This window comes from Salinisphaera sp. T31B1, assembly GCF_040361275.1.
In the GTDB taxonomy this organism is placed as follows: Bacteria; Pseudomonadota; Gammaproteobacteria; order Nevskiales; family Salinisphaeraceae; genus Salinisphaera.
Genome location: NZ_APNH01000002.1, coordinates 461,373 through 575,369 on the forward strand (window position 1 = coordinate 461,373; position 113,997 = coordinate 575,369).

Below are 113,997 nucleotides of genomic sequence, written 5' to 3' on the forward strand. Positions count from 1 at the left end.
TGCTCGCCCAGCAGCACTACCAGAACTTTGCCGACCGTTTCGCCGACTGGCCGGTCGAGGTGGCCGCACTCTCGCGGCTACGCACGGGCAAGCAGCGTGAAACGCTGCTCGCCGACATGACCAGCGGCAAACTCGACATCGTCATCGGCACGCATCGGCTGCTGCAGAAAGACATCCGCTTCAAGAAGCTGGGTGTTCTGATCGTCGACGAGGAACACCGCTTCGGCGTACGCCACAAGGAGCGTATAAAAAGCCTGCGCGCCCAGGTCGATCTGCTCACGCTCACCGCCACACCGATTCCTCGCACGCTCAACATGAGCCTGTCCGGCCTGCGCGATCTGTCGATCATCGCCACGCCGCCTGAATCACGCCTGGCGATCCAGACATTCGTATCGCGCGCCGATACCGCGCTGATTCAGGAAGCGGTACGCCGCGAAATGCGGCGCGGCGGCCAGGTGTACTACCTGCACAACAAGGTCAAGGACATCGAACGCGCTGCGCGGGATCTCGCTGCGATCGTTCCCGAAGCACGTATCCGCATTGCCCACGGTCAGATGCACGAACGAGAGCTGGAAGCGGCCATGCTCGATTTCTATCACCGTCGGTTCGACATCCTGCTGTGCACCACGATCGTGGAATCCGGCATCGACGTGCCGAGTGCGAACACCATCATCATCGACCGCGCCGATACCTTCGGCCTGGCCCAGCTGCACCAGCTGCGCGGTCGCGTCGGGCGCTCCCATCATCGCGCCTACGCATACCTGCTCACGCCCGAGCAGTCGCTGATGACACCCGACGCCCAGAAGCGTCTGGATGCCCTGGCATCGCTGGGTGATCTGGGGGCCGGTTTTGCGCTGGCCACACACGACCTGGAGATTCGCGGCGCCGGAGAGCTGCTCGGCGAAGGTCAGTCGGGCCAGATCCAGGAGATCGGCTTCGACCTGTACCGCCAGATGCTCGATCGCGCGGTCGGCGCCTATCGCCGAGGCGAAGTGCCCGAGGCTGACGCCGACGAGCTGATGGGCGCCACCGAAGTCGAACTGGGCAGTACCGCGCTGTTGCCCGAGGACTATATCCCGGACGTTCATATCCGGCTGGTGCTCTACAAGCGCATCAGTTCGGCGAAGGACCACAGCGCTCTGCGCGCGCTCAAGGTGGAACTGATCGACCGCTTCGGCCTGCTGCCCGAAGCCACGGAAACCCTGTTTTCTGCGACCGCGCTCAAGCTTATGGCCAGTCCACTGGCCATCGCCAAGATCGAAGCCGGCCCCGACGTCGGCCGGATCAACTTCGCCCGCAACAGCCGGATCGACCCCGCCCGCCTGATCGCGCTGGTCCAGGCCGACGCGAAATCCTACCGCCTCGAAGGCGACGCCCGGCTGGTGTTCTTCACCGACATGCCGGACGTGGAAACCCGCGTCGAACGCATCCATACCCTGCTCGAAAAGCTGGGCGCGCCCACGGCCCGCAACGAATCCGAAGCCGCGTTCGATCAGGCTTAGGCGTGTTGCCCCACGCGTCGTTCCAGCCGCCCACGCGGGCTTGTTAGCCCAGGAGCGCCGATAGGGCAACGGCGGCGGATCTTTGTATCTTAGGGTAGTAAAGGCTGCGGGACGGTTCTTCGCGTGAGGTCGGCTATCGGCTATTAGCAGACGTCGCAACTGATGTCATTTAACGCATTTAGGTTCTAAAGGCACGCGTCAGGCGATATTTAGTTGATACCGGTAGCGCTAAGACAATTGCTAAAAAAGACACCGCCTTATACTCGGAATCGAGGCCGATTATGCACTCGAAATGTCGGAGCAGACAGAGATATGGGTGGCGTTTTCGCCGAACGAGCCAACTGTGCTGGTCGTTCGGCGTCTACACGTACGGCTAGAAGTGGAAAATAAGCAACGCTGCCCTAGCTATACCAGAATCCAATAATTGGTCAGTAGTCCCAGAAGACCGGTACCCAGCGAAACACATCGCCATCGACCGCTACTCGACCCACCGATGGGAATGGCAGATGGGTGGCTACCAGGAACTCGCCGCTTTCCGCCAGCTCGTGCAACAGACCTAGCCGGACACGGGCCGCCTCTTCTGGGTCGTGCTCGAAGCCGTTGTGCCATTCGGGCTGTTCGAACCCGACCGCGAATATGGCGTCGCCTGCGAACGTCAGCCCTTCGCCGGCCGATGAAAGACGGACCATGCTGTGCCCTGGGGTATGTCCGCCGGTGCGATAGGCAAGCACTCCCGGTGCAATCTGCTGTTGCTCATCGAAGGGCCGCAGATTGTGACCGTACGCTTCCACGAACCGCTTGGCAGTTGCCCGAAGCGCGTCTGGGAAACCGGTCGGCATGGCAGTGCGGGAGAAATCGGGCGAGACCCAAAATTCGATCTCGGCGGCCGCTACGTGAATCCGCAGGTCCGGACGCAGACGCTCCTTGACACCGTCGACCAGCAGACCGCCCACATGATCCATATGCATGTGGGTAAGTACCACATCGGTCACCGAGCCCAGATCGATGCCCGCGGCCTCCAGCCGCTTGATCAGCTGGCCTGCCCGCGGCAGGTTCAGGTCGGGGTCCAACCCCAGCCCGGCATCGATCAGTATGGTCTGCTTGCCGCTGCGCGCCACGACCACGTTCAGTGACCAGTCGAACGCATCAGGCGGCAGGAACATATCGTCCAGCCAGGCCGCGCGTACCGCCGGGTCGGCGTTATGGGCCAGCATGGTGGTCGGGAGCGGAAGCACGCCATCGCTGACGACCAGCACGTCGATATCCCCGATCTTCAGCGCGTAGCGCGACGGCACCAGCTCTTCGGGAGCCGGTCTGGCCGCGTGTGTGAGTATGTTCGGACTTGCGCGTTCCACTTCCGGGCTCGCGACCGTTGCATCCTGGCTCGATATGTTTTCCAAGTTCATCGCTGTCTCCTGTTGACTTGAGATATGGCCGAAACTCGTGTGTTCGCTTCGTGCCAATTGCCTTGCACGTGGCCAGTGAAGCCACGCTGAGGCGTGTCTGCGCTTGCGTTCAGACAGGCCACACGTCGGTCTCAGCAGCGTGTTACCGCAATCTATTTGCACGCGCCTGGCTGGAGCCGAATGCGATAGCGAGCGGGTTGCTGCTCAGGAGAAGAAATTAGTGGAAGGGGCGCGGTCGTGGTGCAGTGCGGTTGCGGGCGTTACACCGCCATTGCTGTTATGTCCGCAGCCGGTGTCGCTTGGCTACTGGGAAACGGCGCTGCGAAAAACTACAGCTCTCGCCGCCAATGACTCGGCGTGACGCCTGTCATTCGTTTGAACGCAGCGGTAAAGGCTGTATGGGAGCCGTAGCCCAGCTCCTCGGCGATCGCGACAATCGGGACCTCGGCATCCCTTAGCATGTCTTTCGCGCGTTCGAGTCGGCGCTGGCGTAACCAAGCATGTGGTGGAACGCCTATGCTTTGCTTGAAAGCGCGGCAGAAATGGTACGGAGACAGGCCGGATTGTTCGGCCAACGCCTTGAGCGACACGTCCTCATCGCAGCTGGAATCCAGTCGCTCCAGAGCGGCCGTTAAGTTTCTCCGACTGAGACCGCCCGCCGCCGCGATGGGCCTTGGGGTGATGCCGACATGCGCCTTCATCACGTAGGCCAAGAGACTCGACGTGAGTTGCTGGCGAAACAGAGTGTCGACCGGTGCCGAGCTATCCAATGTCGACATGATCATTGCAAGCAGTTGGCAGGCCGTGGTGTCCGGACGAGCCGTACACAGCCGTATCTCGTCGGCGGGGGTTTGCTCGAGCTGTTCGGCTGTCTGCTCGAGTAGCGAGGGAGGCAGATAGAAGTGCATGACGTCTACCGGGCCATCAAGATCCCATCGCGAAGAAGAGCCCGCGGGGATGATGGTCAGCGTATTCGTCCGAAGCGTGGTGCGCTCAATGAGGCGTCCCGTCCGGCGTTGCACTCTCTGCATGGAGCCAGTAGACGCAATCAGAACGTGCTCCGACATCGGTTGGATGACGTCATGAAGTGGGCCGTGAGGCCAGTGCCGGAATGATCCCTGAGAGCTGTCGCCCTCTACGACATGGCGAGATGGTGGGGTTCGGATAACGCGGGCCAGCTCGGCCATGACGGCATAGACGGAGGTTTTTGGCATCAGCGTGGACCTCATAGCTCGCACGGCCTACGAGTCATAGCTTATCCCGGTCTACGCCGATTCTCACGCGAATCACGCGTCGGAAGAAGGGGCGAAACGTTCCAAAACTCGCCCGCCCGAAATGTCCCGCGGCGCGCCGCGACCGAACCATCGATACGCCCTCCACGCGTTCTGTCCAGATCGCGTTGCGCAGCCATCGTCGAGCATGCCCACAGTGCCGCCCAGCCTCGTCGCACCACGACGAAGGCGCCGCATGATCTCGAATTTATTCGATAGCAATGGCGTTTGAAACAGGTCAAGCGTAATGGAGTCGCGCGTGCGTGGTTGCTCTACATTTTGCTCTCCGAACGGTAACTGCCGGATAAGAGGTCCGTCATGAGCGATCCAGAGAGTGCGTCGAGCGACCGGGGCGGCCATCGGCCCGCTCTCCCATCGGCGTTCTCCACCACTGCGGAGCCCGGCTTTACGACGTGGGGCCGTCGCGACGTGCTCAAGCTCGGTTTCAGTGTCGTTGGACTGGCCGCGCTGCCTCCGACCCTATCCGCCTGTTCGAGTTTTTCAGCCATTCAGAAGACAACGGAGGCACATCGCATGCCGACGATACAAACCAAGGACGAGACTGAGATCTTCTATAAGGACTGGGGTTCGGGTCAGCCGATCGTCTTCCATCACGGCTGGCCGTTGACCGCTGATGAATGGGACGGCCAGATGCTGTTCTTCCTGAATCAGGGCTATCGCGTGATCGCGCATGATCGGCGCGGCGATGGGCGCTCGACGCAGACTAGCTCCGGCAACGATATGGATACCTACGCTGCCGATACCGCAGAACTTGCCGATATCCTCGATCTACGCGATGCAATCCATGTCGGCCATTCGACCGGTGGCGGCGTCGTCACGCGTTATGTGGCACGCCACGGCAAAGACCGGGTGGCCAAGGCGGTTCTGATCGGCGCCGTTCCACCGGTCATGCTCAAGACCGCGAACAATCCGGGCGGGCTGCCGCTCGAAGTCTTCGACGATTTCCGGGCCCAGCTCGTCAATAATCGTGCGGCGTTCTACTGGGATGTGCCCATCCCTTTCTACGGCTTCAACCGCGAAGGCACGGCCGTTTCCGAACCCATCCGCATCAACTGGTGGCGCCAGGGCATGATGGGCGGCGCCAAGGCGCAATACGACTGTATCAAGGCCTTCTCGGAGACCGATTTCACGGATGATCTCAAGTCGATCGACGTGCCCGTGCTGGTCATGCACGGCAAGGACGACCAGATCGTGCCGGTCGAGGATTCAGCATTGCTATCGGCCGAGCTGCTGAAGAACAGCACGCTGAAGGTCTACGACGGCTTCCCGCACGGCATGTGCGTCACCCACGCCGATGTCATCAACCGCGACCTGCTGGCTTTCATCAAATCCTGAAGCCCCGCCGCACGCGGTTCAGATTCTAGTTACGGCATGAACGGCATCAGGCCATTCCTCCGTACCCACCCAGGAAAACAGTCATGACTCAAAAGATTTTAATCGCCGGCGCCGGTTTCGCCGGCCTTTGGGCTGCCATTTCCGCGGCGCGCGCCGTCGCGGTAGCCGGTAAGGAAGGCGAGGTCGAGGTGACAATGGTATCGCCTGAGCCACGGGTCACCATCCGTCCGCGCCTCTATGAATCGTTACTCGACAACATGGATCCGGATATTGGGCCTTTGCTCAAGGTCGTGGGCGTGAATTTCCTGGCCGGTTGGGTCGAGACCATCGATGCTGACAAAAAGGAGATCGTCGTCGCAACGATGGCAGGCGATCGCGCCACCCTCTCTTACGACAGCTTTGTCCTCGCCGCCGGTAGCCGACTATTCCTGCCGAATATTCCAGGGCTTGCCGATCACTATTTCGAGGTCAACACGCTCGACAAGGCGCAGGCATTGGATATTCACCTCCAAGCACTGGCAGCCCGGCCCGACACGCGCGCACGCAATACGGTAATCGTCGCCGGTGGCGGCCTAACCGGCCTGGAAACGGCCACCGAGATGCCGACCCGCCTGCGCGCCGCGCTCGGTGACAACGCCGATATCCGAGTAGTCATCGTCGATACCGCCGATGTTATCGGCGCCGGTATGGGCTCGGAATCAGCTGCGCTTATCGCGACGGCACTGGGCGAATGTGGTGTCGAGCCCCGAGCCGGAGTACGCGTCACCGCGGTCGACGGCGACGGCGTCACCCTATCCAGCGGCGAACGCATCGAAGCCAATACGGTGGTGTGGGCTGCGGGCATGCGAGCGAGTGCGCTTACCGCGCAGATACCCGGCGAACACGACGGGTTAGGGCGGGTGGTCGGCGATCAATATCTTCGGGCGCCGATGGCGGAGGGAATCTTCGTGACTGGCGATACGGTCAAGGCCGCCACGGATGACCGAGGCAACTACAACGTCATGTCGTGCCAGCACGCCATGAGCCTCGGGCGCGTTGCCGGGCACAACGCCGCGGCCGAGCTCGTCGGTCTCCCGCTGCATCCCTACAGTCAGCCGAAATACGTCACCTGCCTCGACCTCGGCCCGTGGGGCGCGATCTACACAGAGGGCTGGGATCGCCAGATTCATTTCATCCGCGACGAGGCCAAGAAGATCAAGCAAGAGATCAATACGGTCTGGATCTATCCGCCCGCGCCGGATCGAGATGCGGTATTCGCCATCGCCAATCCGGACTTCGTGGTCGTGCCCTGAGCGAGCCGGGCATCGCTCTCACTGACAGTCTCCAATACTTAAACAGGTCATTACGATGACGGATTTTCACGGCAAGGTTGCCTTGGTTACTGGCGGCAGCAGCGGCATCGGTCTAGCGGCGGCGAGGGCCTTTTCGCTCGCCGGGGCCCGCGTGGTGATTACGGGTCGCCGACAACAGGCGATAGATGAGGCCATCGAGACGTTGGGCGAGAACGCTGTCGGCGTTTCGGGCGATATTGCGGATCTGGCACACCATGATGCCCTCATGGCGCTCATCGAAAAACGGTTTGGCAGTCTTGACATCTATATGGCGAACGCCGGTATGAACCATATCGAGGACACCTCCGAGGTGACGGCCGACAGTTACGACGTCCAGTTCGGCGCGAACACGCGCGGTGTTTTCTTCGGGGTACAGAAGGCGCTACCGCTTCTGAGCAACGGGGGCACCATCATTCTTACCAGCTCAATCGCCAGCGAGAAAGTGCTAGCCGGGCATGCGGTATACGCCGGGACGAAGGCCGCAATCAATGCCTTCGCCCGCAACTGGGCCATCGAACTCAAGGACCGCGAAATACGCGTCAACGTACTGAGCCCCGGCCCCGTTGATACCGCGATTCTAGCAAAACTAGGCATCCCGTATGAGCAACGCCCGGCGTTCGAAAGATCAATGGCCGAAGCAATTCCGTTGGGCCGAATGGGAGAAGCGAATGAACTAGCCCAAGCTGCATTATTTCTGGCGTCCGACGCGGCCAGTTTTGTGAATGGTGTCAACTTGCGTGTGGACGGCGGGATGACACTGCTGTGATGACTCCAAGACTTCGGTTTTGGGTTATTTAGGTCCAGCGCCAGACTTCGGCCTCCAGGAACGCGACGATCGGTATCGGTATGATGTTGAAATCGCGGCTAGCGCTCATAGGCTTGATATTTTTACCCTTTCAAAAAATCGTGGCGGCGATGAACCCATTAAGCCGGTGGGGATTCGCGCCCTATGAAGCGGTTGAGCACTTCAAATCGTGGGTCTTGTCGATCCTGACGAGGGTTGTGTGGCGGCGTCTACTCCGATCCCGACGGTATATTCTTCTACACGGTTTCGAAGTGAACACCGAAGACGAGACCCGTCATGTGGGGCTGGTAATCGTGTGCACACGGGGGATCTTTGTGGTCGACCAATGGGGCGTCCCCGATGCTAGGGGGAACGGGTGTGGAAAATTCCCAGGATGCTGTCCCCACGAGCCAATTTACGGATACCAGTCTTTCGACAATGGCGCTGAAAACGCTCGTCTTGTAGCACAAGTATTAGAGGACGAGGGTTTGCTCGCCAGTTCGGTAGTCATGCGCTGCGAATATTGCGGTCGGACAGCTCAACGGCCCTCGAATATCGATTCGAGCTGGAGATTGATTCGATATATTCGAAGCTTCAAGGTTCACGTCTATACAAACCGACACGTTGAGAGCATAGCGTCCTACCTGATCCAAAAATATACGGTGGACAGCCATACAAGCGCCGCCTATAAGCCCAGAACGGCTATTAATAGCCTGTGAGGCTCACACGCATCGAATGGTGGCTTTGGGTCGATAGCGGCCCGATTCGCAGAGGCGATTGCTACGAAGACCGTAGCCGACGCGCTACGCGAGCTTCGGCGATACGGCGACCAGCAAGCGTTCGATATCGGCCATGCCCTGCGCGAGCGTAGCCTCGATTTCGGCATGGATCGCGGCCCCGCCGCTGCGCCCGGCGGCCTTATTGACCACGACTGCGCAGCAGGCGTAGTCGAGGCCGGCTTCGCGCGCGAGCGCGGCTTCGGGCATGCCGGTCATGCCGACGATGTCGCAACCGTCGCGGGCCATGCGGTCGATTTCAGCAGCGGTTTCCAGGCGCGGGCCCTGGGTGACGCCGTGTACGCCGCCGGCGGCCGGATCCAGGTCGAGCCCGGTTGCGGCATCCACCAACGCTTTCGACAGCACGGGATCGTAGGGCTCGGTGAAGTCGATATGATCGAGCAGCCCGCCCTCGGGATCGTCGTAGAAGCTGTGTGCCCGGCCCCAGCTGTAGTCGATGATCTGATCGGGAATGACGATACGCCCGGCGCGCATGGCGTCGGTGATGCCGCCGACCGCGGCGATGGCGATCACCTGCTTACAGCCGGCATCGGCGAGCGCCTGGATATTGGCGCGGTAGTTGATGCGATGCGGGGCGAGTTTGTGACCGGGGCCGTGGCGCATGACGAAGCACACGGCGCGGCCGGCGAGATGGCCGCGTACCAGCGGCCCCGAGGGCGCGCCCCAGGGTGTCTTGATATCGGTGCGCGATTCGGCGGCCTCGAGCTCGGCCAGGTCCGCAAGCGCGGTGCCGCCGATGATGCCAATGGGCGCAGTCTCGGTTTCGCTCATGTGCGACTCGTTCGGTAGAGGACGGGCGGCGCGCGGTGTCGCCGCTTTCGGTCAGTCACGCCAAGACAATCTGCCGAGCGGCTAGCCGCCGTGCTTGGGGTGTTGATCGCCGTCGACGGCATATACCGCGGGCAACTGGCGGAAATAGCCCTTGTAGTCCATGCCGGCGCCGAACACGTAGCGGTCCTCGATCTCGGCACCGACGATATCGGCATGCACGCCGGGCGTGCAGCGGTCGTGGTTCTTGCGCAGCAGCATGGCCGTGGTCACCGAGGCCGCACCCTGGGCCTGGATCGCGTTGATGATGGCTTCCAGCGTATGCCCTTCGTCGAGAATGTCATCGATAATGCAGACATGGCGACCGTCCAGCCGCAGGCCGGGGCTGACTTTCCAGACCAGTTCGCCGCCACTGGTTTCACCGCGATAGCGGGTGGCGTGCAGGTAGTCCAGCTCGAAGGCGAAATCCAGCCGCTTGGTGATCTCGGCGGTCGGGTGCATGCCACCGAACATCACGCACATCATGATCGGCGCCTTATCGGCCAGCTGTGCGGTGATCTGCTCGGCCATGCGGTCGTAGCAAGCGTCGAGCGCGGCTGCGTCGATCACACAATCGGCGGCCGCGCGTACCGCGCGTGCCTCGTCATAACGTTCGGAATCAAAACCGCTCATGCTTCGCCTTCTTCGCTTGGGCTGTCCGGGCCCTGGGTGTGTTCGGCGCGGCGCGCTTCGCGTGCGACCGCCTGTGTGCGCTCGGATTGTACCTTCTCGGCGTCGATTTCCTCTTGCTCATCCTCGTCGCCGGCCGAAGCACGTGCGATGAGCAGTTCGCCCGGCACGTGCAGAGTGGTCGTCGGATACGCGATCGCGGCATCGTGCTCGCGCACGATATCCTGCGCGCGCTGCAGAACACTCTGCTTGATCGCCAGGAATTCTGCCCAGTCGGTTGTGTAGGTATAGCAGTAGATCAGCAGGTGGATCGCGCTGTCGCCGAGGCTGTCGATATAAGTGAGGATGACCTGATCGCTGTCGATGGCGTCGTCGTCATCGAGCATCTTGCGTACGGCTTCGACGATATCCGGGATGGCCGCTGCGTCGTCGTAGCGCAACCCGACCGTCTCCATGATGCGACGATGGGTCATGCGCGACGGATTCTCCAGGGCAACGTTGGAGAACACGGCGTTGGGCACGTACAGCGGGCGCATGTCGAAGCGCCGTACCGTGGTCGCACGCCACCCGATCGCCTCCACCACGCCTTCGATATCGCGGTCGGGCGAACGTATCCAGTCGCCCACCGAAAACGGCCGGTTCAGGTAGACGGTCAGGCCACCGAAGATATTGGCCAGCACGTCACGGGCGGCGAAACCCACCGCGATGCCGCCGACCCCGGAAAACGCCAGCAGCGCCGAGGGTGAAACACCGAAGACCTGCATGATCATCAGCCCGGCCGTGATCAGCACCGAAATACGCAGCAGCTTGCCGATCGCATCGGCCGTGGTGGTATCGATCGCGTTGTCGCGACCGGCCGCGCGGGCGAGCAGATTCGCGCCGACCGAGCGAATCAGCCGGAACAGGAACCATACGAACAAGGCCACCAGTACGACGCCGCGGACACGACCGACATACTCGAGCCAGAACCAGCCGTCCTCGGGCTGGCCAATGCGCAGGGCCAGCGACAGACCGATCACCCAGATCACGCCCTGCAGCGGACCGTTGACGCTGTAGTAGATTGCGTCGTCCCAGACGTTGTCGCTGCGACGTGCGTGTCGGCCAATCCAGGACAGCAGTACACGCGTGACGAGATCGATCAGCCCCGTGACGAAGACGATGCTGAAGATATCGACCGCCACGCCCCACTCCGCCTCCAGGCCCTTGTAGAACGCGAGTGCCTGGTCGAAGACCGTGCCGAGTGTATTCACACGCCTCCTTGGAACGGGGCCGGCCCGTACCGGCTTATAAGCTCGTCTGCCATGGTCATCTGACTACCCTGATCGATGGCAACCCCGGCCGTCGTACGCCGCTTCTCGGCTCAGGCGGCCGGATCACCGTACTCCCGCGCCAGGCGGTTGTTTAAGGCGACCGCGGCCTGCCAGCGCGCATCGGCCGGTTCCGGCGGATGCGCGGAGCGCGTGGCGGCACAGGCGGCATACAGGCGCTCACGTCGCTGGCAGGCGGGCTCGTCGTCCCACAATACCGCGTCGAGCAGCGCAAGCACTGCATCGCGGTTGTTGCATACCGGCACGTAATCGCAGCCGGCGGTCTGGGCCAGCCGGGCCCGCTCGCGATAATCGCCGATCGCCGCCGCCCCGCCCATGCTCAGATCGTCGCAGAACACGCAGCCGTTGAAACCGAGCTCCCCTCGGAGCACGTCGGTGATCCAGTACCGCGACAGGCTTGCCGGCAGCACGTCCATGGCGGGATAGCGAACATGGGCCATCATGACCGAGGCCAGCCCGGCCCCGATCAATGCCTGATACGGCGCCATGTCGACGGCGAGTTCGCCCCGGCTGCGATGATCGATCGGCAGTTCGGCATGCGAATCGGCTCTGACATAACCATGGCCGGGAAAATGCTTGGCCGTCCCCGCACTGCCGGCCTCGACCAGGCCCTCGCAGAACGCCCGAGCCAGGGTGCCGGCCAGTTCAGCGTCGGATGCAAAGGCGCGGTCACCGATCACCGCCGAGGCGCCGTAGTCCAGATCCACGACCGGCGCCAGAGGCAGGTGCACGCCGACCCGGCCCAGTTCGACTGCCAGCAGCCAGGCAATTTCGCGGGCTGCATCGATGCCCGCCTGCGCATCATGTTCGGCCAGCCGACCGATCATCCGCATGGGCACCACTTGGGTGAACCCGGGTCGAAACCTTTGAACGCGTCCGCCTTCCTGATCGGCGGTGATCAGCAGGTTGGGCCGGATTCGTTTCATGTCGGCGATCAGTTCAGCCAGCTGTTCCGGGTTGTCGTAGTTACGGGTGAACAGAATCGCCCCGCCCACGCCGCGATGCGCGAGCACCGCGGCATCACTGTCGTCGAGCCGGGTGCCGGCCACATCCACCAGTAGCGGACCCGGCCGGGCAACGCCCTCATTCATGTATGAATACCTTTGTGCCGACCGGAACCCGTTCGAACAGGTCGATCACGTCACTGTTGGTCATGCGAATGCAGCCGAGCGAGCCCGGTTTGCCCATCACGGCGGTATCGGCCGCGCCGTGGATATAGATATGCCGGCGCATGCTGTCCATGGCGCCCAGCCGATTGCGCCCGATCTCCTCGCCACAGAGCCAGAGAATACGGGACAGGATCCAGTCGCGCCGAGGGGCCGCCTCGGCCAGCTCGACGGAATAGATCTCCCCGGTCGGCCGGCGCGCGTTGAATACCGTCCCGGGGGCCGCCCCCGCGCCGATCTTGGCGCGGATGCGGTGGTGCCCGCGCGGTGTCTGGTGGCTGTTTTCGAATTCGCCGCCGCCCTTGCTCGCGGTGGAGACATCGTAGCCTTCTATCGTGTGCCCGTCGGCATCCAGGAGCGTCAGCCGCTGGGCGTGCAGATCGATATCGATCGTGGGTGCGGTCATGCTTGGTCGGCCCAGTCGGCGTACGGCGAAAACGCCAACGCGTGGTTGTAGTAGCGGCGATCGTCGGACACTTCGCGACCGAGCCAAAGCGGCCGCTCGAACGTCTCGTCGACGTCATCGAGCTCGATCTCGGCGACGATCAACGGCGCATTGGCCCCTTCGAAGACATCGATCTCCCAGGTATGACCGGCATGCACCACCCAGTGACGCGTCTTGATCACCGGAGCGGCCACACACATCGTGGCGAGCATCTCACGTGCCTCGGCCACTGGTATCGCATACTCGTACTCGGCGCGGGAGGTACCCACGACCGCCGCCTTGATATTCAGATTGGCCTGGTCGTCTTCGATACGAACCCGTACCGAAGCCGGCCCGTCTCCGCACAGATAACCCTGTTCGAAGCGCCGACTGGCATGCGCCTGCTCGCGCCACTGCTCGCCATCGACCCGGAACTTGCGCTCGATCTCGATTGCCATCGGCTCAGCTCCCGGTCCGCTCGAAGACGGCCATCGATTCAATATGTGCGGTATGCGGAAACATATCCATGACCCCTGCATGGGTCAGACGATACCCCAGCCGGCCGACCAGTTCTCCGGCATCGCGGGCCAGCGTGGCCGGATGACAGGAGCAGTACACAATACGCCGGGCCCCGGTGGCCGCCACCTGATCGAGTACTTCCAGCGCGCCCGAGCGCGGCGGATCGATCAGCACCTTGTCGACCGGGCCGGTCGTCCAGGCCGCCGTGGCCGGCGGCTCGAACAGATTCGCCACATGGGCCTCGATATTGTCCAGGCCATTGGCACGCGCGTTGTCGCGGGCGCGTTCGACCAGCCCGCCTTCGCCTTCGACGGTGATCACGCGGCGCGCGGTACGCGCCATCGGAAGCGAGAAGTTGCCCAGCCCCGCGAAGAGCTCGAGCACCGTATCGTCGTGGTCGAGTTGCAGCAGGGAAAGCGCCTGATCGACCATCGCGCGGTTGATGCCGGCATGGATCTGCACGAAATCGTTGGGCCGGAAATACAGCCGCACGTCGTAGGCCGGCAGCTCGTAATAGAGCGCGGGCGCATCCAGACTCAGCGGCTCGATGGTGTCCTCGTTGCCCGGCTGCAGATAGATCGAAAACCCATGGGTTTGTCCAAACGCCGCCAGTTGCGCCCGATCGGCCTCGGTGGGCGAATCCAGCACTCGCAGGACCAGCGCGACCGCGTTGTCGGCCGCGGCAACCTCGATCTGCGGCAGCCGCTGACGAATCGACAGCGTATCGATCATGCGAGCGAGTTCCGTCAGACGCGTGCCGACGGACTCGACCAGCACCTCACAGCGTTCGAGCAGCGCGATGAACGGCGCCCCGCGCTCGCGGAAGCCGACCAGCGTACCGCCCTTCTTCGGCACGTATTTCACGCCGAGGCGCGCACGCCGCCGGTACCCCCAGCGTGCATCGCTCAGCGGTGCCAGTACGGTCTCCGGTCGGACCTTTCCGACCCGCTCGAGTGCATCCATCAACTGGGATTGCTTGAATTCGATCTGGGCCGCGGCGTCGGCGTGCTGGAGCGCACAGCCGCCGCATACGCCGAAGTGCTTGCAGCGCGGCGTCGTGCGCGTGGCCGAAGCAGAGAACAGCGTCTCCAGACTGGCTTCGTCGAAACGGGGCTTGCGCTTGGTTGGCCGATAGAGCACGCGCTCGCCCGGCAGCGTGTCGGCTACGAACACGGCCTTTCCATCGACATGGCCGACACCGCGCGCGTTGCTGGCCAGATCCTCGATTTCCACCACGCCGCGTTCGGCAGGCGCCCGCCGACGGCTGCGCCGGCTCATCGACCCGCCACGGCTTGCACGGCCGCCGCCAGCGCCTCGATACGCGTATCGTGATCGGCGCCGCTGATCCGTCCCAGGCTGTATTCGCGCCCCAGCCACAGGCGGTAGCGATTGGCCGCGCGAATCGCGGTCGTGCCGCGATCCGGCTGCAGGCCATAGACCGTCATCATGGCTGCCTCGGCGGCGGCGGCTTCGTCATCGTCGCCATCGAACAACGTATCGGCGAGCGCAATCGGGTGGCCATCGCAGAGTGCCGGCGCCAGAACGCGCCGGTTGAGCAGCGCCCGGGTCGTCAACAGGCCCAGTTCGTCGTGCTGCCAGACCAGCGTATCGGCGGCCCGTCCGTCCAGGGCACGATCCAGCGTATCGAGCATACGTCCCTCGTCGACATCGTCGGCGATATCCAGCATGTGGATATCGCCGCCGCGATCGACGATGCAGGTCAGCCCATCGAGCCGTCGCAAATAACCGGGCAGCACCAGGTGCCCGTAGCGTTGCATGCGTGTCTGCTCGAAGGCGCGGACCACGCCGGCGTCGTCCAGATCGCCGTAATCGTGGAGACGGCGTACGGCCTCGATATCAACCGTGGTAGTCAGCGCAAGCGCGATTCGATCACGGCTCACGGTTTGTCGTATACGCCAGTCGACAGATAACGATCGCCACGATCGCAGATGATCATCACGATCGTGGCGTTCTCCACCTCACGGGCGAGGCTCAGCGCGGCGAACACGCTGCCGCCGGATGAGGGCCCGGCAAAGATGCCCTCCTCTCGCGCCAGCCGTTTCATGGTGGTTTCGGCGTCGCCCTGCTCGACATCGATCACGCGATCGACCCGCTCGGGTTCGAAGATGCTGGGCAGGTATTCCTCGGGCCAGCGACGGATACCGGGGATCTTGGACTCCCCGGCCGGCTGTACGCCGGTGATCTGGATAGCCGCGTTCTGTTCCTTCAAATACCGCGAGCAGCCCATGATGGTGCCGGTCGTGCCCATCGTGGCCACGAAATGCGTGATCTGGCCGCCGGTGGCCTGCCAGAGTTCCGGGCCGGTGGTCTCGTAGTGGGCACGCGGGTTGTCCGGATTGGCGAACTGGTCCAGCACCACCCCCTTGCCGTCGGCGGCCATCTGTGCGGCCAGATCACGTGCGCCCTCCATCCCTTCGGACTCGGATACGGAGATGATCTCAGCCCCGTAGGCTCGCATGGAGGCCCGGCGCTCCTCGCTCATGTTCTCCGGCATGATGAGGACCATGCGATAGCCCTGCATGGCCGCGACCATAGCCAGCGCGATGCCGGTATTGCCGCTGGTGGCCTCGATGAGGGTATCGCCGGGGTGGATCTCGCCGCGCTCGGCGGCGCGCCGGATCATGCTGTAGGCCGGCCGATCCTTGACCGAACCCGCCGGATTGTCGCCTTCCAGCTTGGCCAGCACCGTGTTCGAGGCATGACAGCCGAACGCCTCGGGCAGTCGTTGAAGGCGAGTCAGCGCGCTGTCGCCGACAAAGTGATCTAGCGTGGGATAGCTTTTCATGCGCGGATTCTAGCAGTGCCGTTGCATCGAGGTTAACCGGAATCGTGGACGCAGCTAATCCAGCGCACGCCGACCGGCGTCCATGGCCGCACGCATGGCCCGAACTGCCTCGCTCAGCCCGACGAATACCGCGTCGGCGATCAAGGCATGGCCGATATTGAGCTCGACGATGGCCGGAATCGCGGCGATCGGGCCGACGTTGTCGACGGTCAGACCGTGACCGGCATGAACTTCCAGGCCCTGCGCGGCGGCATGCTCGGCCGCCGAGGCGATACGTGCACGCTGCGTTTCGCGATCGGCGTCGTCGCTGGCATCGGCATAGGCACCGGTATGCAGCTCGATATGATGCGCCCCCGCGCGGGCCGCGGCATCGATCTGCTCGGCCTCGGGATCGATGAACAGCGCTGCGTTGATGCCCGCCGCATGCAAACGCTGCAGTGCAGCCGTTACGGCCTCCAGCTGACCGGCGACATCGAGCCCGCCTTCGGTGGTCAGCTCCTCGCGCCGTTCGGGAACCAGACAGGCATCGCGCGGCTGTCGAGACAGCGCGATCTCGATCATCTCGTCGGTGAGCGCCATCTCCAGATTCACCACCAGTTCGCCAATGGCAGTCAGCGCCTCGACGTCGGCGTCCTGGATATGTCGGCGGTCCTCGCGCAGGTGCACGGTGATGCTGTCGGCCCCGGCCGCCACCGCGGCTCTCGCGGCGGCGACCACATCCGGGTAAGTGGTTCCGCGGGCCTGACGCAACGTGGCGACATGGTCGACGTTCACGCCGAGCCGGATCGGGGCAATCGAATTGTGTTCAGCCATGGTCGGAATCGTCCGTCTTGGAAAAGGTCGCCGGCCGCGCACGCTGGGCAGGGCCGGCGGAAAACTGCTGCATCGCCTGCAGGGTGGCGACCGACTTGAGCGGCCGCGCCCCCAAATGCGGAGCGATGGCTGCCTGCATCAGATCACGAGCCGCACGAATATCGGCGCGGCTATCGAAGCGGCCGCGCACCAGGCCTACCAGCGCGCTGCCCGGCACTCGAACGGCCGCCTGTGTCTGCCCCGCAATCGCGCTGTGCAGCCCGGTGTCCGGATGATAGAGATAGTCACGGCCGGGCTCCACCGGCTCGCCGGTATCCGCAGTTGCGGAAAGATTGACACCGTAGCCGACTTCGTCGAGCAGGTCCCGCTCGAAAAACCGCAGTGCCACGATCGCAGGCGCGCCGGCGTGCATGGCGTCGAGCAGTGCATCCAGACTCTCGAACAACGGCGGATGCGGATCGTCGCGAGCGGTCAGACGCATGACCAGCTCGCAGGCATAGAAACCGCCCATGAGTGCGTGGCCGGTCAGCGCGGAACGTTGTCGCGGCTCAGCGTCAGTCAGCGTATACAGATCGCCTCGGCCGCTCCAGGCCAGATCGACGGCTGCCAGCGGTTCGAGCAGCCCGCGCCATCGAGATTTCGGCCGCCGGGCGCCCTTGGCGACGAGCGCGATACGGCCGTGGTCGCGCGAGAACGCTTCGCAGATCAGGCTGGTATCGCGCCAGGCGCGGCGATGCAGGACTCGACAGGCGTTGAGTTCGACGCGCACCGCAGTGCCGGCTCAATGGCCCAGATCGCGGACGCTGGCCTCGCTGTCGATCCAGTTTTCACGCACCTTCACCCAGAGCCGCAGATCGACCCGATGATCGAGCCGTTCGACCAGGTCCAGCCGTGCCGCGCGCCCGATCTTCTTGAGCATCGCGCCGCCCCGGCCTATGACGATCGCCTTGTGGTTGTCGCGCGATACCCAGATACAGGCATGGATTTCGATCTGCTCACCGCCGGTATCGAAACGCTCGATCTCGACCGCCGCCGAATACGGCAGTTCCTGCTGTAGAAACAGGGTCAGTTTCTCGCGCACTGTCTCGGCCGCGATGAAGCGCAGATTGCGATCGGTGTATTCGTCCTCGGGGAATAAGAACGGCCCCGGGGGCATTCGTTGGCTGCATTCATCGACGATCGCACCGAGGTTCTTGCCTTTCTTCGCCGATACCGGTGCGACGAAGGCGAACGCCCGCTTGCCCGCGACCTGTTCGATGAAGGGCAGCAGCTCGCTCTTGTCGGGTACGCGATCGACCTTGTTGATGACCAGTCCGACGGGCACCGAGAGCTTTTCGAGGCGGGCCAGAGCGGCCGCGTCCTCACTGCGCCACTGTCCGGCCTCGACCAGGAACAGCACGACATCGATCCCCGACAGGCTGGCCATGGCGGTATCGTTGAGTACGCGATTGAGCGCGCTGCGCTGACCGGTGTGCAGACCCGGCGTGTCGACGAGCGCGATCTGCAGCCCGGGCTGGGTGAGCACGCCCACGATACGATGACGCGTAGTCTGCGGCTTCGGGGTGACGATACTCACCTTTTCGCCCACCAGCGCGTTGACCAGCGTCGATTTACCCACGTTCGGCCGGCCCACGAGCGCGACCATGCCGGAACGGGTGGAAACGGATTCTGTCATTTAGGCGATTCCTGGAAGAGCGTCGATACGTTCGAAATACAGCCGGGGTACGGCTACGAGACTGCGAAGGGCCGGCGAGCGCGTCGGCAGGTCGGTGCAAGGCAAGCGATTAGCTATTGGGCTCATCACCCAGGCGCTCGAGCATACGCCGAGCGGCATCCTGTTCGGCCTTGCGCCGTCCGCCGCCCTCGCCTTCGACCGCGTCACCGCTGTCGGCGAGGACACAGCGACATACGAACTCCTGGCAGTGATCCGCCCCGGTGACGCGCACCAGTTCGTATTCGGGGCGCTTGCGCCCGCGTGCCTGCAACCATTCCTGCAGGCGTGTCTTGGCGTCCTTCAGGCTGTCGGCGCTGGGCAGGTCGTTCAGGCGCTGGTCGTACAGGCCGAGCACGACCGACTGTGCCGCTGCGAAGCCGGCATCACAATAGATGGCGCCGAGCAGGGCTTCCACGCCATCGGCCAGAATGGACGCCCGTCGCCGGCTGCCATCGCGCATCTCGCCCGGGCCGAGCACGAGCGCCTTCGACAAGGCAATTTCGCCGGCGATCGCCGCCAGCGTCCGCTCGCGAACCAGCGCCGCGCGAAGGCGCGACAGATCCCCTTCCGGCGCATCCGGCCGACGTTCGAACAAGGCGGCTGCGATGATGAAATTAAGGACCCCGTCGCCCAGGAACTCAAGCCGTTCGTTGTGTCTGGGACCGGCGCTGCGATGTGTCAGCGCCTGGGTAAGCAGCGCGCGATCGGCAAATACATGGCCGAGCGTGGTTTCGAGCGCGGCGACCGCGCGTTGTTCATCGAGCGGGCTACTGGCCATCGGTACCGTTCAAACGAGCGCTTTCGGAAAACGAGTACACCAGCGAGATATTGAACAGCAATGGCCGGCGCACTTCATAGGCCAGCGAGATCTCGCGCCCGCCGGCCACCTTGGTCACGGCCACGTCGCGACCGTGGATGTTGTCCACGTAGCCCGCATCGAAACGGCGCTGGATGGCCTGTTGGATTGCCGGGGCACTGGCGCTGACCAGATCCGGTTCGGCCCCTGCCCACTCGATCGCCTGACGCACGTCATAGGCGTTGAGATACACGGGCAGGCTCTTGACCGCCACGAGCGCGATCAGGCCCAGCGTGATCAGTACATAAAGCAGGCTCCAGAGGGTCATGCCGCGCTGGCGCGAGCGCATGAGTGCACCTGGATGAAGATCTGCACGCTTGGTCGACGTTTGAGCTGGGCGCATGGTCAGCCTCTCAATGCAGGAGATGGCCAATACGCGACCATCGCACGTCGAAATCGGAGAAGTCGACACTCATCCAGATCATGAACGCCTTGCCGACGAAGTTGGCCTCGGGCACGAAGCCCCAGACGCGCGAGTCGGCGCTGTTGTCGCGATTGTCGCCCATGGCGAAATACTTGTTGTCCGGTACGGTCACGCTGACTTCCGGGCCGCGCCGGCCGGTGACCTGGAGCACCGGATGCGCCGGACCGTCGGGCAACTGTTCGATGAACTGGCGCATGGTGTCGAACACATCGGCATCGGGGCCGTCATAAATGCCCAGATCCTTGAGCGGCACGCGTTCTCCGTTGATATACAGGTGTTCGTCGCGATAGGTGATCTGGTCGCCGGGCAGGCCGATCACGCGCTTGATGTAGTCCTTGGTCGGGTCGGGCGGGTAGCGGAAGACCACGATATCCCCGCGCTCGGGCTCGCCCAGATCGAGAAATTTGGTATGGAACACGGGGGCGCGCAGCCCGTAGGTGAACTTGTTGACTAGAACGAAGTCCCCGACCAGCAACGTCGGCACCATTGACTTGGACGGGATCCGGAACGGTTCGAAGACGAACGCGCGCAGCACCAGCACGGCCAGCAGCACGGGAAAGAACGAGCGCGACAGCTCGATGGCCCAGTTGCCTTCACGGCCATCGCTGCGGTTTCGCGACCACCAGAGCCTGTCGAGCAGCCAAACGATGCCCGTAACGATGGTGGCGATTGCCAGCCATGCCTCGAAGTCCATATGCACGTTGTTCATGCCCTGCTCGCTTGCAACCGCCAGTCCGCCTAGTCCGAATCGTCGGTGGACAGCACCGCCAGGAACGCTTCCTGGGGGATCTCGACACTGCCGAGCTGCTTCATCCGACGTTTGCCTTTCTTCTGTTTTTCCAAGAGCTTGCGTTTACGCGAGACGTCCCCGCCGTAGCACTTCGCGGTGACGTTCTTGCGCATCGCCTTGACCGTCGACCGGGCGATAATCCGCGTGCCGATGGTCGCCTGGATGGCCACGTCGAACATCTGCCGGGGCACGATGTTCTTGAGTTTTTCCACCAGCGCCTTGCCGCGCTCGTAGCTGCGATCCCTGTGCACGATATGGGCCAGCGCGTCGACGCCGTCGCCGTTGATCAACACATCCAGACGCACCAGATCGGCGGCCTGGAACCGTGCGAAATCGTACTCGAACGAAGCAAAGCCGCGCGATACAGACTTCAGCTTGTCGAAGAAGTCGAGCACGACCTCGGACAACGGCAATTCGAAGTTCATGGACACCGAGTTGCCCATGTACTGCATGTCCTTCTGCACGCCGCGCTTTTCCATGCACAGCTGCAGCACAGGGCCGACGAACTCCTGTGGCATGAGAATCGTCGCCCTAATGATCGGCTCACGGATCTCGTCGATCTGGCCGACATCGGGCAGCGACGTCGGGTTGCTGATCGCGTGCACCTCGCCGTCGGTGGTCACGACTTCGTAGACCACGGTAGGCGCGGTGGTGATCAGATCAAGGTTGTACTCGCGTTCCAGTCGCTCTTGGACGATCTCCATATGGAGCATGCCCAGAAAGCCGATCCGGAAACCGAATCCCAGCGCCGCCGATGTCTCCGGCTCGTAATTCAACGACGAATCATTGAGCCGCAGCTTGGCCAGTGCGTCACGGAAATCCTCGTAGTCGTCCGAAGAAACGGTGTACACGCCGGCGAACACCCGCGGCTGGACCTGCTTGAACCCGGGCAGGCGGGCTTCACAGGGCGCATGCGCATGGGTGAGCGTGTCCCCCACCGGCGCGCCGTCGATCTCCTTGATACCCGCGATCACGTAGCCGACCTCGCCGACGTCGAGCGTCTTCTTCGGCTGCTTCTTGGGCGTGAAGATGCCGATATCGTCGATGTCGTGTTCGCGTCCGGTAGCCATCACGCGGATCCGGTCACCCTTGGACAGGCGTCCATTGACGATCCGCACCAGGGACACCACGCCGAGATAATTGTCGAACCAGGAATCCACGATCAGCGCTTGCAGCGGCGCCTCGGCGTCGCCAGCCGGCGGCGGGATACGCCGGATGATCGCCTCCAGCACATCGGGCACACCCAGTCCGGATTTGGCCGAGACCAGCAGCCGGTCCGTCGCCTCGATACCGATCACGTCCTCGATCTGCTGGGCAACGCGATCCGGATCGGCCGCCGGCAGGTCGACCTTGTTGAGCACCGGTACCACTTCGAGATCCTGCTCGATCGCGGTATAGCAGTTCGCCACGCTCTGCGCCTCGACGCCCTGCGAGGCATCCACCACCAGCAGCGCGCCTTCGCAGGCGGCCAGCGAACGCGAGACTTCATAGGAGAAATCCACGTGCCCCGGCGTGTCGATGAAGTTCAACTGATAGGTATGGCCGTCGGCGGCGGTATAGTCGAGCGTGACCGCCTGGGCTTTGATGGTGATGCCGCGCTCACGCTCGAGATCCATCGAGTCGAGCACCTGCTCGGCCATCTCCCTTTCGGTCAGCCCGTGGCAGGTCTTGATAAAGCAATCCGCCAGCGTGGACTTGCCGTGATCGATATGGGCGATGATGGAAAAATTGCGTATGCGTGACTGCATTGAGACTTCGTGATGGGCCGATAAGGCGCACGGCATAAAACAATCGCCCCGGCCAGGCCGGGGCGATAACGTGGATCGCAAGAGTATACGCGCTCGAGCGATCCGGTTTCAGCGCTGTCGAGTCAGCCGGCGTCCGGCCGGATTGCCAGATACAGGCGCGTCCCATCGCGAAGAACCAGCAGTGCCACCGGTCCGTCGGCCTGATCGAGCGCATCGGTCAGCGCGGCCACATCTTCGACCTTGTCGGCGCCCACCGCGAGAATCACGTCTCCGGGCTCGATGCCCGCCTGCATCCCCGCGCCGGGGGCGACGTCGGTCACACGCACGCCGCCCTGGGTCAGATCCAGCTGACGCCGGGCCTTGGTATCGAGCGATTCCAGCGTGAGCCCGTAGGACGCCTTGTCCTCGGAAGACTGCGCGGGCTCGGGCGCGGCGCGCGTATTGATGTCCTTGGGCAGTTTCTCGATATCCACGTCGATATCCTGCCGGTCGCCGTCGCGTAGCACGGTGACGGTCGCGCTCTTGCCGGGTGCCACGGTACCGACCAGAGGCGGCAGTGCGGCAGCGGAATCGACCTCCTCGTCGTTGAACGCCATGATCACGTCGCCTGCCTGGATGCCGGCTTTCTCGGCCGGACTGTCGGGCATCACCCGGGCCACCAGCGCGCCCTCCGGCCGCTTGAGCTTGAACGACTCGGCCAGTTCGCGATCGACATCCTGTATCTGGACGCCGAGCCAACCGCGGGTCACGGTGCCGCTTTCACGCAGCTGATGCGCCACATCCATGGCGATATCGATCGGAATGGCGAACGACACGCCCTGATAACCGCCGGTCTGGCTGTATATCTGCGAGTTGATGCCCACGACCTCGCCCGCCAGATCGAACAAGGGCCCGCCCGAGTTTCCCGGGTTGATCGCCACGTCGGTCTGGAGGAAGGGAACGTACTGATCGCTGGCGAGATTACGCTGTTTCGCCGAAACGATGCCGGCGGTGACCGAGGTCTCGAAACCGAACGGCGAGCCGATTGCCACTACCCAGGAGCCGACGTCGAGCTTGTCGGGATCGCCGATCCGAACGATCGGCAGGTCTTTCGCGTCGACCTTGAGCACCGCCAGGTCGCTGTACTGGTCCTCGCCCACGACCTGGGCGATCAGCTGACGGCGATCGTTGAGCTTGACCACGATCTGGCCGGCGTCCGCAACCACGTGCCGATTGGTCAGAATATAACCGTCCCGCGAAATGATGAACCCGGAGCCCAGAGAGGGCTGCGGCGCCGCGCCCGGGCCCGGCGGCATCGGCATCGGGGCGCCGTCCTCGCCCTGTGGACGGTCGTCGAAGAAACGGCGCAGCCATCCTTCCAGGGGGTTGTCGCCTGGCGCGGGCGCGTCACTGCCCTGACCCGCACTCTGACTATCCTGACTGGCCGGCAAAGCGCTGATGTTCACCACCGCAGGCGATACATGTTTCACCAGGCCGGTGAAATCCGGCAATGCGACCGGTTCGGGGGGTGCGACCGGGTCCTCGCTGCCGCAGGCCGAGAGTGCGATCACGCAACAGATCAGCAGCCCGAACAGACCGGCACGATGGGGGTGGTGGTACATGACGACAGCCCTTTGAATTGTCCGCACACAAAAGCACCATACCGGCATTCCACACGGCACGGCCCCCTAGTGCCTACTTATCGTGGCACTACAGCCGCCGTGCGTATCACGAACCGGTATCGGCCTTGCTCTTCTCGTGGACCAGATTACGCGCAATGCGCTGGACCGTTGCAGCCGGCACCTCACCGACAACGGTGATCTGCGTATCGCCCACCACGTGGCCGAACGCGTTCACGGCACCCATGGTCGTGGCGCCTTCCAGCGGCTTGCGAAGCCCGGCCGGCGCGATGAACGCCGAAACCGTGGCCACCCCGTCGGTGAACAGCATCTGGCGCACATAGCCGTTCTCGGTCACGCGACGTACGCCGTCTTCAGCCAGCTCGAAACCCGGCGGCAGGTCGGTCGGCTTCCAGGCGTCTTCGGGTACGGGCTTGTCCTCGACCTGGACAGCCTCGTGCTTGATCACCCGGAACCCGTCGATATCGTAGCCCGGCATGAATGCGTCGTCTGGAACGGTCTTTGGAAAGTCGATCTGGGTGAACATGAGCTGTTCGACCACGTCGTCGCCGCGCACCAGATCGAGCTTGAGCGGCAGGCTTGTCTGCTCGTCGATGAGCATTCGATAGCCGTAGCGGAATTCGTCCTTGGGCGATATCTCGATGAGCCGGCCGACGCGATCGGCCAACCGTCGCTGTCCCAGGTCGTGAACGTCGTAATGAGCACGCATTCGCTCGGGCGAGAACTGGGCGACGCTGCCCAGCAGCCCTTCGCGTTTGTGCCGCGATATGAGTACGACCTTGTTATCGGGCAGGATCGAAGTCACCACCCCGCCGCGCCGAATGACTTCACGGGGTTGGCCGGTCAACGACACGAGCCGTTCCTGCTCGAGCCCGTCCTGAAAACGATGGATGACCCTCAGCGTGTCGAGTTGATCCTCACGCAGGTAGACCAGCACACCGCTGTAGTTTTCGCTGCGCACAGCGGTCGATGCCCGCGAGAGCAGCGCATCGACGCTGGCGTGGTCGGCGCCGTCGTGATCGCTCGCCGGCGCCGCGCCGGCGAGCCCAACCAATCCGAATAGGAGGATGAACGCTGAAAGCGCTCGTGTCACTGCGTCGGTTCCTGCCCATACGTGGCCACGCGAACGAACGCGGGCGTGGTGCCGGACAGCCCATAACCACGGGCCAGCCCGTTGTGCTCGACGAGATAGCTATTGAGCTCCTCCTCGAGCGCCGGATCCGATACCGACCAGTGATCGGCCGGCGATGTACGACGCGCATTCGTACTCACCGAACGGATATCCGCGTTCTGGACATTGCCGGCTGCCAGCATGGCGCTGCTGTCGGCTGGCGTGTTCGCCACGTCGCGGCTGGTCTTGACACGTGTGGCCGACGGCGAAACCGTCGCGGCCGCAACGGCCGGCTCCTGGAGGTTCTCCGGTGCGTTCTCATCGCGGGTAATCGACCCGCCAGTGACCAGAAACGCCATGCCTGCAGCCGAGGCGGCCACGGCCAGACCGGTCGTCATGCCACGCCAGCGTCGCCGTCGGGCACGCGGGGCCGTGGAAATCGGACGCACGTCTGCACGCACCGGCCGACTCTCGCTGTCCTCCTGAGCGATAGCCTGCATCACCCGGGTCGAGAAACCGCTGTCCAGACCGACGGCCGGCTCGCCACGGTGCGCACGCAGTGTCTCGCGCAGCCAGTGCTGGCGGCCCCAGCTCTCGCGGAGCCGTTCGTCACGAAGCAGCGCGTTGATGACCGAATCGGATTCGTCGCGGGTCGCTTCGTTATCCAGAAAAGCTGAAAACTGCTCGTTCATGCTGTCCTCACTTGTCCGCCAGGGACACCAGTTTCTCCTCGATCGCCGCTCGCGCGCGAAAGATCCGGGATCTGACCGTGCCGACCGGGCAATCCATAGACTGCGCGATCTCTTCGTAACTCATGCCGTCCAGCTCGCGCAACATGATGGCGGTACGCAAGTCTTCCGGCAAATCCTGTATCGCGGCAATCACGGTGTCGCGAATCTCCTCGCTCTCCAGCAGCGCCTCGGGCGTGTCCTGCTCGGAAAAGCGATCCATATGGCCGAATGCCTCGGCGTCGGCCACGTCGATATCCTGACTCGCCGGTCGCCGTGAACGTGCGACCAGAAAGTTTTTCGCGGTGTTGATCGATATTCGGTAAAGCCATGTATAGAACGCACTGTTGCCCTTGAAGCCGCTCATGGCCCGATAGGCCTTGATGAACGCTTCCTGCGCCACGTCCGGCGCATCCGCCGGATTGACATAGCGCGCGACCAGCTTGATGACCTTGTGCTGATACTTGCGTATGAGCAGATCGAATGCACGGTCGTCGCCAGCCTGAGCGCGGGCTACCAGTTGGTCGTCGCTGGCGTCTTCACTCATCTAGACGTCGTACCAACCGGTCGTGGAACAAGAGCTAGGAATGCGCGAATTGACCTCGTGTTTGAATGACGCCCAGCGGCCGATATCCGTGTAGACCCCGGATTCCACAAATAGTTCGCAATTGATTTGCGCTATGCTGCCAACGTTCATGGACCTGTCGTCATTTCATTCGAGCGCGCCGCGCGGAGGCGCTCAGTCTATCGGTGCAAGCCCGTTTCGTCATGCCAGAAGTCGATACCGCCCACTCTGAACACTTTGACGTCGTGATCGTCGGCAGCGGCGCCGCAGGCCTGACGCTTGCGCTGAGACTCGCCGACGGCGCGCGCCGAATCGCTGTAATCTCGAAGAGCGCGCTCGCCGAAGGCAGCACCTGGTATGCCCAGGGCGGCATATCCGCGGTCCTCGACGCCGAGGACAGCATCGAGGCCCACGTCGCCGACACCCTCAATGCAGGGGCCGGCCTGTGCGACGAACCCGCGGTGCGATTCACTGTCTCGCGCTCGCGTGAGGCCATCGAGTGGCTGATCGCACGCGGCGTGCCCTTCACCCGCGCAGAGCCCGGCGAGAAGGCGCCGGGCTATGCCTATCATCTCAACCGCGAAGGCGGGCACAGCCATCGCCGCATCATTCACGCCGAAGACGCCACCGGTCGCGCCGTCGAAACCACCCTCGAGGCCCTGGCACGCAACGCCGAGCAGATCACCGTGTTCGAGCACCACATGGCCGTCGAGCTGATCATGACCGATGATGCCAGCGAACCGCGTGGCCGCTGCCGCGGAGTGTATGTACTCGATATTGAAGGCGACCAGGTGCATACGCTGTCCGCGCGTCATGTGGTGCTTGCCACCGGCGGCGCCAATCTGGCCTACCTGTACAGCAGCAACCCGCACGCAGCCAGCGGCGACGGTATCGCCATGGCCTGGCGTGCGGGCGCGCGGGTAGCCAACATGGAGTTCATGCAATTTCATCCAACCTGCCTGTATCACCCTGAAGCACGGTCATTTTTAATCAGCGAAGCGTTGCGTGGCGAAGGCGCGCTGCTCAAACTCGCCGACGGCAGCCGCTTCATGCCGCGCCACGATGCTCGCGCCGAACTGGCCCCGCGCGACATCGTCGCCCGGGCTATCGATGCGGAGATGAAACGAACCGGCGAACCGCACGTCTGGCTGGATATCAGTCACCGTGACAAGGCCTTCATCGAAAAGCATTTTCCTGCAATCAACCGGCGTTGTCTGGAACTCGGGCTCGACATGAGCCGGGAGCCACTGCCGGTGGTGCCGGCCGCGCACTACACCTGTGGGGGTGTGATCACCGATCTGGCCGGACGGACCGATATCGCCGGCGTTTTCGCGATCGGCGAATGCGCCTTCACCGGCCTGCACGGCGCCAACCGCATGGCCAGCAACTCCTTGCTCGAATGTATCGTCTACGCCAGCGCCGCGGCCGAAGCGATCGCCGCCGACGACGCCTGCCGTGCGCCGGACCCCGGTGAGCCGCTGCCGCCCTGGGATGAATCACGAGTGACCGACTCCGACGAAGAAGTCGTGGTCGCCCATAACTGGCAAGAGATCCGTCGTTTCATGTGGGACTATGTCGGCATTGTCCGCACCACCAAACGTCTCGAACGCGCCCTGCACCGCGTCGAGCTGCTGCGTCGCGAAATCCACGACTACTACGGCACTTTCCGGGTGACACCGGGCCTGCTGGAATTGCGCAACCTGGCCCAGGTCGCCGAGTTGATCATCCGCAGTGCGCTCGAACGCCGCGAAAGCCGCGGATTGCACTACACACGGGACTTTCCGCATACCCTGCCCCGGGCCATGCATACAGTACTCTCGCCACCACGGGAAGACGTGCCCGGCGTGGTCTACCGACCGTTGTGATCGTTGCCGCTGGAGCCGTCGCAGGCCGGCAGAACGGCCGCTGGCGCGTCGAGAAATACGGCAACTGCACCTTGTACGCAGCCGTCTGTCAGCGTGACGCCATGGCCGCCGTCTGCCACGGCCAGCCATCGCGCCCGCGCATGGGCCGCCGCGAACGACCGTGCCCATTCCGGCGGTGTCGCAGGATCGGCCAGCCCCGAGACCACCAGCGTGGGTGCGGGCAGCCGGCCGTGTCCTGCTCCGCTGCCCACGTCGGGCATCCGCCATAGATCGCATACCGAGATCGTCCCGGCGGCGGCAAGATAAGGCTTGAGCTCCCGATAGGTCTGCAACGCAGCCCGCCAATGGCGGCGGGATCCGTCGCGTGACCGGGTGAAGGCGCAGCGAGTGCTCCAGAAGACAGCGTCACTATGCGCGGTATCGACCACGCGCGCGTGCATCCGCTGCCAGAGCGGTCCGAGCGCAGCCGTGTGTCCCTGGCCTGCGCGCACGAGCCGACGTATCGTCTCGGCACGCGTGCCGGGCGTGTAGCCGGCCAGCAGCACCATGCTCAACAGCCGATACGGCGTGATCGGCCGGATCGCGACCCGCCCCATTCGGCCGATGTCCCAGAGCAACGCCGGCTGCTCCTCGTAGCGGGCAAGCAGCTTGGCGACCTGTTCACTCGGCCGTCCCGGCGCGGCAGCGCATTCGGTTGAATGAGCATCACACCAGGCATCCAGGCCGTCGAGTGCGGCGCCGAACTGGGCCGGCAGGACCTCCAGCGCATCGCGGCCGAACGGAAACATCGAATCGAGTACCAGCGAGCGTACCCGTGACGGATGCCGGCGCGCGTAGAGCTGGGCGATCCGACTGCCGTAGGAAACCGACCACAGATGAACGCCGCTCACTTTCAGGGCATCAATCAACCGTGACAGGTCGGCTATCTGCGCGGCTGGGCCCAAGGCGGCCGCCCGTGTCGCCCCGAGCCGTCGATAGCACTGCGCCATTCTGAGCACGTCGCCGGCGAACTCATCGCCGGCCGTGCGTAAAGGCACGCCGTTCGAGTCGGCATCTGGGCCGACCCGCCTCCGACAGCTGATCCTGGGTTGGCTCTGACCCGTCCCGCGGGGATCGAACAGAACCACGTCGTGCGGCCAGCCGGCCCTTTGCTGCCAGTCTCGCCAGCGCGCAATGCCAGCACCGTCAAGCCGTGCCGGGTCACCTGGCCCGCCCGGTATATAAACAACTGGCATGGGATCCTTGGCATCCGGCCGTGCCCGCAGCACGACGACACGCAGCCGTACCGGCACGGAGCCGATCACCGCCTGGCTCTCGAGCCAGCCGCAGTCCATGTGCGCCGCACTCCGGCCGGACCCGACATCGGGACATTCCTCGTTCGATAAGCGCAGGGTCGCCGAGTTCGCCGCAGCCGCCACGATCCATAACAGCGCGCTGGCGCACCGGCCGGATACCGCGATGCGCTTACCCGGTTTCGACATCGTCCAGCGGCGGCGGATAGACCGTCAGTCGAGCCCGCAGATGGCGATGCGCCCGCTCACTCAACGCATCGGCGAACAGTAGACAATGCCAACGGCGCCAGCGGGCGTGGTCGGCGCGCAAGCCAAGCACAACAAGCCAGCGGCCGAAGGCATACGCCGTGGTCAGCCGTCCGTGGTACCAACGGCCATCGGCAGTCTGCCAGGCCAGATGGTGATCCGCAGGCCAGCGCAACCGCACGATCTCGCGGTCGTGTCGCAGACAGGCCCGGTGATAGGCGTACACGCCCGAAACGACGACCAGACCGACAGCGGCAACCGCCCAAGGGCGTGCTAAGGCAAGAGCCAGGAGCACCACGCCGGCAAGCACGTGGGTGCTCAGCACGAACATCCGATGGCCAAGCGATATGCGCCGTTCAAGATGCAGTGTTCCGACGAATGCGCTGTCAGCCGCTGGCGGGCCGGCGTGCCCGACTGCGCGCCGCGGCCCGCCGCGATCGCCCGACATCGTACGGGCTCAGCCGGTCAGCCCGCGCCGGCCGGCCGTTTGAACTGACGAATACGGCCCAGCAGCTCTGCCTGCACGGCATTGTCGGGCTCACTGCGCTCCATGATCAAGTAGTAAAGATCCGGGTCTTCCATACCGACGAGCGTCAGCAGTTCGCCGCGCTCGCGTTCGTCGAGGTCGTCGTACTCGGCCCCGACGAAACGCTCCAGAAGCACGTCCAGTTCCTTCATGCCTCGGCGACACAACCAACGTATCCGCGATTTTTCGCTCATGGACGGCCTCTCCCATGCGGCACGGGCACGCCCGACGTGCGGCGAACCCGTCCCGCGCCCGTATCAGCTGCGCCGTTCAAGCAACAGCTTCTTGGTTTCCTGAATGGCCTTGGCCGGGTTCAAACCCTTCGGGCAGGTATTGGTGCAGTTCATGATGGTGTGGCACCGGTACAGCTTGAACGGGTCTTCGAGAGCGTCCAGCCGATCGCCGGTCGCCTCGTCACGCGAATCCGCGATCCAGCGATAGGCCTGCAACAGCACAGCCGGCCCGAGATAGCGCTCGGGGTTCCACCAGTAGCTCGGGCAGGACGTGGAGCAGCACGCGCACAGGATGCACTCGTACAACCCATCGAGCTTGGCTCGATCCTGCGGAGTCTGCAGCCGCTCACGGGTCGGCGCGGGGGTATCGGTCTTGATCCACGGCTCGATGGACTCGAGCTGAGCATAGAAATGCGTCAGGTCAGGCACGAGATCCTTGACCACCGGCATGTGCGGAAGCGGATAGATTCGTACGTCGCCTTCGATATCCTCGATGCGCGTGGTGCAGGCCAGCGTGTTCTTGCCGTCGATGTTGAACGCACAGGAACCGCAGATACCTTCGCGGCAGGAGCGACGGAACGTGAGCGTCGCGTCGACCTCGTTCTTGATCTTGATCAGCGCGTCCAGAACCATCGGTCCGCATCGATCGAGATCCAGCGTGAAGCTGTCCACGCGGGGGTTCTCGCCGGCTTCGGGTTCCCAGCGGTAGACCCGGAATGTCTTGGTCCGCTTGGCATCCTTGGGCGCGTCGAAACGCTTGCCCTTGGCAATACGCGAATTCTTGGGCAGTCGAAATTGAGCCATGACAGGCCTCCGTTACCAAAAACGTGCCGCCGGCGACCATCGCCGACGGCGCTGGTGATCGTTCAGTACACGCGCTTCTTCGGCGGTACGTGTTCCATGTCGGACGTCATCGGCTGCATGTGCACCGGGCGGTAGTCGATCTTGGTGTCCGGCCCGCCGTCGTGCCAGATGAGCGTGTGCTTCATCCAGTTCTCGTCATCGCGTTCGGAGTATTCCTCGTGCGCGTGGGCGCCACGGCTTTCCTTGCGATTGGCGGCCGCGTGCATGGTCGTGATTGCGCACCCGAGCAGATTCTCGAGCTCCATCGTCTCGACCAGATCACTGTTCCAGGTCATCGACCGATCGGAGACCCCGACATCGGCGAACGCCTCCACTTCCGCGCTGATCTGCTTGACGCCCTTGCCCAGATTTTCCTCGTTACGGAAGACCGCGGCATATTTCTGCATGGAGCGCTGAAGGCTGTCGCGCAGTTCGGCAGTCGGCGTGCTTCCTTTGGCATGACGCAGCTTGTCGAAGCGGGCCAGCGCCTTCTCTTCGGACGCCTTGGTATCGGCACGATGGGTCGCGCCCTTGGTGACGACCTCCTCACAGCGGTGCGCGGCGGCTCTACCGAAGACCACGAGGTCGAGCAGCGAGTTGGAACCCAGACGATTGGCGCCATGTACCGATACACAACCGGCCTCACCGACCGCCATGAGTCCGGGCACGACCGAATCCGGGTCACCGTCACGCAACGTGACTACTTCGCCGAAAGCGTTGGTCGGCACGCCGCCCATGTTGTAATGCACCGTCGGCAGCACCGGAATCGGCTCCTTGGTGGCGTCCACGCCCGAGAAGATCCGCGCGGTTTCCGTGATGCCCGGCAGACGCTCGTGCAACACCTCGGGACCAAGATGCTCCAGGTGGAGCAGCGTGTGGTCCTTGTTCTCGCCGACGCCGCGTCCTTCATTGATCTCGACCGTCTCGGCACGACTGACCACGTCGCGCGACGCCAGATCCTTCGCGTTCGGAGCGTAGCGCTCCATGAAACGCTCGCCCTCGGAGTTGGTCAGATAACCGCCCTCGCCGCGAGCGCCCTCGGTGATGAGACAGCCCGCACCGTAGATGCCGGTGGGATGAAACTGCACGAACTCCGGGTCCTGCAGCGGCAGGCCCGCGCGCAGCGCCATGCCCATGCCGTCGCCGGTACAGGTGTGGGCCGACGTGCAGGAGAAGTAGGCACGACCGTAACCACCCGTGGCCAGAATGACCTGATGGGCGCGGAACCGATGCAGCTGACCACCCTGGAGATCCCAGGCCAGCACGCCCTTGCATTCGCCGTCTTCGGTCATCAGCAGATCGATGGCGAAGTACTCGATGAAGAATTCGGCCTTGGCCTTGAGCGACTGCTGATACAGCGTATGCAGCAGCGCATGACCGGTACGATCGGCCGCTGCACAGGTACGCTGTGCCGTGCCTTCACCGAAATGGGTGGTCATGCCGCCGAACGGACGCTGATAGATCCGGCCGTCTTCGGTGCGCGAAAACGGCACGCCGTCGTGCTCGAGTTCGATGATCGCCGGAATGGCTTCCTTGGTCAGGTACTCGATGGCGTCCTGATCGCCCAACCAGTCGCCGCCCTTGATCGTGTCGTAGGCGTGCCAGCGCCAGTCGTCCTCGCCCATGTTGCCGAGCGCGGATGCAATACCGCCCTGCGCGGCTACCGTATGACTACGGGTGGGAAACACTTTGGTGATACAGGCCGTGGACAGCCCGGCGTCGGCCAGGCCGCGCGTCGCGCGCAGGCCCGAACCGCCCGCGCCGACCACGACCACGTCGTGCTGATGGTCGATGATGTCGTAACTGTCGCTCATCAGGCAGCTCCTACCAGAATCATGATGACGGAAAATATGGCGGCGACACCCAGCAGGATGTTGGCCAGCTGCAGCGCGATTAGCGCCGCAATCTTGATCGATTCGACGTGGACATAGTCCTCGATGATCACCTGCAGACCGAGCTGGGAGTGATAGAAGATGGCCGCCAAGTAGATCGCCAGCAGCGACGCCTGTAGCGGCGACGACAGCCAGTTGGTCACGCTGGAATAGTCAGCGCCCAGCTGCGAGGCCAGACAGGCCACGAACCAGAGGGTCAGCGGCACAAGTGCCACCGCGCTCACGCGCTGAGCCCACCAGTGGCCCACGCCCGTCTTGGCGCTGCCCAGCCCGCGCGCCTGCGCGAGCGATGAACGAATACTGCTCATAGCAAATCTCCCGGAAACAAAAACACGCGCGATCAGGCGGCGATGAGCGCCCAGATCCAGACAAAGATGGTCAGGGCCGCAGCAACGCCGATGGCGACATAGCCGGTCATGCGCGCGGTTTCCAGATCCAGACCCACGCCAACGTCCCACACCAGATGGCGCACGCCGTTGCACAGGTGGTAGAACAGCGCGAAGGACCAGCAGAACATGAGCAGCTGGCCGAACCACGACGCGGCGAAGCCGTTGATGCCGGCGAACGCGTCGGGGCCACTGGCCGCCCCGATAAGCCAGAAGGCGAGAAAGATGCTGCCGAGCGACAGCACGATGCCGGACGCGCGGTGTGCGATCGAGGTCAGCATCGAGATCTGCCAACGGTAGATCTGCAGATGCGGCGATAGCGGTCGGTTGGCCTGTTGTTGACTCATGGCGATCCCCAGATGACGGTGAAAGAACGGAGGCGGAATCGGGTCAGAAGTCGATACACCGACCGTTCTTCTCCCAGTCGCCGTAGCGCACGGGCTCGGGGCCTTTGCGGCCTCCGTACTCACGCGGCAGGTCGGACGTGTCTACGGCCGGGGAAACGGGGGTGTCGGAACGTGCGGATTCGCCCGGCTCGGCCGGCGGAGCACCCTTGGGTGTCTCGCCGTGGTCTACGGGCGACGATCGTTCATCTGACATAGCGGTACTCTAAACCTGCGAATGGCTGCTGGCAAGATGAATAGCGGCTTAACCAGCGCCGCCGAACCTTGGCCAGGAAAGGCTTTACGGTCGCGATAGAATACGGCTTCAAGCTTTTTTGGATGCATCATGAACTCCGCCACCCGCCAGACCGGTACCGCACTGGGCATCATTTGCGTGCAAGGCCCGGATGCCGCTTCGTTTTTGCGCGCGCAGCTGACCAACGACGTAGCACGACTGGGACCGGATCGCCATTTCCTGGCGGCATGGTGCGATGCCAAAGGGCGCACCGAGATGATTGCGCGCGTGGTCGAGACCGAAACCGACGGCTATCTTCTCATCCTGCCGCAGGCACTGATCGAGCCCATGATCAAGCGTTTGCAGATGTACGTACTGCGGGCGAAGGTCGCGCTGTCGGATATGACCGGCGAGCGCGCCGTGTATGGCCTGACCGGGGCGACGCTGCCGGCCCCCGGACATACCGAAGCGCGAGCCGGCATGCGGGTACTCGGATTGCCCGCTTCGCGCGATGGCGCGGCGCGGGCACTGGTCATCGGCGACAATAGCGTCATGCCCGCATCGAATGACGCGATGGCCACCGACGACGAGCGTTGGCTGATCGCCGATATCGATGCCGGCCTGCCCGTCGTGCTGCCGGCCACGCGCGGGCTGTTCGTGCCACAGATGCTCAATCTGCACTGGCTGATGGCGATCGATTTCGACAAGGGCTGTTATCCCGGTCAGGAGATCATCGCGCGGCTGCATTATCGCGGCACCCTCACCCGTCGCACCTTTCGCCTGCACTGGCAGGGAGAGCGGCCGATACCGGGCGAGCGCATTACCGACTCGGAGGACAACGAGGTCGGCACCGTGATCGCAGCGGCACGCGACGGATCGCCGAACCACGGACGACTTCTGGCGGTCCTAAAGGCCGCCGCGATCGGCGCCGACACGCTGACCTGCCCGCAAACCGCACTCACCTTGGGCGATCTGCCCTATCCGACACCCGACTGAACACGGCCCGTCGGCCGGTCAGGCCTGTGGACGGAGCTGCGGGAACAGCAGCACGTCGCGGATCGCCCCGCGCCCGGTCAGGAGCATGACCAGTCGATCGATCCCGATCCCCGCGCCCGCAGTCGGCGGCAGACCGTATTCGAGCGCCGTCACGTAGTCGGCGTCGTAGTACATGGCTTCATCGTCGCCCGCCGCCTTGGCATCGGCCTGAGCACGAAACCGCTCGGCCTGATCCTCGGCATCGTTGAGCTCGGAGAAACCGTTGGCGATCTCGCGACCGGCGACGAACAGTTCGAAACGCTCGGTCACCGACGGGTCGTCATCCCGACGCCGCGCCAGGGGCGAGACCTCGGCGGGATAATCGACCACGAATGTCGGGGCGATCAGACGGGTCTCGACCGTTTCTTCGAACAGTTCCGTGAGCCATTTCCCCGGCCCCCAGCCGGGCTGCCCACGCACCCCGGCCTGCTCTGCTTTTTCTCGCAGACGTTGTTCATCATCAATGTCTTGCGGATCAATATTATCGTTATACTTTAGCACCGCATCGCGCATGCTCAACCGCTCGAATGGCGCATTGAACCGGATGGCTTCGTCGTTGCAAGCCTCGACATGATGCTCGTCCATGCGCACTGACAATTCGCGTAACAGGGCTTCGATGGCGTCCATCAGGTCATGGTGGTCGGCGTAGGCCTGATAAAACTCGAGCATGGTGAATTCCGGGTTGTGCCGCGTCGACACCCCTTCGTTCCGGAAATTTCGATTGAGCTCGAACACGCGCTCCAGCCCGCCCACGACCAGCCGCTTGAGATAAAGCTCCGGGGCCACCCGGAGATAAAAATCGTGGTCGAGCGCGTTGTAATGAGTCACGAACGGCCGCGCCGCGGCCCCGCCCGGTATGGCCTGCAACATCGGCGTCTCGACTTCGAGAAAATCGCGCGCCTCGAAGAAGTCGCGCACGCCTCGCACGATGGCGCTACGCGCTTTGAACACAGCCCGCGAATCGGGGTGCATGATCAGATCGACATACCGTTGGCGATAACGCGCCTCGGTATCCGACAGCCCGTGCCATTTTTCCGGCAGCGGACGAAGCGACTTGGTCAGTAGACGATAGGTCTCGGCACGGACCGATAGCTCGCCCTTGTTGGTTCGCGACAGCTTTCCCGTCACTCCGACAATATCGCCGATATCCAGCTGCTTGAAGGTCTTGTAGGCGTCTTCTCCGAGCAGATCACGCTGCATGAACAGCTGGATTCGTCCGCTGGCATCCTGCAGTGTCGCGAAACTGAGCTTGCCCATCACGCGCTTGGCAAGCAGCCGCCCGGCCACCGATACCGTCTTCGCCTGCGCATCGAGCGCGTCTGCCTCGTCGTCGGCATGCTCGGCCTGCAACGCGCCGGCCGCCGCATCCGGGCGGAAATCGTTCGGGAACGCGCCGCCAGCGGTTCGCCAATCGGCCAGCTTTTCCTTGCGCTGAGCGACCAGACGGTGTGTCTCGCCATCGCCCTTACTCGCATCGGTCATCGTGTTACCACTCTCGTTATAGACCCTGTTTCAGGCTTTCCTCGACGAACTCGTCCAGATCGCCGTCGAGTACGCCTTGCGTATTTCCAACCTCCACGCCGGTACGCAGATCCTTGATCCGCGATTGATCGAGCACGTACGAGCGAATCTGGCTACCCCAGCCGATGTCGGATTTGCCCGCCTCGGTCACTTCAGCGGCCTCTCGGCGCTCGGCGAGCTCGCGCTCGTACAACTTGGATTGGAGCTGCTTCATCGCCGTGGCGCGATTCTTGTGCTGCGATCGGTCATTCTGGCACTGCACGACGATGCCGGTCGGCTCGTGCGTGATGCGCACCGCCGATTCGGTGCGGTTGACATGCTGGCCGCCCGCGCCGCTGGCACGATAGACATCCACCCGCAGATCGGACGGGTCGATCTCGATTTCGATCTTGTCGTCGATCTCCGGCGCGACGAAAACCGCGGCAAACGACGTATGCCGTCGCGCGCCCGAGTCGAAGGGCGACTTGCGCACCAGCCGGTGCACGCCCGTTTCCGTGCGCAACCAGCCATAGGCGTAGTTGCCGGTCACCGCGAACGTCGCGCTCTTGATGCCTGCCACCTCACCGGCCGAATACTCGGTGATCTCGGTCGCGAAACCGCGCCGCTCGCACCAGCGCAGATACATCCGCAGCAACATCTCGGCCCAATCCTGCGCCTCGGTGCCGCCGGAACCGGCCTGGATATCGACAAACGCATTGCTCGCATCGGCCTCGCCCGAGAACATGCGCTGAAACTCCAACGCTTTAATATGTATCTCGACGCCGTCCAGCTCGCGATCGATATCGGCAATCACGCTATCGTCTTCCTCGGCCTCGGCCATCTCCACCAGTTCGACACTGTCGTCGAGGGTAGCGAGCGCCTGGTCCATGGGCTTGACGATGTCTTCAAGCCGCGCCTTTTCCTGGCCGAAAGCCTGCGCCTTGTCAGGCGACTCCGCCCAAATCTCGCCGCGCGCGAGTTCGGCGTCCAGTTCAGTCAGGCGGTCCTTTTTTTCAGCGTAGTCAAAGATACCCCCGTAGGTCGCCCAGGCGCTCACGAAGCGTTTGCATGCGGGATTTTACGGTGTTGGTTTCCATCGAGCGCAAAGCCTTTATAATCAGTCGGCGGGCGCGGATGATTGCAGGTAATTTTTTTTAGCACAACCGTGCTCGACAATTGCTAAATCCTGCAAAACACCGCATAATCTCGTGGCACGTCACCGGTTTGGGAACACTTGTTCGCCAGTTCGGTGAATGGGACCGCACAACAAACCTAAACCCGTTCAAGGGAGTTTTGAACTATGCAATTCAAACAACCGCTCACCGCATGTGTTGCGGGCGCGTTGGGTCTGGCCTTCTCGGCCGGCGCCATCGCCCAGGACAACACGCCGCAGGACAAGCGTTTCTACGTAGCGCCGATGGTCAGCTACGGCTTTTTCGATAACGACGCCTCCGGTGGCAACGGCAATCTGCCGCGTATCAACACCGATAACGACGACAGCATCGGCGGTACGCTGGCCATCGGTAAGCCGATCACCAGCTGGTTGAACCTCGAGCTGTTCGGCTTCTACTTCAACCCGGATCAGAAGCTCAACGGCGTCGACGCCGACGATGCTGACCTGTACGGCTTCGGTCTGGACGCGTTGTTCTTCCCGGCTCGCGACACCCTGCCGGTCTACGGCATCCTGGGTGCCGCTTGGGGCAAGACCGATCCGGGCTTCGGCTCCGTGAACGGCGTTCGCGTCGGCGACGATGCTGATACGGACTTCCTGGACGCGGGTCTGGGTTACATGTACCAGATCAACGACTACGGCTTGGCCGTGCGTGCTGAGTACCGCTATCGTTACACCACGGTCGACAGTGCCGACATTTACGGCGCCGGTTTCGAAGACAACCGGTATGACGACCATATCCTGTCTCTCGGTCTGCAGATCCCGCTGGGTGCGCCGCCGAGTGCTCCGGCTCCGGCCCCGGCTCCGGCCCCGGCCCAGCCGATGGATAGCGATGGCGACGGCGTCATCGATGCCAACGATCAGTGCCCCGGCACCCCGCGCGGCACGGAAGTCGACGCTCGCGGCTGCCCGATCGAGAAGCAGGCTCCGATCGTTCTGAAGGGCGTGACCTTCGAGTTCGATTCCGCCAAGCTGACCTCGCAGGCCGAGAATCGTCTGGACAACGTGGTTGACGCGCTGCAGGCCAGCGACGAGATCACCTTCCGTATCGACGGTTACACCGACAGCATCGGCACCGAGCAGTACAACCAGGGTCTGTCCCAGCGTCGTGTGGATTCGGTTCGCTCCTACCTGATGCAGCATGGCATCTCGAGCAGCCGTATCACCGGTACGCAGGGTCATGGCGAGTCCAACCCGGTTGCGACCAACGAGACGGCCGCTGGTCGTGCTCAGAACCGTCGCGTCGAGCTGAACGTCACGAGTCAGTAAGACAACGACTGTTCGTCTAGTCGGGCCCGGCCTCTTCGGAGGCCGGGCTTTTTTATGCGCGCCATAGCCGTGCCTTCCGTAGCGCCGCCAGTTGCCGCACACGCCATGCACTCCTTCCCCTGCGCGGATAGAATGCAAGACGACCACGTCGCGTACCCGCCTGCCCCGAACTCATGAATTGCAATGTTCAAGATTGCGACCCGCGCTTACCCGATGAGGTCGTCGACTTCCTCTGCGATCTCTTGCGCCGGCGCCGTCCGAACTCGCTGATCGTGATTGATGACCAAAGCGCTGCGTCGGCGGGCGACCACTCTTGGCCGGCACGCCTGAGGCCAGCCTTGCCGGACGGCGCACGATACGTCATTGAAACGCCGGACACGTGGCGTGACAACGCAGCAGAGCGCTCAGAACTCGCGTTGCTTGTCTGCGATCCCACCGCGTACTCAACGCAGGCATACCGTAGGCTTCTGGGCGAATTACGCGACCGACGCGCCGCAGCAGTGATCGTGTTGAACAGGCCGGCAACCGGCCCCTATGACCCATGGCAGATCGGCGACTTCATTGCCATGGGCTTTCGTCGCGTCGCGGGCAGTCAGGCACTACCGGCTGGCTGGAGTCTGTATCGCTACGATATCCACGACTATAAAACCACGCCGGATTGGCTCAACAAGCGTTATTGGGCCAACCCAGAGCGATGGGACCAGGAGCGCTGGTAGGCGTGCGCTGCAAGCTCGACCCGGCTGGGCACGTCACCGACTGACCAGGCGTCGACCGCCCAACCCAACACCGACTCCTGGCTCGCGTCACAGAGACGGTCGGGCGGTTCCTGGCCCAACATCGACAGACAGACCCAGAGCTGCGCGCTGCGCCGTTCCGACCTGAGTGCGAGCGCGCCCTGACTCTTACCCAGCTTCTGTCCGGCGGTATCCACCAGCACTGGCACGTGGGCGTAGTTCGGTCTCGGGTACCCGAGCCGCTCCTGCAGCCAGATCTGACGAGGCGTGGACGACAACAGATCTGCGCCGCGTACCACCTCAGTAATCTGTTGAAACGCGTCGTCGACCACGGTCGCCAGCTGGTAGGCAGTGATACCGTCGGCACGGCGAATCACGAAATCACCGATGTCGTCGGCTAATATCTGTTCGTAATGACCCTGTACCGCATCGTGCAGCACGGTTGGGCGGTTGGATACCTTCAACCGGACCGAACGCGCGCGACGACCCGCCGGCAGCCCCCGACGGCAGGTACCCGGGTAGACCGGCCCTTCGATCCCGACGCGACCGGCCCTTGCCTCGCGTCGCGTGCACCCGCACTCGAACGCATCGCCCTGCGAGCGCAGCCGCTCGATCGCCGCCCGATAGGCTTCACGCCGATCCGCCTGATGCATGACCTGGCCATCCCATCGCAGGCCGAAAGCCGAGAGCGTATTCAGGATGTGCCGATCGGCATTCGGAACGACGCGCGGCGTGTCCAGATCGTCGATCCGTACCAGCCATTGACCACCCTGGGCACGCGCGTGCACAAAACTGGCAACCGCGGCCAATAAGGAACCCAGGTGCAACGGCCCGCTCGGCGAGGGTGCGAATCGCCCAATAACGCTCATGTCGGGGTGCCGGGCGGCAGGCAATAGCGGCTTGCTCGCGCCGGGTCGGAACCAGGGCCGCAGGCTATTGTCGTCCGGGATTCATTACCAAGGCCGTCAAGTCGGCCCGGTTCATCGGCGTGGGATCGCTCAGAAACAGCGCTTGCCGATGAAACGAAATGGTCGGGGTAGCAGGATTTGAACCTACGACCTTCTGCACCCCATGCAGACGCGCTACCAAGCTGCGCCATACCCCGACTTGAGAGCGCGTATGGTAACAGAACTTCCATGCGCGTCGTATACCCCGTGGCGCTTATTCGAGACCTTTCATGATGGTTTCGAGTTCCTCACGAATCGCGGCGAGCGAATCGCCCGCGCTCGCCGCCGGCAGGGCAGCCAGTGCGCGCCCCTTGTCGCGCAGCTGCAGGCGGGCACCTTGGATGGTGAAACCCTGCTCGTAAAGCAACATGCGGATATCACGCGCAATGAGTACGTCGTGTTGCTGGTAATACCGCCGGTTGCCGCGACGCTTGACTGGCTTTAGCTGAGTGAACTCCTGCTCCCAGTAACGGAGCACGTGCGGCTTTACCCGGCACAGTTCGCTGACTTCACCGATCGTGAAATAGCGCTTGTCGGGAATCGGCGGCAGTAATTCGTCAGCTGCTTGCGTCAATGCTCGACTCGACGCGTGCCCGCATCTTCTGCCCGGGCTTGAAACTGACCACGCGCCGGGCCGAAATGGGAATTTCCTCGCCGGTCTTCGGGTTTCGACCGGGCCGTTGATTCTTATCGCGGAGCTCGAAGTTCCCGAAACCGGAAAGCTTAACGTATTCACCGGCTTCCAGCGTGGACCTCACTTCCTCGAAGAAGCAATCCACGAATTCCTTGGACTCGCGCTTGTTGAAGCCCAACTGCTCGAACAGATTCTCGGTCAGATCCGCCTTCGTGAGTGCCACAGCTATTCACCCCTGATTCGCGCGCCGCACCGTTGCTCGAGCACCGAGACCACGCGCGTTATTATTGTTTCAACGCCTTCGTCGGTAAGCGTGCTCGCTTTATCTTGGAAAATCAAGCTTAAAGCGACGCTCTTGAATCCAGTCTCAAGGCCTTGCCCGCGAAACAGATCAAAGACTTGTACTTGCTGCAGTTCGACAAGCTCCAGCGATTCGACGGCCTCGACGAGGCGGCCGACAGGAACCGATTCGTCGACGACCAACGCCAGATCACGCCGGACCAGCGGCTGCTCGGACACCGGCTCGAACCTTGGTGTCGTCGATCGCGCGACGGCATCATAATCTAGTTCAAATACATAGGGCAATTCAATGTTTTTGAATCGCTTTCTGAAAACTGGCGCAAGTTGCCCGAGCCAGCCCACGGCAATGCCATTCTGTTCGATACGCGCCGTACGCCCCGGGTGCAGTGCCGGGTGTGTGGCTGCCACGAAGCGCGGCCTATCCGCCGAACCCGCAAACAGGGCTTCCACATCGCCCTTGACGTCGAAGAAATCAACGGGCCGGGTCGTTCGATCCCAGTGAGGATCTTCGGCCAGTCCGCCTACGACGCCAGCCAGTGTATCGCTTTGCAGGACACCCGCCTCGGCGTTTTCATCAGGTAAAAAGCGGAGGCCGCGCTCGTACAGGCGTACGCGCGCCTGCTGGCGTCGAACGTTGTAGTGCCAGCTCGGCAACAGGCTAGCCCACAGCGTTCGCCGCATCTGTACGTATAGATCGGAGATCGGGTTGTCGAGCGTTACTGCCGTGGCGTCGTCCGTCAGCATGGCGTGCAAACCAGGCTCCACGAAACTGTATGTGATCGCTTCGCTGTAACCGCGCTCCCGCAGTACGCACGCCACTCGTTCGGGCTCGGCCCCGGCCGCGGCCGCGCTGACGGCCGGCAGCCGCACTCGTGCGTCTTCCGCGGCCAGCTGATCGTAGCCATAGACGCGTGCGACCTCCTCGATCAGGTCCGCCTCGATGTTGATATCGAATCGCCAGCTCGGTGGCACCACGGTCCAGCGTCCGGCCGTCACGAATTCCACGTCCATTCCCAGCCATTCCAGGGCCGATCCAACCCACGCCGCGTCGATGGGCTGCCCCAACAGGCGCGTGATATGGGTTTCGTCCAGATCGATCCGTCGGGTAGCCGGCCACATGGGCTGGCCTTGCTCGACGGACACCGGCCCCACGGATCCGCCGGCGAGGTCGATGAGCAGAGCCGTGGCACGCGCTAGAGCGCGCGGATGCAGCGACGGATCCACGCCGCGCTCGAAGCGATGCAATGAATCGGTTTGTATCTTGTACTTCCGCCCGCGTCCGGCGACCACGGTCGGTGTGAAACAGGCCGCCTCGAATACCACGTTGACGGTCTGTTCGTCGACGGCCGTGCGCTGTCCGCCGATCATGCCGGCAATCGCCACAGCGCCTTCGTCGTCGGCGATCACGAGCGTGTCGACGTCCAGCACCACCTCCTCCCCATCGAGCGTGGTGATTTTTTCGTTCGACCGGGCCCGTCGCACCTGAATGTCGCCCGTCAGGCGGTCTCCATCGAAGGCGTGCATCGGCTGGCCGAGTTCCAGCATGACGTAATTGCCGATATCCACCGGCAGATTGATCGTGCGTATGCCCGCGCGTCTCAGCCGCTCGCGCATCCACATGGGGGTACACGCTCCAGGGTCGATGCCGGTCACACATTGGGCGGCGTATCCGACACAATCAGCGGGCGCGGCAATCTGAACGGGCCGAAGAGTCGAGCCGGTGACCTCGGGCAGGTCGGTTGCCGGCTCCGCCAGCACCTGACCACTGGTGACGGCTACCTCGCGTGCCAGCCCTCGAACACTCAGGCAGTCACCGCGGTTAGGGGTAAGATCGACCTCGAGCACCTGATCGGGCAGGCCCAGATAATCCGCCAGGGGTTGGCCGACCGGCGCATCGACCGGTAACAGCCACAAACCGTCGGCATCGCTTGCCATGCCCAGCTCGGAGGCACTGCAAAGCATGCCGCGCGACGCGACACCGCGCAGTTTGGCGGCCTTTATCTTCATTCCGCCGGGCATGACGGCACCGACCGTGGCGACCGGCGCGTGGATACCGGGCCCGACGTTCGGCGCTCCGCAAACGATATTCAGCCGTTCGGCGCCGACGTCGACCTCGCAGACCCTGAGCTTGTCGGCATCCGGATGCGGCTCGCACGTGACGACTCGCCCTACCACGATTCCGTCAAGCGAAGGCCCTGCAGGCGTGATGTCGTCGACCTCCAGTCCAGCCATGGTCAGACGATCGGCCAGCGTATCGATATCGTCGGGCGTGTCGACCCAGCTGCGGAGCCAGCGCTCGCTCATTTTCATAACGAAACCCTCGAAACGGTCAAGCGAACTGCGCGAGAAAGCGCAGATCGTTGTCGTAGAACTGGCGCAGATCGGTCACGCCGTAGCGCAGCATGGCCAGGCGTTCAACGCCCATCCCGATCGCATAACCCGTGTAACGCTCGCCGTCGATTCCGGCCGCCTCGAGCACACGCGGATGAACCATGCCGCAACCCAGCACCTCCATCCATCCCGAACCGGTACCCAGACTACGGCCGTCGATATCGACCTCCGCGGAAGGCTCGGTGAACGGAAAATACGACGGGCGAAAGCGCAGTTTGAGCGAGGTACCGAAGAAAGCCTCCAGAAACGCCTGCAGCTCGGCGCGCAGTTCGGCGAAGCTCACCTGTTCGGCCACGTACAAGGCCTCGACCTGATGAAACATCGGGCTGTGCGTACGATCCGAATCGCAGCGATACACACGCCCGGGCGCAATGATCCGAATCGGCGGCTGACGTGCCTCCATGGTTCGGATCTGGACCGGCGAGGTATGCGTGCGCAGCAGCAGCCGTGCACCGTCGATATAGAACGTGTCCTGCATCGCCCGGGCCGGGTGGTCCGGCGGGACATTCAGCGCTTCGAAGTTGTGGTAGTCATCCTCGATTTCGGGCCCATGGACGACCTCGAAGCCCCGATACCGAAACAGCGCCTCGATACGCTCGCGCGTGAGGCTGATCGGATGCGGCGCCCCGGACGCGTGGCCCCGACCCGGCAGCGTGACATCCACCCGTTCGGCCGCCAGCTTTTCAGCCATCGCCTGGGCTTCGAGGGTCTGCCGGCGCTCGACCAACGCATCGGCCACTTCGCTCTTGAGACGATTGATGCGCGCGCCGGCGGCCTTGCGCTCGGACGCATCGAGACTGCCGAGCTGCTTGAGCAGCGCCGTGACCCGTCCCTTTTTCCCCAGCAGCGCCACGCGCTGTGCCTCCAGCGAGTCGAGCGCATCCGCATCGGCTATCTCGCGCAGGGCCTGCGCGCGCAGGCTATCCAGTTCGGTGGTCATGCGTGGCAACTCTCGACGTTTATGACGGACAAACAAAAGGGAAAGGCACAGGCCTTTCCCTTTTCAAGCTGCTCGGGTTGTCACTGCGCGTGCAGCGCACCCGCAGGAATCAGGCCTGCGCGGCTTTCGCCTGTTCGACGACGGCAGCAAACGTAGCCTTGTCGCGCACGGCCAGATCGGCCAGGATCTTGCGATCAAGCTCGATGCCGGCTTTTTTCAGGCCGTTCATGAACACGCTATAGGACACGCCCAGTTCCTTGGCGCCCGCGCTGATGCGGGTAATCCACAATGCGCGGAACTCCCGCTTGCGGTTGCGGCGATCCCGGTACGCGTACTGGCCCGCCTTGAACACGGCCTGGCGCGCTACGCGGTAGGTACGGCTGCGTGCGCCGTAGTAACCCTTTGCCTTCTTGAGAACTTTCTTGTGACGGGCCTTAGCCGTCACGCCGCGACTGACTCGTGCCATTTTCGCGCTTCCTGTTGAAAATCGAAATCAAGACAGGGTGCCAAGCACCCTGTCCACTTTACAGATTCGCGACCGCGGTCGCGTGTCCGCCTAGATGTACGGAACGAGCCGATCCATCGCCGGCTGATCGGCATCCGACACCAGTGCGCCCGTGGCAAGACGGCGCTTACGCTTGGGCGACTTCTTGGTCAGAATATGATTGTCGTAGGCGCGACGACGACGGAGCTTGCCGCTTCCGGTGCGCTTGAAACGCTTGGCCGCGCCTCGATTCGTCTTGAGCTTGGGCATAACTTCTCTCTAAATCCAACGTGTCCGGAAACCGGGTTCGCTATTTCTTGCTGTGCCTCGGCACACCCTTGAGCGGTGACATCACCATCGTCATCAGGCGGCCCTGCATCTCGGGGTGTTGCTCGACGCCCGCCATCTCTTCGAGGTCGCCGCGAACACGATCCATGAGCTCCATACCGAGCTCCTGATGCGCCATTTCACGCCCACGAAAACGCAACGTGATCTTGATCTTGTCGCCTTCTTCGAGGAATTCCTTGAGCTTACGCAGCTTGATGTTGTAGTCGCCGGTATCCGTACCCGGCCGAAACTTCACCTCTTTAAGCTGCGTCTGCTTCTGCTTCGACTTGCCGGCCTGCTGAGTCTTCTTCTTCTCGAAGATGTGTTTACCGTAATCCATGATACGGGTCACGGGCGGCTCGGCGTTGGGCGACACTTCGACCAGATCGAGTTCGTACTCGGCTGCCTTGGCCAGCGCATCCTCGATCCGCATGATGCCGACCTGCTCCCCGTCCGGGGCAATCACGCGAACTTCGCGCGCGGTTATCGCGTCGTTGCGGCGATCCTTTTGTCCAGAAGCGATTTCAGCGTCCTCCTTGCATTTTCGGCGTCCCGTACCGACCGATCAGATAAGCATCATCGGCACGAAGCGCGCGAGTATAGCAGATGCGACCGCCGATTAAAGCCTGCCGCATTTATTTTCTTTCCTGTACGCGCTGGCGCGCCTGGGCGATGAAGTCATCGATCGACAGCGTGCCGAGGTCTTCACCCTCGCGCGTTCTCACGGCGATCGCGCCCGCCTCGACCTCGCGGTCGCCCACGACCAGCAGGTACGGCACCCGCTGCATCGTGTGCTCTCGGATCTTGTAGCCGACTTTTTCGTTACGCAGGTCAGTCGCCACTCGCAGACCGGCATCACGCAGACGTGTCTGAACATCGATGACGTAGTCGGACTGCGCGTCCGTGATATTGAGCAGCAAGGCCTGTACCGGGGCCAGCCACAGGGGCATGGAGCCTGCGTGATGCTCGATGAGGATGCCGATGAAGCGCTCGAGCGACCCCAGAATCGCACGATGCAGCATGACCGGGACCTGCCGATCGCCCTGCTCGTCGATATACTCGGCGCCCAGCCGATCCGGCATGGAAAAGTCGAGCTGGACCGTGCCCAACTGCCAGACACGGTTCAGACAGTCCCGGAGCGAGAACTCGATTTTCGGTCCATAGAACGCGCCTTCCCCCGGCTGTAGCTCGAAGTCCAGCCCTTTGTCTTCGAGGCACTGTTGCAGCGCCGCCTCCGACTTGTCCCAGATCGCATCCGAGCCAACCCGTTTCTCGGGCCGCGTGGACAGCTTGATAAGCACGTCGTCGAAGCCGAAATCCGCATACACCGAATACAGAAGATCGGTGAAGTTCGATACCTCTTCACCGATCTGCGCCTCGGTACAGAAGATATGCGCATCGTCCTGGGTGAAGCCGCGTACGCGCATCAGGCCATGGAGCGTGCCCGAGGCTTCGTTGCGGTGGCAGGAACCGAACTCGGCCAGCCGCAACGGCAGATCGCGATAGCTCTTCAGGCCGCGGTTGTAGATCTGGACATGCGCTGGGCAGTTCATCGGCTTGACCGCGAACTGGCGATCTTCAGAGCCGGTAATGAACATGTCGTCGGCAAATTTCTCGGCGTGGCCGGATTTCTCCCACAGCGACAGATCGATCAGCGAGGGCGTATGGACTTCCTTGTAGCCCTCGCGATCCAGGCGTGCACGGATATAGTCGGTGATCTGCAGATAGATCTGCCAGCCGCGGTCGTGCCAGAAGATCATGCCCGGGGCTTCTTCCTGGATATGAAACAGATCCTGCTTGCGGGCGATCAACCGGTGGTCGCGCTTCTTGGCCTCTTCCAGGAAGGCCAGGTGCGCTTTCAGATCCTTTTCGTTGGCCCATGCCGTGCCGTAGATGCGCGTGAGCATCTCGTTGTCGGAATCGCCGCGCCAGTAGGCTCCGGCCAGGCTCATCAGCTTGAAGGCGCGCAAGTGCCGCGAATTGGGCACATGAGGGCCCTTGCACATGTCCACGTAATCTTCGTGGTGGTACAGCGCGATCGTCTCGCCGTCGGGGATCTCGCGCACGATCTCCTGCTTGTAGGGTTCGTTGCGCGCTTCGAAAGCTTCCAGCGCCTGCTGCCGACTCACCACCTCGCGGACCACTTCATGATCCCGCTTGGCAAGCTCGTGCATTCGCGCCTCGATCGCCTCCAGATCTTCGGGCGTCAGCGTCTTGTCGAGCGCAATGTCGTAATAGAAGCCGTCGTCGATGACGGGCCCGATGGCCATCTTCACATCTGGATACATCGTCTTGAGCGCCTGTCCCAGCAGATGGGCGCAAGAGTGGCGGATGATATCCAGGCCATCCCTGTCGCGGGCGGTGATCAGGGCCACCTCGGCATCGTCATCGATGATTACCGACGCGTCGGCCAGGCGACCGTCTATACGCGCGGCCAGCGTGGCCTTGGCCAGTCCGGCGCCGATCGACTCGGCGACCTGCATGCCGGTCACGGGCTGATCGAAGGATTTGACGGTTCCGTCGGGAAGCGTGATCGCAGGCATCGCGAATTCCTTTTCAGTGGCGGCCGATACCAGGGGCCGCGTGGTTTTCGCGCCCGGCCTGACCTGCAGCCACACCCGGCACGGATAAAAGAAAAGCCGCCCGGTGGACTACCGCAGCGGCTTTTCGCAAAAAGGTGGCCGACACAAAACGATAGGTTTCGATGACATCGCCTTGAAACCGCCTGCCGATCGAGGCGTCGCTTGGGCCGTGGAAGCCCGATCGAGCCGAGGCGTTTGTCGCCACTAATACAATTAGTGGTAGGCGCGAGTGGATTCGAACCACCGACCTCTACCATGTCAAGGTAGCGCTCTAACCAACTGAGCTACGCGCCTATCGAGGGCGAGAAGATACGCTGAATGTTCGCGCGGGGCAACCGTTGAAGACGATCTTTTCGCCACGGGTGGACCGGGTACGCGTCGGCAGCGGCAACCCGGCGAACGTCACGCTGTGCTCACGGCAGATCGGCGACACCCGCTCGATAAACACCCGCGCGATCGCTGTCATCACACAGGTGCAACCGGCGGCCGCGCGCTGGAGGCAACCAGCCCAAAGGTTCCCGACGCGGGCTCAAGACAATACCGGGCCGTCGACCACTGCGTCCGCTTACCCGGCCTTGGCCGGCAATTCCAACGCGTACTCGCGGATCTTGCCGATCTGGTCCCGAATCTTGCCGGCTTCCTCGAACTCGAGGTTCTCGGCATGCTTGAACATCCGCTTTTCGAGCCGGTCGATTTCCTTGGCCAGCTGGGCGGCCGACATTCGCGCATAATCGACCCCGACTTCGGCCACCTTCTTCTTGTCCTTGGCCTCGCTATAGTCCTCATAGCCGTGGCGCATGACGTCGGCGACCTTTTTCTCGATCGTCTTCGGCGTAATGCCATGCTCTTCGTTGAACGCGATCTGTTTGGCTCGTCGACGCTCGGTCTCGTCGATCGCTCGCTGCATGGAGCCGGTCATCTGATCGGCATACAGAATGGCGCGTCCCTCGACGTTACGCGCCGCACGCCCGACCGTCTGGATGAGCGAACGCTCCGCGCGCAGAAAGCCCTCCTTGTCCGCATCGAGAATGCCGACCAGCGTGACCTCGGGAATATCGAGGCCCTCGCGCAATAGATTGATGCCCACCAGCACGTCGAATTCGCCCAGCCGCAGGTCGCGGATGATCTCGCTGCGCTCCACGGTGTCGATATCCGAGTGCAGATAGCGCACCGACACCCCGGCCTCGTGCAGATATTCGGTCAGATCCTCGGCCATGCGCTTGGTGAGGGTCGTCACCAACACGCGCTGCTTCTTGGCCGTGACTTCCTTGATCTCGGACAGCAGATCGTCCACCTGGGTATCGGCCGGCCGGATTTCGATTGCCGGATCCACCAGCCCGGTGGGACGCACCACCTGCTCGACCGTATTGTCGGCGTGCTTGATCTCGTAAGGGCCCGGCGTGGCCGACACATAGATCATCTGCGGTGCCACGCGCTCGAATTCCTCGAACTTGAGCGGGCGGTTGTCCAGCGCCGACGGCAACCGGAAACCGTATTCCACCAGTGTTTCCTTGCGCGCCCGGTCGCCCTTGTACATTCCGCCGATCTGCGGGACGGTCACGTGCGATTCGTCCAGCACCATGATCGCGTCATCCGGCAGGTAGTCGAGCAGACACGGCGGCGGCTCGCCCGGCGCCCGGCCGGACAGATAGCGCGAATAATTCTCGATGCCCGAACAGAACCCGATCTCGTTGATCATCTCCAGGTCGAACAGGGTGCGCTGCTCGATGCGTTGGGCCTCGAGCAGCTTGCCCACCGACTCGAAGTAGGCCACCCGCTCCTTCATCTCGGCCTTGATCGCATCCATGGCGCCAACGATGCGCTCGCGCGGCGTGACATAGTGCGTCTTCGGGTAGATCGTCAGACGTGGAACCTTGCGATTGACGGTGCCGGTCAGCGGGTCGAAAAACGACAACCGCTCGATCTCGTCGTCGAACAGTTCGATCCGAACGGCCTCTTCGTCTTCTTCGGCCGGAAACACATCGATGATCTCGCCGCGCACGCGGTACGTCCCGCGCTCCAGCGACATGTCGTTGCGCTTGTACTGCAACTCCGTAAGACGCTTGACCAGATCTCGCTGACCGATCTGCTCGCCTTCGTCCAGATGCAGCACCATGGCGAAGTAGGCCTGCGGGTCGCCCAAACCGTAGATTGCCGACACCGACGCCACCACGATCGTATCGCGGCGTTCGATCAGCGCCTTGGTCGCCGACAGACGCATCTGCTCGATATGCTCGTTCATGGACGAGTCCTTCTCGATGAAGGTGTCCGACGACGGCACGTACGCTTCGGGCTGATAGTAGTCGTAGTACGACACGAAATATTCGACGGCGTTGTTCGGAAAGAATTCCTTCATCTCGCCGTAGAGCTGTGCAGCCAGCGTCTTGTTGGGCGCCATGATCAGCATGGGCCGGCCCGAACGCATGGCGACATTCGCCATCGTGAACGTCTTGCCGGAACCGGTCACACCCAGAAGCACCTGGTGTGCCAGGCCGTCTTCCAGCCCTTCCACCAGCCCCTCGATAGCGGCCGGCTGATCGCCGGCAGGTTCCCAATCGGCCTTGAGTTCGAAATTCTCTCGCATGGGACGACGATTGGCCTTTTGAACGGGTTTACAAGTCCACGAGTCTACGCTGGCGGTCCCCCGACGGACGCGGCGCGTCGGGGCGACATAACCCCGCCGCGGCAGGCGCTGACCGATTCGTGGCAAAAAAACAGACGCTATGGCTTGCCAATGCCGGACGCATCCAATAGCATACGCGGCCTTCGCTGCTCGGCGGCGAATGAAAGGCAAGTGACTGTTCCCCGGTAGCTCAGTTGGTAGAGCGGGTGACTGTTAATCACTAGGTCGGCGGTTCGAGCCCGTCCCGGGGAGCCATCAAACCGAGCGTTTGATCCTCTCCATCGTCCTTGCCCATCAGTTATGGCGCTGACACGCATCGCGGTCCCGGCAGGCTAGTCGAACCCGCGCTGCAGCGTATCCGTTTCCACGACCGTGGCATTCTCCAGTGTGATTTCTCGCAACAGGCGGTTGCCGCCGAAGTTGTAGATCCATTGTTCGCGATAGACGGGTATCACGCCGCGGCGCAGGTAATAGTCGCCCTGCGCGGTCCGACCGCGCGAACTGTAGATATAGCCGATCACGTTGCGCTGGGCGGGCTCACCGCACATCGCCAACAAACGATACTTGCTGATTCCGCGGCTGATATCGGCCGGGCGGCAGCGCCCCGAGGCGGCATTCGCGTTGAACCCGTAGCCGCCGTCCCGGATCCGGTAGAGATCTCCGTTGCGGAACACGAGTATCTGCAACAGGCGAGACGGACCGCGGTTGTAGGTCCATTCTTCCATGGACAGTCCCCCCCCGTAGCCGACCCCCGCCCCGCCGATCCACGGATCGACGAAATCGGGCGCACCGCAGGCATTGCGCACCACCACCGCCGGGTCGCCTGTCTGGATCAAACTACCGCCGCAGCGCAGGCTGTCGGCATGGGCCGGCGCCGACGAAAGAACGAGAACGCCAATCACAAGCAGCAAACCGGCCAGCACCGTCTGCCCGGAGCGCGTCATCAGCCCGGACCGTTCACGTGATAGCGCTGGCCCTGATAGTTCAGGGTCGCGCCGGTGGCATCGATGCTCTCGACCGCCGGCCCGGCAGCCAGCCGCTCGCCTTCGTGATACCGGCGCCCGTCGACCAGGATGAAGCTCCGCCCGGGCACGCTGCTGTACAGGTGTCCATTGATGGCGACATCCGGCACGCGCCCGGCCAGCGACTCCGCCGAGGGTGCATCCTCCATCGCCAGCGACGACGGCACCGTGGCGCTGCTGTCCAGCGGGGTACGGGAGAACGTCACACGGCCCCGCTCGTTCGGCAGATTCGATGACAGCCTGAGCCCCTCTACGGTCTCTGCACGGTCGGGCGGCGGCTGCGTACGCGGCGCCTGGGCGGCGGTCAACTGGCGCTGGGGCGGCTGTGCCCGCGCGTCGGTCGCCCGGCGGGCGGCCGGCTCGATCGCACTCGCGGGTGCGTTCGCTGGCGCAGTCGCATCGGTCGATGCCGGTGTCTCGGCTATTTGGGGGGCCGTGTCGACAACGGTACGCCCCGGCCAGAACAGATAGACAAGCAGACCGATATTACACACGGCCAGCACGATCACGAACCAGCGAAGGGCCTGCGACGAACCACTGCCATAGGGCGTATCGGACGCCGAGATCGAGCGCAGGTCCGCGCCCCGCTGTTCATGACGCTCACGCTCGGCTTTCTTCAAGGCATCGACGAGATACGACACTTACTCCTCCACCGGCTTGAGCGCGGGCGAGCCGGGCGAAGGCACCGCACCGTTGAGCATCATCTGTGTCCGCGGCCCCGCCATGCCGTCGGGTTCGAGGCCCCGCTTGAGCTGGAATGCCTTCAGGCGAGCCGCCAGTGCATCGTCATAGATCGGTGACGGCGGGCCGAGCTGCGTGTCCAGATTCTGCCCGGCCGCGCGTGCCAAGCGCCGGCGCAGCCAGACCACGGCGTCCCCCACCGCGCCCGGTTGAATCAGGCTGACACCGGAATCCGAGCGCCAGATCACCTCGAACTGACCCGTCCAGACCCGTGCCAGATCGCTGCGCGAAATCCGCCGGGTGCCGTTGGATCCCACCAGCGTCGCATCGTCGCCGTCGAGCGCGCTCAACAGCACCTTCTGGCGACGGCCCTCCCGCTGAACGGTCAACAACGCCGGGCGGTTGTAGCGTTCGACCATGGCAAAACTGCCGCGATCGGCCAGACAACGCAGATCTCCGACACGCAGGGCCGCACAGCTGCTGCTCACCTGCGAACCGAACACCCCCCACAGCCGCAGCAACTGGTTGATGTCGGCATCGCCTTCGGGAATACCCGTGGCCGCATCGGTCGAGGCGGCCGGCGCCGCGCCGGCGCCGTCGCTGACGACCGCGGTATCTGCGCCGGCCCCGGTCGAGGCCGAACCCGCCGCGGCAACGCGCTCATCGTCAGGCCCGCCGTCCGGCTGCGCGCCGGGGTCGGGCTCGACCGGCTCGGCGGCTCGCTCGGGGCCATCGGCCCCGGCTGACACCGACTGGACCGCAGAACGCGAGCCGACGTGGAACCATTCCGCGGCACGACCGAGCTCGATACCCGGGTACCACGCCAGAAGTCCGGCCGCGGCCACCGCCGCGAGTGCGGTCGCCGGCAGCCCGACCCGCAACCATCCACCCGGCCGGCGTTTGCGCGGCAGCGTTTCTGCCGCTGCACGTCGGATCATCGCCAGACCCAGGCGGGAACGGCCGTGGGCATAACCTCCCATCAGAGCGCGCTCGCAGACCATATTGATCAGCCGAGGCACGCCGCCGGTCACCCATCGCAGATAATTCAGTGCCAACGGCGTGAACAGGTGCTGCGACCCGCCGGCAAGCTTGAGCCGGTGCTGAACGTAGGCACGCGTCTCGACATAATCCAGCGGCTTGAGCCAGAAACGCGCGGTGATGCGCTGGGCGAGCTGGCGCAGATCGTGACGCGCCAGCAGATCGTCGAGTTCAGGCTGACCGACGAGAATGATGCGCAACAGCTTGTGCTTGTGGGTCTCCAGATTGGTCAGCAGGCGGAGCTCTTCGAGCACCCCGCCACTGAGATTCTGTGCCTCGTCGATGATCAGCACGGTACGACGATTGTCTGCGTGCGTGGCCAGAAGATGCCGGTTGAGCCGGTCCACCAGCTGCTTGAGCGAAGTGTCCGCGGCGCGGTCGTACGGCGCACCCAGTTCGTCACAGATGGTGGCCACGAACTCTTCAACGCCCAGATGCGGATTCCAGCACAGCGCAATATCCAACTCCGGCGTTTCGTTATCGACCAGGGCCCGGATGAGTGTGGTCTTGCCGGTGCCCACTTCCCCGGTCAACGCGACGAAGCCGCCATGCTCGCCGGTCCCATAGAGCAGGTGCCCGAGTGCCTCGCGATGGCTGGCGCTCAGATACAGGAATGCCGGATCGGGGGTGACCGAAAACGGGTAATCGTTGAAACCGTAATAGCGCAGATACATCAAGTGTCGCGACGGGCAGTAACCGGCCAAGTCTAACCCGCGCCCAGCACGCGGCAAACCAGCGTCCGACGCGGGGTCGACGGTTTGCCCGCAACCGGCATTCCCTGGGTTAGACTTCGCGCCATGGCTGCACAACTGTCTCGCGACGCGCAGCGCTGGCTCGCCCGGCTGCCGGAAATCGCCAACATCGTTCTCGTGGTGCTGATCGCGCTCTCGGCGGCGCGGCTGTTCTGGCTCGTCTGGCCGGCCGAGGCGCCGACGCTCGTTCCGGCGGTAACCGGCGCCGACAGCCAGTCCACCGACCAGAGCGTCGATGTCGATACCATCGCCAGTGCACATCTGTTCGGCGAACAGACCGTCACCGACGTGGCCGCCGAACAGCGCGAGATACTCAATGCACCCGAAACCCGTCTGGATCTCACCCTTACGGGCATCGTGTCCGAGACCGGGGGCCGGCGCTCGAGAGCCCTAATCAAGACCGGCCGCAACAAACAGGACAACTTCGGCGTTGGCGGCGAGATCTCCGACGGCGTCAAACTGCACGCCATCTATGCCGACCGGGTCATTCTCGACCGGAGCGGGCGCTTCGAAACCCTGACGCTGGAAAGTGTCAAGCAGGCCAAGACGCTCACCGGCGTGACCCGTACGCCACGTGGCAATCAGACGGTCTCCAGCGAACTGGCCGGGGATCTGGGCGACGTACGCCGCAAGATTCTGGCCAACCCTGCGACGGCACAACGCTATATCCGCTTGCAGCCGGAACGACAAAACGGCAACCTCGTCGGCTACCGAATCTATCCGGGGGCCGACCGGGGGCTATTCGAGAAGGCCGGCCTCAAACCGGGGGAGCTCGTGACCGCCGTGAATGGCCAGTCGCTCGACAATCCGGCTGCGTCGCTCAAGCTGCTGGGCAATCTGGCACAGGCCAGTAGTGCCTCTGTGACGCTGGAACGCGACGGTCAGCAACGCACCGTAACCGTGAACTTTTAATGACAGCTTTCGCCCTGCGCCGCCTGTGCTTCTCGATCCTGATGCTGGTGGCCACCACCGCGGTATTCGCACAGTCGCCGGCCGCCGATGAGGGCGATGCGTTCACGCTCAACCTCAAGGATGCCGACATCACCACGCTGATCGCGACCGTCAGCGAGGTGACCGGGCGCAACTTCGTGGTCGACCCACGGGTCAAGGGCGATGTCACCGTATTGTCCAACGAGCCGATGACCCCCGGCCAGCTGTACGAGACGTTTCTGTCCGTACTGGAAGTGCACGGTTTTGCCGCGGTCCCCTCTGGCGAAGTCACCAAGATCATCCCTCAGATCAATGCCAAGCAGGACGGCGGGTTCGGCCGGGCCAGCAGTACCCGGGAAGACATCGTCACGCGGGTGATCAGCGTGAACAACGTCCCGGCCGATCAACTGGTGCCGATCCTGCGGCCCCTGGTGCCGCAATACGGACATCTGGCGGCCTATTCCGCCTCGAACACGTTGATCGTTTCCGACCGTGAAGCCAACGCCCAGCGTATCGCCGAGATCGTGGCCAAGATCGACCGCAATGGCGTACAGAACACCGAAACCATTCGCCTGCAGTACGCCAGCGCCGCCGAGGTCGCACGGGTCATCGAACAGCTCAAGGCCGGCGCGAACGGGAACGCGGCCGCCGGCAACTTCAGCGTGATCCCCGATACCCGTACCAACAGCGTGATCATCAACGGTGGTAAACAGGAGCGGCTGCGGCTACGGGCCATCATTGCCGACCTGGATACCGAAACCGAGCAGACCGGCGGCACTCAGGTCGTCTATCTCGACTATGCCGACGCCGAAACGCTGGCGCCGGTGCTGCAGAACTATGCCGACGGCCAGGGCGCAACCGGCGGCGGCACCACATCGGCCGGCGGCAATGCTGCCGGTGCAGCGGCTGCCGTCCGCTCGGCGGGCGGCCGTGCCGATGGCGTGAGCGTGATTGCCGAGCCGGCGTCCAATGCGCTCGTGGTCACCGCACCGGCCGACACCATGCGTCAGATCCTGCGGGTGATCGACCAGCTCGACATCCGCCGTGGGCAGGTGCTGGTCGAGGCGATCATCGCCGAGATCAGCCTCACTCGCTCGCGCGCGCTGGGTGTGAACGTGGCCGCCTTCAACGATAACGGGCCGGCCGCGGCCAGCATTCTCGACCAGAACACGCTCAACGTCGTGCCGTCGCTCGCGCTCGACGGCACCCCGCTCAGCCTGATCCAGAACGGGCTGAACGTCGCGCTCGGCCAGATCAACGACGGCGGCACCAGCTTTGCCGTGCTGGTCAACGCGCTGTCCAGCAACACCAATACCAATGTGCTGTCGACTCCGTCACTGATCACGCGTGACAACGAGGAGGCCGAGATCAAGGTGGGCCAGGAAGTGCCCTTCGTCACCGGCAGCTATACGAACAACAACGCGGGCGGCGGCGTCAACGGCGTGGTCAACCCGTTCAATACGGTCGAGCGCAAGGACGTCGGCCTGACCCTGGGTTTCACCCCGCAGATCAGTGCCGGCGATACCATCCAGCTGACCATCGATCAGGAGATCTCCAGCATCGCGCAGAACTCCAGCCAGACCGGCGCGGTGGACCTGATCACCAACAACCGTACGCTGACCACCTCCGTCGAGGTGGAGAACGGCCAGATCCTGGTGCTGGGCGGCCTGATCGACGATCAGGTCACCGAGAGTCAGTCCAAGGTACCGCTGCTGGGCGATATACCCATTCTTGGCGCACTGTTCACCAATCGCTCGGTGCAGAAGAACAAGCGCAACCTGCTCAACTTCATCCGGCCGACCATTCTGCGCGGCGGCGGCGAAGCCGATTACTACACCCGCAAGAAATACAACTACATCCGCTCGTTGCAGGAGCGCCAGTCCGAAAGCAGCATTCCGCTGATGGGCGAAGAACAGCGGCCACAGCTGCCGCCGATCGAGGAATACAACGATCGCGACTCGTTCTCCGAGGATTCGGGCGTGGGCGGGGCCAGCCTGCCGGACAGCACCGACATCCGCGAGGGTCGGAATGCCAGCGGCAAACGGCGGGGCGATCAGTACTAGCCCGCCGACCGCCGAGCCGAGGATCCGCGTATGAGCGAAACAGCCAACGAACTGAGCCTGGAGCCGATTTCCGCGGATCCGGTCGAGCCGGCGCCGGCCGGTTCGGTCAACGCTGGCGGCGTCGAGCGCCTGCCCTTCGCGTTCGCCAAACGCCACGGGATCATGCTCGGCGGTGAGCGCGACGGGGTCATCGAGGTCACCTGTCGCCGGCCGATCAGCCCGACCGCCCTCGCCGAGGTTCGCCGCCACTGTGGTCGGCCGCTGCGAGTACAGCGGGTCGAAGCACAGGCCTTCGATGCCCTGCTCCAGAACGATTACGAGGGCAAGGCGGCCGAATCCATGCAGATCGTCGAGGGCATGGACGACGAACTGGATCTTTCGGATGCCGCACGTGCGCTTTCCGAACCGGCCGACCTGCTCGAGTCGGCCGATGATGCGCCGATCATCCGTCTGATCAACGCCCTGCTCACCGAAGCGATCAAGGAAAACGCGTCGGATATTCATATCGAGCCGTTCGAATCGCGTCTGACCGTACGCTTCCGTGTCGACGGGGTACTGCGCGAGGTGCTCAATCCGCCGCGCCAGCTGGCCTCGCGCCTGATTTCCCGGGTGAAGGTCATGGCCAAGCTCGATATCGCTGAAAAGCGTATTCCCCAGGACGGGCGTATCTCGGTACGCGTGGCCGGCCGCCCGGTGGACGTGCGCGTATCGACCATTCCATCGGGCAATGGCGAACGTGTCGTGCTGCGTTTGCTCGACAAGCAGGCCGGCCGGCTCGATCTGCCGCAGCTGGGCATGCCCAAGGACACGCTGGCCGGTATCGACGAGCTGATCCACAAGCCGCACGGCATCCTGCTGGTCACCGGCCCGACCGGCTCGGGCAAGACCACGACGCTGTATGCGGGCCTGACCCGGATCAACGACCGTACCCGCAACATCATGACCGTCGAGGATCCGATCGAGTACTACCTGGACGGCATCGGTCAGACGCAGGTCAATTCCAAGGTGGACATGAGCTTCGCTCGGGGCCTGCGCGCAATTCTGCGCCAGGATCCGGACGTGGTGATGATCGGCGAGATTCGCGACCTCGAGACTGCCGAAATCGCCGTACAGGCGTCGCTGACCGGCCATCTGGTGCTCTCCACGCTGCATACCAATACGGCGGTCGGCGCGATCGCGCGTCTGCGCGACATGGGCGTCGAGCCGTTCCTGCTGTCGTCGAGCCTGATCGGCATCATGGCTCAGCGGCTGGTGCGCACCCTGTGCAAGACCTGTCGCTCCCCCTACACCGCCGACCGGCGCGAATGCGAGCTGCTCAACGCCGATCCGGAGAATCCGCCGACACTGCACAAGCCCGCCGGATGCGAAGCCTGCAACCATTCCGGCTTCAGGGGCCGTACAGGCGTCTACGAGCTGGTCGTGGTCGACGACGAGATGCGTAATCTCATCCACGAGCAGGCTTCCGAACAGGCGCTGGAACGCCATGCGCGCAAGGCCACGCCGAGTATTCGCGCCGATGGTCGTGCCAACGTCCTGGCGGGCAACACCACGCTCGAGGAAGTCCTGCGTGTAACCCGCGAGGGTTAGACTACCGGCGGAACCGAGGCACGACGCCGCACAGACAGGCTCGTGCGGCGCAGACACTGATCAGGAGCCCTCTGTGTTCACTGCCGATGAACGACAACCGACCGCTGCGCGCGCACCCGACTGCGGACGCGGCCGTAAGCGCCGGGGAGCTCGCTGATGGCGGCCTTCGAATATGTCGCGCTCGACGGACGCGGCCGTGAGAAGAAAGGCGTCATGGAGGGCGATGCGCCGCGCGCTATCCGTGCCCAGCTGCGCGAGCAGGGCCTCACCCCGATCGAGGTCAACGAAGTCGCCGACCGACGGCGAGGCGGCCGACGCGGCTTTTCGTTCTCCCGCGGCATCAGCGTCACCGAACTGGCGTTGTTCACCCGCCAGCTCGCCACGCTCTGCCATGCCGGCCTGCCCATGGAAGAGGCCCTCAAGGCGGTTGCCGAGCAGACCGACAACGAACGGGTCCAGAAGATCATCGTCGGCGTACGTTCGCAGGTCGTCGAAGGCCATACCCTGGCCGATGCGCTGGGCAGCTTTCCCAACAGCTTCGATGAGCTCTACCGGGCGACCACGGCCGCGGGCGAGCAGTCTGGCCGTATCGATGAAGTGCTCAACGGCCTGGCCGACTACGTCGAGGACCAGCAGTCCATGCGCCAGAAAGTCCTCGCCGCGATGATCTACCCGGCCTTTCTTTCGGTCGTGGCGATCGGCATCGTCATTGCCCTGCTGGCCACGGTGGTGCCGAACCTGGTGCAGGTGTTCAACAGCGTCGACGCCGACCTGCCGGCGCTCACCACCGGCCTGATTGCGGTGAGCGACTTCCTGCGCGCCTGGGGCTGGCTGCTGGCGCTCGTGATCGCCGGCCTGGTGGCGGGCTTCGTGTATGGCATGCGCCGACCGGGATTCAAGCGCGCCGTTCAATCACGCATTCTGGCGACCCCGCTGATCGGGCGGTTCGTACGCGGGGTGAACACCGCCCGCTTTACCCGCACCCTGTCGATTCTCACGCGCAGCGGCGTGCCGGCGCTCGACGCCATGACCATCGGTGCCGATGTGGTGACGAATCTGCCGATGCGCGATGCCATCCAGCGGGCGGCCACGCGGGTGCGCGAAGGTGACGCGATCCATCGTGCGCTGGGCCGCGAACGGCTGTTCCCGCCGATCACGTTGCATATGATCGCCAACGGCGAGGTATCCGGCGAACTCGACATGATGCTCGGGCGCGCGGCCGAACATCAGGAGCGCGAGGTCGAGACCCTGCGCCAGGGCGTGATGGGCATTCTGGGACCCATGGTGATCCTGATCATGGGCGGTCTCGTACTGGTGATCGTACTGGCCATCCTGCTGCCGGTGTTCAACCTCAACCAGCTTGTGAAATGATGCGGGGCGCATCCGCGCCCAGTCGTCGGACCGATACCGATTCAATCCTCGTGCCAGGAGACAGGACAATGAAATTCAACGGGCTTTCGAGCATGCACCGAAGCGCCCAGCGCGGCTTCACCCTGATCGAGATCATGGTGGTCGTGGTGATTCTCGGCATCCTTGCTGCGATCGTGGTGCCGAACATCATCGACCGGCCGGACGCCGCCCGCGTGGCCAAGGCCCGCCAGGATATCCGTGCCGTGGAAAGCGCGCTCAAGCTGTATCGTCTGGACAACTTCCGCTATCCCACCACCGAACAGGGCCTGGCCGCACTGGTCAACAAGCCCACCACCCAGCCCGAGCCGCGCAACTGGAAGTCCGGCGGCTATCTCGATCGGCTGCCCACCGATCCCTGGGGCGATGTCTACCATTATCGCAACCCGGGCGAACACGGCGAGATCGATATCTACACGCTGGGCCGCGATGGGCGTCCGGGCGGCGAGGAAAGCGACGCCGATATCGGCAACTGGACCCTCGACCAGGGCTGACACGGCGTACCGCCGGGAGCGTGCATGACGGCAACGGCCATCGAGCGCCGACACAGCGACGGTTTCACCCTGATCGAAATGCTGGTGGTGGTGCTGATCATCGGCGTGGTGATGTCGTTCGTGTCGCTGTCGCTCAACCCGACCGGCCCCGCCGACCGGCTCGATACCGAAGCCCGTCGCCTACAGGCCCTGACCCAGGCCGCCGCCGACGATGCCGTGCTCTACGGGCGCGAGATCGGTCTGGACATCACACGCAACGGCTACCGGTTCCTGCGTCTGGGCGACGACGGCTGGCAGCCCATCAATGTTCCTGACTCGCCGCTGCGTGCACGCGAACTCGGCGAGGGCCTCGTGCTGGCGCTGATCGAGCGCGATGAAGACACGCCGCGGCTGGCCAGCGGCGAAACGGATGACGACGATGCGATCCGCCCCGAGACCTTCTTCCTGTCCAGCGGCGAAATCGTGCCCTTCTCGCTGGAACTCTATGCGCGCGGCGTCGACCATCTCTATCACCTGACCGGTCAGGCCAACGGCAAGCTCACGCTGGAACGCATCGAGGCCGAGCGGTGAGGACCGAGCGCGGGTTCACCCTGATCGAAGTCCTCATCGCCACCGCGATCCTGGCGCTGGCGCTCGGTGCGTTCATCACCACCAGTGCCCACTACGCGGACTATGCGCGCTATATTCACGATCGCAGCATCGCCCAATGGGTTGCCCGCAACCAACTCGTCGAGTTTCAGATCGCGCCGCAGTGGCCGGACACCGGCAACCAGGACGGCGATGTCGACATGGCCGACACGCGCTGGCACTGGGTCGCCGACATTCAGGAGTCGCCCGACCCCGACGTGCGTCGTATCGATCTGCGGGTCTATCGTATCGACGACAACAGCGATCGGCCGGAAACCGACTCCACCACGCTGCTCACCGGGTTCGTGACCCAGCACGTGCAGGCCGTGAACGCGCCGGCCGGCGGAAACGCCACGGGCGACGGCGACAATCGCACGGACAGCAGCTCGTGATGAGCCCTGTCCGCCAGCGCGGTTTCACCCTGATCGAGCTGCTGATCGCGATCGCGATCTTCGTAGTCATGGCCGCCATGGCCTACGGTGGGCTGTCGGCGGTGATCAGCAGCCGGGAAACAGTCACCGCAGCGCTGGATCGCAGCAAGACCATGCAGATGGCGGTGTGGCGTATCAGCCGCGACATCGAGCAGATCGTCAACCGCCCGATCCGCGACAGCTTCGGCGATCGCCAACCGGCCATCGCCGGCAGCCCGGATGTGGGGCTGCTGTTCACGCGCAGCGGCTGGCGCAACCCGTTGGGCGAGATTCGCAGCAATCTCCAACGGGTCGCCTACCGGGTCGACGAGAATGACAACCTGGTACGTGCCTACTGGCGCGTGCTCGACCAGGCGCAGGACAGTGCGCCGGTGGAATCCACGCTCGTCGAGGATGTCTCGAACGTTGAATGGCGTTTTCTGGACAACAACCGTCAGTGGCAGGACCGCTGGCCGCCAGACAACGCGCCGGGCGCAGCCGGCCTGGCGGCCGAAGCGCTGCCCAGCGATGTCGCCAGCGCGCAGTATCAGCCGCCGCTGGCCATTGAGTTGCGCTTCACCGCGCCGGCCTGGGGCGACATCCGGCTGCTGTTCGCGATCGCCGGAGCCGAAAAATGACGCCGCGCGGCCAATCCGGCGTGGCGCTGCTCACCGCACTGTTGATCATTGCTCTGGTGGCGATCATCGGCACCGGGATGCTTTCGCAGATGAATCTCGCGCTGCATCGCAGTGGCAATATCTGGCAGTCCGAACAGGCCTGGTGGTATGCCGTCGGCATCGAGAACTGGCTGGGCAAGCTGCTGCGCCAGGATGCACAGTTCACCGATATAGACAGCCTCGACGAACCCTGGGCCGAACCGGTCGACTATCTCCCGTTGGAAGGCGGTGCCCTCAAGGGCCAGGTCATCGATCTCCAGGGGCGGTTCAATCTCAACAATCTGGCGACCAGCGGCGCCGGAGCAGCCAGCACCAACGCCCCGGTAAGCGCCAACCCGGCCGAGCAGGATCCGGTGCTGGCCCAGTTCACCCGTCTGATCGAGCGGGTCGCCGATACCGATCCGGTCACCGCGCGCACCATTGCCGCCTCCACCCGCGACTGGATCGATTCCGATATCAACCCGACGCTGCCCGACGGCGCCGAAGACGACTACTATCTCGGCCTGACGCCAGCCTACCGAGCCGGCAACGCGCTCATGGCCAGTCCAAGCGAGCTGAGACTGGTCAAGGGCGTGACCCCCGAGATCTTCGCCGCGCTCCAGCCCTATATCACCGCCCTGCCACAGACCACGCCGATCAACGTCAACACGGCATCTGCACCGATACTGGCGACCATTGCACCGGACCTGCCGCCGACGACCGGCGAATCGCTGGTCGAATCGCGCAGCGACGAGCCCTGGAAATCGGTCGACGCCTTCCTGCAGGATCCGGCGCTGGCCGGTCGACAGATCGATGCGAACAATCTGTCGGTGACCACCCGTTATTTTCAGGCGGTGGGACAGATCACCGTCGACCGTGCCCAGGTGCAGTTCTATTCGCTGATGGAACGTGCCGACAACGGCGCAGTCCATGTCATTCAGCACAGCACCAATGTCGACTGAGCTTACGGTAGACTGGGCGCCGACACCGCGGCGTGCCTGGGCCCGGCGGGCCGGCACGGACAGTGCACCCTGCCGCGCCGGATGCCGGCACACGCACAGTGCATGGCTCTGGCCGGGCGGGCCGCGTCGCGCTTTTGGATCAGGGGTTTATTGAGTGGCGGAACGCTTGGTAGTGCACTGGGACGGTGAGCAGGCCGCCTGGCTGGACGGCGACGGCACGCTCGTGCGAGCCACGCTTGCCGAGTCAGCCGACGCCGCCGGCGAGCGGGAGGCCATGGTGGTCATTCCGGGCGAGCAGCTGTTGCTCACCCAGGTCCATCTTCCGCCGATCCGACAGGCGCGCAGGCGGCTGCAGGCGGCCGGTTTTGCCCTGGAAGACCAGCTCGCCGCGCGCGTCGACAGTCTTCATTTCGCGCTCGCTGCCCGACCAGAGGCCAACGGCGACACCGCCGCCGTGGTCATCGACCGGCTCCGCCTGGCCGAACTGCTGGCCGATTGTCGCGATGCCGGGCTGGACGTCGTCCAGCTCATTCCCGATATCCTGGCCTTGCCGGTACCCGCGGCCGACGCGTGGCAGGTACTGCTCGAGTCCGGGCGCGTGATCACCCGCACAGGCGCCCGTGCCGGCTTCGCCGCCGAGCGGGACCTGTGGCCGGTCATGGCCGGCGCCGCCGAACCGCCGGCACGCATCGTCGTGCAGACCGGCGCCGAACCGGCGCGGGTCGAACAGCTGATCGACGACGCGGGCTTCGATCCACGTCCGGCCATCGAGCGGATCGAGCGCTCGGACGACGACGCGCTGCTCACCGCCCTGCTCGCCAACATCGACACCGGCCAGGCAATCAATCTTCGTCAGGGCGAATTCGCTCGTGCGTCGGGCATGCAGACCTGGTGGCACCCGTTCAAGCTGACCGCCGGCCTGGCCGCGGCCTGGCTGGTGCTTGCGATCGGCGCCCGCGCGGTGGAATCCTGGCAGCTTCATCAACGTATCGACGCGCTGGAGGCACAAAGCGTGGCCGCCTTCCGCGATGCCTTCCCCAACGTGCAGACGATCAACGATCTGCGGGTTCAGGCCGAACAGAACATCCGCTCGCTGCGCGGTACGAGCGGCGCAGGCGGTGGCCTGTTTTCGCTGCTGCAGGCCACCGCCGAAGTCACCGGCCAGGCCGGCGACGTCAGCGTTCAGTCCATGCAGTATCGCGACGGCGCGCTGTACCTGAGTCTGCGCGGCGACAATGTCCAGTCACTGGAGGCATTGCGCGCCGGGTTTGCGCGCCAGCCGGGTGCCGCGCTGACCGTTGAGAGCGCGGATGCGGCGGCCGACGGCGTACAGATACGTGCCAGCGTAACCCATGGAGCCGGCGCATGAACCAGCTACGGCAATGGTATGAGGGCCTTGCCCCGCGGGAGCGCGTTGCAGTCATCGCCGGCGCGATCGCGGTCGCATTCGCCCTGTTCTACTACGCGCTCTGGCGACCGCTGAACGTCAGCGTCGAGGACGGACGTGTTCGTGTGACCGCCGAAGCCGAGCAGACCCGATGGATGCTCGGCGTGCGCGACGAAGCGCGCCTGCTGCAGTCGAGCGGCAGCCAGCGCTCGGTCCAGGGCCGCAACGAATCGTTGCTGTCGATCGTGGACAGCACCAGCCGCGAGAACGGGCTCGGCCCGGCGGTACGCCGGATCCAGCCGGATAACAACGATCAGGCCACGGTCACCCTGGAGAAAGCGAATTTCAATCAGATGCTTTTCTGGTTGCGCAGCCTACAGAGCGATTACGGCGTTTCTGCCAGCCAGATGACGGTCACGCGCGACGACGAGAACGGGACCGTTCAGGCCCGGTTGACGCTGACCCGGGGCGGGGCATGAACCGTCGGGTCATCCGCTACGGCGTGATCGGGCTGGTCGTGTTCGCGATCGGCCTGGTGATTTTCCTGCCCGCCCGCGTGGCGGCCGGCTGGGCCGAGCGCATGGTCCCGGTGAAGCTGGGCGGTGTCACCGGCACCGTGTTCGATGGTCGGGCTGCCTACGCATCCGGGCCGGGCGGCGCGGTTGAAGGGCTGGAATGGACGCTGCGCCCTACCCGTCTGCTGCTCGGAAGACTCAGCGCCGATATCAGCGTCGATTCCGATCTGGGCGGCTTTTCCGGGCGCGCATCGCGTTCGCTGTTCGGTACGACGCAGCTCAGCGATATCACCGGGCGCGCCTCGGCCGGCTGGCTCGCACGACTCGGCGGCTATACCTTCCTGCCGATCGCCGGCGACATCGCGGTCGATATCGATCAGGCGAGTTTCGACGACCGGCTCGATTTCAGCGCGCTCGCCGGTCGGATCGGCATGGCCAATACGCGTTGGGAGTTGTTCAACCCGCCGGTCGATCTCGGCCAGTTTACGACCGCGCTCGATCGCGGTGACGACGGCATACGGCTGGCGATCGTCGACAGTGACGGGCCGCTGGCTATCGAGGGGCAGGTACGGATCGACAGCCAACGCCGCTACGTGCTCGATGTCCGACTGCGTGCACGCGCCGGTGCCGACCAGCGGCTCGAGCAGATGCTCGATCAGCTCGGCAAGGCCGATGCCCAGGGCTGGCACCGAGTACGCGAGCAGGGGCGCCTGTAATGTCTCACGGTCTCGTGCTCGCGATCGCGGCCTGGGCCGTTTTCGCGCTGTACGCGGTACTGGTGCTGAAAATCACGCCGCCCCGCTCTGGACCCACCGCCTTTTTTGGCGGCAGTTCGCTCAAGGGCCGCATGCCCGGCGTGTGGCTGCTCGGGGCATCGGCCGCCATTTCCTGGGTCATGGCCAAGAGTATCGACAACGCCATGAACCTCACCGTGGCGTTCGGCTGGCTGGGCGGGATCGGTTATGCCGCCTACTGGCTGGCGTTCGTGGTGGTCGCGATCGCGGTCTACTTCATGCGCACGCGGGGCGGGCACGGTTCGCTGGCTGCCTTTCTCACCGCCAAGTACGGCGCTCGGGCCGCTCGCGTGTTTCTGATCGTCATCGCGATTCGCCTGTTCAACGAGGTCTGGTCCAATACCAAGGTGGCCGCGCTTTATTTCGGCGCCGAGGGCAGCGCCAGCTACTGGGCTGCCGCGCTTGCCTTCACGGGGCTGACTCTCTATTACAGCCTCAAGGGCGGGCTGCGCTCATCGATCGTCACCGACGCGGTGCAGATGCTGCTGGTAGCATTTCTGCTCGTCATCACCCTCGGGGTGCTCGCGCCCGATGTGCTGCGGGCCGGGGTGCCAACGCTCGCCAATCACGGCGTGACGCCGGATATGGCGGCCGGCGGCCTCACGTTTCTGGCTCTGGCGCTGGTACAGACCCTGTCCTACGGCTTCCATGACCCGGTGATGACCGATCGCGCCTTCGTCAATGCGCCGGGCCGCATGGTGCTGAGCTTCATTCTGGCCGCTATTCTCGGCGGCGCCTTGATCGCGGGTTTCTCCGTGGCCGGACTGTACGCGCTGGTTCACGATATCGCCGCCTCGCCGTCGGTGGCGGTGGCCGTGCCGATGGCAGTCGGGCTCGGCATGATGCTTCTGTTCAACGCCGTGATGCTGGCCAGCGCCGGCTCGACGCTTGACTCGACACTGGCCTCGTCGGCGAAGTTCGCCGCGCGTGACTGGCACGGTGCCCGTAGCGCGCCCTCGCTCGACGAACAGGGCGCCGGCCGCCGGGCCATGTGGTGGATCGCCCTGGCCGGCAACCTGCCCTTGCTGTCGCTGTATATCGACGGCGTCGGTCCGGCCGTGATCGCGGCCACCACCATCAGTGGTACCGCCATCATGGGACTCGCGCCGATCTTTCTTCTCGGCTGGCTGCGCCCGGCCGGCACGCTGTCGTTCCATCTTGCGCTATGGCCGGGCGTGGCGATTGGCGTGCTGCTGGCGCTACAGAAGCTCGCCGGGCTGACCACCATTCCGCAATGGGTCGCGCTGGGGGACGGCCCCTATGCCCAGACGCTGGGTATCAACATCTGGGGACTGGCGCTGTGCAGCTCGCTGTTCGTTGCCGGCGCCTGTGTCGAGGCGCTACGGGCCCGGCCTGCGCTTGAACGACCTCAACCAGTCTGATCGAACTCGGCCGGATCGAAGCGGCGCACCGCGTCCGGCGTATCGCGATACAGGTAGTCGCGGGTGATCGGCACGGCATCGTTGCGCTGGGCCAGCTGGAGATGGAACACCACAAGTTCGCCCCAGCGGAAGATGGCCTGACAACCCAACAGATAAAACTCCCACATCCGGCAGAAACGCTCGCCCAGACGCGCCTGGAACTCGTCGCGATGCTGCTGGAACCGGTCATTCCAGCATGCCAGCGTGCGCGCGTAGTGCAGCCGCCAGACTTCCAGGTCCGATAGCGACATGCCGGTGTTTTCGACACACGGCGCGACCTCGGACAGCGACGGCACATAGCCGCCGGGAAAAATGTATTTCTCGATCCAGCCGTGCGTATCCTCGACCGGCGGCCCGCTGCGACCAATGGTATGGATCAGACTGCGGCCGTCGGCCTTGAGCAGGCGCGCGACCTGGTCGAAGAATTTCTGGAACTGAGGCCGGCCGACATGTTCGAACATGCCCACGCTGACAATGGCATCGTATTCGCCCTGGTGCTCGCGATAATCCTGCTGGGCGAAACGCACGCGATCGCCAAGGCCTTCCTCGGCGGCCCGCCGGCAGGCATAGTCGTACTGATCGTCGGACAGCGTCAGCCCGGTCACGTCCACGTCGTAGTGGCGGGCCAGATACAGTGCCAATCCGCCCCAGCCGCTGCCGATATCCAGGACCCGGTCGCCCGGCTGAAGACAGAGCTTGGCCGCGATATGCCGGCACTTGGCCTGCTGCGCATCCTCCAGCGACATGTCCGCCGTCTCGAAATAGGCGCATGAATACTGCATGTCCTCATCGAGGAAGCGTTCGAACAGATCGTGGTCGACATCATAGTGATGATGCACATTGCGACGCGATCGAAGCCGGGTATTGGCCTCGCGCAGTCCGCGCAGCGCATGCCGAGCGATATCCAGAATCCGGCTGGAGCCGAAGTTGGACGCATTGGCGAAATAGAGTTCGAACAGCGCCATCAGGCCGCCCTCACCGGGCCACCAGTCGCCTTCCATGTACGCCTCGCCGAACGCCATTTCCGGATCCGACAGCAGACGCGTGAGCACCTTGCGCTCACGCAGATGGATATGAGCCTTCGGCTCGCCGTTGCCGATCAGCTGGGTGTTGGCGTCGGGATAATGAATGACCAGGGTGCCCTGGCTGATCAGTCGATCGAAGAAACGGATCTTCATGTCGCCTCGCTCGGCCGGCACCGCCGATTCGGCCCGGCTCCCTCGAAAAATGTCTGATGTCAACCATACAACAAAACTTTTTTAGATGTACAGTGCACCTTCTTCGAGCAATGCGATCCCCACAGGCCGGCCGGCGGCATGGCGGCTCGCTTGCAGATGGCCGGCCGGCGCGAGCGAAGCGAAGTCGGGCTTAGTTGCTCCGATCACGCGTCGGATGACGCACGAGCCAGACGACATCTCGGGCGAAGGACATGGCCAGCAACACCAGGGACAGCGCCGCCAGCATTCCGGCCCGGGCGGCGGTCACGGCCGGCAACAGACAGACCAGCAAGGTCACGACCTGCCAGACACAGATCAGCTTGCGTGCGCGACTGTCCGGCAATTCGCGACGCAACCGGGGCGCCAGACGCTGAGCGAACAGGAACAGGTAGCGAGCCAGTCCGATAGCGAGTACGAACACACCGGTCTTGTCGATCGCCACGAGCACACCGCACAGCACCAGAATGAAGAACGCGTCCAGCTCCATATCGAAACGTGCGCCGAAGGCCGAGACCGTATCGGTGATCCGCGCGACCCAGCCGTCGACGCCATCGAGTGCGAGCGCGGTCAACGCCAGACCGATGAACAGATAGGGCCGACCGGCGATGAAGCCGGGGAACGCGGCCAGTCCGGCCAGCGTCACGATCAGCGCAGCGCGTACCAGGGTGATCCGGTTAGCCCAGCCAAAGCGGCGTGGCAGGGCCTCGCCGGCGCCGATCAGCACCGCAGTGAGCCCCAGATAGAGCCCGCCGGTCGCCACGCGCAGCGAGGCCGGCGCCGCAAACAGGGCCAGGACCAGTTCGGCCAGAACCAGCGTGAGAAAGAAGCCCGCCAGGATTTCGACCAGCGATCCGTAGCGTCGCCCGCCGCTGGCACGTGCGAACGGTCGTCGGCTCGTGTGATTGGCGCTACGGTGTTCGATGATCGCTCCCCTGAAGCCGGTGGCGAATACGCGGGACCGGCCCGATCGTCCGGCTGAACCGGTTAGACTACCGGTTATCCGAACCGTGCACTCGATACGTCGGGCGCCGCCCTGCCGATGCCCCGTCACACGGCCCCAGACCACCGCCCATAGCCTGCGCGCATGTCACAAACCACAGCCCGAGCCTTCTGGCTTCGACCACCCGGTGAGAGTGCGATCCTCGAAGAGTCGCTGTGCCCGATCGGCGACGGCGAGGTCGAGGTCCGGACGCGCTACACCGCGGTCAGTCGTGGCACCGAAACGCTGGTCTACAGCGGCGCCGTGCCCGAGAGCGAATACGCACGCATGCGCGCGCCGTTCCAGGCCGGAGAACTGCCGGGGCAGGTCAAGCACGGGTATGCCAACGTCGGCGACGTTACGCATGGCCCCGACGCACTGCTCGGGCGAACCGTGTTCTGTCTTTATCCCCATCAGACCCGATACCGGGTGGCCGCCGAGGCGGTGATCCCGCTGCCCGAATCGGTGCCGCCCGAACGCGGCGTGCTGGCCGCCAACATGGAAACCGCGCTCAATGCGCTATGGGATGCGTGCGCCGGGCCAGGCGATGCGATCACTATCGTGGGCGCTGGCGTCATCGGCGGGCTGATCGCGGGGTTGTGCGCTCAGCTGCCAGGCGCACAGGTCGAACTGGTCGACATCGACCTGCACAAGGCCTGCCTGGGCCCTGCTCTGGGTGTGCACTTTCGTACCCCCGAGCAGGCCAGCCCTGGGCGGGATCTGGTCATTCATGCCAGCGCCACGCCAGCCGGGCTGAATACCGCGCTGTCGCTCGCCGGATTCGAGGCCACCGTGCTTGAAATGAGCTGGTACGGCAGCCGTCCGATCGCCGTCGAGCTGGGCGGCGCCTTTCATTCCCAGCGCTTGACGTTACGCTCCAGCCAGGTCGGCGCCCTATCGCCCAGCCATCGGCCGCGCTGGGATCATCGCCGCCGGCTGGCCAAGGCACTCGACCTGCTGGCCGATGCCCGGTTTGATGCACTCATTGATGCCGAGGCCGATTTCGAGGATCTGCCCGACGTCATGCAGCGTCTGGTCGACCCGGCCGACCGTACCCTGTGCCAGCGGATCCGCTACGCCTGATACGCAGCCCCGCTGTCCGATTCGTGCCCCATAGAGGAAAACCATGTTCAGCCTGACCGTACGCGATCACTTCATGATCGCCCACAGCTTCAAGGGCCAGATCTTCGGCCCAGCGCAGCAGACTCACGGCGCGACCTATGTCGTGGACGTGTCCTTCATGCGCGCCAGCCTGGACGCCGACGATCTGGTGATCGATATCGGTCTGGCGAGCGCCGCGCTCAAGACACAGCTCGAAGCCCTGAACATGCGCAATCTCGACGACGAACCCGCATTCGAAGGCCGCAACACCACCACCGAGTTTCTCGCGATGACGCTGTTCGAACGCATGCGCGCGGCCATCAAGGCCGGCGAGCTGGGCGAGAGCGCCCGTGAGCTGTCGGCCATGCGTGTGACCCTGTCCGAGTCGCATATCGCCTGGGCCAGCTTCGAACACGCGATCTGAACATGACGGCAATGCCCGTGCATTTCATCGTGGCCGGCGACCCGGGCCAGCCGACCGGTGGCTATGTCTACGACGCCCGTATCGTCGAGGGGCTGCGTGCGCTCGGCTTCAAGGTGACCGTGCACGGCCTGCCGGGCCGTTTCCCGCTGCCCGACAGCTGTGCCACGCATGCGCTGGCCAATACCCTGGACGGGCTGGCCGACGACAGCTGCGTGGTGATCGATGGGCTGGCCGGCGGTGGGCTGGCCGACGTCATCGAGCCTCACGCCGGCCGTCTACGGCTGATCGGCCTCGTGCATCATCCGCTGACCGACGAGACCGGGCTTGACCAGCGGACCCGTGAGCTGTTGAAAGCCAGCGAGCGCCGCACGATCGCAGCGATGGATCACGTGGTCGTCACCAGCCAATACACCGCCGAGCGTTTGACCGCGCTCGCCATGCCGAGCGCTGCGCTTTCTGTGGTCGCGCCCGGGGTCGAGCCGGCACAGCCCGCCCCGGCTCGCCGAGCCGGGCCGTTGCGTTTGCTTTGTGTGGCCGGTATTACCCAACGCAAGGGTCACGACGTCCTGGTCGAAGCGCTGGCGCGCACGGCCGATCGATCTTGGAGGCTGCGTCTCGTCGGCCCGCTTGACCGCTCGCCGGCCTGCACACAACGGTTGATCGCTCAGATCGAGGCCCACCAACTCACCGATCGAATCTCCCTGTCCGGCGTTCTGTCCGCGGACGATCTCGCATACGCCTATCAGCAGAGCGATCTGTTCGTGCTCGCCTCGCACTATGAAGGCCACGGCATGGTCATCGATGAAGCGATCGCCCACGGGCTGCCCGTGGTCACGACCACGGGTGGCGCGCTGCCGCTCACCCTGCCCGACGGCTGTGGCCTTGCCGTGCCGCCCGGCGACGCGGTAGCGCTGGCCGACGCGCTCGCCGAGCTGCTCGACAACCCGCGGCAGCGCGCGGCCTGTGCAGCCGAGTCACGGGCGGCGGCCGCGAGCCAGCCACGCTGGGAAGACGCAGCACGCGGTTTTGCTGCGGTCCTGGCCGAACAGGTAGGCGTCGACGCATGAGCCCGGCTCACGATCGTTTTGCCGGCGACTGGCTGGCCCTGCGCGAACCTGCCGACCACGTCGCCCGCGCCGCGGGGCCGACCGCGGCGGCGGCCCAATGGCTCGCCGCACACACCTGCGGAACCCGGCATATCGTGGATCTGGGCTGCGGGCGCGGCTCGAACCTGCGGTATCTGGCACCCCGCCTGCCCGGTCCCCAGCATTGGCGCCTGGTCGACCACGACGCGGGACTGCTTGCCCGCGCCCTGGCCAGCGCGAGCGAACTCAGGGACGCCGACGGTCGGCCCGTCGCGCTTGAGCCGCGGGCACGCGATCTGCGCGGCGACTGCGATTCGCTGGTCGGTGACGCCCGCCTTGTGACCGCGGCCGCCTTGTTCGACCTCGTCGATCGCGGCTGGGTCGACCGACTCGTCGAGGTCTGCGCGCAGCGCCACGCCGCGGTCCTGTTCACAGCCAGCGTGGACGGGCGCATCATGTTCGAACCGACCGAAGATCGACCGGTCGACGACTCCGACGATGCATTCGTGCTCGAGCTCCTGTCGGCCCATCAACACCGCGACAAAGGCTTTGGCGGCGCGCTGGGGCCCGACGCGCCTGCGGCCCTGATCGACGCGCTGGAAACCGCCGGCTATACGGTCCTGGCCGAGCCCGGCGACTGGCGGCTGGACCGGGCCGGCGCGCCGCTGGCCGCGGCTCTGCTGGCCGGCTGGCGCGACGCGGCCATCGAACAGGCGCCGGACGAAGCGGGTCGCCTGACCGCCTGGGCCCGCCGACGCACCGCCGAGATCGCACGCGGGCAGACGCAACTGACGGTCGGCCACCGCGACCTGTTCGCTGCCCCCGCGACCGCGCCGGCATGAGCGCCCGTTTGCTGCGCCTGGGTGCGACGGTCGTATTGCTCGGATTCATCGCCTGGCGGCTGGATCTGCAGGCCGTGCGCTCGGAGTTCGCCGACCTCGAATTCGCCTGGCTCGCCGCTGCCCTGGCCCTGACCGTCCCCCAGGTCGTGATCTCCGCTTGGCGCTGGCGGTTGACCGCTCGCCGGATCGGGCTCGAGCTGCGCCTGTCCGAGGCCATACGCGAATATTATCTGGCGACCTTCCTCAATCAGCTGTTGCCGGGCGGTGTGCTGGGCGATGCCGCCCGCGCCTGGCGCCATGGCCGCGACCAGCCCGAGGCCGGCGATGCCTGGCACGCGGTGGTCATCGAACGCGTATCCGGCCAGTTGTCGCTGGCCCTGGTAGCGTTGATCGCATTGGCCTGTGCGCCGGGTCTGCGCATCGCCCTGTTCGATCGTGTCCCTGATCTTGCCGAGCTGACCTGGGTGCTGATCGCTGTCATCGCGGCGCTGTTGGCGACGCTCGCCTGGTATTACCGGCCAGCGCATGGCAGCCGTCTACGCCGCTTCGTCGGCCATGCACGCGACAATCTCCTGTGTACCCGGATCGGTCTGGCCCAGCTGTTCAGTTCGCTGCTCGTGGTGGCCAGTTATATCGCGGTATTCGTACTCGCCGGCCGGGCACTGGATATCGACACGCCGCTCGCTGAGCTGTGGGTGCTGGTGCCGCCGGTATTGCTGGCCATGGCACTGCCGCTGTCGGTAGCCGGCTGGGGTCTGCGCGAGGGGGCTGCCGCGCTGGTCTGGATGCTTGCCGGCCTGCCGCCCAGCCAAGGGGTGGCCATCTCGCTGGCCTACGGGCTGATCGTTCTGGTATCGAGCCTGCCGGGTGCAATGGTGCTTGCCGCGCGGCGACCGCGCGGTCGCAGCCGGCCCGCTCAGCCATTGCCCGACGCATGAGCACGATCCAGCGCCAGGTCGAACAACCGGTCCTCACCCATGGCCGCGCTTTGACACGCAGGACGCAGCGCCCGCTCCAGGGTATCGATCTCGGGCAGCGACAACGCCGGCCGACCCGAGCCGATCAGCATGGGCGCGACCACCACGTGCAGACGATCCAGCACACCGTCGTCTACGAATCGCGAGACGGTCGCCCCGCCCCCTTCGACGAGCACGCGGCGCAGGCCACGCTCGGCCAGCCGCGCGACAATGCTGGCCGCCGGCACCGACTGGCCGGGCGTACTGGCCAGCGCCACGTGCCGGACATGGGCATGGCGATCTTGGGCACGCCCGGTTGCGGTCAGGTGCAGCGTCGGCGCGGCCGGATCACTGAACAGCCGCCGGTCTGCGCCCAACCGGCCGCGCGGGTCGAGCACGACCCGTACCGGGTTGTCTCCTTCGACATGACGAACGGTCAACTGCGGATCGTCGGCCGCCACCGTGCCGGCACCGACCACGACCGCATCGACCAGGGCACGCAGCCGGTGCAGATGCACTCGGCTGGCGTATCCGGTGACATAATGCGAATGACCCGAAGCGGTAGCGATCCGCCCGTCGAGACTCTGTCCCAGTTGCCCGATCACGAACGTCGCCCCGCTACAGGCGACCGGCACGAGCGCGTCCAGCATGGCACGGGCCGCGTCGGTCAAGGCCTCTTCGGTCTGCCAGCGACCGGCGTTATCCACCGTCAGCCGTGTCGAACCGGCGTCGGCCGAGTGGCCCCCGTGGCTACGGGCTGCATCGCGCAACCATTGCCATGCGTAGGTTTCATCGATCATGCGAATGTCCGAATCTGCCGCGTCTCGCGGCGTTGAGAAAAAAGCGTGCGAGGCGGGCACTCCCCGCCGGCGCACTGTAAGCCAGACCCGGGCCGACGGCGAACCGCTGGTGACGCGCCGGGCCGTGGCGGCTCGTGACAAGAGAGGTTCCATGCGACAGGTAGAACGAGCGATCTTCGATTTGCGGCGCGGTCTGACCGTGCTGATCGACGCCCCCGAGGGCCGGATACTGGTCGCACCGTTGGAAGGTCTCGACGACGACGTGCTCGCACGGTTGCGCGACGACGCCCAAGGCGCGCCGCGTCTGGTCGTCTCGCAGCACCGGCTGGCGCGTCTGGGGCTGACGGTCGACACGCCCGCCGCACGCCTGCCCCTGGACGACCGCGACAGCGCGGAGACCGTGGTCGAGTGGGCGTGTGCGCGTACACCGCGAGACACCCTGCCGGATCGCGGGCCAATTGCAACAGAGGCCCCAGACGACGCGGCGCTGACGCTCATGCGTCGCGGGCTGCTCATCCCGGCGGCCGTTACCGCCGAAGTCGCACCCGAGCGCGCGCGCGAGATCACCGCCCGCGTCGCCAGTGGCGAACTGCTGGCTATCGACACCGCCGCGGTCGCCGCCTATGAAGCCGGCGCCCCGCGGTTCCTTCGGCGTATCAGTGCCGCCGACGTGCCGCTGGCCGAATCCGAGCGGACGCGCTTCGTGCTGTTTCGTGAAGCCGACGGACTCCGAGAGCATGTCGCGCTGGTGATCGGCGACCCGGCCGACTGGTCCGAAGCGGTGCCGGTACGGCTGCACTCGGCGTGTCTGACCGGCGATCTGTTCGGCAGTCTACGCTGCGATTGCGGCGAGCAGCTGCGCACGAGCGTGGCTCGTATCTCTGAATGCGGCGGCGGCGTGCTGCTCTACCTCGCCCAGGAGGGTCGCGGTATCGGCCTGGCCAACAAGCTGCGCGCCTACAGCCTGCAGGACGAAGGCCTGGATACCATGGACGCCGATCAGGTGCTGGGCTTCGGCGACGACGAGCGCGAATACAATGTCGCACTCGAGATGCTCGCCCAACTGGAGATCCGCCGGATCGAGCTGCTGACCAACAATCCCACCAAGATCCAAGCCATGAGCCAGGGCGGCGTCACCGTGGTCCAGCGCAGCGGCATATACGGGCGTCTGACCGTCCAGAACCGCCGCTATCTGACCGCCAAGGCGGTTCGCGGCGGCCACTGGCTCGAACATGTGCTGGGCCCGGCCACTCAGGAGGAAGACGCGACCCCGGCAGAGCGCCCGCATCCGGCGCCGCCGCGGTAGCGCGTGTACGGCATCGGTCCGGCGGTGTGTACCGGGGATCGCATTGGCCGTAGGACGCCGAGCCGGCTCGGTGGCGGACCGGCGCACGGGGTCTGGCAAGCGTCCGCTTCGGGCCGCGATGACGACCCGGTCCGGGCACGAGCTGCCTGCGCTAAGCCAGTGCCGCCAGATCGAAACGGGCCGTCTCGTCGATCAACTCCGCCAGCCGGCCGGCGAAATGCCGGCACAGGCGCGCACCGCACTCGGCGCTGGCCAGTCGCGCGTTGCCGGTTACGCCGCCGGGGTGCAGATCCTGCGCCATCCACGCAAAGCCGGCATCGCCCTCGGGCCCCAGCCGCGCACCGTGCTCGGCCATGCGCGCGCCCAGTGAAACGGCATCGCCCGCGCGGTCCATACGAACCTGATCGGCGGCGAAATGCAGCATCAGCGACGTCTCAAGCGCCCCCCCATGCAGACCGTGGGCGAGCTCGGCGGCCGGCAGCGCGTCGGCAGGCGGTGCAAATCGGAAATAATTCGCCTTGACGACCAGCATGCGATGCGCGGCCCGCAGCTTGAGCGCAGCCAGATCGACGACGGCCTTGTTGCCGCCGTGACTGTTGAACAGCATTAACCGCCGAATACCGGCGCGTGCCAGCGCGGTGCCGACCGACTCGATGGTCGCCATGGCGGTTTCGGCCGACAGACTGATCGTACCGGCGAACCCGGTATGCTCGAGGCTTGCGCCCAGCGCCAGGCTCGGCAGCACCAGCCGCGGCGCGTCGGTTGCCGCCGGACCCGCCAGGGCCGCCTGCAACAGCCCGTCACCGATGATCACGTCGGTGGCCAGCGGCAGATGGGCGCCGTGCTGCTCGATCGCCGCGATCGGCAGCACGGCTACACAGGACGGGCCGGCCAAGGCAGCGAGTTCGGGGCCGGTCAGCCCGGCCCAGTGATATACCTTGGCCATGCCCGGCTCAGCCCTTGTCCTCGGGCGCAAGACGGCCCATCAGGTAGAACTCGTCGTTCGGCCGCATCGCGGTGAGGTTGGCCATGCGGTTGGACAGGCCGAAGAACGCCGAGATCGCGCCGATGTCCCAGATGTCGTCGTCGCTAAAGCCATGGGCGTAGAGCGGCTCGCGATCCGCGGCCTCCACGGTGTGGGCGGCGGTCGAGATCTTCACGGCGAAATCGAGCATGGCGCGCTGGCGCGCGGTGATGTCGGCCTTGCGGTAGTTGGAGGCCAGCTGGTCGGCGATCAACGGATTGGCCTCACGGATCCGCAGGATCGCACCGTGGGCAACGACACAGTACTGGCACTGGTTGATGCCCGAGGTCGCCACCACGATCATTTCGCGCTCGCCCTTGGTCAGACCGCTGTCCTTTTCCATGAGCGCGTCGTGGTAGGCGAAGAACGCACGAAATTCATCGGGCCGGTGGGCCAGCGCCCAGAACACGTTGGGCACGAATCCGGCCTTGTCCTGGACGGTGAGGATGCGTTCACGGATGTCCTCGGGCAGGTCGGCGACCTCGGGGACAGGAAACTGGCTGATCGGTTGGCTCATGGGCATACCTGACGGCTATGAATGAGCACCGCACGATAGCAGCTTGACCGGGATCAACCACCGGCCTCGTCCGCAAGGGGCTCGGGCTCGGCCACGAAGCCAAGCGTGGCGGCCATGTCGGCTGCATCCACCCGATGGACCGGCAGCCGCTGCCCGGCGAAGTCGAACGTCAGCGCGGTGCGCGTGCCGCCGGGCAGGGTCAACGCCCTTTCGAGCTCGGTGTCGTCCAGCTCGCCTTCGGCGGGGTGCAGCCGGGCCAGCACCCAGGCCAGATCCGCGCCCTGGATAAGCACGGCGCCGGCCGGCGTATCGAGCACCGCGGCGCTGTCCTCGTCCAGATAGAGCGCATCGGCGGTGTCGATGGCGCGGCCGGTATGAGCGACCAGCGAATCGTCGGCCTGGACCCGGGCGACGAGCGGCGTGTATTCAAGCGCCACATACCCTCGCTGCGGCCCGTTCTGGAAGAACCAGCGACCGTGCTCGTCGCGGTCATAGTTGCGGGCGATCGCATCGACGATGCGCGGATGCGTGATGCGCTCGGATTGGATCAGCCATTCACCCTTGCGAGTCAGGCCGAGCCAGCCGAACAGCGACGGCACGTTGGGCCATTTCGCCAATGCGCGTTGTGCGTAGTCGTCCATACAGTTGTCATCGTTCAACCAAACCGGCTTCGATGATACCGCCCTCCCCGGCCGGTGACAGTTCGGGGTGCGAGTGTGCGCGGGGCTGCACACCCGCAGCTCGATGTGACCGGCCAACGGCACCGCGCCGCGCGCCCGATCTTTCTGTATAGGGCACAATAGCGGCGGTTGTTCACCCGGTCGCCGCCTCGTCCGAGCGCGCCGCGACCTTCGTCGGATGCTGCGGTTGGATATCGTCTTCACCAGTCTGATTCTGTTGCTGACGGTCGCGCTGTCCGGTGTGCTCATGGGCCTTCTGCCGATCGCCCTGCCCAAGCCGCTGGTCCAGATCGCGATCGGCGCGGGCCTGGCCCTGCCGGGCTTCGGGCTGCATGTGTCACTGGATCCCGAACTGTTCTTCGTGCTGTTCATCCCTCCACTGCTGTTCGCCGACGGCTGGCGCATGCCGCGACGCGAATTCCGGCGCCTGGGCGTGCCCATCGCCGCGCTGGCGCTGGGCCTGGTGATGGTCACCGTGGTTCTGGTGGGATACTTCGTGCACTGGATGATTCCCGCTGTCCCGCTCGCCGCGGGTTTCGCCCTGGGCGCGGTGCTGTCGCCGACCGATGCGGTGGCGGTGTCGGCGATTTCCGGCGGCGCCCCGTTCCCGCCCCGGCTTTTGCACATCCTGCAAGGCGAGGCCCTGATGAACGATGCCTCCGGCCTGGTCGCGCTCCGGTTCGCGATCGCCGCCGCGCTGACCGGCAGTTTCTCTCTCGCCGATGCGACCCTGAGCTTCGTGCTGATCGCGGCCGGCGGACTGGCCACCGGCGTTGGCCTGGCCTGGAGCTTTTCGCAGGTACGCCGGTATCTGACCCGGTGGCGAGCCGATGACACCAGCAGCCATGTCGCCTTGCTGATGCTGATCCCGTTCGCGGCCTACCTGCTGGGCGAATCGCTGGGCGTGTCGGGCATTCTCTCCGCAGTCGCCGCCGGCATGACGCTCAACAGCGTCAACACCCTGCGCGGCGAACTCGCCACGCGCATGCAGACCAACAGCCTCTGGTCGATCCTGGAGTTCGTGTTCAACGGCATCGTCTTCGTCCTGCTCGGCCTTCAGATGCCCAAGATCCTCGGCCACGCGTCAGACAGCATGCGCGAGATCGGCGACGGCGGCTGGTGGCACCTGGGCCTGTTCATCGCCGCGATCACCGGCGTCCTGCTGGTGACGCGCTATCTTTGGATCTGGGTACTTCTGCGCCTGATGCTGCTGCGGGCACGGCTCAAGAATCGCGATACACCGCGCCTGAGCACCCGGATCATCGCGATCACCACGCTGGCCGGCGTACGCGGCGCGATCACGCTGGCCGCGGTGCTGTCGCTGCCGCTGGCGGTCGAGGACGGCACCGCGTTTCCCGCGCGCGGCGTGCTCGTGTTCATCGCGGCTGGGGTGATCCTCACCTCGCTGACCCTGGGCAGCCTCTGTCTGCCGCCGCTGTTGCGTTCGGTCAAGCTACCCGACGACGATCCGCGTGCACGCGAGGAACGCCATGCGCGAACACAGGCCGCACGCGAGGCGATCAAGGCGCTTGAGGCCGAACAGAAGCGACACACCCAGGACGCCGAAGATCCGGACAGCACGCTCCATGCCGAGGTCAGTGCACGGGTCATGGCGGGCTACAAGCCACGTCTGGACCCGGACAACGATGCCGAGGACAGCCGGCGTATCCGGCGCGGCTTCGATATTGAAAAACAGCTGCGGCTGACCGCCCTGCGCGCCGAGCGCGAGGAACTCTACCGGCTGCGCCAGAATGCGGATATCAATGACGAGACCCTGCGCCGAATCCTGGCCGACCTCGATCTCACCGAAGCCTCCCTGCTCGGGCCGACGCATCGCCACTAGCGGCCGGCGGCCCCGGCAGATCGAATCGTGCCGACTGCCAGCCGAGGCCCCGGCCCATCGCTGCGCCGACCGTCGCATCGGCTTGCGACACGCCCTGGCGCGTCTCGGACGCCGCGCGTTTACAATCAGCCCATGTACGACTGTCTGATCATCGGCGGCGGCATCGTCGGCCTGGCGACCGCGCGCGAACGACTGCGCCGCACGCCGGATGCCCGCGTCGTGCTGCTGGAAAAGGAAGCGGTGCTGACGGCGCATCAGACCGGGCACAATTCCGGTGTCATCCATGCAGGGGTCTACTACCCCCCGGGCTCGATGAAGGCACGCTTTTGTACGGCCGGCAATCGGGCCACGCGGGCCCTGTGCGACGCCCACGACATCCCCTACCGTGTGCCCGGCAAGCTACTGGTCGCCGCCGACGAATCCGAGCGTGCCGGTCTGGCCGATCTGTGGGAGCGGATCGGCCGCAACGGCCTGGAACGCGAGTGGCTGAGCGGCGATGCGCTGGCCGAATGCGAGCCGGCGGTGCACGGCGTGGCGGCAATCCGCGTGCCCAGCAGCGGTATCGTCGACTATCGCGCGGTCGGGGCAGCACTGGCCGCCGAGTTCACCACGGCCGGCGGCGAGATCGTTACCGATTGCCCGGTCACCGGGCTGTCCGAATATGCCAGCGAAGTGGTCGTCGAAACCCCGCAGGGCGCGTTCCATACACGCCGGCTGGTCGCCTGTGCCGGGCTCATGGCCGATCGTCTGGTGGCCATGCTCGGTATCGAGCCGGATTTCCGCATCTGTCCGTTCCGCGGCGAGTATTATCGCCTGGCCGCGCCCCGATCGAACCTGGTCCAGCATCTGATCTACCCGGTGCCCGATCCGTCGATGCCGTTTCTCGGGGTCCACCTGACGCCGATGATCGACGGCACGATCACCATCGGCCCCAATGCGGTGCTGGCGCTGGCCCGTGAAGGCTACCGCTGGCGCGATATCGACCTCCTCGAGACCACGCGCCTGCTCGCCTTTGCCGGCATCCGGCGCATGCTCGCCGGCCATATCCGCCCAGGCATCAGCGAACTGGCCGATTCAGCCTCCAAGCGTCGATACCTGGCGCGGGTACAGCGCTACTGCCCTTCGCTGACGCTCCAGGATCTGGAACCGCACCCGGCCGGCGTGAGAGCCCAGGCGGTCACACGGGATGGCGCCCTGGTCGGCGATTTCCTGTTCGTCGACACCCCGCGCACGCTGCACGTGGCCAACGCCCCGTCGCCGGCGGCGACCTCGGCCATGCCGATTGCCGAACATATCCTCGACCGGCTCGATCAACACGACTGAGCCTGCGAACATGACCTTTCATTCGACCCGCCTGCCCGAAAAGCCCGGCGCTACGGCGCCCGGCGACGGCGTATAAGGGGCGCACTGCTACGGAGCTCTCATGGCCGACGACACGCATTTCTATGAACCGAAAGCCGGACACGGACTGCCCCATGATCCGTTCAACGCGATCGTCGCCCCGCGACCGATCGGCTGGGTTTCGTCGGCCGACGAACATGGCCTGCGCAATCTCGCGCCCTACAGCTTCTTCAACGCGTTCAATTACACGCCGCCGATCGTTGGTTTCGCCAGCGTCGGCTACAAGGACAGCGTGGCCAATATCGAGCGGACCGGCGAATTCTGCTGGAACCTGGCCACGCGCGCGCTTGCCGAAGCCATGAACGCCAGCTGCGAAGCCGTCGATCCGGACGTGGACGAATTCGAACTAGCGGGGCTGACGCCGATCGCGGCGCGCACGATCGCCGCGCCTCGGGTCGCCGAGGCGCCGGTCTCGTTCGAATGCCGGCTCAGCCAGCTGGTGCGCCTGACCGGGGCCGACGGCAGCCAGACCGATACCTGGCTGGTGCTCGGCGAAGTCGTGGGCGTTCATATCGCCCGCTCACTGCTGGTCGATGGCATCTACGACACCGCAGCGGCCGCGCCCATCCTGCGCGGCGGCGGGCCGGCCGATTATTTCGAAATCCGCGCCGACGCGCTGTTTCGCATGCACCGGCCCAACCAGCGACGCTGATCGCGCCGGTTCGGCGTTGTACGCTCAATCGCCGCCGGATTGCTTCTCGGCGGCCTTGAGCTGGGCGATCACCGGCGCGCACTGGTTCTCTTCGCCGCTGGTAGGCGAGACCAGTGCCAGCAACGACGCGACCGGCGTGGCCACCACGCCCAGCGCCACCGCAGCCGCCCCGCGTGCCAGCAGCGGCGCGGCCTTGACCCCGGGAGACGGCTCGGCGAACGTGCCGCGCAGATACAGAGGCGAGCGCAGGGTGAACAGTCGAGGCCCCTTGCTCTTGGGCGTGATGGTCAGATCCAGCGTCTCGTCGCCGAAATCGGTTTCGCCGGTGACGTTGATGATCGCGTTCTCGGTATCGAAGACAAACAGGTTCGGTGTGGCCAGACCGTTCTCGATCGGAATATCCGCCGCGGCGCAGTTGATCCGTACCTGCTCGTCGCCGAACAGCTTGCCGACGATATAGTTGCCGACGTTCAGCCCGGCCAGTTCCATCAGGTTGCGGCTGATCGCGCCGCGATCGATGAGCAGCGTCAAACGGCCGTCCCCGCCGCCCAGCAGCGCCGCGACGGAGTTGCCAGTGCCACTGAAGGTAGCATCGCCGTTGATCTGACCGAGGCTTCCATCGAGTGCATCCACCGCCGGCACGATCTGGTCCAGCTGCATGCGACGAGCGTGCATGTCCACCCGCCCGGCCATCGGTGTCTTGTCCCCCTCCAGACGCAGCGTGGTGTTGAGCTGGCCGCCGGCCACGCCGAAACGCAGCGGGTCGAGCAGCAGCGTGGCGTTGTCGAGCTCGACGTGGGTGTACAGATCGGTCAAAGGCAGGCTGTCACCGTGCTCGATCCGTTGCGCGGTGAACTTGACGTCGGCGTCCATATCGCCCCAGCGATCGGTCTTGAACGGCTCGACCGGCAATACCTTGTCGCTTGGCTGACGCGTCTCGGCGCCGCGGGCGGCCTTGTCGGTATTGGAATCGGCACCGATCAAGGGCGCCAGATCCGCAAAACGCAGCTGTTTGGACACGAGTTCGCCAGTGAGCTTCGGCCGCGGCGCGCCCTGTCGATACACCAGATCGCCGGCGATATCGCTATCGCCGATATGGCCGCTGAATTTCCGGTAGGCGAAGCGCGATCCCTTGATCGGGTCGAAACGTACCGACAATTGGCCTTCGGTCGCATACGGCGGTGTCGCCGGCAGGGTGACGCCGGTCAGCCGGTAGAGGTTATCCAGGCTCTGCCCGGAAAACGACAGTGTCAGATCGGCACCACCGAAATCCAGCGGCTGTTCGACCGTCCCCGCGATCTGCACCCGGGTCGAGCCCGAGCGGATATCCGCAGCCACCGGAAATGGCCGGTCGGCGCTTTGCAGGGCAAGCACGCCGCCGACCTTGCCGCTGCCGGACAAAGGTGCGCCCTTGTAGCGGCCGTCGATCTGCCAGCCGAAGACGAAGTCGTCGATATCGGCCGCCGCCGAACCGTCGTCCCCGGTTTGGCCGATGACCTGGGAAAACGCCACGGCCTTTCCCAACGGATCGACGGTGATACGGAAATCCGCGTCCAGCGTGGCGTCGCGGAACCGGACCTTGGCCTGATCGAAGACCAGCGCATCCATCGAGACCGTCCAGTTCGACGGCTCGGACGACGCGTCGGCGGTCTCGTCACCGGCCATGTCGAACGTCCAGTTGTCCCGACCGTCGGCCCGGCGGATCAGATCGGCATCGGCGCCGGCCAGCCGTATGCGTGGAATCGAGACCCGCTGCGAGAGCAACGGCACAGGCGACAGCCACGCATCGATCCGGTCGATATGCGCCATGCGGCCGTCGTCGAAGTCCTTGGGGTTGCCCACGTTCACGTCTTCGGCATGTATATGCGGCCATGGCACCCAGGCGGCCAGACCTTTCGCGTTCTCCGGACGTTCCCAGTCCAGACCCAGGTCGCCGCGTATCTCGAACGGCCGATTGATGGCCGCCGAGACCCGTGTGTTGACCGTTGGCTTGAGCCGATTCCAGTCGAAAAAAGCCAGCACCAGCACGAGCCCGACGATCAGCACCGCCAGCAGACCCAGCAGGCCCAACCCCATTTTGCGAGTGCGCGTCACGATAAAAATCCTCGCCCGAGGGCGGCTGACATCCTATGCATCGATTATCACGTATTTACCAACGATCGACACGACATGCCCACGCAGGCCGCGATATGCGATCCTCTGCGGCTGTATTTATTTCTGGATACCCCATGCTGAAGACCCTGGCACCGGCCATGCTCGTCGCCGGCACGACCGTTCTGGCCGGCTGTGCGCCCTATACCTTGCCCGCGCGGCCGGACGATGCGACCAAGGCGCCGTCGCCGAGCCAGCTCGATCCGATCGAGTACCGCTGCCAGAGCGGCGAGACGGCACGCGCGCGCTATCCCGATGCGACCGCGGCCGAAGTGAGCTATGGCAATAAATCCTACGATCTGCGTATCGCGATGTCGGCCGACGGCGCACGCTATATCGGCGACAGCCGCGAATGGTGGACCAAGGGCAGCGGCCCGGGCGCGACCGCCTTGTTTACCGATACCGACAGCGACCGGATCATCGATCGCTGCGAACAGGTGAGCGACGACCGATAACCGGCCGCGCCGAGGCCGATCGGCTGGATCGCGAGTGCCTGCGGGGCGAGCCGGAGCCAAAGTGGGCTTTAGCCGACGGGGCACGGGCTTTGCCGATACAGTGTCTCGCCTTGAAGGCGCGCTTCACCACCCCGATATTCACAGCCACAATTTCACGATACGTGCGCATCATGTGCGCACCGGCAAGGACCCGAGCGCATGGCCAAGAACAAATCCCTGCTCACCGATGATTCGCTGGATTTTCTCGAGCGTTACCTGAACAACGCCGCGCCGACCGGCTATGAGAAGCCGGGCCAGCAGCTCTGGATGGACTATCTCCGGCCCTATGTGGATGAGTTCATCACCGACCCCTATGGCTCGGCCGTGGGCGTGATCAACCCGGATGCGAAGTACAAGGTCGTCATCGAAGGCCATGCCGACGAGATCGCCTGGTATGTGAACCACATCACCGACAGCGGGCTGATCTACGTGCGACGTAACGGCGGTTCCGACCATCAGATCGCCCCGTCCAAGCGTGTGCACATCCATACGAAAAACGGCATCGTGCACGGCGTATTCGGCTGGCCGGCCATTCACACGCGCAACCCGACGAAGGAGAAGTCGCCAACGGTCGAGTCGATCTTCGTCGATGTCGGCGCCAAGGATGCCGAGGAAGTCGAGAAGATGGGCATCCATGTCGGTTGCGTAGTCAGCTATCCGGACGACTTCATGGTGCTCAACGACGACAAGTTCGTCTGTCGAGCCATCGATAACCGCATGGGCGGATTCATGATCGCCGAGGTGGCCCGCCTGATCCATGAATCGGGCAAACGACCGGACTTCGGGCTTTATGTCGTCAACTCGGTCCAGGAAGAAGTCGGACTCAAGGGCGCAGGCATGATCGCCGCCCGGCTCAAGCCGGATGTCGCGATCGTGACCGACGTCACCCACGACACCACCACGCCGATGATCGATCAGAAGAAGCACGGCACCGCCAAGATCGGCGAGGGCCCGGTCATCACCTACGCGCCGGCGATCCAGAACAACCTGCGCGAGCACCTGATCGCGACCGCCGAGAAGCACAAGATCCCTTTCCAGCGGATGGTCAGTGCGCCGGCCACAGGTACCGACACCGACGCGTTTGCCTACAGCAACGAGGGCGTGCCTTCGGCCTTGATCGCCCTGGCACTGCGCTACATGCACACCACCGTGGAAATGGTGCACCGGGAAGACGTCGAGAACGTCATCCGTCTCATTCACGAATCCGTGATGGGTATCGAGCCGGGCGAGACCTTCAGCTACTTCAAGTAGCCACCTCCGGCCGCAGCGCCGGCCAGGCACGAACGGGTGGACGCAGCCGCGTCCACCCGTTTTTCATGAGCCGGGGTTCAACCAGGGCCGGAGTACGCTGCGCACCGCGCCGCCTGCCAGGGCCTGCGCAACGGATGCATACTACCGGCAAACCCCAGCGCCCCTCCTCATGATCGGTTCCATCGCCGCCCTGCTGATACTCCAGCTCATCGGCACCATCGTCATCCGTTTGACCGGCCTGCCGCTTCCTGGACCGGTGGTCGGCATGCTGCTGCTGTTCGCATGCCTGTTGTGGCGAGGTGCCACCCCCGAACCACTGGCAGCGACCACCCGCGGCCTTCTCGCCAACCTGGGACTACTGTTCGTGCCGGCCGGGGTTGGCGTGATCACCCATCTGGCCGCGGTCGCCGATCACTGGATCGCGCTGAGCGTCACGCTGGTGGGCAGCGCTTTGATCTCGATTGTCGTCACGGCCTTCACGCTGTCATGGCTGATGCGCCACGCGCGCGTCGCCGATGCGCCGCCCTCAGAGCGCTGACCATGGGCCGTCTCACCGAAATCTGGGTTTATCTCGCCGAACAGCCGCTGCTGTGGTTGACGGTTACGGTCGGCGTGTTCTGGCTGGCCCAGCAGCTCTATCGAACGGCCGGCGGATTCGCATTGCTCAACCCGGTACTGACCAGCGTGATCGTGCTGGTCTTGCTGCTGGGAGCCACCGGCACCCCGTACCAGGCGTATTTCGACGGCGCGCAGTTCATCAGCTTTCTACTCGGGCCGGCGACGGTGGCGCTGGCCGTACCGCTGGCCAGCCAGGCCCGTACGCTGGTCCGGCACTGGCGTGCGATCACCCTGGCGTTGTCTGTCGGCTGTCTGACCGCCATCGGCTCGGTCGTAGCGCTTGGCTGGGCGACCGGCCTCGACGGCGACATGCTGCGCTCGATGCTGCCCAAATCGGTGACCACGCCGATTGCCATGGGCATTGCCGATCAGATCGGCGGCAGCCCGTCGCTGACCGCGGTATTCGTGATCCTAACCGGCATCGTCGGTGCCGCGATCGGTATTCCGTTGCTGCGAGCGCTGGGCATGCGTGATCCGGTTGCCAAAGGTTTCGCCCTGGGCGTGGCCTCGCACGGCATCGGCACCGCGCGGGCGTTCGAACACAGCGAGACCGCCGGTGCGTTCTCCGGACTCGCCATGGGTCTGAACGGCGCGCTGACGGCGCTGCTCGTTCCGCTGCTGGTCTGGCTGCTGGGTCTGTAGCGTCCGGTTCGACAAGGTCAGCGCGGCCGTCTGCGGTGGCGGTTGTGTGGCGCCCGAACCGCCTCTATGTTGGTTCGAGTGTTCCAACGAGAATGGCCATGTCGGTAGACGATCTCGATAGCTGGATGTGGGCCGAGGCGGTGCGCCGCCAGGAGCGCGCCGAGCGGATCCAGCGCCAGTTCTTTCGCCGTGCGACGCATCGCCCGCGCAAGCAGTGGGAGCCTCCGGTAGACGTGTTCGAAACCGCCGAGGCGGTGTATGTGATTGTTGCCCTGCCCGGCGTGTCCGACGAACGCCTCACCGATCTGGAAATCCGCGGCGATACGCTGTTCGTCGCCGGCGAGCGCCGGGTGCCCACACCCACCGCCGACGCGGTCCTGCACCGCCTGGAGATTCCGCACGGCCATTTCGAGCGCCGGGTCACGCTGCCCTGGCCGCAGCTGACCATCGCCGCCCACGAGCTGGCCGACGGCTGTCTGTATCTCACCTTGAGAAAACGCTAGTCCATGAACGATTTCGACAACGACGAACCGCAGGTCATCGACGGGCCGAGCACCACCATGGTGTACAACCGGCAGACGCCGCCCCGGCCGGATACGCTGGCGATTCTGCCGATGCAGGATACGGTGCTGTTTCCCGAACTGGTCATGCCCGTGGTGCTGGACCGCCAGCCATCGATCGACGCCGCCCAGCGCGCCATGCGCGCCGAGCAGCCGGTCGGACTCGTCCTGGCCGACCCGACACGGGCTGATGATGGCCAGGTCGACGGCCAGTCGGCCGATATCCGCGATGCCCTGTACAAGGTCGGCACCGCGGTGAACATCCTGCGCTATGTCACCGGCAGCGACGGACGCCATCACCTGGTGTGTCAGGGTGTGTCGCGTTTCCGGATCGAAAGCTATGTCGACGACGAACGCGGCGGCCTGGTGGCCAAGGTCCGCTGGATCGACGAACCCGCAGCCGACGGCGACAAGCAGGTCGATGCCCGCATGACCAACCTGCGCAATCGCGCGCTGGAAGCGATCCGGCTCATGGACCAGCCATCGCAGGAACTGGCGAACGCGATCGGCTCGATCGACTCGGCGGCACTGCTGGCTGATGCGACCGCGGGCTATCTGGGCCTCAAGCCCAAGGAAAAGCAACAGATTCTGGAGACCGTCGAGCTCGATCCGAGGCTGGAACTGGTGCAATCGTTTCTGGACTACCGCCTCGAGGTCATGCGGCTGTCCAACGACATCAACAAGCAGACCCAGGAACGGCTGTCCGAGCACCAGCGCAAGGCGATGTTGCGCGAGCAGATGCGCTCGATCCAGCGTGAACTCGGCGAGGACGACAGCGTCGCCGAAGAAGCCGAGCGCCTGCGCGAGGCGCTCGACAAGGCGCACCTGCCCGAAGATGCAGCCGAGCAGACCGACCGTGAGCTCAAGCGTCTGGAGCGCATGTCCGAATCGTCGGCCGAATACTCGATGGTGCGCACCTATCTCGAGCTGATGGCCGAGCTGCCTTGGGACAAACTGTCCGAGGACGCGATCGATATCGCCGAATCGCGCCGCATCCTGGACGAAGACCATTTCGGCCTCGACAAGATCAAGCGCCGTATCCTCGAACATCTGGCCGTGCACAAGCTCAACCCCGAGGGCAAGGCGCCGATCCTGTGTTTCGTCGGCCCGCCCGGCGTGGGCAAGACCTCGCTCGGCCGTTCGATCGCGCGGGCGATGAACCGGGAGTTCGTGCGCGCTGCGCTGGGCGGCGTACACGACGAATCCGAAATTCGCGGCCATCGACGCACCTACGTTGGCGCGATGCCGGGCTCGATCATCAGCCAGCTGCGCCGTGCCGGCACGCGCAACCCCGTGTTCATGCTCGACGAAATGGACAAGCTAGGCGCCTCGGCCCACGGCGACCCGGCCTCGGCGCTGCTCGAAGTGCTGGATCCGTCGCAGAACGACTCGTTCAACGATCATTATCTCGGCACACCCTTCGATCTGTCGAAGGTCATGTTCATTGCCACGGCCAACGTGCTCGACACCATTCCGGGGCCGCTGCGCGACCGTATGGAAGTCATCGAAGTACCGGGTTACACGCGCGAGGAGAAGAAACAGATCGCCAAGCGATATCTGATCGACCGCCAGCTCGAGCAGGCCGGACTCACGCGCGACCAGTGCGATATTTCGGATGCCGCGCTCGACGACCTGATCGCCGGCTATACCCGCGAAGCCGGGCTGCGCAATCTCGAACGCGAGATCGGCGCGATCGTACGACATGCCGCGGTCAAGGTCGCCGAAGGCGGCGCAGGCCCGGGCACGATCGGCCCCGAGGATCTCCACGGCATTCTGGGCGCCCGTCGCATCGACGACGAAGTCGCGCTGCGAACCAGCGTGGCCGGCGTATCCACTGGGCTGGCCTGGACCCCGGCAGGCGGCGACATCCTGTTCGTCGAGGCCTCACGCTCGCCGGGTTCGGGTCGGCTCACGATCACCGGCCAGCTGGGCGATGTGATGAAGGAATCCGCCCAGGCCGCGCTGAGCCTGGTCAAGGCACGCGCCGAAAGCCTGGGGATCGACCAGGATCGGATCGACAAATCGGATATTCATATTCACGTGCCCGCCGGTGCGATCAAGAAAGACGGGCCCAGTGCCGGCGTCGCACTCTATACCGCCCTGGTGTCGCTGCTGACCGATCGCAAGGTGCGGGCCGATGTCGCCATGACCGGCGAGATCAGCCTGCGCGGACAGGTGCTGCCGATCGGCGGCGTCAAGGAAAAGACACTGGCCGCGCATCAGGCCGGTATCCATACCGTGATGCTGCCCGAGCGCAACAAGCGTGATGAGGACGATATTCCCGATAACGTCCGAACCGCGCTGGATATCCGTTATATCTCCGGCGTCGAACAGGCCGTCGAGATCGCGCTGGAGGACACGCCGGCGGCCGGCTAGTCTTGCGGCCGCCGATAGGCGGCCTGCATCTTCCAGGCAAAGCGCAGCCGGCCATCCTTGTAGGAGATGCCCTGGCGCGGAATCTGGAACGGGTCATGCGCCCGGTCGGCGCGCTCACGCACACAGGTCACCGCGCTCGTGTAGCCGGCCTGGGCGACGAGCTCGCGCACACCTGCGTCGTAATGGCCGTAGGGATAGGCGAAATGCTCGACCGCGCGGCCCAGCACGTCCTCCAGCCGCGCGCGGCTGTCGCGAATCTCGCGGTGCCGGACGGCCTCGGGCTCGAGCCCGAGCCGACAATGATTGAGCGTATGCGAACCGATCTCGATACCGGCATCGGCCAGCGTTCTGAGCGTTGCGCCGTCCATGAGCCGCTGATCGCCGGGTGCCTCGGGCTTCATCCAGTCGGCATGGCCGCCCAAACGTGCGGCCACCGCGTACACCACGGCTGGATAGCCGTGGGCTTCGAGCACAGGCCAGGCGTGATCGTGGAAATTCTGGAAGCCGTCGTCAAAGCTCAGAACCACCGCGCGTGCCGGTAGCCGTGCCTGCCCGAACAGGCCCCGGCAGGCCTCGGACAGGCTGATCACCCGGATGTCGTGACGCGCCAGGTAAGCCATCTGCCGGGCGAAGCGGTCGATATGGCAATACAGGCCGAGCTGCTGTTCCGGGCGTGCGAACGGCCCCACCTGGTGATACATGAGCACCCGGAGTCTGGGCGCATGCGCATCGCGCGGCAAATGATCCCCTGCCATCAGCTGGAACTACCCGGCGCATCGTGTGCACCGCGGCCTGGTGTCAGCGCCGGCCGGGCCGAGCGGTCCACCCAGCGAGTGGCTATTTCACGACCGATGGCGCGCCGCGCGGATACCCGAAGCGGCGAACGCACGGCCCGGGCCAGCGCGCTAACCGCGCCCTGGCGCGCTGCACTGCGACACATATGCAGCCAGCCGAGTCCGAGCACGGCCTCGAATGCCGCCAGCGGATAGTAACGTGTACGCCGGTTGGCCTCGGCCAGCCGTGCCAGCCATTGTTCGGACCAATCCAGGTCATCGTCCTGCATCGGTGCCGCATGCTTGCCCGAGCGCCAGATCAACCGATGCCGGTCCAGATCCGCGGCGGTGTAATCCATGCCGAGGCGGTCGAACTGATAGGCGAATATCGCGTGCTGGCGTGCGATGACGCGGGCGCTTTTGCCGCGTGTGGTACTGGTGGGATGTCGCCGACAGCGAACCAGCGCCAATGGCTGGCTGGTCATCCGGTGATACTCGGCCAGGCGCACCCAGAGGTCGTAGTCCGAACTCAGATCGAAGGTCTCGTCGTAGCCGATATCGCGCAGCACGTCGGTGCGCCCGGTCACCGACGGCTGCTGAAGACAGCTTTTGAAGATCAGCTGCGCGGCCGCGTCGTCCGCTCGTGTCGGTCGACGGGTGATGCCTGGACGGGGCTGGCCGTCCGCGTCCATCCATGCGGCCCACGAACCGACCACTGCATGATCGCGGTGGGCATCCAGAAACGCCACCTGGCGGGCCAGACGCTGTGGATGGGCCCAGTCGTCGGCATCGAGCGAGGCCATATAGTCGCCGCGTGCCAGGGCCAGGCCATGATTGCGGGTCGCGGCGATGCCGCGCCGCGCTTCCTGTCGAACCAGCCGTATGCGCGGATCGTCATGGGCGGCGGCCACGGCCATGGTGTCATCGCTCGAGCCGTCGTCGATGACGATCAGCTCCAGATCGGTCAACGTCTGGGCGAGCACGCTTTCGATCGCGCAGCCAAGATAGCGCGCGCTGTTGTGCGACGGAATCACGACGCTGACCCGTGGTCTGCGTGGACTGGACATAGCGCCCGACCTCGATGAACGACCCGGGCTGGCATGCGCGGGGCGCGCCTACCGGCAGCGTTCTTTGCTGATGAATTTTCGGCGATTATTGAACCGTATTATGCCTGCGCCGTACAAACGGCGCGGCATAACAGCGCAAGCGCAAGGCCACGGCCGGCTGAACATGGCCGCTCGCTGGGTCCGAAACCGCCGGTGGCCCACCCCACCGGCGCGCTCGCAGGTAGCAGCCGGCCGCGCGTGCCCGTTTGCGGCGACGATCAGCCGGGCTGATCGAGCATGGCTTCGCGTTTCAGATTGTGGCGCAGCATGGTCACGAAAGCCTGGCGAAGCGCGCTGGGCGCGCCGGCGTGAATGACGCCGATATCCATGCCCGGTACGTTGTCGTCCAGCCGACGGCGCGATAGATGGTCCCCGTCCAGGGTCCAGGGCCGGAACACCATGTCCGAAAGAATCGTCACGCCGTCGTTCTGGCCGACCATGCTTCGCACGGCTTCCACCGAGTGGCTGCGGAAAACGATCTCGGGCGTCATATCGGCCGCACGCCAGTAGCGTTCCCAGGTTCGTACGTGCTCGTCCATCTCCAGCAGTACGAACGGATGCGCCGCGACGTCGGAAAGACGCACGCGCGCGGCCTGGCGCAGCGGATGGCCGGCACACAGCCACAGATGCCGCGGCGAGGTGAACAGCACATCGCAGTGCAGCGCACTGGTCGGCGACAGGTTGTCGGTGACCATCAGCCCGAGATCGATCCGGCCTTCGGCGGCCCGATTCTGGAGGCCTTCGATACTGTCTTCGGTGACCTGCAGACACAGGCCCGGCAGCATGGTGCGACGCCAGCGCAGCACCCGCGGCAGCAGATAGGCCGAGATCGTCTCGGTCACGCCGATATGCAGCTCGCCGGTGAGCTCGGCCGGCTCGGCGTCGAGACTGATACGCGCGGTCTCCACCGCCTGAAGAATGCGTGCTGCGTGATGCTGGAGCTCGCGCCCGGTCGGCGTCGGGGTCAAGCCCTGGGCATGGCGCACGAACAGCGCCTTGCCGATATCGCTTTCGAGTTTCTTCAGCGAGGCCGACATCGACGGCTGCGAGATATAGCAGCGCTGTGCGGCCAGCGACAGCGTGCCCGTCTCCACGATCGCCAGAAAATGACGCAGTTGTTGAAGCTTCATATATAGCTTTCGTCTATACGGCGTCTTCGAAAAACCGTATTAGATTATCTCCCGGGACGCTCGGTAGGGTGAAACCATGCATGTTTCACACCATACGAGCCGGTGAAGGCGCCCATCCCCGGCTTCTGTACCCTGTGCCGCTCGCGCTGTGGCACGCTCAATACGGTCGTCGACGACCGCTTGATCCAGGTACAGGCCGACCCGGACCACCCGACCGGCCGCGCGACCTGTGCCAAGGGACGCGCCGCGCCGGAGCTGGTGCATAGCGGCCAGCGCCTGCTTTATCCGATGCGCCGGACCCAGCCCAAGGGCGCGGCCGATCCCGGCTGGCAGCGTATCGGCTGGGACAAGGCTCTGGCCGAGATCGCCGATCGCCTGGCGGAGATTCGCGACTGCCACGGCGCCGAGGGCGTGGCCTTCTCGGTCACCACGCCCAGTGGCACACCGATGTCCGACAGCATCGACTGGGTCGAGCGGTTCATTCGCCTGTACGGCAGCCCGAACACGATCTATGCCACCGAGCTGTGCAACTGGCACAAGGATTTCGCTCATGCGTTCACCTTCGGCTGTGCCATGCCCACGGCCGACTATGCCCAAGCCCGGCTGAACATTCTGTGGGGCCACAACCCGTCCACCGCCTGGCTCAGTCAGGCCGGCACCCTGGGCGATAGCGACACGCGCGGCGCGCTGCTGGTCGTCGACCCGCGGGCGACAGCCCATGCCCGGGCCGCCGACCTGTGGCTGGCCATCCACCCCGGCACCGACGGCGCGCTGGCCCTGGGCCTGGCGCAACGGATCATCGAACGCCGAGGCTACGATGAGGCTTTCCTGCGCCATTGGTCCGACGCACCGCTGCTGGTCGACGAGGCGTCCGGGCGGTTTGTACGCGCCGACGAACTCACCGCCGGCGCAACGGGTTTTGTCGGCTGGGACAGCCAAACCGGCCGCGCGGTGGCCATCGACACCCGTCGCGCCACCGACACGAATCTGGCCGCGCGGCTGGCCCTCCACGGCTGTCATGAATTGATCGACCGCCGGGGCCAGCGCAGGCGCGGTCGGCCGGCTTTCGCGCATTACCGCCAGGCCTGTCAAAGCTGGACGCCGGCCCGCACCGCGGCCGAGACCGGCCTGGCAGAGACGGATATCGAACGCGCTGCAGACATGATCATGGCAGCCGGCGACGCGGTCAGCTACCACGGTTGGACGGGTATCGGCCAGCACGACAACGCGACCCAGACCGAGCGCGCGATTGCCACGCTATACGCCCTGACCGGCAGCTTCGATCGCCCGGGCGGCAACCGGATCCACGGCCCGTTGCCGATCCGTCGTGTCAACGACATTTCCCTGCTCGACCCGTGCCAGCGCGACAAGGCCCTGGGCCGGGCCGAACGGCCGCTCGGCCCCGCGGCCAACGGCTGGGTGACGGCGGCAGATGTCTATGACGCCGCCCTTACCGAGCGGCCCTATCGTATCCGTGCGCTGTTCGGCTTCGGCGGCAATTTCCTGGTGTCGCAGCCCGATCCGGCGCTCGGCGCGCGTGCGCTCGAGGCACTGGACTTCCATGTTCATTGTGATCTGTTCCATACCCCGACCAACAGCTACGCCGATATCCTGCTGCCGGTGAACACCCCCTGGGAGCGCGAGGGGCTGCGACCGGGCTTCGAGATCGACGAACGGGCGGCCGGTCATATCCAGCTGCGCCCCCGCATGGTCGCACCACGCGGCGAATCGCGGGCCGACTACGAGATCGTCATGGCGCTGGCCGACCGGCTCGGCCTGGGCGAGGCGTTTTTCGGCGGCGATATCGAGGCCGGCTGGAACCACATGCTCGCCCCGCTCGGTCTGGATGTCGCCGCACTGCGGGCCTGCCCCGCCGGCCTGCAGGTTGCCGTCGACAGCGCGCCCTGCAAATACGCACGGACCGATGCCGACGGCCGGGTGGCCGGGTTTGCCACCGATACCCGCCGCGTGACGTTTTATGCCGAACGGTTGCACCGCCACGGCTATCCGCCGGTGCCCTGTTATACACCGCCCGGCCCGCAGGACGGCGACCGGCCGCTGCGTCTGGTCACGGTCAAGGACGGCTACTACTGTCATTCCCAGCACCGCCACATCAACAGCCTGCGACGACGTTCGCCCGACCCGCGTGTGGCGCTTGCCCCGGCCACGGCCAAATCACGCGGCATCGAAGACGGTCAGTGGGTCGAGCTCAGCGGCGACCGGGCCCGTGTAACCCTGCGTGCACGGTTCGATACCGATCTGGCCGAGGACGTGGTCATCGCCGATTACGGCTGGTGGCAGGGCTGTACGGATCTCGGCCTGTCGGACACCCCGATCGAAGGCGCGCACAGCCGCAATATCAATGCGGTTTTCGATAGCGCCCGGCGCGACCCTCTCAGCGGCGCGATTGCGCTTCGATCGGCGACCTGTGAGGTCCGCCCGCTCGATGACCGGCCACACTGGTCGGGCCTGCGCGCACTCCGGGTGACCGCGATCGAGCGCGAGACGGCCGACATCGTGTCCATTACCCTGGCCGCGGTCGATGGCGCCGCACTCGCGCCATTCCATCCAGGCCAGCACCTGCCGCTCTCGTTCATATTGGCCGATGGCCGCCGGCACGAGCGGTGTTATTCGTTGTCGGGTCCAGCCGTGCCCCGACCGGGCCGCTACCGGATCAGCGTCAAGCGGCTGGTCGGCGATGGCCCGTCGGCGAACGGCCTGGTCTCTCACCATGTCAACGATGCGCTGGCGGTCGGGGATATCGTGTCCGCACGCATGCCTGCCGGCATGTTCCGACTGCCCGTGCGTCATACCGCGCCGATCGTGCTGATCGCTGGCGGCATCGGCATCACGCCTTTCCTGTCGCTGCTGGAAACCCTGGCGGTCGGTACGCCGCAGGACATGCCCGACATCCATCTGCTCTATGCCAATCGCTGTGCGTCCAGCCACGCGTTCGCCGGACGGATCGCCGAACTGACCGAGCGGCTGCCACGCCTGAAGGTCATCGATATCTACAGCGCCCCGGGCCGCTACGATCGTCTGGGCCACGATTACGATCGCGCCGGGCGTATCGACGACACCGTAATCGATACACGCTGGCTCGAAGCCCGCGCCCGGTTCTATCTGTGCGGCCCGGCGGCGATGATGACCGACCTGCGGGCACGTCTGGTCGGCCGCGGTGTCTTTGCCTTCGAGATATTCTCCGAGGCATTCTCGCCGCCGGCACCGACCGATGCACGCGCGCTTGCGCCGCGCCGGATTCGGCTGGCCCGCTCGAACGTCACCCTCGACTGGTCGCCGGACCAGGGCACGATTCTGGCAAGCGCCGAACAGGCCGGGCTCAGCCTGCCCAGCGGCTGCCGTGTCGGCCAGTGTGAAAGCTGCGCGCTGCGCATCATCGCCGGCCGCGTGCACACGCCGGCCGGTATCGCGCCGGTCGAACCCGATACCTGCCTGACCTGTCAGGCCGTGCCACTGACCGATATCGAGCTCGACGCGTGAGGTGCTATCCCGACGCGCCCCGCTGTCCGTCGTCAAACCGTCATTCCCAGAGGTTGTTGTCTTAATGCTGACCATCGACGCCGCCACCGCCCGCCGCGCGCTGTCCTTCGAGCGCCTCGTACCCACGCTGCGCGAGGCGTTCATCGCCGGCTGCGACGTCCCGCCGCGACATCATCACCACGGCGTCGGCAACGCGGCCGACAGCACCCTGCTGCTGATGCCGGCCTGGTCCGGCCCGTACATGGGTATCAAGCTGGTCAGCGTGTTTCCGGGCAACGGCAAGCTGGGCCTGCCGGGTCTGCATGCGAGCTACCTGCTGTGCGACGCCGATACGGGCCAGCATCTGGCGCTGATCGACGGCGATCAGATTACCGCGCGGCGTACCGCCGCGGCCTCGGCGCTGGGGGCTTCGTATCTGGCGCGCAAAAATGCGGACAGCCTGCTGATTCTCGGCGCCGGCCGGATCGGTTCGCTGATGGCCGCGGCGTACCGCAGCGTGCGCCCGATCGAGCGCGTCACCGTATGGAACCAGAGCATGGGCAACGCCCAGCGCCTGGTGGATTCACTGCGCGACCAGGGCTTCGATGCTGCAGTGGCCGACGATCTGGAAGCAGCCGTGCGCACCGCCGACTGCATCACCAGTGCCACGCTGTCCACCGAGCCGCTGATTCGCGGCGCCTGGCTGCAGCCCGGCGTCCACGTGGACCTCATCGGCAGTTTCTCGCCCGCCATGCGCGAGGCCGACAACACGGTCTTCGAGCGCGGCCGCGTGTTCGTGGATGCACCCACCGCGGTGCACGAAAGCGGCGACCTGATCGACCCGATCGCCCAGGGCAGCCTGCAGGAAAACGATATTCAGGCCGATCTGACCGCGCTCTGCCGGGGCATGCATCCCGGCCGGGGCGGCGATGACGAGATCACGGTCTTCAAGGCGGTGGGCACCGCGCTCGAGGACCTGGCCAGTGCCGTGCTGGTCTACGACCACCATCACAACGACTGAACCGACTTTCAAACTCCCAGGGGGCCCGCACCATGCTCAAGTCCATTACCAACGGTTGCGTACGCGCATTCGATCGCTACCTGCCCGATCCGCTGATCCTGGTGCTGCTGATCACCCTGATCGTGTTCGCCGCCGGCATGATCTTCGAAGGCCACGGGCCGGTGGCCATGCTCGGATTCTGGCAGGACGGATTCTGGAATCTGCTCAGCTTCGCCATGCAGATGACGCTGATGCTCGTGACCGGGTTCACCGTCGCCAAGACCCCGTTGTTCATGCATCTGGTCGATCGTATCGCCAGCGTGACGCGTACCCCTGGACGCGCGGTCATGACGGTCAGCTTCATCACGCTCGTGGTCACATGGTTCAACTGGGGCATCGGGCTGGTGATCGGCGCGATTCTGGCGCGCGAACTGGCGCGCCGGGTCGACGATGTCGATTACCGCCTGCTGGTGGCCAGCGCCTACGCGGGCTTCATCATCTGGCATGCGGGCCTGTCCGCGGCCGCCCCGCTGGTCATCGCCACGCCCGGCCATTTCCTCGAAGACCAGATCGGGCTGATCCCGACCAGTCAGACGATCTTCAGCCCGCTGAACCTGGTGTTGTGTGCCGTCATCCTGATCGTGCTGCCGCTGACCTGTCGGCTGATGATGCGCAGCATCGACCGGCCGGTGACCGTGCGCAGCGACCAGCTCGATGACAAGCCGGCCGATCTCGGGCGCGCCGACGAACAGCGGCCGGCCGAACGCCTGGAGCGCTCGAAGTGGCTGGCCTGGATCAGTGCTGCGCTGGGCTTTGCGGCCGTCATCGCCTATGCCCTGACCGGCGGTGGCTTGAACCTGAATATCGTCATCTTCGTGCTGATCTTCCTGGGCCTTGCCCTGCACGGCAGTCCGAGACGGTTTCTCGACACCCTCGACGAAGCGGTACGCGGGGTGACCGGCGTGCTCATCCAGTTCCCGTTCTATGCCGGGATAATGGGCATGATGAGTGCGTCGGGACTGGCGACAGATCTGGCCGGTGCCATCGTGAGCGTCTCTAATGCCCAGACCCTGCCCTTGCTGAGTTTCCTGTCCGCGGGCGTGGTCAACATCTTCATCCCCTCCGGCGGCGGCCAGTGGGCGGTACAGGGGCCGATCCTGGTCGAGGCCGCACAGTCGCTGGGCGCCCACATCCCGGACGTGGTCACCGGCTTTGCCTGGGGCGACGCCTGGACCAACATGATCCAGCCGTTCTGGGCCCTGCCGGCGCTGGCGATCGCCGGGCTCAAGGCGCGCGACATCATGGGCTTCTGCGTGATCATCATGGCGGTGACCGGCGTGGTCATCGGCACTCTGCTGGTCGTGCTCTAGTCGGCTAGTCGGCGCCTGCCAGGGCTTGCAGACGGGCCTCGATGGCATAGACATGCGCATCGTCGGCGCCCAGCTCGCGCAGGGATTCGGCCAGCTTCAGGACATAGTCGACGTTCGCGCCGCTCGGGCCATGCGATACCAGCACCTGGCGGGCGATGGCATCGATCGAGGCCGGCCCGAGCCAGGCGGCGTTGTCGGCGGTCGCGATATAGACCAGGCCGTCCTCGACGCCGCCGTCGGCCAGCTGCATGGGCGTGGAGAATCGCAGATAGCCGTTCTTCTCGCGGTGATCGAGATGATCGAACACCGCCGGGGTGATGCGATAGGCCATGCCCATGCAACCGGCCCCCGGGGCTTCGACCAGGGTGGCCACCCGACCGGGGGCCTCGGGCGTACCGCGATGGTCGTGCGAGCCTTGCCAGAAGCGCCGCTGCCAACCCGTGATCGTGGCCGGCGTACGACGGATATAGTCGAACCCGGCCTTGTAGATCAGCGAGCCGTAGCCGAACAGCCATAGCTCGTCGCGATCGGCGAAGGCGCCCGAGCGGCGGTTGGCCTCGGTGGTATCGAACGACATCGTCGCGCAGGCCTAGGCCGCCTTGGGTTCGGTCTCCCCGGCCACGCCGAAATGGGTATACAGCCGATCGAGCACGCCGCGCAGCGCTTCGCCCTGCAACGCCACCCGCGCGGTGAGTTCGGCCACGGCGTCTTCGGCATCGAGCGAATCCAGATCGTCCTGGATCAGGTCCAGCGCTCGGATACGCTTGAGATCCAGGTTCTCGTCCAGGTCGAACTCGATGGCGTCGTCGACCGCGACGTTGAGCTTGACCACCTGCATGCCGGCTGCCAGATGAGCCCGCACCTCCTCGCGCTGCAGGTCCATGGCGGTCACCCGCACGCTGGATTTGACCTCGTCGTCGGACTCCAGCACGCAGCGATCGCCGCATTCGAAGCCGTTGGGCAGCGTACTGCTGTCTTCCAGCCAGCGCGAAATCTCCTCCGACGGGCGCACGCGCGCGTCCGGCCGGGTGACCGGCAGCGTACCGAGCGCTTCACGCAGGCGCGCCACGACGTCCTCGGCGCGTTTTTCCGAACCGACGTCTACCCAGACACGGTTGGCACGCAGGTCGATGATCACCGGCGTCCGCTTGGAACGGGTGAACGCCCGCGGCAGCAGTTCGAAGTGGGCCTGATCACGGATATCGGCCTTCTCGCGACGGCTGACCTTCCGGCCCTCGCCGGTTTCGATCCGTTCGATGCGCTCTTCGACCTCTTCGTTGAGCACCGCGCCGGGCAGCACCCGGGTGATCTCCTGGTGCACGCACACGGCCAGACCGTCGACGACATGCGTCATCGCGTGCTCGCCCTTGATCGGCGGCACGAAGCCGGCAACGCTCACTGCCTGGTCGCCGCACTCGGGGCACAGCGCATCGGCCAGCTTGTCTTCCAGATCGGCCGCGCTCCAGGCAAACGCTTCGGTGCCGAGAAATACACAGAGATTACGTATCCACATAACTATCAAAGACCCATGTCGGTCGGCCCGGCGCGGTCATCGCGTCGGTATTTCGCGCAAGCGAACCAGGCGGCTCGCCGTGGCAACGGAGCGCGACCTTACCCAACCCGGTGGGCCGCCTCAAGCCGGTATCGCGCGCATCAGGGCCGGCGGCGCGACTGTCGCCCGCGAACGCGCTGTGGCAAGATTCGCGCCGCATCGCGTGGCCGGGGGACGACGCGTATCCCGCGCGTTGTCAGTCTCGTTCGTTATAAGCATTGACGAAAAGCGTCTTTGTAACGGCTGCCCGGCGCACGTATCTACTGTCGTCCCGTTGTAGCCGCTTGCACGCCATGTATCGAATTTCCGCGTCTGTCCGCCTTGTCGCCGTCGGCCTGTTCGTCGCCCTGTCGAGCGTTCTGGCGGGCTGTTCTTCCGAGGACACCGGGGTTGCTACCGGCGCCGACGCCAAGGCCACCGATCAGACAGTGAGCGCGGAAATCGGCTATATGCCGATCCTGCCCGATGCACAGCTGTTCGTCGGCCTAGAGGACGGCTCGCTGGCGCGCGCCGGCGTCACACCCAAACTGGTGTCGTTCCAGAACGGCCCGGCAATGGTCCAGGCGCTGCTCGGCGGCCAGCTCGATATCGCCTATTTCGGCATCGGCCCGACCATGGTTGCGCGTGGCAAGGGCGCCGATATCAAGGTGGTGGCTTCGAACATCATCGAGCAGATCAGCTTCGTGGCGCTGGGCCCGCTGGCGGGTTATTTCGACGACGGCGATCCGGCGACGGCGTTCTCCCGCTTCGAGCAGGACAACGGCCGCCGCGCGCGTATCTCGACCTTCCCGGTCGGTTCGGTGCCTCAGACCGTGCTCGACTACTGGCTGACCCGACAGCTGGGCGCCGATCGCGACGCGATCGATGTCATCTATCAGGGCGCATCGCAGGTCCAGCAGGCGCTGCTGACCGGTGCGGTCGACGGGGCGGCGATCCTCGAGCCGGTGGTTTCCATCGTGCGCGAGCGCGCAAGCGACGCACGGGTGGTGGCCAGCGGCGAGGACATGTTCCCCGGCCAGCCCGGAGCCGTGGTGGCGGTCCGGTCGGCCTTCATCGAGGCCCATCCGGAGGTCGTCCAACGCTTGGTCGCCGCTCATGCCGCGGCGACCGACAAGCTGCGATCGGGCGACGAGTCGGCCATCGATGCCGTACACAAGCACGTCGGTGGCGGCCGGCTCGAACGCCGTATCGTCGCCGATGCGGTCCGTGAATCGGCCGATCATTTCGTGGCCGATCCGAACCGGATCATCGACGGCACGCAGCGTATGCGCGACTTCCAGCGCGAGACCGGCACGCTCAAGACCGATACCGATATCCAGGCCATGTTCGATACCCGTTTCTACGATGCGCTCGATCGCGACCCGACCGGCGGCCACGCGGCCCGATGAGGCGCGCGTCGCAGGTCTCGATCCGCACCGCCACGGCCGGCTGAAGCGTGGCTCGTCAGACAAGCGTGGCCGTGCCCGACCGGCATACGAGCACCGCCGGACTACGCCGGATACTGCTGGGGCTGGCCGGCGTGGCCGCGTTCATCGTCGTCTGGAAGCTGGCCTATCTCTACAACTGGGCACCGCGCGGCACCATCCCGGACCCGTTCGCGGTGCCCGGCGCCCTGCTCAGCGAATGGCGCGGCGGCCGTCTGCTGCCGGCCATCGGGTCGAGCCTCGTTCACTATGTCTGGGGATTGGGCGTCGGCACCGTACTCGGCTTTACCGTCGGCCTGCTCGCTGCCAGCGCGCGCTGGTTCGACGATGTGCACTACATGCTGGCGCGTATCCTGCGACCGATCCCGCCGCTGGCCTGGGTCATCTTCGCCATCGCCTGGTTTCAGGTCAGCCATGCCGGAGCGGCGTTCGTGATTTCCATCGGCGTGTTCTGGGTCAACTACTTCGCCACCGCCTCGGGTGTGCGTGACGTGGATCCGCGCTATTACGAGCTGGCGCGCGCCTTCGGCCACGGCGGCTTCGTGCGCCGCGTGACCAGCATCACCCTGCCCGGTGCGGCACCGAGCATTCTCTCGGGCATGCGCACCGGCGTCGGCCAGGCCTGGATGACCTTAATCGCGGCCGAACTGCTCGGCGTACCGGGCATGGGCCAGGAGATGAATTCCGCCGCCGGGGTCGGCGCCTACGATGCGGTCGTGGTCTACATGCTCGCGATCTCGGTGATCTATACGCTCTCGGACGCGCTGTTCGGCCTGGTCGAGAACGCGGTACTGCGGTGGCGGCCATGAGCGACACCCTGCTGCAATTCGAACGGGTCGGCTTCGGCTATGCCGGCGGCGATCGGCCGATCTTCACGGATCTCGACTTCCGGATCGCGCCGGGCGAGTTCGTGGCGCTGGTAGGCGGCTCCGGTGTGGGTAAATCCACCGTGCTGCGCTGTGTTTCCGGGTTGACCGCGCCCACCGCAGGGGCGATTCGCGCCCTGAGCCCGACGTCACGCGGCACCCGAGCGACGGCCTTCGTGTTTCAGGACACCCGCCTGCTGCCGTGGCGCCGGCTGCGATCGAACGTCGGCTACGGGCTGACCGGACTGGGCCTGTCACGCGCCGAACGCGAACGACGGATTGACGAGGTACTGGCCCTGATCGGCATGGAAGATCTCGGTGACCGCTGGCCGCACGAGATTTCCGGCGGCCAGGCTCAGCGGATCGGCCTGGCCCGGGCGCTTGCGGTCCGTCCACAGCTGCTGCTCATGGACGAACCCTTCTCGGCGGTGGACGCCCTGACACGCAGCCGGCTCCAGGATGAGCTGCTGGCGGTCTGGAAACGCCTGGGCATGGCCGTGCTGTTCGTGACCCACGATATCGCCGAAGCGGCCTATCTGGCCGAACGCGTCTGCGTGCTGCGCGGCAGTCCGGCCCGTCTGGTCCTCGACGAGACCGTTCCGGTGGGCTATCCGCGCCAGCGCGACGACCATCGGCTGCAGACATTCGCCCAGCGTGTCGCCGATGCGCTCTAGCCCGCCCCGGAGGCATCCCATGACCGAACAGCCGCTCCGACTGATCATCCATGCCGCCGATGAGGCGTCGCTGGCACGTGCGCGCAGCAATGCGGCCAATTTCCTGGCCGCTATCGAAAACGCCGAGTTGGAATTGGTGATCAACGCCGGCGCCGTCGCCGCGGCCCTGGCCTGCCCGCATGCCACCGATCGGCATCTGCGCGTGTGTGCGAACACGCTGCGCAACAACGGGCTCGATGCGCCGGCGGCGTGGCCGCAGGTGCCGGCGGCGGTGGTCCATATCGCCGAGCGCCAGCGCGACGGCTGGGCCTATATCCGCGCCTGAGCGCGCGCTCAGCTGTCGGCGCGAACGGCCTCGATCAAGGCGTCGGAGCACTCGGGCAGCGCCTCGACCGTCGGCCGCGCGTACAGAAACCCCTGCTGCACCGGCACGTCGTTCTGATATAGCCAACGCGCCTGGGCCAGCGTTTCCACGCCTTCGGCAATCACCCCGATACCCAGGCCGTCGGCCAGCGAAATGATGCTGCGCACGATCGCCTGGCGACGCGGGCAGCCATCCAGCCCGTCGATGAAGCGGCGATCGATCTTGAGCCAGTCCGGGGTGAGTTCGATCAGCAGATCGTTGTTGGCATAGCCGGTGCCGAAATCGTCGAGCGCGGTCTGAAAGCCCATCGAGCGGTAGGACACGACGATGTTCTGCAGATGTCGGCGGTCGCGCACGTACTCGGTTTCGGTGATCTCGAAGCTGATGCGCTCGGTCGGCCAGCCCAGCCGGCGCGCGACCTCGAGCGTGGCCTGGATACACGCCTGCGGGTCGTAGACCGCGTTCGGCAGGAAGTTGATCGACAGCATCGACGTCATGCCCAGGCGATGGGCGATCTCGATGGCCCGTACGCGACAGGCCTGGTCGAAGCGATACAACGACGCCGGGGTCACCTGGCCAATCACCGAGGCCGCGGATTCGCCGGCCGGACCGCGCACGAGCGCCTCGTAGGCGTGTACCTGTCCGGCGGCCACGTCGATGATGGGCTGAAACGCCATCGTGAAATCGAAATCGAGCGCACCTTCACAGCGCGCGCACGCGCGGGATTCACCGCCACAGCCACCCATCGTCATCTCCCGGTCACGCCAGCGCCTGTCCGTGTGCAATGGGCAGGTCGATTCGCACAGCTATTGTACGCACCGCCGTTGGCAGGAGAATCCGGCCAATTGCGGATCGACGGCGGCGAAGTCGGGCGCAGGCTCAGCCGGTCAGCCGGTCAGCCGGTCAGCCGGATCCGGAAGCCGGTGCGCGGAAAATGCACACGCAGCGGGCCGACGGTCGGCGCCTCACGCTCGACGACCACCGTATGCGCATCGATCTGAACCAGCCGGCCCACGACCGGGTCGACGCCGTAATCGGTCGCGGCCACCTCGACCGCGTGGCCCAGGTGCGGGCCGAACGCGGCGTCCCGCGTGTCGGCAACCGGCTGCCAGCAGTCGGAGTGGCGAGCCCGCGCCAACGCGTCCGCGCCGGTCATCGGCTCCGAGCGGCCGTGGCCGAACTCGCCCATGCGCTCGAACCAATGCACCAGCTGCGGATAGGCGTCGAGCGTGGCCGCCACACCGGCATTGCCCCGGACATACCACACCGGGTGATAGACCGCGAAATCGGCCAGCGTCGGTGTCTGGCCGAGCAGAAACGGCTGTTCGTGCAGCTGCGCGTCGAGATCGGCCATCGCCGGCTCCCACAGGCCGCGCGAAAACTGGTCGTCGGGCCGGCCGACATGGCCGCCGCGGAACAACGCAGCCCGGTCGGCCTGAAACCGCTCCAGGTAATCGGCGCCGAGTTTGTCGACCAGCGCGGCCCGACCCGCCGGCCGGAACAACACCGGAATGGCGGCCAGGAACAGCTGCTGGTCGGCCCACCGTTCGAGCGCGGTGATGCTCGCCCGCAGGGTGGAGACGAACAACGGCGGTTCCGGCGCGAGCCGGTCCAGCGTCCGCGCGATCAGACGGGTGTCGCAGTACACGTCGCGCCCGATCTGCATCACGGGCGTGCGTCGGTAGCCGCCGGTCAGGGGCATCAGTTCCGGCTTGGGCAGGATCCGCGGGATCTCCACTGACGCCCAGGCCAGCTGCTTGTAGCCGAGAATACGCCGGATCTTCTCCGAAAACGGCGAAGCCGCGAAGTGATGCAGCACGATCTCGGGCATGGCGCTTGGCCTCCTGTCGTCGATGACGGGCGATCGGTCAGCCGGCGGCGACGGTAGCACCGACGCGCAGTTCGCCGCCGCGCACGATACGGGCGCGCACACCCCCGATCCGGTACAGGGCACGACGCATGTCCGCGCCCAGCAGTCGCGAAAGATACCCGCACGGCGGGCAGCCTGTCAGCACTTCGATCTGTACGCCGGCCGCCACCAGACGTTGGCCGACGAGCTCGGACAGCGCCAGACCGTCGACCAGCAGGTTGCGGCGCAGCGCCGCGGCCGCGACGCCCGCATGCCCGGCCGCCGCCAGACGACGATTGCACTCGGTGAGTGCGGCGGTATCGATCAGCGACAGTTCGCGTGCCCCGGCACGCACTTCGAAACGCCCGGAGAAGGTGCCGACCCCGGCCCAGTATCGATCGCCGTGGAGCCCGCGGCCGGCCACCGCGGTGGCACGGTCGCACGGCCGCATGGGGCGGCCGCGTTCGCTGGCGATGAATATCCCGCTCAACCGGGCGATGGGCCATCTCCGAAAATTGGGTCGGCCCATTCTATCGCGCCGCGCCTGCGCCGCTTGAGCCGGCCGCTCAACCCTGCTGTGATGGCGCCATGAAATCGAGCCCGATCCGTACCGGACCCCTGCACGACCGCCGGCTCGTGCCATGACGCTGCGCAATATCGACGCCTTGTTCAAGGGCGAGCGCGTGCTCGTGCTGGGCAAGCCGCGGGGCGATGCCCAACAGCAGCTGGTGGCCAATATCGAGGCCAGCCTGCCGGCCGAACAGCGTTGTCACGTCACCCGGACACGCAGCCTGCGGCTACCCGATTTCGATGCCGAGATGGCCATCGTCATGGATCCGCGCTGGGCGACCCCGCGAACCGTCGATGCGCTCGGCCGGAGCGGCTGTCGCGCGGTGCTGTGGTCGGCCGAGCCACGGATCGGCGGCGAGGTCCTGCGCGCGGCACGGCCCTACAACCTGCGCCTGCTCGGTGGCCGAAGCGCCGGGGTCGTGCAGACGCGCACCGAGCGAAATTTCAGCACGCTCGCGCTGGCGCCCCGCCCGGGCAAGGTCGCGCTCATCACCCAGTCCCAATCATTAGCGGCCGCCGCGCTCGACTGGGCCCTGGGGCGCAATATCGGCTTTTCCTGGATGGCCTGTACCGGCTCCGAGGCCGATATCGATATCGCCGACCTGCTCGACTATGCCGCGCTCGACCCGCGCACCCGAGCGGTGGTGCTCCAGGTTGGACGCATACGCTCGCCGCGCAAGTTCGTCTCGGCCGCGCGCGCCGCCGCACGGGTCAAGCCGGTGCTCGTACTCCAGACCCGGCGTGCGGTTGACGACGGCCCGCAAGGCCCGGACCCGGCCCGCTCCGCGGCGTTTGCCCGTGCCGGTCTGGTCGAATGCGAAAATCTCGGCGGGCTGTTCGATGGCCTGGCGGCGCTGGAACTGCTGCCGACCGTCACCCATCACCGGGTCGTGGTCATGGGCAACGGGGCCGGCGCCTGTGCGCTGGGTACCGATGCGCTGCTGCGCCAGGGCCTGCAACCGGCACGTCTGGGTGCCGATGCTCGCAAGGCGCTCGCCGACGATGCGCCTGCCGCCCGGGATCACGGCGTATCGGTCGACCTGGGTCCGGCCGACACCGGCGAAATACTGGCCGCGCTCAAGGTGGCGACCGCCGATACGCGCAATATGGATGCCGTGCTGTTCGTACACAGCCCGGTGGCCGGCCAACCGCATGAGCCAATGGTCGAGGCGATCGTCGGCGCCGAGATCAGCCCCCGCCTGATGACCGTCTGGCTCGGCCTGCATACCGCCCAGCGCGCCCGCCAGGCCAGCGCGGCCGCGCGTCTGGCGACCTTTGCCTCCGCCGACGAGGCGGTGCGCGCGGTGCGCTATCGCGCCCAGTACCGGCTGACCCGCGAACTGCTCACCGCCACGCCGCCGCCCGATCCGACGGTCACTGCCGACGTGGATGCCCTGCGCGAGCGACTGGTCACCCTGGCCGCCGACGGCGTCGAATGGCTGTCGGCCGACGAAGCCGCCTATCTGCTCACCGCCTACGGCATCGTGGGCGAAAACCCGGCGGAATCGGCCGTTCGGATTCGGGTGCGAGCCTTCCGCCATGCCGAATTGGGCATGGTTCTGAGCGTGCAGGACGAAACACTGGGTATCGACCCGGCCTACGGCTTCGCGCCGCTCGACGGCCTGCTCGCCCGGCGCATGCTCCTGGGTGCCAGCGCGGCACGCCTGCGCGGCACGCGCGCGGCCTTCGAAGCACTCGCCCAGGCGCTCGTGCGGCTGGGCAAGCTCGTGGTGGACCTGCCCCAGGTCGCCGGTCTGGACATGCGGGTGGCGGTGGGCCCGCGCGGACGGCTGCAGGCGCCCTCGGACAGCCTGATCGAGATCACCGATGCCCCGCTGGCCGAGCGCCAGCGTCTGGCCATGTCGCCCTACCCGGCACGCATGCGCCATATCGTCGCGCTCAAGGACAACCAGCGTTATATCGTGCGAGCGATTCGTCCCTCCGACGAACCCGCCGTGCTCGATCTGCTGGAAAGCCTGAGCCCGGAAGAGATCCGCCTGCGGTTCTTCAACTACATCCGGCATTTCTCACACGACATGGCCGCCCGCATCACGCAGGTCGACTACGACCGCGAGGTCTCGCTGGTCGTCAGTGCCTACGACCGGCCCGACGAGCTGGCCGGCATGGGTACGATCATCGCGGATCCCGACGGCAACGAGGCGGAGTTCGCGATACTCGTCCACCGCAACCACACCGGCGTGGGGCTGGGCCGCCATCTGCTGGATTGTCTGTTGCGCCAGGCCGGCGCGCGCGAGATCCGTACTGTCTACGGCGACGTGCTGGCCCAGAACAAGCCCATGCTGTCGCTGGCGCGCAGCCTGGGCTTCCGGATCAAGATCTCGCTGGACGATGCCTCCAGCGTGCGCGCCGAGATCGATCTCGCCGATTACGGCAAGGCCGAGGCCGATTGAGCCATCCGAGCGGCCCGTTGCACCGCCCCAAGGTTGGAACGGCGCGTCTGTCGCGGTCGAGAAAAACGCAACGCTGCGGTAGGCTACGCGCTGCCGTCCCTGTAGCTCAGCAGGATAGAGCAGCCGCCTCCTAAGCGGCAGGTCGCAGGTTCGACTCCTGCCAGGGACACCATTCCCGAGCGCCGGCCGCAGGTCGGTGCTCGGGAATGGTCTGGTTGCATCGTCGAACCTGCGACAAACGAACAAGCTTGGTTCGACGGCCCGCATCGCGGGCCGAACGGTCGCACACGCGACCGGCCCGAAGGGCGAGCCGCCACGCGGCGAGTACTCCTGCCAGGGACACCATTCCCGAGCGCCGGCCGCAGGTCGGTGCTCGGGAATGGTCTGGGTGAATCGTCGAACCTGCGACAAGCAAACAAGTCCGGTTCGACGGCCCGTATCGCGGGCCGAACGGGCGCACACGCGACCGGCCCGAAGGGCGAGCCGCCAGGCGGCGCTCATGCCGACTGGACGAACCAGGGCGCCGCGCCTCGCACGGCCCTGAAGACAGCCCGGCATGGGCTCGGTTATTCTCGCGGCCTGTGCCCAGCGGCCACTGCCCATGGACGACTCGCCCGCCCATCTCGACAGCCAGCTCCGGATCGGCCCGCGCCGCGGCGGTATCGGCAGCCAGCGGGTCGCCCTGCTCGAACAGATCGCGGCCACCGGCTCGCTCGCCGCAGCGGCCCGGGCGGTCGGGCTGAGCTACAAGGGCGCGTGGGACGCGATCAACGCCATCAACAATCTGGCCGACACCCCACTGGTCGCACGCAGTGCCGGCGGCTCCGGCGGTGGCGGGAGTCAGCTGACCGCCCGCGGCCGGCAACTCGTGCGTACCTATCGCGCCGCCGAGGAGGAACAGGCTCGGTTTCTGGAACGGCTCAACCGCCGGGTACGCCATCTGGAAGACGACATGCATCTGATGGAGCGTCTCGCCATGCTGACCAGTGCCCGCAACCAGTTGCTCGGCCAGGTGATCGAGCTGCGCCACGCCGCCGTCAATACCGAGGTGGAGATCGCACTGACCGGCGGAGACCACCTGACCGCCGTGATCACCCGGGCCAGCGCCGACAATCTCGGTCTGGAGAACGGCGTGGCGATCACCGCGCTGATCAAGGCCTCGTGGGTGGTCGTGGCGGCCGGCGATCTGAGCCGGGCAAAGCTGTCGACACGCAATCGGCTGGTCGGCACGGTGGAATCGCTTACGGTCGACGATGTCGCCAGCGAGGTGGTCATCCGCCTGCCCGGCGGTGCCACGCTGGCCGCCGTGATCACGCGCGAGTCGGCCGACGCCATGGGCCTGGCCGAAGGCGACACGGCCACCGCCCTGTTCAAGGCATCCAGCGTGATTCTCGCCCAGCGCGACTAACGCGCCACACGCCGAACCTAGCCGGGATCGCGCCGATGCGCGGTATAACGCAACGTGCCGGCCAGCGGGTCGTAGCCATCGCCGACGGCGTCGCGTGGATGCTCTCGGCCGTTGTAGACCGCCACCTCGGCGAAATCGAACGGGCTCATTCCGGCCAGACAGGCGACGTTCACGCCGTATTCCTCGGGGTTCGAACGCCGCTGGTGATGCGTATAAATCCCGCATCGCGAACAGAAATAATGCTTGGCCGTGCCGGTACCGAAGGTATAGCAGGACAGCAGCGCCTGGCCGTCGACGATCTCCAGATCCCCAAGCCGCGCGGACACCGCCACCGCGCCGCGCATCGAACAGTAAGAACAGTTGCAACGCCGCGCGGTGCGCAGGCCGTCGCTCAGGCGCAGGCGTAGATGCACGCCGCCGCAGTGGCATTGGCCGTCGAGGGGTTGCGAGTGCTCGGTCATGGCGGTATTGCTGGGTAGCCGTCGATCACGGTGATCATGCACCCATGCGCCTGCTTTGTGCGAGTGGGTCGGCGTGTGACCCTCGGCGCCGTTAGACTGGCCGCACACGCTTTAAGCGGAAGCACACACGCGCGGCATGTTCTATCTCTACCACCACAACGATCTGTCGCGTCTGGCCGAACTGTTCGGCGCGCTGCGCCACAACCGCCCGGTACCCCCGCTGGCGCGCGATACCGTGCTGGCGCCGAACGCGGGGATCGGACGCTGGCTGCGTATCCAGCTGGCACACAGCGATGGCATCGCCGCCAATATCGACGGCCGCCTGCCGGGCGAGTTCATCTGGGCGCTGCTGCACGCCGTGGTGGACAATGCCGACGAGGGCGACCATTTCGAAGCCGACTGTCTGGTCTGGCATCTCTATGCGTCGCTGCCCGCCATGGCCGTCGAAATCGCAGCCGTGGCGGATTATCTGGGCACGCCGGTCGACGAGATCCGCCGCTATCAGCTCGCCCGCCAGCTCGCGGATGTGTTCGACCAGTACCTGATCTATCGCGCCGACATGCTCACGCGCTGGGAACACGGCGAAACACCCGCGACCCACCCGGGCCGCTGGCAGGCCGAGGTCTGGCGCTGGCTGACCCGCGAGGACCGTCTCGGCCCGCGCCACCGCGCGCGCGTGCTCACCGATTTCATCCGCCGGCTGGCGAGCGACACCGCCCTGCAACAACGCCTGGTGCGCCAATGCCCGAACCCGCTCTACTGCTTCGGGCTGGTCGCGCTCGCCCCCGATCATCTGCGCCTGCTCTATGCACTGGCCGAACATATCGACGTGTATTTCCTGTTGCCGAACCCGAGCGAGGCCTACTGGGGCGATATCACCGCCGGCCGGCTAGCGCTCGAGTTGCCGGCCACGGACGACGACGGCGAACCGCTGCCGGGCGAGGCGGCGGTCGAAGCCGGCCACCCCTTGCTTTCGGCGCTCGGGCGCATGGCCCGCGATACCGTGCGCGTGCTCTATTCGGACGAATTTGTGGGCATGGTCGAACCCGAGCTGGGCGAGCTGATGGCCTACGACGTGCCGGGCGACGACAGCCTGCTGCATCGTATCCAGACCGATATCGTGCGTCTGGACTGTGCTCAGGCCGAACAGGGCATGGCCGAAAACGACAGCTCTTTCGAGGTCCATGCCTGCCACAGCCCGCTACGCGAGATACAGGTATTGCAGGATCAGCTGCTCGATCGCCTGGCCGCCGACGACAAACACGTGGCCGCCGGCGACATCGAGCCGTCCGATCGCATCGCCCCGCGCGATATCATCGTGATGCTGCCGGATGTGGCCGCCTACGCACCGGCCATCGAGGCCGTGTTCGGCGGCGCCCCGGCCGACCGCTACCTGCCGTTCGGGCTTGCCGACCGCGCCCGCTCGGCCGCGCACCCGATCGTGACCTGTGTCTCGGCGCTGCTCGATCTGCCCCTTTGGCGCTGGCAGGCCAGCACCCTGCTCGACCTGCTGGCGGTGCCCGCGGTCATGCGCCGCTTCGGCGTGTCGGCCAGCGAACTGGATGCGATCACCGACTGGGTGGGCGAGGCCGGCATTCGCTGGGGCCGCGACGCCGCACACCGCCATGCACTCGGCGCCGGCGCGTTCGCACAGAACAGCTGGCGGTTCGGTCTGGACCGGCTCCTGCTCGGCGTGGCCCAGTCCGACGACCAGACGCTGACCGCCGGCGTGGCCCCCTGGGCCGATCTGGAAGGCGGCATCACCGCGGCCCTCGGCAAGCTCTGGCGTTTCGAACAGACCCTGGCAGCGAGTGCCAACGATCTGGCCGAACCCGCCACCCCGGGCGAATGGCAGACCCGGCTCAATGCCCTGCTGGATGCGCTGATCGAACCCGCGCCGGACGCGGCCGACGAACAACGCGCCGTCGACAGCCTGTGCAGCGTCTTCGCGCGCTTCGAAACCGCCGAGCGCTGTACCCGCGAGCGCCCACTCACCGACGACCGGCGTATTTCCTGGCCGGCGGTCCGCGACATGCTGCGCGCCACGCTCGAATCCGCCGCTGAGCGCCAGCCGTTCCTGGCCGGCGGAATCACCTTCTGCGGCATGGTGCCGCTGCGGGCCGTGCCGTTTCGCATGGTCTGCGTGCTGGGCATGAACGACGACGCCTTTCCGCGCCAGGACACGGGCCGCGCCTTCAACGTCATGTTCGACGCGCCGCGCCTGGGCGATCGTAATATCCGCGACGACGACCGGCTGCTGTTTCTGCAGGCGCTCACCGCCGCGCGCGATGCTTTCTATATCAGCTATCTCGGCCAGGACATGCAGTCCGGCGAAACGCTGCCGCCCTCGCCGATCGTGGGCGAAACGCTGGAATTCGTGCACCGCTATTATTTTCGCGACCACACCGCGGCCGCGTTTCGCAAGCGCCTGGTGCACGAACAGCCCATGCAGCCGTTCTCGCCGCGGTATTTCACTGCTGACGCGGCCGACGCACGGATATTCACCTTCGCCGGCGAGTGGCGCGCGGCCACCGATGCGGCGATCAAGCCGCGCACGCGCC

At 65.1% G+C, this 113,997-nt stretch carries 107 protein-coding genes and 4 tRNA genes (2 of these 111 running past the window's edge); 48 read left to right on the top strand and 63 right to left on the bottom strand.

Features of this window, described 5'->3' with window-relative positions; all coding sequences use genetic code 11:
- Positions 1 to 1,502, top strand: the end of a protein-coding gene (mfd, locus tag T31B1_RS09005; protein WP_353249148.1) for a transcription-repair coupling factor. It extends 1,996 nt beyond the left edge of the window; 1,502 of the gene's 3,498 nt are visible here — the last part of the coding sequence; its start codon lies off the left edge, out of view; its stop codon occupies positions 1,500 to 1,502.
- 428 nt (positions 1,503 to 1,930) lie between these two features.
- Here the strand turns inward: mfd and T31B1_RS09010 are convergent, their stop codons facing one another.
- Both T31B1_RS09010 and T31B1_RS09015 read right to left on the bottom strand, forming a co-directional pair.
- Positions 1,931 to 2,908: an MBL fold metallo-hydrolase gene (locus T31B1_RS09010; RefSeq protein WP_353249149.1), complete on the bottom strand. Its 978-nt coding sequence runs from the start codon at positions 2,906 to 2,908 to the stop codon at positions 1,931 to 1,933.
- Between the two features lie 329 nt (positions 2,909 to 3,237).
- Entirely contained in the window at positions 3,238 to 4,137 is a 900-nt protein-coding gene (locus T31B1_RS09015; RefSeq protein ID WP_353249150.1) for a helix-turn-helix transcriptional regulator, read from the bottom strand.
- Between the two features lie 576 nt (positions 4,138 to 4,713).
- Between T31B1_RS09015 and T31B1_RS09020 the strand changes: the two genes are divergently transcribed.
- From T31B1_RS09020 to T31B1_RS09030, 3 genes are all read left to right on the top strand, one after another.
- A complete protein-coding gene (locus T31B1_RS09020) occupies positions 4,714 to 5,535 on the top strand; it encodes an alpha/beta fold hydrolase (RefSeq protein WP_353249151.1) in 822 nt (273 codons plus the stop codon).
- Between the two features lie 83 nt (positions 5,536 to 5,618).
- Complete coding sequence (locus tag T31B1_RS09025; RefSeq protein WP_353249152.1) at positions 5,619 to 6,827, top strand: NAD(P)/FAD-dependent oxidoreductase; 1,209 nt, start codon at positions 5,619 to 5,621, stop codon at positions 6,825 to 6,827.
- Between the two features lie 55 nt (positions 6,828 to 6,882).
- On the top strand, positions 6,883 to 7,632 hold the full coding sequence (locus T31B1_RS09030; protein ID WP_353249153.1) for an SDR family NAD(P)-dependent oxidoreductase: 750 nt from the start codon (positions 6,883 to 6,885) through the stop codon (positions 7,630 to 7,632).
- Positions 7,633 to 8,453: 821 nt separating this feature from the next.
- Here the strand turns inward: T31B1_RS09030 and T31B1_RS09035 are convergent.
- From T31B1_RS09035 to rpoE, 20 genes are all read right to left on the bottom strand, one after another.
- Positions 8,454 to 9,218 carry an S-methyl-5'-thioinosine phosphorylase gene (locus tag T31B1_RS09035; protein WP_353249154.1) on the bottom strand — a complete coding sequence of 255 codons (765 nt, stop codon included), beginning with the start codon at positions 9,216 to 9,218 and terminating at the stop codon, positions 8,454 to 8,456.
- An 81-nt stretch (positions 9,219 to 9,299) separates the two neighbouring features.
- Positions 9,300 to 9,887: a hypoxanthine-guanine phosphoribosyltransferase gene (locus tag T31B1_RS09040; protein WP_353249155.1), complete on the bottom strand. Its 588-nt coding sequence runs from the start codon at positions 9,885 to 9,887 to the stop codon at positions 9,300 to 9,302.
- Positions 9,884 to 11,134: a mechanosensitive ion channel family protein gene (locus tag T31B1_RS09045; protein WP_353249156.1), complete on the bottom strand. Its 1,251-nt coding sequence runs from the start codon at positions 11,132 to 11,134 to the stop codon at positions 9,884 to 9,886. The genes T31B1_RS09040 and T31B1_RS09045 overlap by 4 nt, the downstream gene beginning before the upstream one ends.
- Before the next feature lie 110 nt (positions 11,135 to 11,244).
- Positions 11,245 to 12,303 (bottom strand): beta-N-acetylhexosaminidase, encoded by a 1,059-nt coding sequence (gene nagZ, locus T31B1_RS09050; protein ID WP_353249157.1) that lies wholly within the window; start codon positions 12,301 to 12,303, stop codon positions 11,245 to 11,247.
- Positions 12,296 to 12,784 (bottom strand): L,D-transpeptidase family protein, encoded by a 489-nt coding sequence (locus T31B1_RS09055; RefSeq protein ID WP_353249158.1) that lies wholly within the window; start codon positions 12,782 to 12,784, stop codon positions 12,296 to 12,298. Before T31B1_RS09055 ends, nagZ begins: the two co-directional genes overlap by 8 nt.
- Positions 12,781 to 13,260 (bottom strand): CYTH domain-containing protein, encoded by a 480-nt coding sequence (locus T31B1_RS09060; RefSeq protein ID WP_353249159.1) that lies wholly within the window; start codon positions 13,258 to 13,260, stop codon positions 12,781 to 12,783. Before T31B1_RS09060 ends, T31B1_RS09055 begins: the two co-directional genes overlap by 4 nt.
- 4 nt (positions 13,261 to 13,264) lie before the next feature.
- Positions 13,265 to 14,599, bottom strand: coding sequence for a 23S rRNA (uracil(1939)-C(5))-methyltransferase RlmD (rlmD, locus tag T31B1_RS09065; protein WP_353249160.1), 1,335 nt, complete (start codon positions 14,597 to 14,599; stop codon positions 13,265 to 13,267).
- The gene (locus tag T31B1_RS09070; RefSeq protein WP_353249161.1) at positions 14,596 to 15,222 is read right to left on the bottom strand and encodes a hypothetical protein; all 627 of its coding nucleotides are present in this window, start codon (positions 15,220 to 15,222) and stop codon (positions 14,596 to 14,598) included. The genes rlmD and T31B1_RS09070 overlap by 4 nt, the downstream gene beginning before the upstream one ends.
- Positions 15,219 to 16,127, bottom strand: coding sequence for a cysteine synthase CysM (cysM, locus tag T31B1_RS09075; RefSeq protein WP_353249162.1), 909 nt, complete (start codon positions 16,125 to 16,127; stop codon positions 15,219 to 15,221). Before cysM ends, T31B1_RS09070 begins: the two co-directional genes overlap by 4 nt.
- Before the next feature lie 54 nt (positions 16,128 to 16,181).
- The gene (locus tag T31B1_RS09080; RefSeq protein ID WP_353249163.1) at positions 16,182 to 16,940 is read right to left on the bottom strand and encodes a pyridoxine 5'-phosphate synthase; all 759 of its coding nucleotides are present in this window, start codon (positions 16,938 to 16,940) and stop codon (positions 16,182 to 16,184) included.
- Positions 16,933 to 17,709, bottom strand: coding sequence for a DNA repair protein RecO (gene recO / locus T31B1_RS09085; RefSeq protein ID WP_353249164.1), 777 nt, complete (start codon positions 17,707 to 17,709; stop codon positions 16,933 to 16,935). The genes T31B1_RS09080 and recO overlap by 8 nt, the downstream gene beginning before the upstream one ends.
- 12 nt (positions 17,710 to 17,721) lie before the next feature.
- Positions 17,722 to 18,615, bottom strand: a complete 894-nt coding sequence (era, locus tag T31B1_RS09090) for a GTPase Era (RefSeq protein ID WP_353249165.1) — start codon at positions 18,613 to 18,615, stop codon at positions 17,722 to 17,724.
- A gap of 109 nt (positions 18,616 to 18,724) precedes the next feature.
- On the bottom strand, positions 18,725 to 19,432 hold the full coding sequence (gene rnc / locus T31B1_RS09095; protein ID WP_353249166.1) for a ribonuclease III: 708 nt from the start codon (positions 19,430 to 19,432) through the stop codon (positions 18,725 to 18,727).
- The gene (locus T31B1_RS09100; RefSeq protein ID WP_353249167.1) at positions 19,422 to 19,799 is read right to left on the bottom strand and encodes a DUF4845 domain-containing protein; all 378 of its coding nucleotides are present in this window, start codon (positions 19,797 to 19,799) and stop codon (positions 19,422 to 19,424) included. The genes rnc and T31B1_RS09100 overlap by 11 nt, the downstream gene beginning before the upstream one ends.
- A 64-nt stretch (positions 19,800 to 19,863) precedes the next feature.
- Positions 19,864 to 20,643, bottom strand: coding sequence for a signal peptidase I (gene lepB, locus T31B1_RS09105; protein WP_353249168.1), 780 nt, complete (start codon positions 20,641 to 20,643; stop codon positions 19,864 to 19,866).
- Between the two features lie 29 nt (positions 20,644 to 20,672).
- Positions 20,673 to 22,472, bottom strand: coding sequence for a translation elongation factor 4 (gene lepA / locus T31B1_RS09110; protein ID WP_353249169.1), 1,800 nt, complete (start codon positions 22,470 to 22,472; stop codon positions 20,673 to 20,675).
- A 122-nt stretch (positions 22,473 to 22,594) separates the two neighbouring features.
- Complete coding sequence (locus T31B1_RS09115) at positions 22,595 to 24,073, bottom strand: DegQ family serine endoprotease (protein WP_353249170.1); 1,479 nt, start codon at positions 24,071 to 24,073, stop codon at positions 22,595 to 22,597.
- Between the two features lie 106 nt (positions 24,074 to 24,179).
- Positions 24,180 to 25,184, bottom strand: a complete 1,005-nt coding sequence (locus tag T31B1_RS09120) for a MucB/RseB C-terminal domain-containing protein (RefSeq protein ID WP_353249171.1) — start codon at positions 25,182 to 25,184, stop codon at positions 24,180 to 24,182.
- A complete protein-coding gene (locus T31B1_RS09125; protein ID WP_353249172.1) occupies positions 25,181 to 25,894 on the bottom strand; it encodes a sigma-E factor negative regulatory protein in 714 nt (237 codons plus the stop codon). Before T31B1_RS09125 ends, T31B1_RS09120 begins: the two co-directional genes overlap by 4 nt.
- Positions 25,895 to 25,901: 7 nt before the next feature.
- Positions 25,902 to 26,477 carry an RNA polymerase sigma factor RpoE gene (gene rpoE, locus T31B1_RS09130; RefSeq protein WP_353249173.1) on the bottom strand — a complete coding sequence of 192 codons (576 nt, stop codon included), beginning with the start codon at positions 26,475 to 26,477 and terminating at the stop codon, positions 25,902 to 25,904.
- Between the two features lie 221 nt (positions 26,478 to 26,698).
- On the opposite strand from rpoE, the gene nadB reads away from it, so the two are divergent.
- The gene (nadB, locus tag T31B1_RS09135) at positions 26,699 to 28,360 is read left to right on the top strand and encodes an L-aspartate oxidase (protein ID WP_353249174.1); all 1,662 of its coding nucleotides are present in this window, start codon (positions 26,699 to 26,701) and stop codon (positions 28,358 to 28,360) included.
- On the opposite strand, the gene T31B1_RS09140 is transcribed toward nadB, so the two are convergent.
- From T31B1_RS09140 to T31B1_RS09175, 8 genes are all read right to left on the bottom strand, one after another.
- Positions 28,345 to 29,841: an alpha/beta fold hydrolase gene (locus tag T31B1_RS09140; protein WP_353249175.1), complete on the bottom strand. Its 1,497-nt coding sequence runs from the start codon at positions 29,839 to 29,841 to the stop codon at positions 28,345 to 28,347. The two genes, nadB and T31B1_RS09140, sit on opposite strands and share 16 nt — an antisense overlap.
- Complete coding sequence (locus T31B1_RS09145; RefSeq protein ID WP_353249176.1) at positions 29,825 to 30,346, bottom strand: protein YgfX; 522 nt, start codon at positions 30,344 to 30,346, stop codon at positions 29,825 to 29,827. Before T31B1_RS09145 ends, T31B1_RS09140 begins: the two co-directional genes overlap by 17 nt.
- Positions 30,347 to 30,363: 17 nt before the next feature.
- Positions 30,364 to 30,618 (bottom strand): FAD assembly factor SdhE, encoded by a 255-nt coding sequence (locus T31B1_RS09150; RefSeq protein ID WP_353249177.1) that lies wholly within the window; start codon positions 30,616 to 30,618, stop codon positions 30,364 to 30,366.
- Between the two features lie 63 nt (positions 30,619 to 30,681).
- Positions 30,682 to 31,461, bottom strand: a complete 780-nt coding sequence (locus T31B1_RS09155) for a succinate dehydrogenase iron-sulfur subunit (RefSeq protein WP_353249178.1) — start codon at positions 31,459 to 31,461, stop codon at positions 30,682 to 30,684.
- 62 nt (positions 31,462 to 31,523) lie between these two features.
- The gene (gene sdhA, locus T31B1_RS09160) at positions 31,524 to 33,314 is read right to left on the bottom strand and encodes a succinate dehydrogenase flavoprotein subunit (RefSeq protein ID WP_353249179.1); all 1,791 of its coding nucleotides are present in this window, start codon (positions 33,312 to 33,314) and stop codon (positions 31,524 to 31,526) included.
- Positions 33,314 to 33,700: a succinate dehydrogenase, hydrophobic membrane anchor protein gene (gene sdhD / locus T31B1_RS09165; protein ID WP_353249180.1), complete on the bottom strand. Its 387-nt coding sequence runs from the start codon at positions 33,698 to 33,700 to the stop codon at positions 33,314 to 33,316. Before sdhD ends, sdhA begins: the two co-directional genes overlap by 1 nt.
- 32 nt (positions 33,701 to 33,732) lie before the next feature.
- Complete coding sequence (gene sdhC / locus T31B1_RS09170; protein WP_353249181.1) at positions 33,733 to 34,125, bottom strand: succinate dehydrogenase, cytochrome b556 subunit; 393 nt, start codon at positions 34,123 to 34,125, stop codon at positions 33,733 to 33,735.
- A gap of 43 nt (positions 34,126 to 34,168) precedes the next feature.
- Positions 34,169 to 34,378 (bottom strand): DUF1674 domain-containing protein, encoded by a 210-nt coding sequence (locus T31B1_RS09175; RefSeq protein WP_353249182.1) that lies wholly within the window; start codon positions 34,376 to 34,378, stop codon positions 34,169 to 34,171.
- A 129-nt stretch (positions 34,379 to 34,507) separates the two neighbouring features.
- Here T31B1_RS09175 and ygfZ point away from each other — a divergent pair, with 129 nt between their 5' ends.
- Complete coding sequence (gene ygfZ, locus T31B1_RS09180; RefSeq protein ID WP_353249183.1) at positions 34,508 to 35,392, top strand: CAF17-like 4Fe-4S cluster assembly/insertion protein YgfZ; 885 nt, start codon at positions 34,508 to 34,510, stop codon at positions 35,390 to 35,392.
- Positions 35,393 to 35,410: 18 nt separating this feature from the next.
- On the opposite strand, the gene lysS is transcribed toward ygfZ, so the two are convergent.
- On the bottom strand, positions 35,411 to 36,913 hold the full coding sequence (gene lysS / locus T31B1_RS09185; protein ID WP_353249184.1) for a lysine--tRNA ligase: 1,503 nt from the start codon (positions 36,911 to 36,913) through the stop codon (positions 35,411 to 35,413).
- Between the two features lie 16 nt (positions 36,914 to 36,929).
- Positions 36,930 to 38,028, bottom strand: a protein-coding gene (prfB, locus tag T31B1_RS09190) for a peptide chain release factor 2 (protein ID WP_353249185.1) whose coding sequence is annotated in 2 segments (ribosomal slippage) — positions 36,930 to 37,955 and positions 37,957 to 38,028 — 1,098 coding nt in all. Because the reading frame shifts where the segments join, the coding sequence is not laid out codon by codon here.
- 203 nt (positions 38,029 to 38,231) lie between these two features.
- On the opposite strand from prfB, the gene T31B1_RS09195 reads away from it, so the two are divergent.
- Both T31B1_RS09195 and T31B1_RS09200 read left to right on the top strand, forming a co-directional pair.
- Positions 38,232 to 39,371, top strand: a complete 1,140-nt coding sequence (locus T31B1_RS09195) for an OmpA family protein (protein ID WP_353249186.1) — start codon at positions 38,232 to 38,234, stop codon at positions 39,369 to 39,371.
- A 173-nt stretch (positions 39,372 to 39,544) separates the two neighbouring features.
- The gene (locus T31B1_RS09200) at positions 39,545 to 40,087 is read left to right on the top strand and encodes a DUF6231 family protein (protein WP_353249187.1); all 543 of its coding nucleotides are present in this window, start codon (positions 39,545 to 39,547) and stop codon (positions 40,085 to 40,087) included.
- Here the strand turns inward: T31B1_RS09200 and gluQRS are convergent.
- From gluQRS to uvrB, 12 genes are all read right to left on the bottom strand, one after another.
- Positions 40,045 to 40,974 carry a tRNA glutamyl-Q(34) synthetase GluQRS gene (gluQRS, locus tag T31B1_RS09205; RefSeq protein ID WP_353249188.1) on the bottom strand — a complete coding sequence of 310 codons (930 nt, stop codon included), beginning with the start codon at positions 40,972 to 40,974 and terminating at the stop codon, positions 40,045 to 40,047. The two genes, T31B1_RS09200 and gluQRS, sit on opposite strands and share 43 nt — an antisense overlap.
- Before the next feature lie 159 nt (positions 40,975 to 41,133).
- A tRNA-Pro gene (locus T31B1_RS09210) sits at positions 41,134 to 41,210 on the bottom strand.
- A gap of 56 nt (positions 41,211 to 41,266) precedes the next feature.
- Positions 41,267 to 41,626 carry a MerR family transcriptional regulator gene (locus T31B1_RS09215; RefSeq protein ID WP_353249189.1) on the bottom strand — a complete coding sequence of 120 codons (360 nt, stop codon included), beginning with the start codon at positions 41,624 to 41,626 and terminating at the stop codon, positions 41,267 to 41,269.
- Positions 41,610 to 41,909: an integration host factor subunit alpha gene (locus tag T31B1_RS09220; RefSeq protein ID WP_353249190.1), complete on the bottom strand. Its 300-nt coding sequence runs from the start codon at positions 41,907 to 41,909 to the stop codon at positions 41,610 to 41,612. The genes T31B1_RS09215 and T31B1_RS09220 overlap by 17 nt, the downstream gene beginning before the upstream one ends.
- 2 nt (positions 41,910 to 41,911) lie before the next feature.
- Positions 41,912 to 44,296: a phenylalanine--tRNA ligase subunit beta gene (gene pheT, locus T31B1_RS09225; protein ID WP_353249191.1), complete on the bottom strand. Its 2,385-nt coding sequence runs from the start codon at positions 44,294 to 44,296 to the stop codon at positions 41,912 to 41,914.
- A 19-nt stretch (positions 44,297 to 44,315) separates the two neighbouring features.
- Positions 44,316 to 45,317 carry a phenylalanine--tRNA ligase subunit alpha gene (gene pheS / locus T31B1_RS09230; RefSeq protein ID WP_353249192.1) on the bottom strand — a complete coding sequence of 334 codons (1,002 nt, stop codon included), beginning with the start codon at positions 45,315 to 45,317 and terminating at the stop codon, positions 44,316 to 44,318.
- A 109-nt stretch (positions 45,318 to 45,426) separates the two neighbouring features.
- The gene (rplT, locus tag T31B1_RS09235) at positions 45,427 to 45,783 is read right to left on the bottom strand and encodes a 50S ribosomal protein L20 (protein WP_353249193.1); all 357 of its coding nucleotides are present in this window, start codon (positions 45,781 to 45,783) and stop codon (positions 45,427 to 45,429) included.
- 90 nt (positions 45,784 to 45,873) lie between these two features.
- Entirely contained in the window at positions 45,874 to 46,071 is a 198-nt protein-coding gene (rpmI, locus tag T31B1_RS09240; RefSeq protein ID WP_353249194.1) for a 50S ribosomal protein L35, read from the bottom strand.
- Between the two features lie 40 nt (positions 46,072 to 46,111).
- Positions 46,112 to 46,651, bottom strand: coding sequence for a translation initiation factor IF-3 (gene infC, locus T31B1_RS09245; protein ID WP_353249607.1), 540 nt, complete (start codon positions 46,649 to 46,651; stop codon positions 46,112 to 46,114).
- 112 nt (positions 46,652 to 46,763) lie between these two features.
- A complete protein-coding gene (gene thrS / locus T31B1_RS09250; protein WP_353249195.1) occupies positions 46,764 to 48,671 on the bottom strand; it encodes a threonine--tRNA ligase in 1,908 nt (635 codons plus the stop codon).
- Between the two features lie 256 nt (positions 48,672 to 48,927).
- A tRNA-Val gene (locus T31B1_RS09255) sits at positions 48,928 to 49,004 on the bottom strand.
- A gap of 271 nt (positions 49,005 to 49,275) precedes the next feature.
- Positions 49,276 to 51,294, bottom strand: a complete 2,019-nt coding sequence (gene uvrB, locus T31B1_RS09260) for an excinuclease ABC subunit UvrB (protein ID WP_353249196.1) — start codon at positions 51,292 to 51,294, stop codon at positions 49,276 to 49,278.
- Positions 51,295 to 51,512: 218 nt separating this feature from the next.
- Here uvrB and T31B1_RS09265 point away from each other — a divergent pair.
- Positions 51,513 to 51,588: transfer RNA gene (locus T31B1_RS09265), tRNA-Asn, on the top strand.
- 77 nt (positions 51,589 to 51,665) lie between these two features.
- On the opposite strand, the gene T31B1_RS09270 is transcribed toward T31B1_RS09265, so the two are convergent.
- The 3 genes from T31B1_RS09270 to T31B1_RS09280 are packed head-to-tail and all read right to left on the bottom strand — an operon-like array spanning position 51,666 to position 54,748.
- Entirely contained in the window at positions 51,666 to 52,277 is a 612-nt protein-coding gene (locus T31B1_RS09270) for a DUF2845 domain-containing protein (protein WP_353249197.1), read from the bottom strand.
- Entirely contained in the window at positions 52,277 to 52,996 is a 720-nt protein-coding gene (locus tag T31B1_RS09275) for a general secretion pathway protein GspB (protein ID WP_353249198.1), read from the bottom strand. The genes T31B1_RS09270 and T31B1_RS09275 overlap by 1 nt, the downstream gene beginning before the upstream one ends.
- Positions 52,997 to 54,748 carry an ExeA family protein gene (locus T31B1_RS09280; protein ID WP_353249199.1) on the bottom strand — a complete coding sequence of 584 codons (1,752 nt, stop codon included), beginning with the start codon at positions 54,746 to 54,748 and terminating at the stop codon, positions 52,997 to 52,999.
- A 123-nt stretch (positions 54,749 to 54,871) separates the two neighbouring features.
- Between T31B1_RS09280 and gspC the strand changes: the two genes are divergently transcribed.
- From gspC to T31B1_RS09345, 13 genes are all read left to right on the top strand, one after another.
- A complete protein-coding gene (gspC, locus tag T31B1_RS09285) occupies positions 54,872 to 55,738 on the top strand; it encodes a type II secretion system protein GspC (protein WP_353249200.1) in 867 nt (288 codons plus the stop codon).
- The gene (gene gspD / locus T31B1_RS09290; protein ID WP_353249201.1) at positions 55,738 to 57,819 is read left to right on the top strand and encodes a type II secretion system secretin GspD; all 2,082 of its coding nucleotides are present in this window, start codon (positions 55,738 to 55,740) and stop codon (positions 57,817 to 57,819) included. The genes gspC and gspD overlap by 1 nt, the downstream gene beginning before the upstream one ends.
- A gap of 30 nt (positions 57,820 to 57,849) precedes the next feature.
- Positions 57,850 to 59,406: a type II secretion system ATPase GspE gene (gene gspE / locus T31B1_RS09295; protein ID WP_353249202.1), complete on the top strand. Its 1,557-nt coding sequence runs from the start codon at positions 57,850 to 57,852 to the stop codon at positions 59,404 to 59,406.
- 156 nt (positions 59,407 to 59,562) lie between these two features.
- Positions 59,563 to 60,777 (top strand): type II secretion system inner membrane protein GspF, encoded by a 1,215-nt coding sequence (gene gspF / locus T31B1_RS09300; RefSeq protein WP_353249203.1) that lies wholly within the window; start codon positions 59,563 to 59,565, stop codon positions 60,775 to 60,777.
- Positions 60,778 to 60,845: 68 nt separating this feature from the next.
- Positions 60,846 to 61,307, top strand: a complete 462-nt coding sequence (gene gspG / locus T31B1_RS09305) for a type II secretion system major pseudopilin GspG (RefSeq protein WP_353249204.1) — start codon at positions 60,846 to 60,848, stop codon at positions 61,305 to 61,307.
- Between the two features lie 24 nt (positions 61,308 to 61,331).
- Entirely contained in the window at positions 61,332 to 61,877 is a 546-nt protein-coding gene (gene gspH / locus T31B1_RS09310; RefSeq protein WP_353249205.1) for a type II secretion system minor pseudopilin GspH, read from the top strand.
- Entirely contained in the window at positions 61,874 to 62,326 is a 453-nt protein-coding gene (gene gspI, locus T31B1_RS09315; RefSeq protein WP_353249206.1) for a type II secretion system minor pseudopilin GspI, read from the top strand. The genes gspH and gspI overlap by 4 nt, the downstream gene beginning before the upstream one ends.
- Complete coding sequence (gene gspJ / locus T31B1_RS09320) at positions 62,326 to 62,982, top strand: type II secretion system minor pseudopilin GspJ (protein ID WP_353249207.1); 657 nt, start codon at positions 62,326 to 62,328, stop codon at positions 62,980 to 62,982. The genes gspI and gspJ overlap by 1 nt, the downstream gene beginning before the upstream one ends.
- A complete protein-coding gene (gspK, locus tag T31B1_RS09325; RefSeq protein ID WP_353249208.1) occupies positions 62,979 to 63,962 on the top strand; it encodes a type II secretion system minor pseudopilin GspK in 984 nt (327 codons plus the stop codon). Before gspJ ends, gspK begins: the two co-directional genes overlap by 4 nt.
- 154 nt (positions 63,963 to 64,116) lie before the next feature.
- A complete protein-coding gene (gspL, locus tag T31B1_RS09330; protein ID WP_353249209.1) occupies positions 64,117 to 65,331 on the top strand; it encodes a type II secretion system protein GspL in 1,215 nt (404 codons plus the stop codon).
- On the top strand, positions 65,328 to 65,828 hold the full coding sequence (locus T31B1_RS09335; protein ID WP_353249210.1) for a type II secretion system protein M: 501 nt from the start codon (positions 65,328 to 65,330) through the stop codon (positions 65,826 to 65,828). Before gspL ends, T31B1_RS09335 begins: the two co-directional genes overlap by 4 nt.
- Positions 65,825 to 66,580, top strand: coding sequence for a type II secretion system protein N (locus tag T31B1_RS09340; protein WP_353249211.1), 756 nt, complete (start codon positions 65,825 to 65,827; stop codon positions 66,578 to 66,580). Before T31B1_RS09335 ends, T31B1_RS09340 begins: the two co-directional genes overlap by 4 nt.
- Complete coding sequence (locus tag T31B1_RS09345; RefSeq protein WP_353249212.1) at positions 66,580 to 68,040, top strand: Na+/proline symporter; 1,461 nt, start codon at positions 66,580 to 66,582, stop codon at positions 68,038 to 68,040. Before T31B1_RS09340 ends, T31B1_RS09345 begins: the two co-directional genes overlap by 1 nt.
- Here T31B1_RS09345 and T31B1_RS09350 read toward each other — a convergent pair.
- Both T31B1_RS09350 and T31B1_RS09355 read right to left on the bottom strand, forming a co-directional pair.
- Complete coding sequence (locus T31B1_RS09350) at positions 68,028 to 69,257, bottom strand: class I SAM-dependent methyltransferase (protein WP_353249213.1); 1,230 nt, start codon at positions 69,255 to 69,257, stop codon at positions 68,028 to 68,030. The two genes, T31B1_RS09345 and T31B1_RS09350, sit on opposite strands and share 13 nt — an antisense overlap.
- A 190-nt stretch (positions 69,258 to 69,447) precedes the next feature.
- Positions 69,448 to 70,362 carry a CDP-alcohol phosphatidyltransferase family protein gene (locus tag T31B1_RS09355; protein ID WP_353249214.1) on the bottom strand — a complete coding sequence of 305 codons (915 nt, stop codon included), beginning with the start codon at positions 70,360 to 70,362 and terminating at the stop codon, positions 69,448 to 69,450.
- A gap of 18 nt (positions 70,363 to 70,380) precedes the next feature.
- On the opposite strand from T31B1_RS09355, the gene T31B1_RS09360 reads away from it, so the two are divergent.
- The 5 genes from T31B1_RS09360 to T31B1_RS09380 are packed head-to-tail and all read left to right on the top strand — an operon-like array spanning position 70,381 to position 74,665.
- Positions 70,381 to 71,358, top strand: a complete 978-nt coding sequence (locus T31B1_RS09360) for a zinc-dependent alcohol dehydrogenase (protein ID WP_353249215.1) — start codon at positions 70,381 to 70,383, stop codon at positions 71,356 to 71,358.
- A gap of 43 nt (positions 71,359 to 71,401) precedes the next feature.
- Positions 71,402 to 71,800, top strand: a complete 399-nt coding sequence (locus T31B1_RS09365) for a 6-pyruvoyl trahydropterin synthase family protein (RefSeq protein ID WP_353249216.1) — start codon at positions 71,402 to 71,404, stop codon at positions 71,798 to 71,800.
- Positions 71,801 to 71,802: 2 nt separating this feature from the next.
- Positions 71,803 to 72,867 carry a glycosyltransferase family 4 protein gene (locus T31B1_RS09370; protein WP_353249217.1) on the top strand — a complete coding sequence of 355 codons (1,065 nt, stop codon included), beginning with the start codon at positions 71,803 to 71,805 and terminating at the stop codon, positions 72,865 to 72,867.
- Positions 72,864 to 73,727, top strand: coding sequence for a class I SAM-dependent methyltransferase (locus T31B1_RS09375; protein ID WP_353249218.1), 864 nt, complete (start codon positions 72,864 to 72,866; stop codon positions 73,725 to 73,727). Before T31B1_RS09370 ends, T31B1_RS09375 begins: the two co-directional genes overlap by 4 nt.
- Positions 73,724 to 74,665: a lysylphosphatidylglycerol synthase transmembrane domain-containing protein gene (locus tag T31B1_RS09380; protein WP_353249219.1), complete on the top strand. Its 942-nt coding sequence runs from the start codon at positions 73,724 to 73,726 to the stop codon at positions 74,663 to 74,665. The genes T31B1_RS09375 and T31B1_RS09380 overlap by 4 nt, the downstream gene beginning before the upstream one ends.
- Here the strand turns inward: T31B1_RS09380 and T31B1_RS09385 are convergent.
- Entirely contained in the window at positions 74,644 to 75,483 is an 840-nt protein-coding gene (locus tag T31B1_RS09385; RefSeq protein ID WP_353249220.1) for a RibD family protein, read from the bottom strand. The genes T31B1_RS09380 and T31B1_RS09385 overlap by 22 nt on opposite strands.
- A gap of 151 nt (positions 75,484 to 75,634) precedes the next feature.
- Between T31B1_RS09385 and T31B1_RS09390 the strand changes: the two genes are divergently transcribed.
- Positions 75,635 to 76,789, top strand: coding sequence for a GTP cyclohydrolase II (locus tag T31B1_RS09390; protein WP_353249221.1), 1,155 nt, complete (start codon positions 75,635 to 75,637; stop codon positions 76,787 to 76,789).
- A 151-nt stretch (positions 76,790 to 76,940) separates the two neighbouring features.
- On the opposite strand, the gene T31B1_RS09395 is transcribed toward T31B1_RS09390, so the two are convergent.
- The 3 genes from T31B1_RS09395 to T31B1_RS09405 are packed head-to-tail and all read right to left on the bottom strand — an operon-like array spanning position 76,941 to position 78,971.
- Positions 76,941 to 77,735: a creatininase family protein gene (locus tag T31B1_RS09395; protein WP_353249222.1), complete on the bottom strand. Its 795-nt coding sequence runs from the start codon at positions 77,733 to 77,735 to the stop codon at positions 76,941 to 76,943.
- Between the two features lie 7 nt (positions 77,736 to 77,742).
- Entirely contained in the window at positions 77,743 to 78,330 is a 588-nt protein-coding gene (locus T31B1_RS09400; protein WP_353249223.1) for a peroxidase-related enzyme, read from the bottom strand.
- A gap of 53 nt (positions 78,331 to 78,383) precedes the next feature.
- A complete protein-coding gene (locus T31B1_RS09405) occupies positions 78,384 to 78,971 on the bottom strand; it encodes a DUF2946 family protein (RefSeq protein WP_353249224.1) in 588 nt (195 codons plus the stop codon).
- Positions 78,972 to 79,197: 226 nt separating this feature from the next.
- Between T31B1_RS09405 and T31B1_RS09410 the strand changes: the two genes are divergently transcribed.
- The 3 genes from T31B1_RS09410 (at position 79,198) to T31B1_RS09420 (ending at position 82,906) form a co-directional block, all read left to right on the top strand.
- Positions 79,198 to 80,853, top strand: a complete 1,656-nt coding sequence (locus T31B1_RS09410) for a Na+/H+ antiporter (RefSeq protein WP_353249225.1) — start codon at positions 79,198 to 79,200, stop codon at positions 80,851 to 80,853.
- A 132-nt stretch (positions 80,854 to 80,985) separates the two neighbouring features.
- Positions 80,986 to 82,176, top strand: coding sequence for an L-2-hydroxyglutarate dehydrogenase (lhgD, locus tag T31B1_RS09415; protein ID WP_353249226.1), 1,191 nt, complete (start codon positions 80,986 to 80,988; stop codon positions 82,174 to 82,176).
- Between the two features lie 100 nt (positions 82,177 to 82,276).
- A complete protein-coding gene (locus tag T31B1_RS09420; RefSeq protein WP_353249227.1) occupies positions 82,277 to 82,906 on the top strand; it encodes a flavin reductase family protein in 630 nt (209 codons plus the stop codon).
- 24 nt (positions 82,907 to 82,930) lie between these two features.
- On the opposite strand, the gene T31B1_RS09425 is transcribed toward T31B1_RS09420, so the two are convergent.
- Positions 82,931 to 85,000: an AsmA family protein gene (locus T31B1_RS09425; protein ID WP_353249228.1), complete on the bottom strand. Its 2,070-nt coding sequence runs from the start codon at positions 84,998 to 85,000 to the stop codon at positions 82,931 to 82,933.
- Between the two features lie 134 nt (positions 85,001 to 85,134).
- Here T31B1_RS09425 and T31B1_RS09430 point away from each other — a divergent pair, with 134 nt between their 5' ends.
- The 6 genes from T31B1_RS09430 (at position 85,135) to lon (ending at position 90,998) form a co-directional block, all read left to right on the top strand.
- Positions 85,135 to 85,512 (top strand): MliC family protein, encoded by a 378-nt coding sequence (locus T31B1_RS09430; RefSeq protein ID WP_353249229.1) that lies wholly within the window; start codon positions 85,135 to 85,137, stop codon positions 85,510 to 85,512.
- Between the two features lie 198 nt (positions 85,513 to 85,710).
- Positions 85,711 to 86,802 (top strand): M42 family metallopeptidase, encoded by a 1,092-nt coding sequence (locus T31B1_RS09435; RefSeq protein WP_353249230.1) that lies wholly within the window; start codon positions 85,711 to 85,713, stop codon positions 86,800 to 86,802.
- Positions 86,803 to 86,971: 169 nt separating this feature from the next.
- A complete protein-coding gene (locus T31B1_RS09440; RefSeq protein WP_353249231.1) occupies positions 86,972 to 87,340 on the top strand; it encodes a CidA/LrgA family protein in 369 nt (122 codons plus the stop codon).
- A gap of 2 nt (positions 87,341 to 87,342) precedes the next feature.
- Positions 87,343 to 88,062, top strand: a complete 720-nt coding sequence (locus T31B1_RS09445) for an LrgB family protein (RefSeq protein ID WP_353249232.1) — start codon at positions 87,343 to 87,345, stop codon at positions 88,060 to 88,062.
- 98 nt (positions 88,063 to 88,160) lie between these two features.
- Complete coding sequence (locus T31B1_RS09450; RefSeq protein WP_353249233.1) at positions 88,161 to 88,565, top strand: Hsp20/alpha crystallin family protein; 405 nt, start codon at positions 88,161 to 88,163, stop codon at positions 88,563 to 88,565.
- Positions 88,566 to 88,568: 3 nt separating this feature from the next.
- Complete coding sequence (gene lon, locus T31B1_RS09455) at positions 88,569 to 90,998, top strand: endopeptidase La (RefSeq protein ID WP_353249234.1); 2,430 nt, start codon at positions 88,569 to 88,571, stop codon at positions 90,996 to 90,998.
- Here the strand turns inward: lon and T31B1_RS09460 are convergent.
- The 3 genes from T31B1_RS09460 to T31B1_RS09470 all read right to left on the bottom strand — a co-directional run bounded on the left by T31B1_RS09460 (position 90,995) and on the right by T31B1_RS09470 (position 94,007).
- Complete coding sequence (locus tag T31B1_RS09460; protein ID WP_353249235.1) at positions 90,995 to 91,753, bottom strand: polysaccharide deacetylase family protein; 759 nt, start codon at positions 91,751 to 91,753, stop codon at positions 90,995 to 90,997. The genes lon and T31B1_RS09460 overlap by 4 nt on opposite strands.
- Positions 91,753 to 92,838: a glycosyltransferase family 2 protein gene (locus T31B1_RS09465; protein ID WP_353249236.1), complete on the bottom strand. Its 1,086-nt coding sequence runs from the start codon at positions 92,836 to 92,838 to the stop codon at positions 91,753 to 91,755. Before T31B1_RS09465 ends, T31B1_RS09460 begins: the two co-directional genes overlap by 1 nt.
- Positions 92,839 to 93,095: 257 nt before the next feature.
- Positions 93,096 to 94,007 carry a LysR substrate-binding domain-containing protein gene (locus T31B1_RS09470; protein WP_353249237.1) on the bottom strand — a complete coding sequence of 304 codons (912 nt, stop codon included), beginning with the start codon at positions 94,005 to 94,007 and terminating at the stop codon, positions 93,096 to 93,098.
- Positions 94,008 to 94,109: 102 nt separating this feature from the next.
- Between T31B1_RS09470 and T31B1_RS09475 the strand changes: the two genes are divergently transcribed.
- From T31B1_RS09475 to T31B1_RS09485, 3 genes are all read left to right on the top strand, one after another.
- Positions 94,110 to 97,508, top strand: coding sequence for a molybdopterin-dependent oxidoreductase (locus T31B1_RS09475; protein WP_353249238.1), 3,399 nt, complete (start codon positions 94,110 to 94,112; stop codon positions 97,506 to 97,508).
- A 64-nt stretch (positions 97,509 to 97,572) separates the two neighbouring features.
- The gene (gene lhpI, locus T31B1_RS09480) at positions 97,573 to 98,508 is read left to right on the top strand and encodes a bifunctional Delta(1)-pyrroline-2-carboxylate/Delta(1)-piperideine-2-carboxylate reductase (RefSeq protein WP_353249239.1); all 936 of its coding nucleotides are present in this window, start codon (positions 97,573 to 97,575) and stop codon (positions 98,506 to 98,508) included.
- Positions 98,509 to 98,540: 32 nt separating this feature from the next.
- Positions 98,541 to 99,857, top strand: coding sequence for a short-chain fatty acid transporter (locus tag T31B1_RS09485; RefSeq protein WP_353249240.1), 1,317 nt, complete (start codon positions 98,541 to 98,543; stop codon positions 99,855 to 99,857).
- 4 nt (positions 99,858 to 99,861) lie between these two features.
- Here the strand turns inward: T31B1_RS09485 and T31B1_RS09490 are convergent, their stop codons facing one another.
- Complete coding sequence (locus tag T31B1_RS09490; RefSeq protein WP_353249241.1) at positions 99,862 to 100,434, bottom strand: gamma-glutamylcyclotransferase; 573 nt, start codon at positions 100,432 to 100,434, stop codon at positions 99,862 to 99,864.
- 12 nt (positions 100,435 to 100,446) lie between these two features.
- Positions 100,447 to 101,370 (bottom strand): recombination-associated protein RdgC, encoded by a 924-nt coding sequence (locus T31B1_RS09495; RefSeq protein WP_353249242.1) that lies wholly within the window; start codon positions 101,368 to 101,370, stop codon positions 100,447 to 100,449.
- Between the two features lie 332 nt (positions 101,371 to 101,702).
- Between T31B1_RS09495 and T31B1_RS09500 the strand changes: the two genes are divergently transcribed.
- From T31B1_RS09500 to T31B1_RS09515, 4 genes are read left to right on the top strand one after another with little or no spacing between them, the layout of a single operon-like run.
- Entirely contained in the window at positions 101,703 to 102,797 is a 1,095-nt protein-coding gene (locus T31B1_RS09500) for an ABC transporter substrate-binding protein (protein ID WP_353249243.1), read from the top strand.
- A 47-nt stretch (positions 102,798 to 102,844) separates the two neighbouring features.
- On the top strand, positions 102,845 to 103,642 hold the full coding sequence (locus T31B1_RS09505) for an ABC transporter permease (RefSeq protein ID WP_502950951.1): 798 nt from the start codon (positions 102,845 to 102,847) through the stop codon (positions 103,640 to 103,642).
- On the top strand, positions 103,639 to 104,373 hold the full coding sequence (locus T31B1_RS09510) for an ABC transporter ATP-binding protein (protein WP_353249244.1): 735 nt from the start codon (positions 103,639 to 103,641) through the stop codon (positions 104,371 to 104,373). Before T31B1_RS09505 ends, T31B1_RS09510 begins: the two co-directional genes overlap by 4 nt.
- 19 nt (positions 104,374 to 104,392) lie before the next feature.
- On the top strand, positions 104,393 to 104,698 hold the full coding sequence (locus T31B1_RS09515) for a DsrE family protein (RefSeq protein WP_353249245.1): 306 nt from the start codon (positions 104,393 to 104,395) through the stop codon (positions 104,696 to 104,698).
- Between the two features lie 8 nt (positions 104,699 to 104,706).
- Here T31B1_RS09515 and T31B1_RS09520 read toward each other — a convergent pair whose 3' ends face one another.
- The 3 genes from T31B1_RS09520 to T31B1_RS09530 form a co-directional block, all read right to left on the bottom strand.
- Positions 104,707 to 105,414, bottom strand: coding sequence for an EAL domain-containing protein (locus T31B1_RS09520; RefSeq protein WP_353249246.1), 708 nt, complete (start codon positions 105,412 to 105,414; stop codon positions 104,707 to 104,709).
- A 218-nt stretch (positions 105,415 to 105,632) separates the two neighbouring features.
- Positions 105,633 to 106,568: a glutathione S-transferase family protein gene (locus tag T31B1_RS09525; protein WP_353249247.1), complete on the bottom strand. Its 936-nt coding sequence runs from the start codon at positions 106,566 to 106,568 to the stop codon at positions 105,633 to 105,635.
- Positions 106,569 to 106,605: 37 nt separating this feature from the next.
- Entirely contained in the window at positions 106,606 to 107,037 is a 432-nt protein-coding gene (locus T31B1_RS09530; RefSeq protein ID WP_353249248.1) for an MOSC domain-containing protein, read from the bottom strand.
- A gap of 190 nt (positions 107,038 to 107,227) precedes the next feature.
- Here T31B1_RS09530 and T31B1_RS09535 point away from each other — a divergent pair, with 190 nt between their 5' ends.
- From T31B1_RS09535 to T31B1_RS09545, 3 genes are all read left to right on the top strand, one after another.
- Positions 107,228 to 109,567: a bifunctional acetate--CoA ligase family protein/GNAT family N-acetyltransferase gene (locus T31B1_RS09535; protein WP_353249249.1), complete on the top strand. Its 2,340-nt coding sequence runs from the start codon at positions 107,228 to 107,230 to the stop codon at positions 109,565 to 109,567.
- A gap of 95 nt (positions 109,568 to 109,662) precedes the next feature.
- A tRNA-Arg gene (locus tag T31B1_RS09540) sits at positions 109,663 to 109,739 on the top strand.
- 384 nt (positions 109,740 to 110,123) lie between these two features.
- Entirely contained in the window at positions 110,124 to 110,975 is an 852-nt protein-coding gene (locus T31B1_RS09545; protein ID WP_353249250.1) for a TOBE domain-containing protein, read from the top strand.
- Positions 110,976 to 110,992: 17 nt separating this feature from the next.
- On the opposite strand, the gene T31B1_RS09550 is transcribed toward T31B1_RS09545, so the two are convergent.
- Complete coding sequence (locus T31B1_RS09550) at positions 110,993 to 111,436, bottom strand: GFA family protein (protein WP_353249251.1); 444 nt, start codon at positions 111,434 to 111,436, stop codon at positions 110,993 to 110,995.
- 136 nt (positions 111,437 to 111,572) lie between these two features.
- Between T31B1_RS09550 and recC the strand changes: the two genes are divergently transcribed.
- Positions 111,573 to 113,997, top strand: the 5' portion of a protein-coding gene (gene recC / locus T31B1_RS09555) for an exodeoxyribonuclease V subunit gamma (protein WP_353249252.1). Its footprint extends 950 nt past the window's final position; the window shows 2,425 of its 3,375 coding nt (coding positions 1-2,425); the start codon lies at positions 111,573 to 111,575; its stop codon lies beyond the right edge, outside the window.

Excerpts from the sequence above, each read along its gene's own strand:
- T31B1_RS09010 (WP_353249149.1), bottom strand. The coding sequence starts at position 2,908 with ATGAACTTGGAAAACATATCGAGCCAGGATGCAACGGTCGCGAGCCCG.
- T31B1_RS09015 (WP_353249150.1), bottom strand. The coding sequence starts at position 4,137 with ATGAGGTCCACGCTGATGCCAAAAACCTCCGTCTATGCCGTCATGGCC.
- T31B1_RS09020 (WP_353249151.1), top strand. The coding sequence starts at position 4,714 with ATGCCGACGATACAAACCAAGGACGAGACTGAGATCTTCTATAAGGAC.
- T31B1_RS09025 (WP_353249152.1), top strand. The coding sequence starts at position 5,619 with ATGACTCAAAAGATTTTAATCGCCGGCGCCGGTTTCGCCGGCCTTTGG.
- T31B1_RS09030 (WP_353249153.1), top strand. The coding sequence starts at position 6,883 with ATGACGGATTTTCACGGCAAGGTTGCCTTGGTTACTGGCGGCAGCAGC.
- T31B1_RS09035 (WP_353249154.1), bottom strand. The coding sequence starts at position 9,218 with ATGAGCGAAACCGAGACTGCGCCCATTGGCATCATCGGCGGCACCGCG.
- T31B1_RS09040 (WP_353249155.1), bottom strand. The coding sequence starts at position 9,887 with ATGAGCGGTTTTGATTCCGAACGTTATGACGAGGCACGCGCGGTACGC.
- nagZ (WP_353249157.1), bottom strand. The coding sequence starts at position 12,303 with ATGAATGAGGGCGTTGCCCGGCCGGGTCCGCTACTGGTGGATGTGGCC.
- T31B1_RS09055 (WP_353249158.1), bottom strand. The coding sequence starts at position 12,784 with ATGACCGCACCCACGATCGATATCGATCTGCACGCCCAGCGGCTGACG.
- T31B1_RS09060 (WP_353249159.1), bottom strand. The coding sequence starts at position 13,260 with ATGGCAATCGAGATCGAGCGCAAGTTCCGGGTCGATGGCGAGCAGTGG.
- rlmD (WP_353249160.1), bottom strand. The coding sequence starts at position 14,599 with ATGAGCCGGCGCAGCCGTCGGCGGGCGCCTGCCGAACGCGGCGTGGTG.
- cysM (WP_353249162.1), bottom strand. The coding sequence starts at position 16,127 with ATGAAAAGCTATCCCACGCTAGATCACTTTGTCGGCGACAGCGCGCTG.
- T31B1_RS09080 (WP_353249163.1), bottom strand. The coding sequence starts at position 16,940 with ATGGCTGAACACAATTCGATTGCCCCGATCCGGCTCGGCGTGAACGTC.
- era (WP_353249165.1), bottom strand. The coding sequence starts at position 18,615 with ATGACAGAATCCGTTTCCACCCGTTCCGGCATGGTCGCGCTCGTGGGC.
- rnc (WP_353249166.1), bottom strand. The coding sequence starts at position 19,432 with ATGGCCAGTAGCCCGCTCGATGAACAACGCGCGGTCGCCGCGCTCGAA.
- T31B1_RS09100 (WP_353249167.1), bottom strand. The coding sequence starts at position 19,799 with ATGCGCTCGCGCCAGCGCGGCATGACCCTCTGGAGCCTGCTTTATGTA.
- lepB (WP_353249168.1), bottom strand. The coding sequence starts at position 20,643 with ATGAACAACGTGCATATGGACTTCGAGGCATGGCTGGCAATCGCCACC.
- lepA (WP_353249169.1), bottom strand. The coding sequence starts at position 22,472 with ATGCAGTCACGCATACGCAATTTTTCCATCATCGCCCATATCGATCAC.
- T31B1_RS09115 (WP_353249170.1), bottom strand. The coding sequence starts at position 24,073 with ATGTACCACCACCCCCATCGTGCCGGTCTGTTCGGGCTGCTGATCTGT.
- T31B1_RS09125 (WP_353249172.1), bottom strand. The coding sequence starts at position 25,894 with ATGAACGAGCAGTTTTCAGCTTTTCTGGATAACGAAGCGACCCGCGAC.
- rpoE (WP_353249173.1), bottom strand. The coding sequence starts at position 26,477 with ATGAGTGAAGACGCCAGCGACGACCAACTGGTAGCCCGCGCTCAGGCT.
- nadB (WP_353249174.1), top strand. The coding sequence starts at position 26,699 with ATGCCAGAAGTCGATACCGCCCACTCTGAACACTTTGACGTCGTGATC.
- T31B1_RS09140 (WP_353249175.1), bottom strand. The coding sequence starts at position 29,841 with ATGTCGAAACCGGGTAAGCGCATCGCGGTATCCGGCCGGTGCGCCAGC.
- T31B1_RS09145 (WP_353249176.1), bottom strand. The coding sequence starts at position 30,346 with ATGTCGGGCGATCGCGGCGGGCCGCGGCGCGCAGTCGGGCACGCCGGC.
- T31B1_RS09150 (WP_353249177.1), bottom strand. The coding sequence starts at position 30,618 with ATGAGCGAAAAATCGCGGATACGTTGGTTGTGTCGCCGAGGCATGAAG.
- T31B1_RS09155 (WP_353249178.1), bottom strand. The coding sequence starts at position 31,461 with ATGGCTCAATTTCGACTGCCCAAGAATTCGCGTATTGCCAAGGGCAAG.
- sdhA (WP_353249179.1), bottom strand. The coding sequence starts at position 33,314 with ATGAGCGACAGTTACGACATCATCGACCATCAGCACGACGTGGTCGTG.
- sdhD (WP_353249180.1), bottom strand. The coding sequence starts at position 33,700 with ATGAGCAGTATTCGTTCATCGCTCGCGCAGGCGCGCGGGCTGGGCAGC.
- sdhC (WP_353249181.1), bottom strand. The coding sequence starts at position 34,125 with ATGAGTCAACAACAGGCCAACCGACCGCTATCGCCGCATCTGCAGATC.
- T31B1_RS09175 (WP_353249182.1), bottom strand. The coding sequence starts at position 34,378 with ATGTCAGATGAACGATCGTCGCCCGTAGACCACGGCGAGACACCCAAG.
- ygfZ (WP_353249183.1), top strand. The coding sequence starts at position 34,508 with ATGAACTCCGCCACCCGCCAGACCGGTACCGCACTGGGCATCATTTGC.
- lysS (WP_353249184.1), bottom strand. The coding sequence starts at position 36,913 with ATGACCGATGCGAGTAAGGGCGATGGCGAGACACACCGTCTGGTCGCT.
- T31B1_RS09195 (WP_353249186.1), top strand. The coding sequence starts at position 38,232 with ATGCAATTCAAACAACCGCTCACCGCATGTGTTGCGGGCGCGTTGGGT.
- T31B1_RS09200 (WP_353249187.1), top strand. The coding sequence starts at position 39,545 with ATGAATTGCAATGTTCAAGATTGCGACCCGCGCTTACCCGATGAGGTC.
- gluQRS (WP_353249188.1), bottom strand. The coding sequence starts at position 40,974 with ATGAGCGTTATTGGGCGATTCGCACCCTCGCCGAGCGGGCCGTTGCAC.
- pheT (WP_353249191.1), bottom strand. The coding sequence starts at position 44,296 with ATGAAAATGAGCGAGCGCTGGCTCCGCAGCTGGGTCGACACGCCCGAC.
- pheS (WP_353249192.1), bottom strand. The coding sequence starts at position 45,317 with ATGACCACCGAACTGGATAGCCTGCGCGCGCAGGCCCTGCGCGAGATA.
- rplT (WP_353249193.1), bottom strand. The coding sequence starts at position 45,783 with ATGGCACGAGTCAGTCGCGGCGTGACGGCTAAGGCCCGTCACAAGAAA.
- rpmI (WP_353249194.1), bottom strand. The coding sequence starts at position 46,071 with ATGCCCAAGCTCAAGACGAATCGAGGCGCGGCCAAGCGTTTCAAGCGC.
- thrS (WP_353249195.1), bottom strand. The coding sequence starts at position 48,671 with ATGCCTGCGATCACGCTTCCCGACGGAACCGTCAAATCCTTCGATCAG.
- uvrB (WP_353249196.1), bottom strand. The coding sequence starts at position 51,294 with ATGCGAGAGAATTTCGAACTCAAGGCCGATTGGGAACCTGCCGGCGAT.
- T31B1_RS09270 (WP_353249197.1), bottom strand. The coding sequence starts at position 52,277 with ATGACGCGCTCCGGGCAGACGGTGCTGGCCGGTTTGCTGCTTGTGATT.
- T31B1_RS09280 (WP_353249199.1), bottom strand. The coding sequence starts at position 54,748 with ATGTATCTGCGCTATTACGGTTTCAACGATTACCCGTTTTCGGTCACC.
- gspC (WP_353249200.1), top strand. The coding sequence starts at position 54,872 with ATGGCTGCACAACTGTCTCGCGACGCGCAGCGCTGGCTCGCCCGGCTG.
- gspD (WP_353249201.1), top strand. The coding sequence starts at position 55,738 with ATGACAGCTTTCGCCCTGCGCCGCCTGTGCTTCTCGATCCTGATGCTG.
- gspE (WP_353249202.1), top strand. The coding sequence starts at position 57,850 with ATGAGCGAAACAGCCAACGAACTGAGCCTGGAGCCGATTTCCGCGGAT.
- gspF (WP_353249203.1), top strand. The coding sequence starts at position 59,563 with ATGGCGGCCTTCGAATATGTCGCGCTCGACGGACGCGGCCGTGAGAAG.
- gspG (WP_353249204.1), top strand. The coding sequence starts at position 60,846 with ATGAAATTCAACGGGCTTTCGAGCATGCACCGAAGCGCCCAGCGCGGC.
- gspH (WP_353249205.1), top strand. The coding sequence starts at position 61,332 with ATGACGGCAACGGCCATCGAGCGCCGACACAGCGACGGTTTCACCCTG.
- gspJ (WP_353249207.1), top strand. The coding sequence starts at position 62,326 with ATGAGCCCTGTCCGCCAGCGCGGTTTCACCCTGATCGAGCTGCTGATC.
- gspK (WP_353249208.1), top strand. The coding sequence starts at position 62,979 with ATGACGCCGCGCGGCCAATCCGGCGTGGCGCTGCTCACCGCACTGTTG.
- T31B1_RS09335 (WP_353249210.1), top strand. The coding sequence starts at position 65,328 with ATGAACCAGCTACGGCAATGGTATGAGGGCCTTGCCCCGCGGGAGCGC.
- T31B1_RS09340 (WP_353249211.1), top strand. The coding sequence starts at position 65,825 with ATGAACCGTCGGGTCATCCGCTACGGCGTGATCGGGCTGGTCGTGTTC.
- T31B1_RS09345 (WP_353249212.1), top strand. The coding sequence starts at position 66,580 with ATGTCTCACGGTCTCGTGCTCGCGATCGCGGCCTGGGCCGTTTTCGCG.
- T31B1_RS09350 (WP_353249213.1), bottom strand. The coding sequence starts at position 69,257 with ATGAAGATCCGTTTCTTCGATCGACTGATCAGCCAGGGCACCCTGGTC.
- T31B1_RS09360 (WP_353249215.1), top strand. The coding sequence starts at position 70,381 with ATGTCACAAACCACAGCCCGAGCCTTCTGGCTTCGACCACCCGGTGAG.
- T31B1_RS09365 (WP_353249216.1), top strand. The coding sequence starts at position 71,402 with ATGTTCAGCCTGACCGTACGCGATCACTTCATGATCGCCCACAGCTTC.
- T31B1_RS09370 (WP_353249217.1), top strand. The coding sequence starts at position 71,803 with ATGACGGCAATGCCCGTGCATTTCATCGTGGCCGGCGACCCGGGCCAG.
- T31B1_RS09375 (WP_353249218.1), top strand. The coding sequence starts at position 72,864 with ATGAGCCCGGCTCACGATCGTTTTGCCGGCGACTGGCTGGCCCTGCGC.
- T31B1_RS09380 (WP_353249219.1), top strand. The coding sequence starts at position 73,724 with ATGAGCGCCCGTTTGCTGCGCCTGGGTGCGACGGTCGTATTGCTCGGA.
- T31B1_RS09385 (WP_353249220.1), bottom strand. The coding sequence starts at position 75,483 with ATGATCGATGAAACCTACGCATGGCAATGGTTGCGCGATGCAGCCCGT.
- T31B1_RS09390 (WP_353249221.1), top strand. The coding sequence starts at position 75,635 with ATGCGACAGGTAGAACGAGCGATCTTCGATTTGCGGCGCGGTCTGACC.
- T31B1_RS09395 (WP_353249222.1), bottom strand. The coding sequence starts at position 77,735 with ATGGCCAAGGTATATCACTGGGCCGGGCTGACCGGCCCCGAACTCGCT.
- T31B1_RS09400 (WP_353249223.1), bottom strand. The coding sequence starts at position 78,330 with ATGAGCCAACCGATCAGCCAGTTTCCTGTCCCCGAGGTCGCCGACCTG.
- T31B1_RS09405 (WP_353249224.1), bottom strand. The coding sequence starts at position 78,971 with ATGGACGACTACGCACAACGCGCATTGGCGAAATGGCCCAACGTGCCG.
- lhgD (WP_353249226.1), top strand. The coding sequence starts at position 80,986 with ATGTACGACTGTCTGATCATCGGCGGCGGCATCGTCGGCCTGGCGACC.
- T31B1_RS09420 (WP_353249227.1), top strand. The coding sequence starts at position 82,277 with ATGGCCGACGACACGCATTTCTATGAACCGAAAGCCGGACACGGACTG.
- T31B1_RS09430 (WP_353249229.1), top strand. The coding sequence starts at position 85,135 with ATGCTGAAGACCCTGGCACCGGCCATGCTCGTCGCCGGCACGACCGTT.
- T31B1_RS09435 (WP_353249230.1), top strand. The coding sequence starts at position 85,711 with ATGGCCAAGAACAAATCCCTGCTCACCGATGATTCGCTGGATTTTCTC.
- T31B1_RS09440 (WP_353249231.1), top strand. The coding sequence starts at position 86,972 with ATGATCGGTTCCATCGCCGCCCTGCTGATACTCCAGCTCATCGGCACC.
- T31B1_RS09445 (WP_353249232.1), top strand. The coding sequence starts at position 87,343 with ATGGGCCGTCTCACCGAAATCTGGGTTTATCTCGCCGAACAGCCGCTG.
- T31B1_RS09450 (WP_353249233.1), top strand. The coding sequence starts at position 88,161 with ATGTCGGTAGACGATCTCGATAGCTGGATGTGGGCCGAGGCGGTGCGC.
- lon (WP_353249234.1), top strand. The coding sequence starts at position 88,569 with ATGAACGATTTCGACAACGACGAACCGCAGGTCATCGACGGGCCGAGC.
- T31B1_RS09460 (WP_353249235.1), bottom strand. The coding sequence starts at position 91,753 with ATGGCAGGGGATCATTTGCCGCGCGATGCGCATGCGCCCAGACTCCGG.
- T31B1_RS09465 (WP_353249236.1), bottom strand. The coding sequence starts at position 92,838 with ATGTCCAGTCCACGCAGACCACGGGTCAGCGTCGTGATTCCGTCGCAC.
- T31B1_RS09470 (WP_353249237.1), bottom strand. The coding sequence starts at position 94,007 with ATGAAGCTTCAACAACTGCGTCATTTTCTGGCGATCGTGGAGACGGGC.
- lhpI (WP_353249239.1), top strand. The coding sequence starts at position 97,573 with ATGCTGACCATCGACGCCGCCACCGCCCGCCGCGCGCTGTCCTTCGAG.
- T31B1_RS09485 (WP_353249240.1), top strand. The coding sequence starts at position 98,541 with ATGCTCAAGTCCATTACCAACGGTTGCGTACGCGCATTCGATCGCTAC.
- T31B1_RS09490 (WP_353249241.1), bottom strand. The coding sequence starts at position 100,434 with ATGTCGTTCGATACCACCGAGGCCAACCGCCGCTCGGGCGCCTTCGCC.
- T31B1_RS09495 (WP_353249242.1), bottom strand. The coding sequence starts at position 101,370 with ATGTGGATACGTAATCTCTGTGTATTTCTCGGCACCGAAGCGTTTGCC.
- T31B1_RS09500 (WP_353249243.1), top strand. The coding sequence starts at position 101,703 with ATGTATCGAATTTCCGCGTCTGTCCGCCTTGTCGCCGTCGGCCTGTTC.
- T31B1_RS09510 (WP_353249244.1), top strand. The coding sequence starts at position 103,639 with ATGAGCGACACCCTGCTGCAATTCGAACGGGTCGGCTTCGGCTATGCC.
- T31B1_RS09515 (WP_353249245.1), top strand. The coding sequence starts at position 104,393 with ATGACCGAACAGCCGCTCCGACTGATCATCCATGCCGCCGATGAGGCG.
- T31B1_RS09520 (WP_353249246.1), bottom strand. The coding sequence starts at position 105,414 with ATGGCGTTTCAGCCCATCATCGACGTGGCCGCCGGACAGGTACACGCC.
- T31B1_RS09525 (WP_353249247.1), bottom strand. The coding sequence starts at position 106,568 with ATGCCCGAGATCGTGCTGCATCACTTCGCGGCTTCGCCGTTTTCGGAG.
- T31B1_RS09530 (WP_353249248.1), bottom strand. The coding sequence starts at position 107,037 with ATGCGGCCGTGCGACCGTGCCACCGCGGTGGCCGGCCGCGGGCTCCAC.
- T31B1_RS09535 (WP_353249249.1), top strand. The coding sequence starts at position 107,228 with ATGACGCTGCGCAATATCGACGCCTTGTTCAAGGGCGAGCGCGTGCTC.
- T31B1_RS09545 (WP_353249250.1), top strand. The coding sequence starts at position 110,124 with ATGGGCTCGGTTATTCTCGCGGCCTGTGCCCAGCGGCCACTGCCCATG.
- T31B1_RS09550 (WP_353249251.1), bottom strand. The coding sequence starts at position 111,436 with ATGACCGAGCACTCGCAACCCCTCGACGGCCAATGCCACTGCGGCGGC.